The organism is Saliphagus infecundisoli (assembly GCF_020177375.1).
GTDB classification, from domain to species: domain Archaea; phylum Halobacteriota; class Halobacteria; order Halobacteriales; family Natrialbaceae; genus Saliphagus; species Saliphagus infecundisoli.
Genome location: NZ_JAIWHV010000012.1, coordinates 1 through 88,088, shown reverse-complemented (window position 1 = coordinate 88,088; position 88,088 = coordinate 1). Strand labels below are relative to the sequence as shown.

Genomic DNA, 88,088 nt, shown 5'->3' with positions numbered 1-88,088 from the left:
GCGAGCACGCTCGCGCAACTTATCGGAGGGAAACGCTCTTTGAATCCGGTCAACAACTACGGAATCCGGTGGGGTGTAAGTCATACTCTCCACCGGGTTCCTCAAACTGGTAGCACCAGCGATATGTAATCATCAGATGGCGGTGGTTCGGGTCGTTAAACTAGAAGGGATGCTGTTTCACCCAACTTCGCAACGCGATTCCTCTCCTCCCTACTCGCGGCTTCGCCGCTCGGTGAGGAAGGGGACTCCTCGCTACTGCCTGTTGAAGTCGATCGCCTTCGGAACCACGCCGACCTCGCCCTCGAGAACCCGGGCGTTCGACCGTCCGAGGTCGATCCCGGACTCCTCGAAGCGCTCGACGACCGCCTCGGCGTACTCGGAGCGGACGCGAGCGAACGTGAGCCGGTTGGGCTCGGCGATCCAGATCCGCGCCGAGAGCCGGACGGTCTCGCCGAGGTCGGTTATCAGGACGGTCGGCTTCGGATCGTCGAGGATCTCCGTGTGGGCATCGGCCTCCTCGCGCATGATCCCCACGGCCTCGCCGACGTCGTCGTAGCCGGTCTCGACTGCGACCTCGAGACGGAGCGTGTCGTTGAGCACGGGGTTGGTCACCGCCGAGTTCGTCAGCACGGAGTTGGGGACGGTGACGACCTCGTTGTCGAACGTCCGGACGCGGGTCGCCCGGAAGCTGATGTCCTCGATGACGCCCTCCTCGTCGTCCCAGCGGATCCAGTCGCCGATGTTGAACGTCGGGTCGGTGACGATGAACGCGCCGCTGACGAGGTTGCCGATGACGTCCTGGGCGGCAAAACCGAGCGCGACGGTGAGCGCGGCGACGAGGATCGCCGACCGCTGGAGGGCGTACTCGAAGCCGGCGGTCGAGAGCGCGAGCAGGACGGCGACGGCGACGACGGCCAGCGACAGGGCCTTCCCGGCGCCCCGCCTGAGGGTGGGGTCGGTCCGGCGGAACTCCATCCAGCGGTCGGCGAGGGCAACGAGCCCGCGGCCGAGTACGTAGAGAGCGAGGAAGGTGAGGGCGAAGACGGCCACGCTGTCGGCGAGGGCGACGTACTCGGCGAGCAGCCGTTCGACCCGGGTCGTTGCTGTCGCGTCCGTCACGTTCTTCCCAGGGCGCCCGACGGACTCAAATGTTCCCCCGGCATTAGGAGCGCCCGGGCCGATCGACGGGCCCGGATTCGACCTTCCACTCCCCGAGTTCCTTCGGATCGACGTGGACGAAGACGTCATCGACCTCCGGGATCGCACGGATCGCCTCGACGATCTCGCTTTCGATGTCGTGGGCCGCGAGCAGCGTGTGTTCGCCCTCGACTTCGACGTGGAGGCTGACGTCGATCTCGGGGCCGACGTAGTGGGCGATCACGTCGTGGACGCCGTAGACCTCGGGGTGGGCGGTCGCCCGGGCGACGATCTCCTCGCGGAGGTCCTCGGGCGGAGCGCCCCCGACGAGGTAGTCGAGGTTGTCCCGGACGACCTCGACCCCCGAGTAGAGGATCCCGACGGCGACGACCGAGGCGGCGATCGGGTCGAGCACCGGGAGGCCGGCCTGGGCGCCGGCGACGCCGACCAGCGCCGCGCCCGCGGTGAGGACGTCGTTTCGGTTGTCGGTCGCGGTCGCGACGATCGCGGGGGAGTCGTGGACCTCCCCGACCCGCAGGCAGTAGCGGTAGAGCAGGTATTTTCCGCCGGCGGAGACGGCGAGCACAAGAGCCGCCCAGGGGCCGGTCGCGACGCCGATCTCGCCGGACAGCAGCGACCCGACCGCCCGCCAGAGGATGAGTCCGCCGGCGGCGAAGATGGCGATGGCGACGAACAGCGAGACGAACGGCTCGATGCGTTCGTGGCCGTGGGGGTGGCGGTGGTCGGGGGGCTGGGTCGTCAGGTAGAGCCCCGCGAGGACGACGACGCTGTAGCCGACGTCGGTCGCGCTGTTGACGGCCTCGGAGCCGACCGCGAGGCTCCCCGACTGCCACCAGACGGCGGCCTTGATCGCGAGCAACAGCAGGTTGACCACGAGAACGACGAGGCCGACCCGCCGGACCGCCCGCATCCGGTTCATCACGACGGCCTACGGCAGGGTTCGGTAAGGACGTTCCGAACGGCCGCCGGTATCACTCGCCGTCGGTTCGGCTCGCTCCGTCGAAGACGACCGCGCCCGAGGTGGAGATCGACGCGCCCTCGAGCCCGGCGAAGGCCTCGTGGAGCCCGTCGTAGGTCTCCTCGATGGCCTCGACGATCACCTTCGTCTCGCCGGTCACGGGCATGAAGTTGGTGTCGCCCTCGAAGCGGGGGACGACGTGGGTGTGGAGGTGGTCGTCGATCGAGCCGCCGGCACCCTCGCCCAGGTTCAACCCGACGTTGAAGCCGTCGGGGTCGAAGGCCTCGGTCAGGGCGGTCAGGGTCCGTTGCTTGAGCCGGGCGTGGTCGAGCAACTGTTCGTCCCCGAGGTCGGCGTAGTCGCCGGTGTGGGCGCGCGGGATCACCATCGCGTGACCGGGGTTGTACGGCGCGTTGTTCAGCAGGACGAAGGCGTGGTCGCTTCGGGCGACGATCCGGTTCTCGCGGTCGTCGCTCCGTTCGGGAAGCTCACAGAAGACACACGACTCGACGTCGGGATTCTTCTCCTCGCGTCTCACCCACTCGATGCGCCAAGGGGCGAACAGCCGGTCCATACCCGGGAGCACTCGAGCCCGCCCTAAAGTCTTTCATACGATCCCCGTACGCCGGTTCCGCTGAGGACCGCCCCGTTGACGGCGTCGCCGGCATACGGATCCAGCGGGGTATCAGTCGGCGATACGCGCCGAAGGGATGGCAATACCGTTTCGTTCGCACCGTTTTCGCCGTTCAATCGCGAAACGAGATGGGGGTTTATGACCGATCCCGGGAACCTTCTCCTCGATGGCAACGACGGATGGGGCCGGTGGAGGGATGACGGAACCGTGCGAACGCTGCGGGCTCGAGACGCTCCACGACGTCTCCGTCCAGATCCGGACGGAGAGTCGCGACGGCGAAAACGCCCGGTTCTCCCGGGAACCCTACCGGGTCACCGAGTGCCAGCGGTGTGGGTTCGGTCGGAGCAAGCGAATGAACAACGCCTAGGGCCCGTAGTCCGGGCCGCTACCGGGAGGCGGTCGTCACCTCACAGCCGTCCTCGGTGACGATCACCGTGTGTTCTTTCTGGCTCACCAGCCGGCCCTCGTCCTCCTTGAGGACCGGGTAACCGTGAATTACTCCACGAGACTTCAGCCGCCGGAGGGCCATCTCCGGACGGGCGGTCTCGAGCCACCGGGTCGCGAAGGGAAGGGTTCGAAACTCCTCTTTGATCTGTTCCAACGCTTCGCGGGCGCCCCGGTCTCGGACCGACCGGTCGTCCTGGAGCGAGAAGATCTCCTCGCTGGAGCCCTCGTTGACCTTCCCGCCGCCGTCGGTCGCGAACGGTTCGAGGGCGACGACGTCGCCGACCTCGAGGGTCGTCCCCTGGTCGACGGCGCGGTTTGGAATGTTCGGGCTGGTGTGTTGTTCCCAGTGGCCGAGGCCGTGGCCGGTGAGGTTGACGACGGGGTTGTAGCCGTAGCCGTCGATCGCCTCCTCGATCGCCCGGCCGATCTCGCCGGTCTCGACACCGGGTTCGACGAGGTCAATCGCGGCCTCCAAGGCGGCTTCGGGGGCCTCCGCGAGGTCGTCGTGGCCCGAGAGGTCGACCGTGATCGCGGTGTCGGCGAGCCAGCCGTCGATGTGGACGCCGATGTCGAGGTTGATCATCTCCTCGCCGAAGGTCTCCTCGTCGTCGATGGCGGGCGTCGCGTGGGCGGCCTCCTCGTCGATCGAGATGTTGACCGGGAACGCGGGCGTCCCGCCGAGTTCGCGGATGCGGTCTTCGGCGTACTCGGCGATCTCTAAATGGGTCACGCCGACCTCGACGCGGTCGGCGGTCTCCTCGCGGACCTGGGCGAGGATCTCCCCTGCCTCCCGGTGTTTCTGGTACTGTTCGCCCTCGAGATCGACGGTGTCAGCCATACCCCCGTTTGGGCCGATCGGCAAAAAGAGGTTGCGTCTCGGTCAGCGTTCGGCGCGGGCGGTCTGCATCGCCGAACTGTTGAACGCGGATCCGAGCCCGCCGTCGCCGTCCGCGGCGATGACGCCCGCCGTCGAGCCCGTGAGCTCCTCGAACTCCTCGATCGCGGCCTCGCAGGCTTTGCGGGCGTTCCGGCCATCCCCGATGTGGTCCGCAGCTCGTCGGGAGAGGGTCGTCCGGGCGATGTCCTCGCCGGCACCCGTGGCCGAGACCGCCGCTTCAGGACAGCAGTAGTAGCCCGAGCCGACCTGGGGGACGTCCCCGACCCGGCCCGCGAGCGCGAGCCAGCGTCCGCCCGTCGAGGTCGCCGCCGCCAGCCGGTCGCCCGCCCGGGCGACCGCGCCGACGGTGTCGTGGTCCGTGCCGTCATCCGTGCTCTCGCCCTCCCGGTCGCGACCCCCGGGATCGCTCTCGCCGAAGCGTTCCTCGAGCCACGCGAGCTGTTCGCGGGGGCCGCCCTCGGGTGCCTCGAGGTCGTCCCACCGCTTTCGGGTTCGTTCGCTCCAGCAATCGACCCCGGTCTCGACGCCGTACGCGCCCGCGAGCTCCGCGGCCCGCTCGCCGCTGAGGAGCACGTGGGGCGTCTCCTCCATGACGACGCGGGCGGCGCTTACGGCGTGTGCGACCCCGGGAACCGAACAGACCGCGCCGACGTCTCGACGGTGGGTCATGATCCCGGCGTCGGTTCGGATCGCCCCGTCGCTCTGGACCGCGCTCCCGACGCCCGCGTTAAAGCGCGGGGAGTCCTCGAGGACACGAACTGCCCGCTCGACCGCGTCTACGACCGAGCGCTCGCGGGCGCCCGCCGCCGCGGCCTCGTCGAGGACTTCCCGTCTGGGTTCGGGCTCGTCGGGCTCCGTGCCCGCGCCGCCGTGGACAAGTAGCTGCATGCAGGGACGGGCCCCTCGGGAGGGAGGAAGCTTCCGGTCGGCGCCGGGGAACCCGACAGTATTAATTCCCCGTCGGCCGAAATGCCGACAATGAAACGGCTCATCGTCCACGGCGACCCGGGGATCCGCAAGGACGCCGTCATCGAGTACGACGGCGAGGAGCTGACCTGCTTCGGGATCAACCGCAACGGCGAGTGGCACGGCCCCGAGCAGGTCCAACTCTGGTGTACCGTCGGCGCCGCCGGCGAACGCGAGGACTTCGAGAAGCGAAACTTCGTCCCCCACTTCCTCGAGGTCGTCCGTGCGGACGCAAGCGAGATCGAGGTCGTCTCCGAGAAGAGCCCGCTCTCCGTTTAACTCCCCTCTACCTCGTAGATCCGTACCGCCCCGAACTCGGCCGCGACCGACAGGGAGTCGTCGTCCTCGACGGTGAGGTCGTACCACGCCCGCTCGTTCGGCCCGACGTAGACGTAGTCGATCCCGTAGTTCTCGAGAACGGTCGCCCGCTCGGCGTCGCTCCCCTCGAAAACGGTCTCGGCGTCGGCGACTCGTTCTCGATATGCGTCCTCGCCGTGGTAGTCGGCCGCGTGAGTCCAGCCCGCGAGCGTCGGGAGTCCCGAGAACGTCGAGGCGCCCGAGACCGCCCGCGAGGGCGGGGGTTCGCCGTCGCTGGCCGTCCCATAGGTGTATTCCGGGGGCGTGGGCGCCTCGACGATCCTGGCTCCCGGCTCTCGGTCGGCGAGCCAGCCGACGGCCGCGGCGACGTCGGGTTCGGTCTCCTGTAGCTCCGCCCTGGCGTCCAGCCCGAGCCCGTCGGCGTTCTCGGCGTGGGCCAAAAGCGCCAGCCCGCCGTAGATCGAGAGGCTACAGACGAGGAGGACGATTCCGATCGCGGCGAGCCCGTCGTAGGTCCGCCGGGCGTCCGCCCGCGGCTTCTCGTCGACCCCGCCGGTGCTCCCGGTCCGCTCGAGCAGCCAGGCAAGCGCGATCCCGGCCGCGAGCGCCCACAGGAGCCAGACGTGGACGTAGCTCTTGAACACCGTGTTGAGCCGGCCCGGGCCCGCGGGGTCGGCGAGGTAGACCAGTTCGACGGTCGCGACGATCCCGGCGCCGGCGACGAACAGGAGGCTCTCGAACCCGCCGCGTCGGGCCGCGAGCCAGCCCAGCACGAGGAGGGGGGCGACGACGAGGACCGGAAGGAGTCCGGCGGCCCAGGCGGCGGCGACGAGGACGGCGGCGAGGCCGGCCGTCCTCGCCCCCGCCGGAACGGGGACGCGGGCGGCGAGATACCGGTAGGCGACGGCGAGGAAGGCGCCGTGGACCAGCAGGAAGGCGGGGAGGGGGCTCCGGTCGGCGACGAGGGCGAGCGACCGCTCGGCCCCGCCCGAAAGCGTCGGGAGAAAGGGCGCGACGGCCACGAGGGCCCCGGCACCGACGACGGCGACGAGGACGGCGGCCAGCAGGGGCCGACCGAGTTCGGCCGCGCCGTCGGGTGCGTTCTCGAGGCGGTTTCTATACGGGCGAGCGAGCCGTTCGGGGAGCAGCGTCCGGGGAGGCGCCGGCGCGAGCGCGAGCGTCAGCCAGGCCAGTCCCAGGGCGGTCGGCAGGTCCCAGGCGTTGACGACCGCGAGCCAGCCCGCGACCGGCGGGAGCGCGAGGAAGGCCAGCAGCCGGCGGCGCCGTCGCTCGGCGGCGGGGGTCTCCCAGTAAGCCAGACAGATGCCGACGGCGAGGAGGAGAAACGGCGTCGCGAGCATGTGGGCGTGGAGGTCGCCGTTCAGGAAGGCAAAGAGCGGGAACTCGTTGATCGTGCCCGGGATCAGCCGGCTCGCGTCCCAGTAGCCGAAGGCGTCGGGGCCGGCGGCGACGGTCTCCCCGCCGGCGCGCTCCATGGGGACCCCGACCGCCTCGAGGACGGCCCGGCCGCCGGGAAGGAGCCAGGCGAGTGTGCGCACGGGAGTCGCGAGGTTGCTCGCGAACCCGACGAGGACGGCCCCGAGCAGGGCGGCGGGGAGCCGAGCGACCCCCCGGCTCGCCGCGATCGCGCCCGCGAGCCCGTAGGCCGCACTCACCAGCGTCGCGTAGATGCCCGCGAGCGCGAGGGTGTAGGCGTAGTGGGGCGGCGTCGCGGTCAGTCGTGCGAGGGAGGCCGCGAGGAGGTGGCCGCCGTAGTAGTACCGGACGGGTTCGCCGGCGAACCAGGGGTCTTCGGGGGGGAGCGTCCCGGCCTTCGAGAGGCGGGTTAGCAGGCCGTAATCGAGGTACTTCTCCCCGCCCCACGGAACGATGCCCGGATCGACGGCCCGGACGGCCAGAAGGAAGGCGAAGGCGGCGGCGAAGACGGCCGCGACCTCCGCGTACCGTCGCGAGTCGATCTCGACGCCACGACGGAGGGCGAGCGCCGAGCCACAGCACAGCGCGAGGAGGGCGACGGCGACCGAGAGCCGGCCGAAGGAGAGCCGGCCGACCCAGAATCCGCCGAGGCCGACGGCCGCGAGCGCGAGCGGGATCGCCAGTCCGGCGCCTCTCCCCTCCCCGTCCCGGAAGACGGCGGCCGCGAGCGGAAGCGCGAGCGCTCCCAGCCCGAGGACGGCGACGAGCCAGCGGACGGCGAGGGCGACCTCGGTTCCGACGACCATCACCCGAACGGACAGGGACGCCCCCGAAACCCCTTTTGGCTTCGTCCGCCGGGGACCGAACCCTTTTGTCCGAGCACCGGGGCGATAGGAACGAATGAACCCGACCGTCGGCGTCGTCATCCCCGCCTACCGGCCCGACGCCGACCGGCTCGCCGACTACGCCGAGCGCGTCGTCCGGCACGTAGAGCCCGAGGCGGTCCGGATCGAACTCGACGACCCTCTTCCGGGAACGGTCGCTACCCTGAAACGGGCTCCCGCGACGGTCAACGCCGTCTCCAGCCGACGGGGCAAGGGGAGGGCGATCACCGACGGGTTCGACGCCCTCGAGACGGACGTCTACGCCTTCGCCGATGCCGACGGCAGCACGCCCGCGGCGTCGCTTTCCGAGGTCGTCGCTCCCGTCCTCGAGGGATCACTCGCGCTCTCGGTCGGCTCGCGGCGCCACCCCGACGCGGTCGTGGAGTGCCACCAGACCCGCGTCCGGCGCCGGCTGGGCGATCTGTTCGCCTGGAGCGCCCGTCGGCTCCTCCCCGTGGCGCTGTCGGACTACCAGTGTGGCGCGAAGGCGATCACGGCCGAGGCCTGGGGCAACGTCCGGGGACGGCTCCGCGAGCCCGGCTTCGGCTGGGACGTCGACCTCGTCGCGGCCGCCGACGCCGCTGGCTACCGGGTCGGGGAGGTCCCGGTCCGCTGGCGGGACGACCCGCGCTCGACGGTCGCGCCCGTCGGGACGCCCCTGGAACTCGCCCGGACTCTCCTCCGGGTCGCCCTCCGGCGCCGGCGAGAGGGGATCGACGGAGTGGCCGATCCGCGAGGGGACGACGCCGGCGTGGACCGTCGACCGGCCGGCGATCGACGGCGATCCGATCATGAGTGATCCGGGCCCGCTCGAAGCTGTCCACGACGGGGTCGTCGCGCTCCGTTCGGGGACCCGCCTCGGCCAGTTCGTGTCGGCGGGGCTCGTCGGCATGGCCGTCGACAACGCCGTCTTAGTCTCCCTCGTCGAGTTCGCGGGGCTCTCGCCGGTGGTCGGGAAGGTGATCGCCTGGGAGGCCGCCATCGTGGTCATCTTCGCGATCAACGAGCGCTGGACGTTCTCGACGTTCGCCTCGGGGGATCGGGAGGCGCTCGCCCGGCGATTCCTCCGGTCGAATGCGGTTCGGTTGGCCGGCCTGCTCGTCACCCTCGGGGTCCTCGCGGGACTCGTCTACGGCGCGGGGGTCTGGTATCCCGCGGCCAACGTGGTCGGGATCGGCGTTGGCTTCGTCGTCAACTACGTCGCCGAGAGCCTCTACACCTGGCGGGTCCAGTACGGCGAGCGGTAGAAACCCGCATCCGGTAGTCGAATCACAATCCTTAACTAGCGGACCGAGCTACGAATCAGTAGCGGGATGGGATAGCCAGGAGATTCCGGCGGGCTCATAACCCGCAGACCGGTAGTTCAAATCTACCTCCCGCTATGTTTTGGGGCGAACGAACCTCTGAGCGCCATCCATAGCACGACGAGTCGATTTGAACGATACCGAGGGTCTGCGCTTCGCGCAGGTTCTCGGGAGTAGTTCAAATCTACCTCCCGCTATCGTTCGCCTCGAAAACGGTATAGTGGTCGTGTCAACTACCCCGCCCTGAACGCCTTCGGCGTTCTGAGGACGGGGCTTGCGTGGCTTCGGTCGGGAGTTGTGGTCCCGGACCGACTTTTGTGCCGGTGCGGTCGGTCGGCAGAGGCAATGTAATTGGACGTGACCTCGGCGACGTCGCGGCAAGTCGAGCGTGCTCGGAGCGGTCGCGTCGTCGGTCCGTCCTTCGGGGCCGGTTGACGGCGGCCCGTCCGGAGCGAGGAACCAAACCTTTCCCGCACCGAAGTGTTGGTTCGGCACCCATTGCTGGGCTGTCTGAAGCCCGCTTCGGACGACAGAGGACGACGAGCCGGACGATACTAACTGTTTCACCCAACTTCGCAACGCGATTCCTCTCCTCCCTACTCGCGGCTTCGCCGCTCGGTGAGGAAGGGGACTCCTCGCTACTGCCTGTTGAACGAGAGAACGAGGGAGCCCAGCGACCGAAGTCCGCGTGGTTCAAATCTCTCTCGAGACCATCGGCGTCGACCGGGGGGAGACGGCCACACGGATTTTAGTCGTCTCGGTCCAACCGACGGGTATGAGAGCTCGAGCGTCGGAGCTGATCGACGCCCTTCGCCGGCCGGAGTACGTCGGCGAGAACCGGTGTCTTCCCTGTACCGTCGTCAACGTCGCGGTCGCGCTCGCGGGGAGCGCCCTCGTCGCCCGCTCGAGGAACCGCCGGGGTCGGCTGTTCGCCACCGGAACCCTCGCCGGGTCGCTCGCGACGATCTACCTCCGGGGGTATCTCGTTCCTGGGACGCCCGAGCTAACGAAACGGTACCTGCCCGAGCGCGTGCTCGCGGCGTTCGGCAAGGAGCCGACCCGCGAGGGGACTCGCTACGGCGGCTGGGAGCCAATCGACGACGACACCGTGGACGTCGAGACCGGGGATGCCGAGCAGAGAGGTTCCGGGAGCGACGACGCTGCGACCGAGGACGACATGGGCGGCGATACCGACGCCGACGAAGGGAACCGGGAGCGAGAGACCATGGAACGGATCGAGTACCGCCGGGAGAACGAGGTCGATCCCGAGGCGTTCCTTGCGTCGATCGACGCCGTCGAGCCGACCGCGGACGGCACGGACCTCCGGCTGACCGACGAGTTCGCCGAGAGCGTCGAGGCCGGTCTCGAGCGCCACCGCGAGGAGCCACGGGACCTCGAGGCGCTCGCCGATCTCTTCGACGTCGATCGGGCGGCGGTGACGGTCAAGGACCGCGACTACCCCGCGATAGCGGTCGGCCAACGGATCCGGAAGTGGCCGAGCGACGGGGCGCTCGTGGCCGACCTCGCGACCGCCGAGGCCATCGAGGACCGGACCGACCGCTGGCGGGCGGTACCCCTGGAACAGCGCGTCGAGATCCTGGAGGCGCTGCGGGCGTTTCACGAGCGGTGTCCCTCCTGTGGCGGGCCGATCTCGATGAGTTCCGACACGGTCGAGTCCTGCTGTCGGTCCTACGAGGTCGCCACGCTCGGCTGCGAGGAGTGTGAGTCCCCGCTGCTGGAGTTCGACCCCGACGCCGTCGAACGGAGGGCCTCGGACGCGGGGGCTCGACTCTAGGACTCCCGTCGAATCCCCCCGGCGTGGTTCCTCGCCCGCTTCCAACCACCTTTAGACGCCGTCCTCGGTCCCGTCGACGATGACGACCTCGCCGTCGACCACGTCGACGTCGACGAGGGTCTTGACGTCGTGGTCGGTTCCCTCGAGGCGGTTCTCGCCGCCGACCTTCTTGATCACCGCGACGGTGTCGACGACCTCGGCGCCGATGTCCCCCAGGGCGTCCAAGACAGCCGCGAGGGTGCCCCCCGTCGAGAGCACGTCGTCTAAGACGAGCACGCGGTCGTCCTCGCGGACGTCGTTGATGTACATCTCGTTCTCGGAGTAGCCCGTTCGCTGGGCGATCGCGACCTCGCCGTCGAGGCCGTACTCGCGTTTCCGGATCACCGTCAGCGGGATGTCGGTCATCAGCGAGACGGCGGTCGAGATGTGAATTCCCATCGCCGCGGGGGTGACGATCTTGTCGACTTCCTCCAGGCGGGCCTTCCGGATGATCCGGATGACGATCTCCCGGAGCAAGCCCGGGTCGAGCTTCGGGACGCCGTCGCTGATCGGGTGGACGAAGTACTGGTAGCCTTCCTTCTCGATGATCGGCGCCTCGAGCAGCGACCGCTCCAGCTGATCCATGTCGTGGCTGGACCGGTAACGGAGTAAAAGCTGACGGTACGCCGCCTACTCGTCGGTTCCGTACCGCAGTTCGGGCGGTCGCTCGCCCTCGCCGATGCGCATCCGGCGCTCGTAGAAGACGTGGACCGCGGCCGTCGCCGTGAACGTGACGGCGATGACTGCTGTCCACGTCAGGGTCGGGAGGCGGGCGAACGGCGCGACCTCGCCCCAGAGGACGGCGACGAGCGCACAGCTGATCGCACCCAGCGAGAGATAGAGCTCTCGCCAGGGGATCTCGTCGCCGGGAACGATCTCGAGGTAGACGTTCATCTCGTCGGCCCGGTCGGTGGGCTCGACGACCCCCTCCTCGTCGTCGAACTCGAGGATGCCCGCCCGGTCCATCCGGGGGAGGTGGGTCTGCTGGAGGGTCGTATACACCCGCTTTCGCTGTGCGGGCGTGACCGCCTCGGGGGTCGTCTCGTACTCCCAGGCGGCGACCTGCTGGGCGAGATCGCCGAGCGACATCGTCCGCCCCTCCCGTTTGAGGGCGTGGAGGGCGTAGCGCCGCCGCTGGTTGCGCAGGACGTCGAACACCTCGCCTTTCGTCAGCGTCTCCCCGTAGTCACCCATGTCGTCGCCGGTCGGTTCCCTTCTCGTACCGATCCTCTATATAAGTTCCGATCAGTTAAGAAAGAAAGATGTTCGAGCTACCGGTTCTCAGTCGAGTTCGCCCGCGAGCGCGTCGGCGACTGCCGCGGCCAGCTCTCCTTTCGATCCCGTCACCGTCGTCGTCTCCTGGCCGTCTACGAGGATCGCCCGCGTCTCCGTCTCGCCCATCACGCCCGCGTCGTTGGCGACGACGAAGGCAAGCCCGACCCGCTCTCCCAGCTCCCGGGCGGCCGCGACCATCGCCTCGTCGCCGCCTTCCGTCTCGGCTTTGAAGCCCACGATCGGGAGCTCGGGATACTCCTCCCGAACGGTATCGACGAGCTTCGGGGTCGGCTCCAACTCGAGGACGAGTTCGCCGCCCGAGCGGATCTTCTCCGGCCGAGTGTCGACCGTGTAGTCGCCGATCGCCGCCGCCGAAACCAACGCCGTGGCTCCCTCGCAGGCATCGACCGTCGTCTCGGTCATCTCCTCGGCGCTCTCGACGCGGCGGACGTCGGCGTAGGGGGCCTCCCCGGAGCCGTCGTCGCGGCCGAACGGCCGGGGGCCGACGGGGCCGTGGACGAGGACGACCTCGGCTCCGTGGACGTGACACGCCCGCGCGACCTCCCGCCCGGTCCGTCCCGACGACCGGTTCGTGAGGACCCGGATCGGGTCGATCGCCTCCCCCGTCGCGCCCGCCGTGACGACGACGCGTGTCCCCCCGAGGGGTCGGTCGCCGGCCGCGCGGGCAACGGCCGTGCAGATTGCCTCCTCGCCCGCGATCTTGGCTTTCCCCTCCTCGATGCGGGGCGAGACGAAGGAGACGCCCCACTCCTCGACGCGTTCGATCGACGAAAGCACCCCGGGGTGGTCGTACATCGGCTCGTGCATCGCGGGGGCGACGACGACGGGCACCCCTGCCCCGATCGCGGTCGTCGCACACGTCGTCACAGGCGTGTCGTCGACGGCGGCGGCGACCTTTCCCACCGTGTTCGCGGTCGCGGGCGCGATCAGGAAGACGTCGGCCCACCCCTCCCGGCCACAGAGGGAGACATGTTCGACCTGCCCGGTGATCTCGGTGACCACGGGCTCGCCGGTCGCGAACCCGATCGCCCACGGGTGAACGATCCCGCGGGCGCTATCGGTCGTCACGGCCCGGACCGACGCTCCCTGGCGCCGGAGCTCGTGGACGAGTTCGACCGTCTTCACCGCGGCGATCGAGCCGGTGACGCCGACAGCGACATTGACTCCCTCGAGCATCGCCCTCCGGTTCGGCCCTCCCGACCTAAGCGTTGGCGGTCCTAGCGGTCGGCGGCGATCGCCCGCCCTGCCAGGGCGAGGACGACGATCGAGACGACGGCCATCACGGCCTGGCTGATCGCCGCGGCGGGCCGTTCGACGTCCTCGCCGGCCGCGAGCGCGACGGCGTCGCCGACGCCCATCGCGCTGCCGGCGAGTCCGACCAGCGCCGCGATCGCGAGCCCGTAGATCGCGACCTCGCGGCGGCCGGCGTCCCGGCCCAGCCGCGCGAGCACGACGAAGAGGAGTCCGAACAGCGACGGGATCAGCGCCGTGACGCTCGAGAAGTCCGTCAGGACGTAGGCGGCCACGCCGAGGACGACCAGCAGCGTTCCGGCCGCGATGCCCGCGAGGTAGGTCTGCTCGGTAGCGTTCGCCATACCCGATGTTTTCGAACGCGGGGAGTATAGCTTTCGCTTTTCCTACTCGATCTCGACGCTCGGATGCATCGTCGGCGCCTCCTCTCTCGGTTCGGCGAGCCACTCCCGGAGGCGTTCGCGGGCGGCCGCGTCCCGTCGCCGCCGTTCCTCGTCGTCGATCTCCTCGCAGGCCGGCGGAACCGCCCGGCCGCGACCCGTGAAGTAGCCTTCGGGAGCGACCCAGTCGTGGTAGAAGGGGACCTCGGAGTCCTGGATCGCGGCGAGTCCGACCTTCGCGCCGTGGCCCGCCGCGACGATCGCCTGGTGGGGTTCGTCCGCGATCTTTCCCGCGGCGTACACCCCGTTGACTGCGGTCCGGCCGTTTTCGTCGACGGCGACGACGTGTTTGCTCCCCCGCTCCCGGCGGCCGACGTCGAGGGGGACGAGGTAGTCGCTGTCGGGCCAGGAGGCCGCGATCACCCGCCGCGCCCGGAGGGGATCGCCGCCGTCGGTCTCGAGGCGAAAGCCCGGCTCGTCCTCCAGGCTCTCGACGCGGGTCACCCGTCCGAGTTCGAATGTCGCGCCCGCGGCCCGGGACTGCTCGCGGACCATCTCGAGGTACCGGCGCGCGTCCACCCCGTCGGGGAAGCCGGGATAGTTCTCAAGGCTGGCGTTGCGCGCGAGGATCGACTCGCCGCCGTCGACGACGAGGGTCCCCAGGCCCGCGCGTGCGGTGAAGATGGCCGCGGCGAGGCCGGCGACGCCGCCGCCGACGATACAGACCTCGGCCGGTTCTTCGGGGTCGGCGAAGGCGACGGCATCGGCCGTTTCGTGGGTTCCGGTCGCCCCCGTTTCACCGGCTCCGTCGGTCGCGTCGGTCGTCTCCATACGGGGGGTAGCCGGCGATCCGTCTTCAAAGGGCCGACGGGGGATAGCAACCCTTACCTTCGGCTCCCCGTATACGGCGGTCGTGGACAGAATCGTCCTCAGCACGGTCGTCTACCGGTCGCCCGAGGAGGTGTTTCCGTATCTGGAGTCGTTCTCGCGGTACCCCCGCTACTCCGAGCACCTGGAGTCAGTCGACCAGCGCGGCGACGGCGGCGCCGGCACCGAGTACGACCTCCGGCTTTCCTGGCGGAAGTTCGGCTACACCGCCCACTCGGAAGTGACCGAAATCGACGAACCCGAGACGCTCTCTTGGCGGCTCACGGAGGACGTCGACGCCCGCGGCGAGTGGCGCGTCGAGCCCGCGCCCGAGGCGGCCCCCGAGGGCGAGGAAACCGCCTCCCGGGTCTACTTCGAGGCGATCTACGACCCCCACTCCGCGGACGGCGACGCGATCTCGCTCCCCACCTTCATCTCGCTGGACTGGCTCGTCTCCAAGATCCAGCCCCGCCTGCTCGGCGAGGCAAAGGAGGTCGTCGCCCGACTGGTCGCCGACATCGAGGGCGAGCGCCGCGAGGTCGACCTCGCGGTCCACGAGTCGCCCCAATAGCAACCCACTTACCGCTCGCCGAAAAACGGCCGTCAATGCTGCCGAGATCGAGACGGGTGCTCGGGGTGAGCCGACCGTGCGCGTGATCGTCGTCGGGGCCGGCGAGGTCGGTTCGACCATCGCCGCGACGCTCGCCTCCGACCACGAGGTCGTCGTCGTCGACACCGACTCCGAGCGCGTCGAGACGATGACCTACTCCCACGACGTCCTCGCGATCGAGGGCGACGGCACCTCCCTCGAGACCCTAGAGGAGGCCGGCGTCGACCGGGCGGACATGGTGATCGCGAGTACCGACAGCGACGAGACGAACATCGTCGTCTGTGGCGCCGCAAAGACCGTCGACGACCCCTTTACCATCGCACGGGTCAAGAAGACCGACTACCTGCGGACCTGGGAGCACTCGGAGGGCGCCTTCGGCGTCGACTTCATGGTCTGTACGGACCTCCACACCGCCGAGACGATCGTCCAGATCGCGGGTCTGCCCGGCGCCCGCGACGTCGACACGTTCGCCGGCGGAGTCGTCTACATGGCCGAGTTCTCGGTCCCCGAGGGGAGCCCGATCGCCGGCCAGACCGTCTCGGAGGCCGACCGCTTCGAGTCGCTTACGTTCGCGGCGATCATCCGGGACGGCGACGTCGTCATCCCCCAGGGGGGGACGGCGATCGCGCCGGACGACGCCGTCGTCGTCATCGGGAGTTTCGAGAGCGTCCGGGGCTTCGCCGGCTCGCTCGCCCCCGCCCCGACCCTGGAGGAAGCCAACGAGGTCGTCATCGTCGGCGGCGGCGAGATCGGCTACCAGACCGCCCGGCTGTTCGAGGCCGAAGGGATCTCCCCCCGGCTGGTCGAACGCGATCACGACCGGGCCCGCGAGGTCGCCGAACGGCTCCCCGACACCCTCGTCTTGGAGAGCGACGCCACCGACATCGACTTCTTCATGCGCGAGCACGTCGACGAGAGCGACATCGTCGTCGCCGCCCTCGACAGCGACGAGAAGAACCTCCTGGCGTCGCTGCTCGCGAAACGGATCGGCGTCGACCGGACCCTCGCGGTCGTCGAGTTCGGCGACTACGTCGACCTCTTCGAGGCCGTCGGCGTCGACGTCGCCGTCAACCCTCGCGTGGTCACCGCAGAGGAGATCATCCGCTTTACCTACCGGGAACACACCGAAAACGTCGCGATCCTCGAGGCCGACTGCGCGGAGGTCTTAGAGATCGAGGTCGATCCCGACAGCGCCCTCGCGGGCAACCGGATCAGGGACGTCGTTCCCGACCTCCCCGACGGTGTCGTCATCGGTGCGATCACCCGCGACGGGGAGTTGATCACGCCCCGCGGGGACACCGTCGTCGAACGCGGCGACCACGTCGTCGTCTTCGCCGACATCGAAGTCATCGACGCGGTCGACGACGCGCTCTGAGTTACCGCTCCGAGGAGCCGCCAAACCGCATGAACGCGTAGACCAGCGACAGCGTCGAAACCATTCCCGCGACGGTCGCGATGACGAGCGTCCAGGCGGCGTCGGGGACGAGTTGGACCGGACCGCTTGCCTGCTGGCCCGCGTCGGTGCTGACGGTGAGGGTGCCGGTCATCCCCTGGGAGACGTGGGGTTCACAGATGTACTCGTAGGTGCCTTCGGTGTCGAACGTCGAGGTAAACGAGAAGTCGCCGCTCTCGAGGGAGGTGTGTCCCTCCCAGCCGGCGCCCTCGGGCTGGGAGTCGGGGACGACGTTGTGCTGGGCCTGGGTTCCCTGCCAGGCCCACTCGACCGTGGTTCCGGGCTCGACCGCGAGGTCGGCTGGCTCGAAGGCGTTGTCGACGACGTTGACCGTCTCCGTGGCGCCGCCCCCGCCGCCACCGCTCTCGTTGCCGCCGCTTTGGTTCCCGCCACCGCTTTCGTTGCCACCACCGCCACTTTCGTTTCCGCCACCTCCTGCGCCGCCGCTCTCGTTTCCGCCACCGCCGCTTTCGTTCCCGCCCTCTTCCTGGGCGGCTGCGGTTCCGGTCGCGCCCGCGGCGGCGACGGCGGCGGCCGTCGCGACCACGAACCGGCGCCGGGAGAGCGGATCGTCATCTGGGTTCATGGCCGGAGGTTGGGGAGGCCCGGTACTGAAATCTTCGATTCGCCCGTCGATCACAGCCGGTAGTCGTGATCGCCGTCCTCGGTCTCCAAGATCGCCGAGAGCAGGTCGATCGTCGCCGCGACGTCGTCCACGTGGGCAGTCTCGGTGACAGTGTGGAGATAGCGCGTCGGGATCGAGATGGCGCCGACGGGTTTCGCGCCGTTCGTGTGCTGGAACCCAGCCGTTTGACATCCTCCACACGACTGAAGTCGTGGGATTTCTCGCGCTCGGGGCCGGTCACGCTGACCACCCCGACGGAGGCAACGTCCCAACCCCAGTGGTTGGTTCCGGTTTGTAGGCAGTGCGTCGAGGCGATGAACGCATGGCAACGTCAGTCCGAACGCGTTCGGACTGCCTCGCTAACACCCTACGGGCGGTGCCATCAGCCACACTCAATCGGGCAGGGTTGCTTTTTGTTGATGGGGACCCCAGTCCAACCCCAGTTTTCCCAGTCGAGTTAGACTCATAAACGGCCCCAGAGTGGCTAAGTCTTGCGGTTTCGAGTCTCTGCCTACCGCTTAGACCCACGACTGAAGTCGTGGGCTTCCGCTTAATTCGTGTCAGTTCCGCCCGCCGGGAGGATCTCGAGTTGGCGGTCGATCCCTCGTTCCTCGGCGACGTCCCTGAGCCGGCGGGTCACCTTCGGGTTCGTGATGACGCTCGCGTCCTTCAGCTTGATCGCCGTCCCCTCGCCGAGGCGGGTGACCTGCTCGCCTTCCTTGAACTCAGGGACGTCGTTGGCGACGGTGACGTCGAGTGCGATCGCGAGATCCGGGTCGATGTCGACCCCGAGCGCGCGGGCGCCTCGAAGCCCGACCTCCTCCTGGACCGTCGCACAGAAGTGGATCGTCGCCTCGGGGTCGTCGATCCGCCGGGCGGCCTCGAGCATTGCGAACAGGCAGACCCGGTCGTCGAGCGCCTTTCCGGTAATCGTCTCGCCAACGCGCTCGGTTCGCTGATCCATCGTTACGAGGTCACCGGGCGACACCCGGTCGCGGGCCTCCTCGATCGGGAGGCCGACGTCGACGAAGGCGTCCTCGACCGTCGGGGACTCCTCGCGTTCCTCCTCGCTTTGGGTGTGAGGCGGCGGTGAGCCGATCACGCCGGGGAGGTCGCCGTCGTCCGTGTGGACCGTGACGCGCTGGGCCTTCAAGACGCGGGGGTCCCAGCCGCCCAGCGGATCGAGTTCGAGGAAGCCGTAGTCGGTCTTCTTCCCGCGGACGTGTCTGACCATGAAGCCGATCTCGTCCATGTGGGCGGCCACTGCGACCGAGTAGTCGCCCTCGCCCTCGACGGTGCCCACGACGTTCCCCATCGCGTCGGTCCGGACGCGATCGACGACGCCGTCGAGTTCCTCCTGGACCAAGTCGCGGATCCGGTCCTCATAGCCGGGAACGCCGCTCGTCTCGGTCAGTTCGGACAGGAGGTCGAAGTCGAAGGGAACGGGGTCCATACCCCCAGTTTGGGTCGGCAGAGTTAAACGAACGGGGAACGGGTCCGGGTTTCGGCCCGGGGATCGGTCGAATGTATCGGCGTTCGTGTTCGTTCGGATGACCGAGTCCCAGGTTTCCATCCGAACCACGGAGTATTAACCGACAGGCTCTCTATGGGAGGTATGAGCGAGGTACGCGTGGCCGGCGTCGGCCTCACTCCGTTCGGGAACAGCCCCGAGCGGACGGGCCGGGACCTGTTCGCCGAGGCGACGATCGCGGCCTTCGAGGACGCCTCCGTCCCCCGGGAAGACATCGAGGAAGTCCTCTACGGCAACTTCATGGGCGAGATCGCCGAACACCAGGGCCATCAGGGACCGCTGATGGCCGACGCCGCCGGCGTCGACGCGCCGGCGACCCGCTACGAGGCCGCCTGCGCCTCGAGCGCCACCGCGGTCAGAGACGCCGTGGCCCGCATCCGGTCGGGGCAAGCAGACGTCCTCCTGGTCGGGGGCGCAGAGCGGATGAGCAACCTCGGGACCGGCGGCGCGACCGAGGCGCTGGCCATCGCCGCCGACGACCTCTGGGAGGTCCGCGCGGGGATGACCTTTCCCGCGGCCTACGCCCTGATGGCCGAGGCCTACTTCGAGACCTACGGCGGCGATAGCGAGGATCTGGCCCACGTCGCGGTCAAGAACCACGCCAACGCCGTCGAAAACGACTACGCCCAGTACCAGCGCGAGATCACCGTCGAGGACGTTCTCGAGGCCCCGCGGGTCGCCACCCCCCTCGGGCTCTACGACTCGTGTCCGATCTCCGACGGCGCGAGCGCACTGGTGCTCGTCAGCGAGTCCTACGCCGACCGGAAGGGTCTCGACGCGTCGGTCGCGATCACGGGCTCGGGCCAGGGCGGCGACCGAATGGCCCTCCAAGACCGGGAGACGATGGCGCGGACCCCCGCGGCCAGCGAGGCGAGCGAGAAAGCCTACGACGACGCCGGGATCGGTCCGGAGGAGGTCGGCGTCGCGGAGGTCCACGACTGCTTTACGATCGCGGAGGTGCTCGCCATCGAGGCGATCGGACTCGCGAGCGAGGGCGAGGGGATCGCCGCCGCCCGCGAGGGCCGGACGACGGTCGAGGGCGAGGTCCCCGTAAACCTCTCGGGCGGGCTGAAGGCGAAAGGCCACCCCGTCGGCGCGACGGGGGTCTCACAGCTCGCCGAGTTGACGAAGCTCCTGCGGGGCGACCATCCCCACGGAGACAGGGTGGAAGACGCCGATGTCGGCGTCGCCCACAACGCGGGCGGTACCGTCGCGAGCGCGGTCGTCCACGTATTGGAGGTGGTCGCGTGAGTCCCGCGAACGCGGCGACGCCGGAACTCGTTCCGGAGGTAGTAGAATGAGCGACGACGAGCCGGTCCGGGACGCCGGCTTCGACGACTGGCTCGACGCTCTGGGCGACGGCGACCCGTACTTCCTCGAGTGCGAACACGGGCACGGCTCGCTCCCGCCCCGCCGGGTCTGCCCGGAACCGGGCTGTGACTCGACGGATCTCGAGAAGCGCTCGCTTCCCGAGACTGGACGGATCGAATCGGTCACGGTGGTCTCGGTGGCGACGCCCGCATTCGAGGCAGACGCACCGTTCGCCCTCGCGGTCGCCGACTTCGGCCCGGTCTCCCTGACGGGACAGGTCCGGGGGATCGAGTCCGAGGACGCGGAGATCGGAACGACGGTCTCCCTCGAACTCGCGACCCCGGGCTCCGAGACGGTCGATCGCGCGGTCGCCTTCCGACCCCGGTAGCGAGCGTAGGCTCTTTGTCGGCTCCGCCCGATCTCTCGGTATGACTCCGTCGCTCTCCCCGCCCACCAGACGGCGGCTGCTCGCCGTAGCGGGGGCCGGCGTCGGCGCCGGCCTGGCGGGCTGTCTCGCGCCGCGGGCTGGCTCCCACACCTACGAACCCCCCGAGGACGTCGGTACGTCACTGCCCTACGACGAGACCTACCCCGACGACGACGCGATCACGATGTTCCGGGGCGGGCTCCGTCGGCTCGGCTACTATCCCGACGAGACCGCTCCCGAGTCGCCATCGATCAACTGGCGGGCGCCGGTCAACTACGCGGGCCACAACGCGGCGAAGGCGAGCCCCCTCCTCTCGCCCGACGGCGAGACGGTCGTCGTCCCCGCCGACACGGGGCGGATCCACGCCTTCGGCCCGAAGGGGCGCCACCGGTGGGTCACCGAGACCCCCGCGACCCGCCAGGGCTTTCACGCGACGCCCGTGATCGCCGACGGCGTCGCCTACCTCGGGGGGTACGACGGCGCGAACCGGGGCCAGGAGGCCGCGATGTACGCGATCGACGTCGCCACCGGCGAGGTGCTCTGGCGAACCGAGGAGATGGACGGCTCGGTCGCGATCGGTTCCTCGGCGGGCTACTGGGACGGCTATCTCTACGTCATCGTCGAGTACCGAAACCCGATCCAGAAGGGCGCGCTGTGGGTGTTCGATGCCGAAACCGGCGCTCCCCTCTCGAGCGACGACCGGATCGAGGGGATGCCCCACCCGACGGTCGCGATCGATCCCGACGCCGGCCGGCTGCTCTCGGGGTCGAACGACGGTGTGGTCTACTGCTGGGAGTTTCCCTCGCTCGAGTTCGCCTGGGAGTTCGAGACCGGCGCCGAGGTCAAGGGACCGATCGCGACCTACGACGGGAGCGCCTTCGTCGGCTCCTGGGACGGCAACGTCTACCGGATCGGGCTCGCCGACGGGGAAGAGGAGTGGCGCTTCGAGACCGGGAGCGTCGTGATGTCGGCGCCCGGGATCGGTCCCGAGCGCGGGACGGTCTACGTCGGCAGCGACGATCACCACGTCTACGCCCTCGACGCGGCCACCGGCGACCAGCGGTGGGCGACGGACGTCCAGGGGCGGGTGATGGGCGCCGTGACGGTCACCGCCGACGCGGTGCTCGCGGGGACGACTGCGGGCGAACTCTGTGCGCTGGAAAAGGAGACAGGGGAGCTACGCTGGTGGGTCGAGGCTGCGGGACAGGTCACGAGCGAGCCCGTTCCCCGCGACGGGCGGATCTATTTCGCCGAGCGTGCGGACGTCTTGGGCTATTTCGAGGAGGGCGAGGAGACCAAAGTCGAGACGCCGGGCCACGTCTACTGTCTCATCGGCGACTGACCGGGGGCTACTCGACGAGCCCCGCGAGGTACTCCGCGACCTCCGCGGGTCGCTCGGCGTGGGGCAGCAGCGTCGCGTAGTCCACGACCGCGAGGTCGCATCCGGCGGCCTCCGCGAGCCGTCGGCCCTCCCGGAGGGGAACGATCTCGGCCTCCCGGCCCCACAGCAGGGTGACGGGGACCGGACAGGCCGAGAGTTCGGTCGCCAGGTCGAAATCCGGATCGAGCGAGCCCGAGACGAACGAGGCCGGAGCGAAGCGCGCGCCGGGCTGGTGGGTCGTCGCCCAGGCGTAGGCGACCTCCTCGGGCCGGATCGAGTCGGGGTCGTAGTAGCCCTCACGCCGGAGGAAGTATCGAAGCGAGGGACGACTCGCGAGCAGGTCGAACAGCGCCGTTCCCACGAGAGGCGAGCGAACCAGAGTTCGAAGCCAGGGCCGTTCGGGGCCTGTGTCGGCGGTCGGACAGACGAGGACGAGCCGCTCGAAGGCTCCCTCCTCGGCGGCCGACAGCGCGAACGAGCCCGTCAGCGAGGAGGCCAGCACGGTCGGCGTCTCGAGAACGTCGGCGGCGAACTCCCGGACGAACTCCGTGTAGAGGTCGGCGGAGTAGACCAGCGGCGGGCGGTCCGACCGGCCGAACCCGGGGAGATCGACCGCGACGACGTGGTAGTGTTCGGCCAGCGCCTCGAAGATCGGGGAAAACTCCTCGCTGCTCGCGGCGGCGTGGAGCCCGTGATAACAGACCAGATCGGGGTTTTCCGGATCGCCGGCGACGGTGTAGGCGACGTCCATCCCGCGCCAGCGGTAGGTTCGGGAAACCCCCGGAAGCGGGTTCTCCAACTCGCCTGCCCGCCGGCGCTGTAGACGGTGCCCGATCGCGGCGGCCCCGGCGGCGGCGACGGCCCCGCCGATCGCCCTGCGTAGGTTCATACCCGTCGTTGGGCGGGATCGCCATTAGTGGTGTGGGTTTCGGGAAGCGAGCCCGGAGGGGGCCTGGCTGGCGATCACCGCGGGGGCTCGGGCGAGCCGGCCTCTCGCTCGGCGAGGCGGCGCTCGAGGGGCTCGAGGAGCTCCTCGACGACCGCGTAGGGGTCGCGTTCGCCCCGCCGGACGGCCTCCGCGAGCTCCTCGACCCCGCCGCGGGCCGCGAGTTCCTCCTCGAGCAGGCCGTGGACGTCCTCGCGGAGCAGGGTCCGGATCTGTTCGGCGTGCCGGCGGCGGGCCTGGCGGGCGCCGTCGCCCGATTCGGCGAGATGTCGCTGGTGGTCGTCGAACGCCACCATGAGGTCGGCGACGCCCTCCCCCTCGGTGGCGACGGTCTCGACGATCGGCGGGCTCCAGCCCCCGCGTTCCTCTAGGTCGCCCGCGTCGGGCGAGGCGTCGGGGCCGTCCTCGCCGAGTTCGATCATCTCCCGGAGCTCCCGGACCGTCCGGTCGGAGCCCTCCCTGTCTGCCTTGTTGACGACGAAGACGTCCGCGATCTCGAGGATCCCCGCCTTCAGGGTCTGGACGGAGTCGCCCGACCCCGGCGGGACGAGGACGGCGACCGTATCGGCAGCCTTCACGACGTCGATCTCGTTCTGGCCCGCGCCGACGGTCTCGACGATGACGACGTCCTTCCCGAAGGCGTCCATCGCGGTGACGGCTTCCGTGGTGGCCGCAGAGAGCCCGCCGAGGGCGCCCCGGGCGCTCATCGACCGGACGAAGACGTCCATATCTCCGACCGTGGAGGCCATTCTGATCCGATCGCCCAGGACGGAGCCTCCGGTGAAGGGAGAGGCGGGGTCGATGGCGACGATCCCCACGGTTTTTCCCTGCTCGCGATACGTCTCGGCGAGTTTGTCCACCAGCGTCGATTTCCCGGCGCCGGGACTCCCCGTGATCCCGATGACGTCGGCGGTTCCCGCGTGGTCGTAGAGGCCGGCGACCAGTTCGCGGTAGCCCGGCGCGCGGTCCTCGATCCGCGAGATCGTCCGGGCGAGCGCGCGATGGTCGCCCGCGAGAACTCGTTCCAGCAGGTCGTCGTTTCCCGCGGTCCCGGAGGTCATCGCCGTTCGGGCGCGTTCTCGCGGACGAACTCGATCGTCTCCTCGATCGGCGTCCCAGGACCGAAGACGGCGGCGACGCCCTGCTCTCTGAGGTCGGGACGGTCTTCCTCGGGGATGACGCCGCCGACGAGGACCAGGGTGTCTTCTTTTGCGCCGTACTCCGCCAGGCCGTCCATGATCTTCGGGACGAGGGTGTTGTGGGCCCCCGAGAGAATGGAGATCCCCAGGACGTCGACGTCCTCCTGGACCGCCGCCTGAACGATCTCCTCGGGTGCCTTGTGGAGCCCCGAGTAGACGACTTCGAAGCCGGCGTCGCGAAACGCCCGCGCGATGACGTGTGCGCCCCGGTCGTGGCCGTCGAGGCCGACCTTGGCGACGAGACACCGGATCGACCGCTGGGCCTGTCCGCTCATACCCCCCTGTTCTCCCGCCGAACGTTTGACTCTAACGGAAGCTTTAAGAACGACGCTCGAGCACCCGCTCGACGATCAGCCGCGTCGAGAGCATCTCGTCGGGATGGCGCGGCTCGCGGCCGCTCGCCCGCCGGACCGCACAGTCGATCCCCCGCTCTCCCAGTTCGCGCTCGATCGCTTCGGGGTCGTGGTGTTGGTCGTGGCCGAGCGCGATGACGTCGGGCCGGAGCGCCTCGATCGGCGCGAAGATGTCCGCTTCGTCCCCGAGGCGGGCGTCGTCTACCATCTCGAGGGCCGCGACGACGTCCCGGCGCTGGGCGCCCGGACAGATCGGGGCCTCCTTGTGGTCGACGTTTTCGGCGCGGGCGACGATGACGTACAGCTCCTCGCCCATCGCGGCGGCTTCCCGGAGGTAGTGGACGTGGCCCGGGTGGAGGATGTCGAACGTTCCTTGGGCGACGACGCGGGTCATGGCCGATCGGCGGCCCCTGGTTTCCGTGGCTCTCTCATCGGTTCTCCGTTCGTGGCCGTCGGTTTCCGTCTGTGTCTACCATTCGCGTAGCTCCTCGTCGATGTCGGCCTGGTCGAAGTCGAAGAAGTCCTCCGGGTCGGGAAGGGAGACGTCGATCACCTCGAGGTCGCGGGGCTCGCCGGCGGAGTCGAACGCCTGCCAGTCGTGGTTCCGGTAGGGCGCCCCGAGGATGAGGTGGACCGAGCCCCGCCCGAAGGAAGCGAGGTCCTCGACGCTCGGCTCCAAGACGCCGTTGGGATGGGAGTGGACGCTGCCGACGGCGTTGACGTCGTTCGGTACCTGGCTCGTCCGGACCGTCGCGCTGACGCTGTTGGTCTCGGTCCCAGGGATGACGAGCACGTCGGTGACGACGAGCCCCTCGCGGTCGAGTCCGAGCCGGCTCGCCTCCGACGCGCGGAGCAGGCCCATGTACTCGTCGGGGTGGCTCTCCCCGGCGGACTCGAGGGCGAAGTCGAGGGTTTCCTCGGCGATGCCGAGGATCCCGCTCGATCGGAACAACGCGTCGAGCAGGCCCATGCCCTGGATGGGGGCGTGGTGTTGCTAAACGTTGCGGAAGGAGGGCGAACGAAGTTCGCCGAAACGGAGGCGGCGCTAGCCGCCGAAGAGGGTAGACGATGCGAGCGATAGCGAGCGGAATTCACGGAAAATGAGGCGGATGAAGTCCGCCGAGGGCGCGAACGAAGTTCGCCGAAGGAGTGGGCAGAGCGAGCGGTAGCGAACGGTGCCCACCTGAATCGAGACGGCGAGGCCGTCAAGAGGGCGACGACAGTCGCCGAAGGCGGGCGACCGAGGCCCACAACGTCGGGCCCGATTCCGCGTGGAGGGCGCCCGAACCGTCTTGATAAGGGTTATACCGGGCCGACACGAACCACGGATACCGATGACACGTGAGTCCGCCGGCGGAGCCGGCGAAGACGGGATTTCCGTCGTCTACGATCTCGATGCAGACTGTACCGCAGACGATATCGAGGAAGAGCGCTTCTATCTCGCCGAAATCAACGGCGTCGTCGACTACGGCGTCTTCGTCGATCTCTCCGACTCGATCTCAGGGCTCGTCCACGAGTCTGTCCTCGATGGCACCTACCGCGTCGGCGACGAACTCGTCGTGTCCCTCGAGGCCGTCCGCGACAACGGCGACCTCGCGTTCGTGCCCGCGGAGATCTCCGATGACTACGACCTCGAGCCGATCGGTCACGAGTATTCCCTGACCGGTACCGACCGCCTCGAGGCGTCGGTCGGCGAGCAGATCCACCTCGAGGGCGAGGTCGTCCAGATCAAACAGACCGGCGGGCCGACGATCTTCCACGTCACCGACGAGTACGGCGTCGTCCCCTGTGCGGCGTTCGAGGAGGCGGGGGTCCGGGCCTACCCCGCGACCGAGGTCGGCGACGTCGTCCGGATCACCGGCGTCCCCGAACGCCGGGAGGGCTCGATCCAGCTCGAGGTCGACGGGCTCTCCACCCTCGAGGGTGACGACGAGGCCGAGGCCTGCGAGCGCATCGAGCACTCCTTGGAGGAGCGTGCCGAGCCCCATACAGTCGAGCCCCTGATCGACTGGCCCGCCTTCGAGGCACTGCGGCCCGATCTGGAGGCCGTCGCGAAGAAGCTCCGCCGAACAGTGTTGGAGGGCCGGCCGATCCGGATCCGCCACCACGCCGACGGCGACGGGATGTGTGCCGCCGTCCCCGTCCAGATGGCCTTGGAGCGGTTCATCGAGGAGGTCCACGAGGCCGACGACGCCTCCCGGCACCTGATCAAGCGCCTGCCCGCGAAGGCGCCGTATTACGAGATGGAGGACGCCACCCGGGACCTGAACTACGCCCTCGAGGATCGGGAGCGCCACGGCCACCAGCTTCCGCTCCTCCTCATGCTCGACAACGGCTCGACGGCCGAGGACGTCCCCGCATACGAGACGCTGGCCCACTACGACATCCCGATCGTCGCCATCGACCACCACCATCCCGATCCCGACGCGGTGGAGGACTCCCTCGCGGCCCACGTCAACCCCTACCTCCACGGCGAGGACTACCGGATCACGACCGGGATGTGCTGTGTCGAACTCGCGCGGATGATCGACCCCGCCTTCGGCGAGCAGTTGCGCCACGTCCCCGCCGTCGCCGGCCTCGCCGACCGCTCGAAGGCCGACGCGATGGCCCGGTACGTCGAACTCGCGAGCGAGGCGGGCTACGACGAGGACCGCCTCGGGGACGTAAGCGAGGCCCTGGACTACGCGGCCCACTGGCTGCGATACAACTCCGGCGACCGGCTGATCCGGGACCTGCTCGGGCTCGGAAACGGGGAGGACCCCCACGACGAACTCGTCGACTTCTTTTCCGAGCGGGCCCGCGAGGACGTCGAAGAGCAACTCGAGGCCGCCGAACCCCACGTCGAACACGAAAGCCTCGCCAACGACGCCCACCTCTATCGCCTCGACGTCGAGAACCACGCCCACCGGTTTACCTACCCCGCACCGGGCAAGACCACCGGCGAACTCCACGACCGGAAGATCGAGGCGACCGGCGACCCCGTCATCACGGTCGGCTACGGTCCCGACTTCGCCGTCCTCCGGAGCGACGGCGTCCGGCTCGACATCCCGAACATGGTCTCGGAGCTCGCCGAGGAAGTCGAGGGCGCGGGCGTCTCCGGCGGCGGCCACCTCGTCGTCGGCTCGATCAAGTTCGTCAAGGGCAAACGCGAGGCCGTCATCGACGCGTTGGTCGAGAAGATGGCCGCCGCGGAGATCGACGACGAGCTCTCGGCGGCCGGCGCGATCGACGACTGAGCGGCTATCTCTTTCGGACCTCGGTTCTCTTCCCCTCGTCTCCGGACCGATCGCTCCCGGCCGACCGCTCGACGGGCGGTCCGACGCCCGGCCCCGAACCCTCCTCGCGGTCGCTCTCCGTCCGGGAATCGACCTCCCTGCGTTCGGGCGCTCCGAACGGAACGTACCGGCGGACGGCGCCGACGGCGACCACGAGCGCGAGCGCGATCGCGTCCAGCAGGCCGACGGGAAGGGGCCAGGTGTCGTCGCCGCCCCAGTCGTCCTCGAAGACCTCGGCGTAGTAGGAGCCGATCCCGTCGCCGTGGAGCGCGAGGGCGACCTCACGGTTCTCGCGCAGCGAGGCGTTGTTCCAGTTGGCGCTGCCGACGACGGCCGTCTCGCGGTCTATCACGACTCCCTTCGCGTGGATCTTCTCGAAGCCCTCGCTCTCGACGAGGCGAATCTCGAGGGGAAACTCCTCGCTTTCTGCCGCGAGCCGGTCGGCGAGCGCGCGGTTTTCCTCCTCGACGTACCAGGTCGAGTCGAGCAGGATCCGCACCTCGACGCCCCGCTCGGCGGCGTCGATCGCGGCCTCTAGGGGCGGGAACTCGCGGTCGCCGATGCTGACCTGTTTTATACGAATTAGGCGAGAAAACCCACGACTTCAGTCGTGGGAGGAATCGCCGCACACTGTCCAACTGCCGAAACCGGAAGGGTTGAGTGCCCCACGCCCGTATATTTGTCCGTCGATGCGACGGTCCCTCGTCGCGTCTCGACAGTCCACAAACTGGCAGTTGACTCGGGGTTTGCCTCATCAAACAAGTAAGCCCGTGGAACGCAGACCGACGCAAAACAACCACGTAACTCCGAGTCCCGTGCGCGATAGGAGTAACGGGGGCGTGGCACTCCCACCGGTTCGTCGGACCGGAAAGCCGAAGAGACCAACGAACCGCCCGTTGGCGGGCGTGGGAAGCCCACGATTTCAGTCGTGGGAGCATGTCACCAGCAGTTCCTCCTCGGCGGAGTCGATCAGTTTGACGAGTCGCCCCTCTGCGTTGTCGGGCGCCAGCAGGAGTTCGGTCTCCTCGACCGCGTGGGTTTCGGGCGCGCGATCGCCCCCGATGGGGTCGCTCGGCGGATCGCTCTCGACGAACGTGGCGTTCTCGCGGTAGTCCGCCCACGTGCTCGTGTCCCGGCCGGCGGCGTCGGCCCGGAAGACGGTCGCGAGATCGGCAGCGATCGCGGGATCCTCGGCGACGACGCCCCAGCCCCGGCTCCCGGCGCCGCCGATTCCTGCGGGCTTCCAGTTCTCGGTCGTGACGAGCGCACGATCGTCGACGACGGCGTACTTGGGATGGTGGCTCGCGTAGCGGTCGCCCTCGCCGCCGACGACCCGGACGGTCGCGCCCGCGTCCGCGAGGTCGGCGAGCAGGGGTTCGGCCGGTTCGGGCACCCCGTCGACGGGACCGCCCTCGATCAGGACGGAGACGGAGACGCCACGGTCCATGGCCGCGTGGAGTTCCTCGGCGACGTCCTCGTCGGTGAAGGTGTAGCCCGCGAGCAGGATCCGGTCGTCGGCGTCGGCGAGGACGTCCAGAAGGAGGTCGGAGGCGTCGGGGAGGACGAAGGTGGTTGCCTCCCCGTCCGCGGCGGTTTCGACGGGCCGGCAGGTCGCCCCGCGGGGCCACCACTCGCCGCCCTCGCCCTCCGCCCGGTACCAGAACTCGCCCTCGGTGGCATCCTCGTAGGCGACCCGATCGACGAGCTCGCCGTCGCGCTGGAGCGCGAGCTCGTCACCGTCGGCCGAAAGCTGGAGGTGACCCTCGAGTCCGGCGACGGGGCGATCGGTCATCGCTCCCGCGCGATCGGGGTCCATCGAGAGCGCGATCCGTCCGGCGTCGGTCTCGTTCGGGAGGGTGGCGGTCGTGTGGCCGTCGGTGATCGTCCACTCGTGGTCGGCCAGCACCGAGGGATCGGGCACCGAGAGGACGAGGAACTTGCCGACGTTGCCGTCGGTCGTCGGATCGGGATAGAGCCCCGCGATCCGGGGGCCGTCGCTCGCGTTCAACTCGTCGACTCGCTCCCTGGTCTCCTCGGTCGGGCCGGTCGGACAGCGGTCGGCGGGTTCGGCCGCCGGATCGACGGTCGCGGCTCCGGGGCCGATGGCGAACACCCCCGAGACGGCGACGACGCTGACGGCGAGCAATACGAAGACGGCGACCGCCGGCCCGGCGCGCATCGCCGGGTCTGGCGCGTTCCCCTATTTAAACCTGTGCCGCGCGCTCGGCCTCGGACTGGACGAGGTACGAGCGGTCGTCGTCGTACTCGCCGAGCGCGTCGAGAGCCTCCTCGGTGCCGATCCGGTTCAGGGCCCAGGCGGCGCTGGCCCGGACGGTGTCTTCCTCGTCGTCGGCGACGACGTCCGCGAGGGGATCGATCGTCCGGGTGTCGCCGATCAGTCCGAGCGCGCGGGCGGCCCGGCTCCGGGTGTCGGGATCGTCGGCCAGGAGCTTGTTCGCAAGCGGCTGGACGGCCGCCTCGCTGCCCATCTCTCCCAACGCGCGGAAGGTGACCTTCTGGAGGAGGGGGTCGGAGTCGGCGTCGATGTATTCGGTGAGGGTCTCGACGACGGCCTCGTCGGCGACGCCGATCTTCCCGAGGATCCGGATCGCGGGCCGATTTCGCTTCTCGGCGCGCCCGGCCATCGTCTCCAGGGCGGCCTCGTCGCCCATCCGTTCGAGGGCTTCGAGGGCGTGTTCCTCCATGAAGTCGGACTCGAAGGTCTCGAGGGCGAGCAGGACCATCTCGACGTTGCCCTGCTTCTCGTGGACCTTCAGCGCGCCCCACTCGGGGGGGTAGTCCTTGTTGTGTGAGAGGACGTCGTAGTAGCCCTGGGCGTCGAGCTGTTCGCGCACGGAGAGGTCGTCCCAGGTCTGGGCGTCCTCGATCGCCGCCCGAAGCTCCTCGGTCGCCTCGACCAGCCCGGCGAGCGTCTCGCCGTCCTCGTCGGGATCGAGGTCTGCGGCTTCGATCGCGCTCCCGACCGCCTCGAGCTGGGCGGTGAGCCGTTCGACGGTGTCTAAGGTTTCGGCGTCCTCGATCCCCTCGACGCTCTCCTCGCCCGCGAGCAACTCCTCGACCTCGGCGACGTAGGCCTCGACTGCCGCCTCGAGTTCGGCCTCGCCCTGGTCGGTCCAGCGGGTCTCGGCGACCTCCTCGGTGGCCTCGTCGAGTTCCCGGACGACGTCCTCGGCGTACGGTCCTCTGGACTCCTCGAGGTCGGTCCCGAGGGTCTCGAGGTCGCTCGAAAGCGTCGTTGCGGGGCCCTCTTCGTCCTCGTCGTCTCCCTCCTCGGCGTCCTCCGCTTCGGCCTCGACGAGCGGCTCTAAGTCGGCCTCGATCGCCTCGAGTTCGGTCTCGATCTCGTCGAGGTCGCTCTCGGTCTCGGCGCTCTCGAGGCGCTCGCGGAGCTCCTCGGTCCGTTCCTGGAGGGGTTCGACCCCTCCCTCGCTCGCGCCGTTCTCGCCGTTTTCCCCGGCGTCCGCGTCGGCTCCGTCGTCCCCGTCCGGTTCGTCGCTCATGGGTTCACCCGGCCGGACGCCGACGTGCTCGTAGCCGCGTTCATGGGAGGGGTTCGGACCAGGACGCTCCTAAGCGTTTCCATGTCCGGGAGGGTGTTCGACGCTCGCCGCGGGACCCCTTCGCCCTCGAGAACGGACCGTTCGACACCGTACGTGCCCGCCGGGCGGCACGGGTTTTATCTGGATTGACACGAACCTTCCGAAAGGATGAAAAACCGCCTGTTGCTCCTCGTCGGGGGACTGTTCGTCCTCGCGAGCCCGGCGCTCTTCTTCAGGTCGTGTTCGGACCACTGTGGGGGCGAGGGCGTTTCGCTGTTCGGCACCGAGATCACGGCCTTTACGGACGTGATGATCAGTTACGCGACCTCGTCTCCACTGCCCAGTTCTCGAGCGAGACCGGCGTCCGAACCACGGCCGTTATATCGCGCTCGTCCCAACCTCCGATATGGACCGGCGTGGCTACCTCGGGGCGCTCGCTGGCGCGTCCTCGATCGCCCTCGCGGGCTGTACGACCCTCGCCGACGTCGGCGAACGCCTCTCCGGCGGCGAGGAGTACGAGGTCGGAATGTCTCGCAACGCGTTCGATCCTGCCGAGTACGAGGCGAGCGTCGGCGACCGGGTCGTCTGGAAGAACACGAGCGGTGCCGATCACACCATCACCGCCCTCGAGGGTTCCCTCCCCGAGGGCGCTGACTACTTCGCGACCGGCGGCTTCGACGGCGAGGACGCTGCCCGCGAGGCCTGGCGCGACTCCCGCGGGGGTCGCCTCGAGCCCCGCGGGACCTACGGCCACACCTTCGAGGTTCCGGGGACGTACGACTACATCTGCATCCCTCACGTCGGCGCCGGGATGGTCGGGACGGTCGTCGTGGTCGAGTGACGCCGCTGGTACTCGTCCCGGAGATCGAAGAACTCGAAAAACCGCTTATTCGGAGTCGTCGACCTCGACTGCGGTCTCCTCTTCCTCGGCGACCTCCTCGGGGTGGGCCTCGAGGGTCGTCTTCTGGATCTCGACGCGGCGAAGCGGATAGATCGTCTTCGCCTCGCCGTAGATCCCCGAGGAGAGTCGCCCCTCGACGACGCTGTCGATCAGCGAATCGAAGGTCCGCTCGGCGGCGGCTTCCTCGACCATCTCGACCATCTTCTCGCGGATCGCCTTCTCCTGGCTCGCGTCGGCCTTCTTGGTCGTGAAGGCGACGGGCTGGATCTGGACCCGGTAGTCGTCCGTGGTGAGGACGGTGACGTAGGCCTCGACCTTCGAGGCGCCACGGCGGACCAGCGAGCGGAGGTAGTCCCTGGCGAGCGCGTGGCGCTCGAACTCGGTGTAGGCCGCGTCGCTGCCGACGTCCGTGATCCGGAACGTGAGCTTCGTGTTGTTCTCGCTCGCGTCGTTGGTCAGTTCGCCGAGCGTGGTCTCGATCGTCCGGTCGTAGACCTGCTCGGGCTCGTCAGCTGGCGTTTCGCCGAGCTCAGCCCGGTCGAACTGCTCGGGGGCGAGCACGGTGTACCATCGCTTCTCCTGTCTGGATCGTGAAACCGATCGTTCGCTCATGATTGTGTATCGTCTGCCGCGGTCGTTCCGTCGTTCGATTCTTCGCTCTCGTCGGTGCCGTCAGCGAGCGCGACCGTCTCGATGGCTACCGCGAGGTTGACGACGTAGTCGTCGGTCGTCGAGCGCAGGCCGGCCGTCGAGTCGCGGGCGATCCGCGTCTGGACCTCCCTTCCTTCGACTGTGGTCTCCATCTCCGCGGTGTTGTCGGGCGCGATCGCGGCGGCGATCGTCTCGCCGTCCTCGTGGGCCGTCCGGATCGTCGCGCGGGCGCGTTCGTGGCCGGTCATAGTGCCCCCCGCACGGCGGTTACGACCGCGTCCCGGTCGCCCTCGATCCGGAGGTAGCCCCGGCGGGGACCCACGTCGTAGGCGTTCCCCGCGCCGAGCTCTTTTGCTGCAGCCGCGAGTGGCTCTCCGAGCGGGCGCGCCTCCGTCGTCGCGAGTGCGGCTTCGCCGTTCTCCCCGTCGATCGCTAACACCGTGGGCTCGGGCGAACGGTAGTCGGCGGCAATCCCGGCGACTGCCTCGACTGCGTCGTCGGTCTCGACGACGACCAGCCCGTCGTACCGGCGCGTCGCCCCACGGTCGAGGGCCGCGTGGGCCCGCCGACCGTGCTCGCGCCAGGTTTCGAGGGCCGCCTCGCGGACGCGGCCGGGATTCCCGGCAGCGAGCGCGACGCCCAGACCCGGGGTCGTCCGTGCGAGCGCACGGAGGACGTCCGCGTAGCCCTCGACGGTCGCGAAGGGGTGGTCGCCGGCGATCCGGGCCGGTCGCAGGACCCGCTCGACCGCGTGGGCCGCCCGTCGAGAGGCCTCCCCTCCGACGGCGTCGATGGCCACCGCGGAGGCCGTCGCGGTCGGCTCCCCGCCGGCCGCTTCGACCAGCGACTCGGCGGCGTCGGAATCGCCCGACCACGGGCCCCGACACAGCGTCGTGTGGGCCAGAGCGTCGGTGGCGTCGGTCGGCGTCGCGATCCCCGGACGGGGCTCGATCAGCCCGTCGTCGACGGTAGACTCGCGAAGCCGGGCGAGTTCCCCGCTTTCGGGATCGATCCCGGCCGCCGCCGCTCCCGCGAGTGCGAGGATCGGCTCCGGCTCGCTTCCGAGATCGGCGACGAGTTCGCAGGCCCGCGGCGTCGCGGAGCCTTCGGGCGCCAGCCGGTGGCTGCTCTCGGGGCCGTCACCGACGACGACGGTCACGTCGTCTCCGTCGCTCTCGAGGCGGGCCGTCCGGTCGGCGACCGTCGGGGCGACCGAAACCTGGTAGGGAATCGCGCGGTCGGCCAGCGCCCGCGCGAGCAGACCGCTCGCGGCCACCGCGTCGCCGTCGGCCCGGGCGAGCACGCGGACGAAGCCGGCGCTCTCGATGGCGGCGGCGAGCCCGGTGTCGGCCTCGACGGCGGCGCGAGTCGCGGTCATTCGGTGGCTACTCCTCTAAGAGGTCCGCCGCGACCTCGTAGGTGTACGTGAACTCGGGGTCGATCTCATCGCCGCGGTAGTAGTCGACTAGACGACGCACCTTTGACTCGGTGTTCTGGAGCGCGCGCTTGTTCTGGTAGTCCTGGCCGTTCTCCCGAACGTGCTCGCGCAGGCGGACTGCCTGCTCCATCAGGTTCCGGAGATCCTCGGGGAGGGCGGGCGAGGCGTCGTTTTCCGCCAAGATCTCGCCGACCTTCTTTCCGGTCGCGAGTTTGACGTCCGGGATCGGGGTTCCGGTGACGCCCTCGTCGCGCAGTTTCATCCCGATCTGGCTCGGGTCATGGCCCTGCTCGGCGAGCTCGACGACCCGGTCTTCGATCGCGTCGCTGTCTACGTCGCTCCACTCCGGCGGTTCGTCTGCCGTGGGTCTGTCCGAACCGGACGAGCCCCGACGGCGGGTATGCATTCGTGCCATTAGTGAGGATAGGAACCGCACTGACCGCTGTCGTCGGTCCGGGTGGACCGGTGCACTTCCGCAATCCCAAGCTGCCAACGGCAGCGAGTCGGATTTGCGGCCGTGCGCTTCCCACCGTCCGTTCTGCCGTCGCGGACTAAAGGGTTTCTACACGGCGTCGGAGCTGTCGGTGCGGCCGGTTTTCGAGGGGTTTATCTGGACCCGAGGGGAACGAAGGGATGCGGGCTCGTAGATCAGTGGTAGATCACTCCCTTGGCATGGGAGAGGCCCCGGGTTCAAATCCCGGCGAGTCCACTTCTTCACTTCGTTTCACTCGCTCAGTCGTGAACTCGCCGTACCGAGCAAACGCTTCCCGTTGCTCAGTCCCGGCGAATCCGTGTTTTTGCGGCGCGAGCAAACCCGTGAGCGGCGAGTTCGCTACATGAGCCAGGATTCGAACAGGGTGTGAGTGAGGCGAAACGACCGAGTCAGAATCCCACGACCCTGCCTCTTCCCGCCGCTCTACCGGCAATCGGCGCTCTCCAGGGTTCATTTCTTCGTACGAACCCGAAGGTCGTCCGGTGGGGTCGTTTCGCTCTCGGACCGACTCGGCCCTCGGCGGGCCCTCGTCGAGTTCGATGCGAGTTCCGCCGTCCCAGAGGAGAGACGGCAGATCGCGAGAGAGTGGCTTGCCGACGGGCTCACGAGGATGGTCACCGTGCCGGCAGTTCTCGCTTTGGATGACAGGCGTAATATCCCCCGTGAGCGTTTTCCGAGCCTGAAAAACCACGCCCGAGTCGGTCAGTTCGCGATCTGCCGTCCGTGCGAGAGCGAAGATCGACTCGAGAGACCCGATGCGGCCAGGGTCTACACCGCGAGCAAAACGATCGGATACGTGCCGACGACGGCACCGCTGACGGCACCCATCAGCCGCGTCGCCCGGTCGCGTCCGGTTCCCATGCGGCCCGTGGTACAGGCGTAGGCCGCGTAGTAGCCGATCGGGGTCAGTGCGAGGAGGGCGATCCGGCTATAGGGTGGCACCAACTCCCCGGCGGCGGCCACGGCGTAGCCGGCGACTGCGAACGCGACACCGAACACAACGAAGAAGAGCCCGGCCTCGAACAGCGGGTTCGGCTCGCGGTCATCGATCGTCGGCGGTTCGTACCAGCGGACGGTGATCGCGGCCTGGGCGAGCGCGCCGAGGACGGCGACCGCGAGGACGACGGCGGTCCGTACGACGACCATTGGCGATCGGTACGTCGGATGCCGTGTTAATCGTTCGATTCCCGGCTCGAGCCGCGCGTCGGCGAGCCCGTACCCTCCTTCGGGCGGGTTCCGCCCGGGTTCTCGGTTCAGACAGCCGCGGACGTCGCCTCCCGCGCGAAACAGGGCGTCTCCATGGAGAGGAGAACCGGGCCCGGTCTCAGTCCGTCTGCTGGGGACTGGCTCGGTCCGCGTCGGCGCCGACGGCGGTGTTCGCACGGAGGTCGTCCTCGATCTCTTCCAACGAGCGGTTCATCGTCTCGGGAACTCGAGTGTAGATGAAGTAGAAGGCGAGCACGCAGAACGCTCCGAGGATCCAGAAGGAGTAGCCCTCGCCGATCAGATCGACCATCGGGAGGAAGGTGAGGCCGACGACGAAGTTCGCGCCCCAGTTGGTGACGCTCGCGACGCCCTCGGCGGTGCCCCGGATGTGCAGCGGGTAGATCTCGGAGATCATCAGCCAGAAGACGGGGCCGAGGCTGATCGCGAAGAAGCCGACGTAGAGGAACATGCTCCCGAGGGTCACGTAGCCGACGATTCCCGAGAGCCCGGGGAGAAAGAAGCCGAGGCCGAGCACGCCGAGCATGACGGCCATTCCGGCGGTTCCGACGAGCAAGAGCGGTCGCCGGCCGACGCGGTCGACCAGCAGGATCGCGACGGCGGTCAGGACGACGTTGACGACCCCGATCCCCAGGGTCCCGACGAGCGAGGCGACGTTCCCGAAGCCGATGTTGGTGAGGATCGTCGGTGCGTAGTAGAGGATCGTGTTGATGCCGGCGAACTGCTGGATGATCGCCAGGCCCACGCCGACGACGAGCGCCGGGCGGACCCACGGTTCGAGCAGGTCTGCGAGGCCGCCCTCGGCCTCGGTCTCGCTGACCTCGCGGATCCGGGCGATCTCCTCGTCGATCTCGTCGGTCGCCCGGAGCCGCGAGAGGACGTCCCGGGCCTCGTCGATCCGCCCTTTCTCGACGAGCCAGCGTGGCGTCTCGGGGAGGAAGTAGGTCCCGATCGCGAGCACCGCTGCGGGTGCGGCCCCGAACAGCAGCATCCAGCGCCAGCCGATGATCCCGAAGAGGTCGGGCGCGAAGAGGTAGTTCGTGGTGTAGGCCAGCAGGATGCCGATGGTAATCATCAGCTGCTGGAGGAAGCCAAGCGCCCCCCGGATGTCCGGCGGGGCCGTCTCGGCGATCAACAGCGGGCCGACGATCGAGGCGGCGCCGACGGCGACCCCCTCGACGACCCGCCAGAAGACGAGCCACGCGAGCGTCGGCGAGAGCGCCATCCCGAACGAGCCGACGAAGAAGACGACGGCGCCCGCGAACGTCACCCGCCGGCGACCGAACCGGTCGGAGAGGGTCCCGCCGATCGCCGCGCCGATCATCGCCCCGATGAGCATGCTGCTGGTGACGACGCCCTCGAGGAACGGGGTCAGCGCGAACGTCTCGTTGATGTACAACAGCGCCCCGGAGATGACGCCGATGTCGAACCCGAACAGCAACCCGTTGAGCGCCGCGATCGCCGCGATCGCGTAGACGTAGCTGCTGTGCTCGCGTTCGGCGTTGAGCAGCGTGCCGACGGTGTTCATCGTTCACCGGCGTCCACAGGAGTCGTTCGGTTGATCTCGAGCATCGGCGCGCGGTCCCGATCCGCGCGGTCCTCGCTACGATGGATGCGTCTCGGATCCCGTGTCATTTTCTACACGCCGACTCCGTACTACAGATATGTAAGTCGTTGCTTGCAAACTAAATATGAAAATCTACCATGATAAACTCGTCCGGAACGAAATGGGGGTGTCGGATCTCGTCCCCCGGTCGCGACCCGTCTGGTCGGCGTGTTTCCGGAGCCGATCCGTCCAGACGCTCGATCCGCCCATGTACACCGGGCTTGCGTCTGACGGCCGTCTGACCGGGTTTTTTATGGGGTGGATACGACGCGGAGGTATGGAGTCACCTGCCCGACGCCCGCGCCGTGACGGGTCGCCAGCAGGAGAACCAGTCCACGCCCTGAACGCCGGCCTCATCGGTCTGGGCTCACTGTTGTTCGTCAACGGCGCCGGGATCAGCCTCGTGTCGGTCTTCGTCCCGTTCGCGGTGAACACGGTGCTGGTAAGCGTGTTCGTGACGGCGCTGTTCGTCCTCTCGGTCGTCTGGTATCTCCGGTCGGATGGCATCGACCTCGCGTCCCGGGTTCGCCAGTCCCGAGGTAGCCACACCCCTCGTCGCGGGTTCTAGCTCCGAGGGCGTGAACCCCTCGAGTTCCGGTGGACGCCCTTTCGCCTCCTCTCGGTCGGCCCCGACTCGCTCTCCACCCGATCCACCCGTTCCAGTCGAAACGCGTTCTCCACCCGAACCACTCGAACCGCTCCGTCGGACGAGTGGCTGACGTGCGTCTGACGATGGGCTGACACGCGGCAGACGAGCGGCGGACGACGGCGGCCGGACCGTCACTCCTCGAACCGGTCGACCGAGAACGCCTCGAGCCCGCGGCTCTCCCCCCGAACGCGGTCGGCGACGAGCTTGCCGCTGTACGGGCCGAATGTGAGTCCCGTCGGACCGTGACCCGTCGCGAGGAACGCGCCCGGGACATCGGGCACCGCTCCGAGGACGGGCCGGCCGTCGGGCGAGGCCGGCCGCAGCCCGACCCGGACCTCCTCGAGGGCGGCGTCGGCGAGCCCGGGTGCGACCCGCAGGGCCTCCTCCAGCACCTCGCGGACGCCGGCGGCGGTCGTGCGGGGAGCGAAGCCGGACCCCGTCTCGCGGGTCGCACCCGCCGCGACGCGGCCGTCGGGCCAGGGAACCATGTAGTGGTCGCGAAAGGCCTTCACGATCGGCCACTCCTCCGGCTCCGACGATCCGGAGGGGAGTCCGAGGTGGACGATCTGGCCCCGCTGGGGGGAGATCGGAAGCGATATTTCGAGTTGGTCGGCGAACGCCGGCGACCAGGCGCCGCCGGCGACGACGACGGTTTCTGTGGGGATCGTCCGCCGGTCGGCGGTCCGGACGCCGGTCACCCGACCGTCGATCCGGATCTCCGTCACGTCGGCCTCGACGGTCTCCAGGCCGTGTGAGCGGCCGGCGTCCCTGAGGGCGGCGGCGAACCGCCGGCCCTCGACCCGGCCGGCGTCCGGATACCGGAACGCCCGTACGGCGTCCCCCAGCGGGGGGAACTCGCTTGCGGCGTTGTCGGGGCCGATCTCCTCGATCTCCGGCCCATCGTCGAGTCGGTCCCGGCGGCTCCGGATTGCCTCGAGGCTCCGCTCGTACTCCGGAACCTCCCCCTCGTCGACCGCGACCGCGAGCAGGCCGGGGCGGTCGAACCCCGTCGGCCCCGCTCCCTCGTCGTCGAGGCGGTCGGCTAGTTCGGGGTAGTAGTCGGCGGCTCCGGTCGCGAACTCGAGCCAGTCGGGATCCCGCGAGCGGCTACTGGTGAGCGGCGAGACGATGCCGGCGCCGGCGTCGGTCGCCCGCCCCTCGTCCTCGCGGTCGGCGAGGAGGGTCCTCGAGCCCCCACGCGCGAGATGGTAGGCAACCGAACTCCCGACGATGCCACCCCCGACGACGACCGCGTCGTAGGCGTCCATACCGGGGCCGCGAACGCGGGGCGAATAACGGTTTCGGGCGTGGACCGCGGCCGATCCCGCTTCGCTCGTCCGTCGCCGGGCGTGACCATCCAACCCCGACAGTCACCGAATTATTACTTTTTATAAACAAAACACTTTTGGAGGTAGTTGCTCACCGGAGCGGTATGGAACGAAGGGAGTTGTTGGCCGGCGGATCGAGCGTGGTCGCGGTGGCCCTCGCGGGTTGTGCCTTCGACGACGCGACCGAGGGATCGGGACCCGCCGACGATACGGACGGGACGGACGAGGAGAACGAGACGGACGAGGAGACGGACGTCACCGAGGAGGACGACGGATCCGACGAGGGGGACGTCGGGAGCAACGAGTCCGCCGACGCCGCCGACAACGAGTCCGATGAGGGGATGGCGGACAACGAGTCAGACGGTAATACTACCAACGAGTCGGAGGAGATGGCGGACAACGAGTCCGATGACGCCGCCGAGAACGAATCGGGCGACGCTGCCGACAACGAATCCGATGACGGGGTCGGCGACGATGCTGCCAACGAATCCGGGGACGCCGGCAACGGCTCCGACGAGGGGACGGGTAACGAATCGGCGGACCCCGATGGCGATGAATCGGATGGAGAGATGGCGGACAACGAATCCGACGACGTCGCCGCCAACGAGTCCGACGACGAGATGGCGGGGAACGAGAGCGACGAGGAGGGTTCGGGCAACGAATCCGACGGCGACGGGACGGACGACGGAGACGCCACCGGAGCGGACGACGACACGACGGCGGATTCCGACGGAACGGACGGCGAGGACTCGACGAACGAGACGGGCAACGGGACGGATACCGACGGGATCGACAGCGAGGACGAAACCGAAGGCGACGACACCGGCAGTAACGGGACCGACAGCGACGGGGACGGGACCGAGGAGGACGACGGCTCCGGGACCGACGACGCCGACGGTGGCGAGAACACGGGCGACGAGGACACGGGCGATGAGGGCACGAGCGACGAGAGTTCGGTCGAGGACGACGACGGTGACGACGGAACCGACGAGGAGGACGGGACGGACGCCTCCGAGCCCACATCCGGCGAGATCCCCGGCCTCAAGCCCGATGCTCTCGTCGCCGACGGCGAGATCCTGGCGGAGATCGGAGCCGAGCGCCGCGGGTCGGAGCTGATAATTACGGCGGTTCCGGCCGACGCCTCCAATGATTTCGTCCTGGAGGAGGTGGGTGCCGCCCTCGCGGCCACGGCCGACGCGGTCTCGGATCGGGAGGCGCTGCGCTCGGCGATCGACCGGGTCACGGTCGTCGTCCGATCTCCCGACGGCGAGGAGCTGTTCTCCGCCGGCGGTGGAACGCGGTGGCTGCTCGCGTTCGGCGACGGCGGCGGCACGGTCGAGGGTGTCGCGGGGCTCCTCGGGCGCTCCGGGTAGTCCGGATCCCGTCGCCGGTCGGCTCTTCCGGCCGACGCCTTTTATACGGAGCCGGCCCCAGACGGAGCCATGACCGATCCCGTCGGCCGCCTCACCTGCCCGATCGTGACTCCGTTCGACGGCGAGGGTGCCGTCGACGACGACGCGCTCCGGAACCTGATCGAGCACGTCGAGACGGGCGTCGACGGCGTCTTTCCCTGCGGGACGACCGGCGAGTTCGCGAGCCTTTCTCCGGGCGAGCGCCGGGACGTCATCGAGGTCACGGCCGACCACGCGTCGGTCCCCGTCGTCGCGGGCGCGGCGGCGACGAGCGTCGCCGGCACGGTCGAAGCCGTCGAGGTGGCGGCCGACGCGGGCGCCGATGCCGCGGTGGTCGTCCCGCCCTATTTCCACACCGCGAACGCGCCCGCGGGAAATCAGCGGTATTTCGAGCGGGTCGCCGACCGGTCGGCGCTCCCCCTCCTGCTCTACAACATCCCCCAGTGTACCGGCGCCCGGATCGAGCCCGAGACCGTCGCGGCGGTCGCCGACCACGAGCGGATCGTTGGCCTGAAGGACTCCAGTGGCGACCTCTCGTACCTGCTCTCCGTGCAGTCGCAGGTCCCTGCGGACTTCGCGCTCCTCCAGGGGTACGATGCGCTGCTCGTGCCCTCCCTCCGGATGGGGATCGACGGCGGCGTCAACGCCCTCTCGAATGCCCTCCCCGAGGTCTTCGCCGAGGCGGTCGAGCACGCCGGAGAGGAGCGCGGCGCGGTCCTCCAGCGGGAGGCGATCACGCCCGTCTTCGAGGCCTGTCTCGAGTACGGCTTCGCGCCGGCGGCGAAGGCCGCGCTCGTTTCCCGGGGCGTCATCGAGAGCGATGCCGTCCGGCCGCCGCTGGTCCCCATCGAGGATCCCGAGCCGATCGAGTCGGCGGTCGAGCGAGCCCTCGAGGTCGGCGCCGAAACGTAATACCGGAGGGACGCGAACGGGACCCATGAACGTCGTGATAACCGGCGGCGCGGGCACGGTCGGCACCGCGGTCACGGACCACCTCGCCGAGGAGCACACGATCACGAGCGTCGACGTCGAGGCGCATCCCGACCCGGACGTCGAGTCGGTCGTCGCGGACCTTCGGGAGACCGACCTCCGGCCCCACCTCGAGGACAAAGACGCGCTGATCCACCTGGCTCACGTCCCTCAAGAGCACGGGAATCCCGGCGACACCGAGATCACGCCGTTCGAAACCCACCGGGAGAACCTCGCGCTCCACGCCGACGCGATCGGCGCGGCCGCCGAGGCGGGGGTTGACTCGATCGTCTACGCGTCCTCGAACCACGCGGTCGGGCGCTACGAGGACGATCACGCACCCGAGATCTACTACCCCGAGTACGGACTGACCGTCGATCACACCGTCGCGCCCCGGCCGGACTCGATGTACGGCGTCGAGAAGGTGTACGGCGAGGGGTGCTGTCGGCTCGCGGCGGAGGCCCACGATGTCCGCGCCTACGCCCTCCGGATCTGTGCGGTTCGCGACCGCGAGTACGACCACCCCTACGGCGACGCCGAGCGCGGGGTCGATCGCGGCAAGTTCGACCGGGGAGGCGACGCCTACGACGAGCAGGTCGCCCGGCTGAAGGCGATGTGGCAGTCCCGCCGGGATCTCGCCAAGCAGGTCGAGTGCTGTCTCTCCGACGACACCGTCGAGTACGACGTTTTCTACGGCGTCAGCGACAACGACCGGCGGTGGTTCGACATCGACCACGCCCGCGAGGTCCTGGGATACGAGCCGGCGGACGACGGCGAGGAGTGGGATGCGCCGCCGGAGTGATCGGGATCGCTCGGGGCGGCGCTGCTCGCGTCGTAGGGTCGGCTGTCAGTCATTGCGCTATCAATCGCACGTCAATCGCACTACTCCAGTTCGATCGTCGGTAAATCGTCTATCCGACCCGCTCAGGACCTGACGTGGACGAGACGGCGAAGCCCGATCTCGGTATAGAGTCGAACGGAAAAGCAGTCGAAATCGATCGGATCCGGGCCGGCGTCGGCGCCGTCGATCGCCGTCTCGATTTCCGACTCGAACTCGCCATCGTACTCGAGTTCGAGGTCGTCGCCGATCCGGCCCGTTTCGTCGTCCTCGTCGATAAACCACAGCCGCAGCGAGGGGTCGTCCCGGTCCTCGCTGGGGAACTCGTCGGGCGGGGAGTCGATGTAGCTCGGGGGCAATCTGGGGCATGGGCCCCGGAAGACGCCACACATTGGGCGGGTGATCGCGGTCGAGGTCGACTCGATTTCGTCGTATGGCATGGGTGAAGAAACAGGGCTCCCGGCTCCTTGAATCGACTGCTTTCTTTCACCCTGCCGGCTCCGGTTCCACGAGCGTCCAGCCGTGGACGTTGCGCGTTCCTGTAGCGCTAAGTAGCCCCGTCCCCGAGGGGCGGACATGAACGGTAACCGCTTCGGACGGCTCTTTCAGGTGACCACCTTCGGCGAGAGCCACGGCGAGGCGATGGGCTGCACTATATCCGGATGTCCCGCCGGCCTCGAGCTCACCGAGGAAGACGTCCAGGCCGACCTCGATCGACGGAAGCCGGGCCAGTCGATGATCACCACGAGTCGAGGAGAGCCCGACGACGTCTCGATCAAGTCGGGCACCCAGGACGGCTACACGACGGGGACGCCGATCGGGATGGTGATCCAGAACAAGGACGCCCGCTCGGGGAAGTACGAACCCTTCATCACCGCGCCCCGGCCCTCCCACGGCGACTTCACGTATTCAGCCAAGTTCGGTACCCGAAACTGGGGCGGCGGCGGGCGGTCCTCGGCCCGGGAGACGGTCAACTGGGTTGCCGCGGGCGCCATCGCGAAGAAACTGCTCGCAAGTGAGGGGATCGAGCTGAAGGCCCACGTCAACCAGATCGGTGACGTCTCCGCCCCCGAGGTGAGCTTCGAGGAGATCAAAGCGCACAGCGAGGAAAACGACGTTCGGTGTGCCCATCCCGAGACCGCAGCGGAGATGCAGGAGCTGATCGAGGCCTACCAGGAGGAAGGCGACTCGATCGGCGGCTCGATCTACTTCGAGGCTCGAGGCGTGCCGGTCGGACTCGGCGCGCCCCGCTTCGACTCGCTGTCCGCGCGTCTGGGCCAGGCGATGATGGCCGTGCCCGCGACGACGGCCTTCGAGTTCGGGTTGGGGACGGAAGCTCGGGAGTGGACCGGCAAGGAACGAAACGACGACTGGGAGTTCAGCGAGGACGGCGATCCGGTTCCCGTTGAAAACGACCACGGGGGGATCCAGGGGGGGATAAGCTCGGGCGAACCGATCTACGGCGAGGTGACCCTCCACGCGCCGACGTCGATTCCCAAGAGCCAGCAGACGGCGGACTGGGAGACCGGCGAGCTGAAAGAAGAGAAGGTGATCGGCCGCCACGATCCGGTCCTCCCGCCCCGGGGGGTGCCCGTCGTCGAGGCGATGCTCGCGCTCACGCTCGTAGACTTCATGCTCCTGTCGGGTCGGCTGAACCCGGACCGGCTCGACAACGATCCCGGCGAGTACGATACCGACTACCACCCGAGCAACCCGCACAACGAGTAGCCGCCCGACAACCTTCCGGCAAGTCTTTCACGAAAGATCCTTGGTAATGTATAGCAAAGGCTTTAGGTTCGGTGGAGCCAACTCGTGACTACTGCTGGCCCAGGAGGGGCCGCATCCACCTATGAGCGACAACGAACTCATCTGGCGCGTCGCCGGCGGTTCCGGAGACGGGATCGACTCGACGAGCCAGAACTTCGCCAAAGCGCTGATGCGCTCGGGGCTCGACGTCTTTACCCATCGCCACTATCCCTCGCGGATCCGTGGCGGCCACACCTACGTCGAGATCCGGGCCGCAGCCGAGGAGGTACAGTCACGGGGGGACGGCTACAACTTCCTGCTGGCGCTGGGCGACTCCTTCGCCCGGAACCCACAGGAAGAGGCCTACTACGGCAACGAGGAGGTCAAACCCCTCTCTGAGAACTTAGAGGACCTGCGCGAGGGCGGGGTCATCATCTACGACGAGGGCCTGTTGAGCGAGGAGGACGTCGCTGAACTCGACCTGGAGGAGCGTGCCGAGGAGAACGGCTGGCACCTCTACCCGATGGACCTCCGGTCGCTGGCCCGCGAACACGGCCGCGAGGTCATGCGAAACACCGCCGGCGTCGGCGCGACGGCGGCGCTGCTCGACATGGACCTCGAACACATCGAAGACCTGATGGAGGACGCGATGCCCGAGAAGATCTTAGAGCCCAACATCGAGATCCTCCACGAGGCCCACGAGATCGTGAGCGAGGAGTACGAGTTCACCCACGATCTCCGGGTTCCCGAGGGCGACCACGACGACGAGCAGGCGCTGCTCTCGGGGTCGAACGCGATCACCTTCGGTGCGATCGACTCGGGCTGTCGGTTCATCGCGGGCTACCCGATGACGCCCTGGACCGACGTCTTCACGCTCATGTCCCAGCACCTCCCGGAGATGGGCGGGGTCTCCGAGCAGGTCGAAGACGAGATCGCCGCCGCCGCACTCGCCGTCGGGGCGAGCCACGCCGGCGTCAAGGCCATGTCCGGCTCTTCCGGTGGCGGCTTCGCGCTGATGAGCGAACCGCTCGGCCTCGCGGAGATGACCGAGACCCCGCTGGTCCTGCTCGAATCCATGCGTGCGGGTCCCTCGACGGGGATGCCCACCAAGCCCGAGCAGGCCGACCTCGAGTTCACCCTCTATACGAGCCAGGGCGACTCGAACCGCGTCGTCTTCGCGCCGGGCACCGTCGAGGAGGCATACGAGCAGACCCGCACCGCCTTCTACATCGCCTACGAGTACCAGATCCCGACGGTCATCATCTACGACCAGAAGCTCTCCGGCGAGAACACCAACGTCGACGTGAGCTTCTTCGACCGCGAGCCCGCACCCGACCTGGGCTCGACGATGACCGAGGAGGAACTCGAGGACGCCGTCCACGACGCCTCCGGGAAGTTCCACCGCTTCCAGCACGACCCCGAAAACGGCGTCAGTCCCCGCTCGCTGCCCGGCCAGCAGGACGGACGCTACCTCGCGACGGGCAACGAACACACGCCCGCGGGTCACATCAGCGAGGACCCCGACAACCGCGTCGCACAGGTCAACCGCCGCCTCCGCAAGCTGGAGGCGATCCGGGCTGACCTGGACGAGGGTGACACCCACCAGACGTACGTCGGCGACGACGACGCCGACTACGGGATCATCACCTGGGGCTCCTCGCAGGGCGTCGTCGAGGAGGCAGTCGCCAGACTCGAGGCCGACGGCCACAGCGTCAAGGCCGTCGGCGTCTCCGAGATGATGCCGTTCCCTGAAGCCGAACTGGCGGAGTTCATAGAGAGCGTCGAGGAGGCGATGGTCGTCGAGATGAACGCCTCCGCGCAGTTCCGGGGGCTGCTCCAGAAGGAACTCGGCCGCTACGGCGAGAAGCTGACCAGCCTGCTCAAGTACAACGGCAACCCCTTCGAACCCGCCGAGGTCGTCGAGGGGTACGAACTGAACGTCGAGGGCTCGGGGACCGACCCGTCCGCACAGGTCCGGCTCGAGCCCGCTGCAGGTGACTGACAATGAGTGCATTCAACGCCATCGGAGACGAACGAGAGATCGACCGCGACGAGTTCACGCCGGGTCTGGAACCCCAGCCGACGTGGTGTCCGGGCTGTGGCGACTTCGGCGTCCTGAAGGCGCTGAAACAGGCGCTCCCGGAGGTCGGCAAGACTCCCGAGGAGGTGCTGACGGTGACGGGGATCGGCTGTTCGGGCAAGCTGAACAGCTACCTTGACACCTACGGGTTCCACACGATCCACGGCCGGTCGCTGCCGGTCGCCCGCGCGGCGAAGTTGGCCAACGACGGGCTCGAAGTGATCGCCGCCGGCGGTGACGGCGACGGCTACGGGATCGGCGGGAACCACTTCATGCACACCGCCCGGGAGAACCACGACATGACCTACATCGTCTTCAACAACGAGGTCTTCGGGCTCACCAAGGGCCAGACCTCGCCGACCTCGCCGAAGGGTCACAAGTCGAAGACGACGCCCCACGGCAATGCGAAGTCGCCGATCCGGCCGCTGTCGCTCGCGCTGACCTCGGGGGCGACCTACATCGCCCGGACCGCCGCAGTCAACCCGAACCAGGCAAAGGAGATCATCAAGGAGGCAATCGACCACGACGGGTTCGCCCACATCGACTTCCTGACCCAGTGTCCGACCTGGAACAAGGACGCAAAGCAGTACGTCCCCTACGTGGACGTCCAGGAGTCCGAGGACTACGACTTCGACGTCAACAGCCGCGAGGAGGCCCAGGAGATGATGTTCGAGACCGAGAACGCCCTCCACGAGGGCACCGTCCTCACCGGACGCTACTTCGTCGACGAACGTCCCTCCTATCAGGACGAGAAGAAGGAACTCGGCGAGATGCCCGAGGAACCGCTCGCGGAGCGCTACTTCGAGGACGACTACGACTGGGAGCGCAGCTACGACCTCCTCGAGCGCCACAAGTAATCCGTTTCGCGATCTCTCGTTTTCGAGCGTTCGAACTCGACGGACCGAACTCCATACTCCCCCATAGCGCTCGGAGGGGGCCATAGCGGCCTATAGCGGGTCGAACGCCACATATACGGAGTTAAGAGGATCGTCCGGCCTGATCCGTTCGTGACCGACGACGACCCGCTGGCCGTCCTCTACGAGGCCGCCCGCGTGCTTCGCTCGGAGCGTCGGGAACTCGCCGACGAACGCGAGGCGTTCTCGCAGTTCCGGACGCGGGTCGGCGCGCTTGAGACGACCGCCTCGACGGCGCGCTTTCCGACGCTGCTCGCCGACCGGACCCGGACGGCGCCCGGGCGGACGACACCGGACCAGGTCCGCGAGGCGTACGTCCGGACGGTAATGTGCGTCCCCCACTACGAGGAGGCGTACGGCGAGTCCTACCGGGAGAACCTCGAACGGGAGCTCACCCCGGAGCTCGCGACCGCGATCACGAGGTCCGAGGGGCTCTCGCCAGGACTCAAGCGCTCGCTCGCCGACTGCGTCGATCGGGCCATCGACGCGCGGGAGTCGTTGCTCGAGTTCCTCGAGGCCGAGTCGGAGGCGATCACGGACGCCGAGGAGCGCCTCGCGGGGATCGTCGGGGACCTCGAGTCGGTCGTGGCCCAGCCCCTCGATCGGGCGGGCTTTCACGTCCTCATATCGAGTCGCGACCGCCTCGACTCGCTCGAGGATCGGTGTGGGGTCCTTCTTGAGGAGCGCCAGGCCCGGATCCGCCGGGAGCACTCCGTCTCGGTGGCCGGGATCGACGACACGGCTCGATACCTCTATGGCTCCTGTCGGACGACTCATCCCGTCCTCGCCGCCATCGCCGCCGTCTGTGCCGGCATCGAGGAGGGCCGCCGGACGATCGACCGGCGGCTGGCCGTCGTCGAGTAGCCGCCGCTAGGATGCATCGTCCTTGCCGGGTCTTTTCGACGGAATCAGGCCCTACAGCTCGTCGGCGACGAGCCGCGAGAGGGCGCTCTTCCGGTGGCTGGCCTGTAAGTGGTCGTAGATCCCGCCGTCGCCGTCGGCGGCGAACGCACAGAGCGGACAGGTACGGCGCTCTCCCGGCGTCGTCGTTCGAGCGTTCGTCTCCTCGGCCACCGTTCGGTCCGCGGCCTCGACAGTGCGCTGTGCCATCGAGAGATGGATCGACGCCCGGACGTAAGCGCGTTTCTAGGAGGGGAACGTGTCGGTCCGGGGTCGTATGGAGAGCTATGGAGGCGGAGGTCTCGAACCGGGCGCCCGCTACCGTGCCGTCACGATGGCCTCCTCGTAGCCGTAGACCGCATCCATCACCGCCTCGCGGTCGTCCTCCGAGACCTCAAACTCCGCGAGCGTCCGGTCGAGATGGGTCGCGATGGCCTCGAACTCCTCGGGTGCGATGTCGAGGTGGTCGTGAGCCGATGCCATCTCATCGCCGGTGTACTCGACGGGCCCGCCCGTGACGGCCGAGAGGAACTGCGTCTGGTGTATGCGCTGGCGTTCCATGTCGATCCCGTCGAAATAGCCCGCGACCCGCTCGTCGTCGAGCACCTTCTCGTAGAACGAGTCGACGACGGTAGCGATCGATTCCCGTCCGCCCAACCGCTCGTAGAGGGTTTCGTCGGTCATTGTCGGGTTCTACACGTGGACGTGATCGCTCGCCATGTACGATACCTGCGACGGTTCCCGGCTCCCGGGAATCGCTCGGGGAACGCGGTCTCCCGTCCGGTGGAGGCCGACCGGAGGGTCGCCCGAACCCGTTCCCGGATCGGCGGGCGACGGTCGGGTTTTCGGATACACAAGATATTTTCCCGTCGGCGCAAAACAGTTGGTCATGAGTAGCCGGTCTACGGGAGAGCGCGTCTTACAGGTCCTAGAGGAGGACGCCCAGGCCTCCTACGCCGATATCGCCGAGCGTGCGGAGGTCTCGAAGCCGACGGTCCGCAAGTACATCAACCAGCTCGAGGAGGAGGGGGTGATCGTCGGCTACTCGGCCGACGTCGACCCCAAGAAACTCTCGGGCCAGACGATCGCGATGGTCGGCCTCGAGGTCGCGAGCGAGCGCTACGTCGACGCGACCGCGGCGTTGCGGGACTTAGAGGAGGTCGAGGCGCTGTACAGCTCGAGTGGCGATCACACGCTGATGGCGGAAGTGCGTGCCGAAGACAGCGGCGCGGTCGGGCGGGTCATAAACGAGGAGATCCTCGCGGTCGAAGGCGTGACCGAGGCCCACCCCTCGTTTCTCCAGGAACGCCTGAAGTGACGTAGGCCGCGGAGTTTTGGGTCACGAGAGCGTCGTTCCGATATGGCGACGTACGAACGGGAGACGCGGATCCGGGCCCCTCTCGAGCGGGTCTGGGAGTTTCACTCGCGGGTATCGGGTCTGGAGACGCTGACGCCGGCGTGGATGGAGCTTCGCGTCGAGTCGGTGATCGGCCCCGATGGCGAGCGCGAGCCGGCGGTTCTGGATGTCGGCTCGGAGATCACGCTCTCGATCCGGCCGGGCGGTGTCGGCCCGCGCCAGCACTGGACATCGGTGATCACCGAGCGCGAGCGCGAGGACGGGGTCGCGTACTTCCGCGACGAGATGGTCGATGGCCCGTTCGACCGGTGGGTCCACACCCATTCTTTTTTCGCCGACGGCCGGGAGACGGTCTGTCGGGACCGGGTCGAGTACGAACTCCCGTCCCTGCTCGGCCCCCTTGGAGAACGGTGTCCGTCGGTGACGGGACTCGGGTTCGAGCCGATGTTCCGGGGGCGCCACGCGAAGGCGAAGGCCGTTCTGGAACGCGAGTAGGACGGGCACCCATCGTGGTTGCGCATAGCCTTTATCAGCCGTGGGGCCATCGTTCCGGATATGGCACACGTAGCCATCGTCGGCGGCGGCCCCGCGGGACTGAGCGCCGGGCTGTTCACGGCGAAAAACGGCCTCGAGACGACGGTCTTCGACACCGACGAGACCTGGATGCACAAGGCCCACCTGTTCAACTACCTCGGGATCGAGAGCCAGGACGGCTCCGCGTTCATGGAGGACGCACGCGAGCAGGTCGACTCCTTCGGCGTCGAACGCGTTCAGGGCGAGGAGGTCCTCAGTGTGGAGGAGGATGGCGACGGCTTTACCGTCGAGACCGAGGAGGGGAGCCACGACGCCGACTACGTCGTCTTCGCGACCGGCGCGAAACGTTCGCTGCCCGAAGAGTTGGGATGTGAGACGACCGACGACGGACCGGTCGACGTCGGGATCGACATGGAGACGAGCGTCTCCGGCGCCTACGCGACGGGTGCGACCGCCCGCGCCGAGGAGTGGCAGGCGATCATCTCGGCGGGCGACGGTGCTGCCGCCGCCCTCGATATCCTGAGCAAGGAGAAGGGTGAACACTTCCACGACTTCGACGTGCCCGACGACGCCGAGTGAGATGGTGACTCACAGCCGGCGGACGATAACACCCCTCGAACTCCCCGCCGGCGGTGACGTTTCGCTCTCGATCCACGAGTACGAGGGAAGCGAGGGGCCGACCGTCTACGTCCAGGCCGCCCAGCACGGCCGCGAGGTAAACGGCACCGAGGTCCTCCGGCGGCTTCACGACGAGCTGGTCGAGGCGGACATCGCCGGGCGGGTGATCGCGGTGCCGGTCGCCGACCCGCTCACGTTCGATCACGCGAGCTATACCGCCTCACGGGGAATCGACGAGACGAACCCGAACATGAACCGGGTCTGGCCCGGCGATAGCGAGGGGTCGGCCCACGGGCGGATCGCCGCCGCTCTCTGGGAACACGCCTCGGCGGCCGACGCCGTCGTCGACCTCCACACGATGAGTCCCGACGCACTCTCCCACGTCGTGGTCACCGAGGGCGACCGGGAGTCGATCGCGCTCGCGGAGGCGTTCGGTACCGACCTGACGCTGGTCGAGCCGTTGCCGGGGGACAGCGAGGGCGACGAGGATACGGACGAGGAGTGGCACCGTAGGAACTTCTCGGGGAAGCTCCGGGTGACCGCCGCTCGACGAGGGATCCCGTGTATCACGCCCGAACTCGGTTCCCACACCCGCGTCCAGGAGTCGGCCGTCGAGACCGGTCTCGTCGGGCTCCGGAACGCCCTCCGCCACTTGGGGGTTCTCCCCGGCGACCCCGTCGGGAACGGACGGACCGAGCGGGCGAGAAACCACCTCGGCCGGGTTCGGGCCGACGAGTCCGGACTGTTCGTCCCCGGCGAGGTCGCCGTCGGCGACCGCGTTACCGAAGGAGACCGGCTCGGCACGCTGTACGGCCCGACCGACTACGGCGTTCGCCAGGAGGTCCGTGCCGACCGCGAGGGCGTCCTCTACGCGCTGACCCGGGAGGCGACGGTCGTCGCCGGCGACACGCTCGCGAACGTCGCGCTTCCCCTGGAGTGAGGGCTCGAGGAGGGTGCGACTCGAGGCGATAGGCGCACGATGCTCGCAGCCTCCTGAAGAAAGAAAACGTAGTTCTCGATTCGGTTTACTCGTCGGAGTCGTTGTCCTCGCCGAGGCCGCCGCTCTCGTTGTCCTCGGTCTCGTTCATGCCGGTGTCGTTGTCGTCGCCGAGACCGTCGCTCTCGTTGTCCATCTCGGACTCGTTGTCCATCTCGGACTCGTTGTCCATCTCGGACCCGTTGTCTTCGCCCATACCGGACTCGTTGTCGTCGCCGAGACCGTCGCTCTCGTTGTCCATCTCGGACTCGTTGCCCATGCCGGACTCGTTGTCTTCGCCCATACCGGACTCGTTGTCCATGCCGGATTCGTTGTCTTCGCCCATACCGGACTCGTTGTCCATGCCGGATTCGTTGTCGTCGCCGAGACCGTCGCTCTCGTTGTCCATCTCGGACTCGGTTTCTTCCTCCTCGGTGTCCGTCTCGTTTTCCGTGTCGTTCTCCTCGGCATCGCCGTTCCCGTTGCCACCGTTCCCGCCGTTGTCGCTACAGCCGGCCAGCCCGACCGCAGCAGCGGTACTCGACAGCAGTACGAACCGTCGTCGCGAGAGATCCGAGTCGGTCATGTTGCACGTCTGTCGATCCGACACCGACTGTTAAGTCTGCTGTATTTATCTCCGTATGATAAGATACGTCACACCGAACGAGGGAGGCGAAGCCGGCAAGTGCCGGCCGCGTGGGGGCCGTTGGTTCGATCGCCCCCGAGTTCGTGCTCATCCCGAGCGTCGCACGCGCACCGAGCCGTCCTCGCCAACGCCGACGACGATCGGCGTCCGAACCTCGCGGTCGGCGACCGCCCCGCCCGCGGCGTCGTGGATCAGCTTCAGCAGCTCGGGGGCGGCGTGGGCGACCGTCAGGTCCGCCTCGTCGCAGGCGTCGTACACCCGGTCGGGAACGTCATAGAGGTCGGTTCCCGACGGGACCGTCACCCGGACCGGCGCGGCGAGCGTCTCGGCGAAGGTGACGGTCTCCCTCGCTTTCGCGACGTTATCGCGGGCGCTGCCCTCGATCGAGGCGACGTTCGCCCGCGAGGTCCCGATCCGATCCGCGACCTCGGCCTGCGAATAGCCCTCGGCCCGGAGCGCGAGCACCTGGGCCTGGCGGGCGGTGAGGACGTGCTCGGCCGGGTCGAAACCCGCGAGGAGGTCCCCGCCGTCCTGGGAGTCCATGACCGACCCTCGCCCGCCCCGAACCATATAGCCTCGGGCGCGGAGCCGAACCTATAACCACCTCGCCGCCGGATGCGGGGTATGGACGTCACCGACGCCGCCGCGACCTGCCGGGCGGTCCTCGCGGAGGCCGCGACGGCCGTCGTCGGCGAGGACGAGCGCCTCGAGACGATCCTCACCGCGATCGTCGGCCAGGGCCACGTACTCCTAGAGGACGTGCCGGGAACCGGAAAGACCCTCACTGCCCGAACGATCGCCGCCGCGCTCGACCTCGAGTTCACCCGGATCCAGTTCACCCCCGACCTGCTTCCCAACGACGTCACCGGGACCCATGTCTACGACGAGGGCCGGGGCACCTTCGAGTTCAACGAGGGGCCGGTCTTCGCGAACGTGGTGCTCGCCGACGAGATCAACCGGGCGCCTCCCAAGACCCAGGCCGCCCTGCTCGAGGCGATGGGCGAGAAGCAGGTGTCGGTCGCCGGCGAGACCCGCCAGCTTCCCGAGCCGTTCTTCGTGATCGCGACCCAGAACCCGATCGAACAGGAGGGCACGTTCCCGCTGCCGGAGGCCCAGATCGACCGGTTCATGGTCAAGACGAGCCTGGGCTACCCCGATCGGGCGGGCGAACTCGAGTTGCTCGACCGGCGCGCCGAGCGCCGGAGCCGCGTCCCCGAAGTGGAGGCGGTCGCCGACCGGGAGACCGTCCTCGCGCTCCAGGAGGTCCCCGAGACGGTTCGAGTGGACGAGGCGATCCGGGAGTACGTCGTCGACGTCTGCAGAGAGACCCGCGAGGACGGCCGCGTCGAGGTCGGCGTCTCCCCGCGGGGGATCCAGCGGCTGTTCGAGGCGTCCCGTGCGCGGGCGGCCCTCGCCGGCCGGGAGTACGTCGCCCCCGAGGACGTCCGGCGGGTGGTCCATCCCGTCCTCGATCACCGGATCGTGCTGACGACGGAGGCCGACGTCCGCGGCGTCGAGAAGCGGGCGGTCGTCGAGAGCGCGGTCACGAGCGTTCCGGTGCCGGCGATGGACTCGAGTTCGGAGTAATCGTTTGGAGTCTGTGGCTTGGTATACGCGCCGTACTTTTCGGAATGTTTTGACTCTATGTGCACACCTACCGTACTCACCTCCATCGACTAATAGCGATGTCGAGAGAATCCTGCTGAAGAGAAGGGGGTACGTGGAAGATCGACGCTATTCTCAGTGTTGTTACCCGCCGTCAGCGTTCGAGTCCCTGGACCGGTCGGAGACCGTGACCCAACCGTCCGCCTCGACGCTGACTTTGTAGCCGTTATACCGAAACTCGACTGTCGAACCCATACCGGACTGGTGGGCCTCGGGACGTCCGAACAAGGCGTCGTCGATGCCCGCTATGTCGACGACCTCGTAGAGCGGCGGATTCTTGATCTCGGTGGGTGGGACGTCCTCGGCTTCGGCGACGGCACGAACGATCACTGTGGTCAGATCGCGGGAGTCGTCGGGGTCGTAGTGAGCTTGCGTGATGAATCCCCAGCCTTCATTTGGCACGTTTTTTCGCCCCGCTGTATCGGCCTTGTCACTGGAAGACGCTCTCTCCGTGCGGTTCTCGTCGGTTTCGGTTGAGGGATTTGAATTCGCTCGGTTCTCATCCATCAATGATCACTCTCCGTCGTACTCGCTTCGCGCGTGTGTTTCCTGGGCTGCGTCGAGGCTCGCCCCGGCGCCTTCCAGGGCCGCGAGCACCTGCGGGGCGTTCGTGTCCGCGACGATGATCTCCTCCTCGCCAGCATCGAACGTAATGATATCTAATTCGGCCATCCGTTCTAGTTTAGTGACTGACTGAGACGGGAATTCCGCCGAAATTGCGACGAGTCTGACCGCAATCACACCGAGGGAACTGCTGTTCCCGCAGACCAGCTGATGTTCGACCATTTCTCCCGTCAAAGGCGGCGCACTCACGACTGCGAGTGCGCCGCCGTTCCAGAGCCATCGCTGATCAGGCCGGGCGATCCAGCCCGTCTCGTCAGGCGAGTTCCTTACCAGAACTCGCCTGACTCCACCTGTTCACGTAACCTTGGACGGTGTGGATTTGGATCCCGTGACGACCACAGCAATAACGCATCAAGATCCGGCAGCTCATAGCCCAGATCAAGCATCACGTACAACTGGATCAAGTGCGCGTGGCGTTCGACGGCGTGTGAACAGCGTCGTCGTGAGAGGCGCGGCGACGACGCTGCGGCGTCGTCGGCGCGTTCTCGCTCTTTTGCGTCCAGTTTCTGGAGTTCGTCGACGATAACACGGCTCATCAACAGCGAGAGTGCTGCCATGATGATCAGCGACTCAATGATGTAGGCGTCGGTCGTGTTGATCTCGTCCAAACCGAACCGTGATTTGAGTTCTTTGAACAGCAGTTCGATCTCCCAGCGTGCCCGATAGAGCTGTGCGATATCGGGCACGCTGTAGCCGTCTCTGTCGAGATTCGTCAGGTACAGATGGTACTCGTCGCTGTCATCGTTGCGAACGCCGACCAATCGGAAGGTTCGGGTCGTGCTGACGCCCGACCCTCGTTTGCGATTGAACGAGAGGGTGATCCGTACGTCGATTTCCTGTCGCTGCAGGTCGTCGAGGACGTCCTGCAGCGACCGCCCCTCCAGCGGGATACTGTTTCCTCGCCATGTGCGCAGTTCCTCGACGATCTCAAAGTTCGCGTTTTCTTTGACGCGAGAGACGAACCAGCCGTCATTGGCGTCAATGCGGTCGAACAGCCAGAAATCGTAGTAGCCAAGATCGAACAGGATGAGAGCGCCAGCTACCCACTTGCCGGTGGGTAGCTGGCTCCGTTCATGGGTGCTCGCGTCGGTTGTCTGGAATCGCGTCGGAAGCCCAGTCGAGAGCGATTCGGTGATATGGAGTTTCGCACCGGCTCGGTCGTCATCGAGTGCGTAGACGTCTCTGGCGTCTTGATAGAGCGAGATGATCGTGGCGTCGACGATCAGGACGTCTCGAAATCGTTCGAGACGTCCAGTAAGCTCGGTTTGGCCCGTGTCGAGATTCTCGATAGCGTCATCGAGAATCTCTCGAAGGAGTGCAACGAACCCTGGTTCGAACCAGCCGTGGAAGGTCGCATAGGCGAGTTTGTCACAGTCAGACATCTCGACGTAGCGTTCGAGAAACGCCTGAATGGATCGATCAGAACCGGCAGCAAAGCCGAGAGAAAGCGTGTAAAACAACGCGACGACGTCAAGTTTCCGCTCTCGCTGGATGAGATTCGTTGCGCGAGCCCGCTCGCGCAACTCATCAGATGGAAACGCTCTTTGAATACGGTTCACAACTACTGAATCCGGTAGGGTGTACACACTCTCTACCGGATTCTCACTTTCCTAGTTACTGACGATTCTAGTTCGGCGTCTCTGGGTGCCTCAATGCGCTAAACTAGAACGGATGCTAATTCGGCCAACTTCGGGATGTGAGCATGGTACAGCGAGAGGTACATGTCGTCGCGGCTGGACTCGGTGACGTCTCCCTCGGGGATATCCCGTTCCCACGCGACGAGCTTCGTCGCCAGTTCGGTGAGCGTCCACCGAGAACTGGAGAGAAGCGAGTAGCAGACGTACCGTCGTCTCGGATGCGCGAGCGCCTCGTAGACGAACTCCATCTCTAAGACGTCCGCCGGCGGTGGACTCGCAGTCCGGAGATACGTGTTGACCCCTCGTTGGACGTCATCTCCTCGTTGGACGTCATCTCCAGTGGTCGACTACCTCGATTCGTCGTCCATACTGGGAGTTACTCACACACCCTCATAATCTCTTCTTCACCCTCTACTGACCTAATTGGTCGTGGATCACTGGCGAAGGGGCTTGGCAGTAATTCATGTAAAACTACTGTCTAGAAAAAGCCGGGAGCGGGACTAACCATGGCCAGTCTCCGGATAGCCCCAGGGTGTCGAAATCGATACGGAGTGTTTGCCGGCGATATCACGCCTCGTTCGCGGCCTCGACGGTCTCGCGGACGGCCTCGACCCCGCGGTCGTGGGCCAGGTTGCCGACGACGATCACGTCGGCGTGAGCGGCCATCCGGTGGGCCGAGTCGTAGTCGTGGATGCCGCCGCCGTAGAAGAGGGCGGAGTCGGAGACGGCGTCGCCGGCGGCCGCGACGACCTCCTCGTCGCCGTAGGTGCCCGAATACTCGAGGTAGACGATCTCCTGGCCGAACATCCGCTCAGCGACGGTCGCGTAGGCGGCGACGTCGTCGGCCGAGAGGTCACAGTCGGCCTCGGTGAGTTCTGCGACGTCGGCCGCGGGGTTCATCACGATGTAGGCCTCCGTCCAGGTCCGGTCCCACTCGAGGTCGCCCTCGAGACGGATCCACTCCTTGTGGGCGCCGGTGATCCAAAAGGGCGAGCCGGCGTTGAACACCGTCGGGACGAGGTAGCCGTCTAGGGCCTCCTCCTCGACGACGACGCTCGGGTTCGAAGGCTCCTGGTAGAGGGGAACGTCGTGTTCCGCACACGCCCGGATCACGGCGGACATGTTCTCCTCGGTCATCCCCGTCGTGCCGCCGATCTCGATCGCGTCGGTCCCCGTCGCACAGAGGTCGCCATAGGTGACCCCGTCCGGAAGCTCCTTGTCGGGGTCTAGCTTCAGGACGTGGTTCCAGTCGTCCCAGGGTGCAGTCATACCGCCCCGTTTCTCGGTACCGAGCAAAAGCCCTACGAAAGCCCGGGTCGCCCGCAGCCGGCGGCTCCGGAACGTTCTAATTTCCCGGAACGGGACACCGGTAACCGTACATAGCAAGCACCTGAGGGGGAACCTTCTTGCCGGTCGCGTCTGAGTGTGGGCCATGAGCGTTCGAGCCGTCCCGCTCGCCGTCGGTAGGGACGCGCTCGCGGCCGGCGACGACGCGGCCGAGGGGGCGGTCGGACCGGTCGACCCGCTCTCGCTCGTCCTCGTCGTCGGGCTGGCCGCCACGGTCGTCGGGCTCTGGTGGCTCCTCCGGTGGGTACGACGTCCTCCTGCCGTCCGGCTCCGGGAGGTCTTAGAGGAGTACGAGGAGGTGACGGTGTTGCTCCATCCGAACCCGGACCCGGACGCGATGGGCGCGGCGATGGGGGTCGGGGCGATCGCCGAGTCGGTCGGCGCCGAGGCGACCCTCCAGTACCCCGGCGAGATCCGCCACCAGGAGAACCGCGCGTTCCGGACGGTGCTCGGCCTCGAGCTCGGCCAGCTCGAGGCCGCAACCGAGCTCGCGAGCGACGCGATCGTGCTCGTCGATCACAACACGCCCCGCGGCTTTACCGGCTCGGAGCTGGTCGAGCCCGTCGCGGTCGTCGACCACCACCCCGGAAACGGGACGGGGACCCGCTTTACGGACGTCCGGACGGGCTACGGCGCGACGTCGACGATCGTCGCCGAGTACTTGGAGGACCTGGGGGCGACGGTCGGCGCCGGGAGCGACGAGGAGGGGATCGTCGTCTCCCCCGAGATCGCGACCGGGCTCGTCTACGGCATCCAGTCGGACACGAACCACCTCACGACGGGTTGTTCGGAGGCCGAGTTCGCCGCCAGCGCCTACCTCTTTCCGGGGATCGACGAGGACCTCCTCGATCGGGTCGCGAACCCTCAGGTCAGCGACGACGTCCTGCAGACCAAAGCCGAGGCGATCACCGGGAAACGCGTCGAGGGCTCGTTTGCGGTCTGTGACGTCGGCCGGATCGACAACGTCGACGCGATCCCACAGGCCGCAGACGAGTTGATGCACCTGGAGGGAGTGACGGCGGTCGTCGTCTTCGGGGAGACCGACGGCACGCTCCACCTCTCGGGGCGCTCCCGGGACGACCGGGTCCACATGGGCGAGAGCCTTCGACACGCCGTCGGCGACGTCCCGATGGCCAACGCCGGGGGCCACGCCCGGATGGGCGGCGGTCAGCTCCCGGTCGAACACATGCGGGGCGCGGGCGGCGATGGGATGAGCAAGGCGGACCTCGAGGAAGAACTGTTCTCGGTGCTCTCGGGCGAGCGGTGACTCATAGCGGCGGAGACGAGTCGTTCCACCGTCGGTCGGAGTCCGTTGTCGCGACCGAACGGTACATCGTCGTCTCCGCCCCTATCAGTCGCTGGTCAAGTGCGGGCGATACCCCTTGGGCTCGAACCCGCGCCGGCAGACCACCCGGCGGCCGCCGACGTCGATCGCGCTCACCTGACCCTCCCGTTCCATCCGGTCGAGACAGGCCTCGAGTCGTTCCTCGGACCAGCCGGTCTCGCCGACGATCGTCGAGCGCTCGACGCGACCGCCGCGTTCGACCAGCAGGCGGAGGACGCGGTCGTCCTCGGGGAGGTCGCGGTCGTTGACGCCGTACTCGACCCGGTCGGCGTAGTAGGATTCGTGGCCCGCTTCCGTGGTGTTCTCGGACGATACGTCGGCCGGCTCTCGTTCCCGGAGATCGGCGAGCAGGGATCTGAGTGTGTCCAGTACCATGTTGTTGTGTCACCGCTGGTGGAATACGTCACCGCGTCCACGCACTTCTCCCTTGGTGTTACGCCCGACCGGGTATATGGGCCTACCGCCGTCGTTCACGAACTGAGTGAGGTTCCCGGGTAGCGCTCGGCGAGGTCGTCGAGGGCCTCGTGGTGGCGCGTCGAGTGGGGTGCCGTAAGCGGCGAGACGCTGACCCGGCCCTCGACGACCGCCCGCCGGTCGGTGCCGGCCGGGTCGGGGATCGACTCGGCTTCCATCTCCTCCCAGACCCTGTCGTGGAGGACGACCCGCTCGCCCTCGCGGACGGCGTCCATCTCGTAGCGCCTCGAGGGCCGGGTGATCTCCATCGGGGCGGGGTCGCCCGCCGCTTCTTCGGGAACCGGCGCATTGACGTTGAGGTAGGCGGCCTCCTCGAAGACGCCAGCCTCGAGGGCGTGCTCGACGAGGTAGGTCGTCGCGCGGGCGGCCTCCCGGTAGTCGCTCCGGCCGGTCTCGACGTCCTCGAAGGCGAGGTCGCCGACGGGGACGTACATCGACGTCGCGATCGCCGGGACGTCGAAGAAGGCGGCCTCGACGGCCGCGCTGATCGTCCCCGAGCGCCCGAGGACGTACTCTCCCAGGTTCGCCCCCTTGTTGCAGCCCGCAACGACCAGGTCGGGGAACGGACCCAGCTCGGCGAGACCGGCGACGACGCAGTCGGCGGGCGTTCCCGCGACGGCGTAACCCAGGTCGTGGTCGGTGACGCCGACCTCGCCCGACAGCGATCGCCCGACGGCGCTCTGGTCGTCGGCGGGTGCGACGACGGTGACGTTCCCGACGTCCGAGAGGGCGTCGTAGAGGACGCGGATCCCCGGCGTCTCGATCCCGTCGTCGTTCGTGAGCAGGATCTCCGGCTCGGTCGGCTGGCTCATTCTCTGTCGGGGCCTCGGAGCGGGGCGCGAAAAGCCCTCCGCCTTACAGCCGGTCTACGACCGTTTCCTCGTCGACGACGACGTTGTACCCCTCCTCATCGTCGTTCCAGAGCACGAGCGCGCCTTCGAAGACACAGACGTCGCCGTAGCCCGCCTCGAGCAACGGGCGGTTCAGGGCCGTCACCGAGGGACAGACGGCGTAGTGATCGACCGACTCGCTGCCGTCGCTGATCTTGAAGATCGGATTGGAGTCCTCTGGACCGGGATCCGTGACGAACGGGTTGCCTGACAGCGACCGGCTCAGCTTCGCGGCGACGAGGTCGACCCGGTTGGTGACGTGGCGCTCGCTGTCGGCCATCCTCGCCCACCGGCCCGAGTCGAGCGAGAGCTCGATCCGCCGTTTCCCGTCCCGCCGGAGGATCGAGTAGGTGTACTGGACGTCGACGTTTTCGAACTCGCCGTCGCCGGCGTTCTCGCGGTCGGCCCCATCGAGCCGGCGCTGGAACCCCGGGACCGCGAGGTCGGGGCGGACGTCGAACGACCATCCCCGGTCCGTGGGACGGTGGTCGGGCCAGAGCCGGACGGTCGGTCCGTAGACGGTCGCTCCCTCCCTTTCGAGGGCCCGCTCTCTCTCGCGAAGCTGGATGCTCGTCTCCCTGTCGGCGGGCGCGAGCGCGAGCAGCGAGCCGTCGTCGGCGACGCGGTCGAACAGCTCCCTCAGGACGGCTTCGGGGTCGTCGAGTTCGCTCAACACGTTCGCGACGAGCACGAGGTCGTACTCCTCGTCCGGGTCGGCGTCCTCGATCCGCTCGCGCCGGATCGTCGGATGGACGTTCCGGCCGGCCTCCTCGAGCAGCGTCTCCAAAATATCGGCGGCGGGGCTCGGCTCGACGGCGTGGTATTCGAGGAGGGCGTCGTCGGGCAGGAAGTCCGCAAGCCCCAGCGCGGGACCACCGACGCCTGCGCCGACGTCAAGCACCCGCAGGTGCCGGCCGAGCAGGCCCCGGTCGGCGAGATCCGAGAGGGCGTACTGGACGGCGGCGTAGTACGCCGGCAGGTGGTAGATCGCGTAGCCGGCGGCGACGTCCGCATCGTACTCGACCGACCGCCCCTGGCTCTCGAGATACTCGGCTTTGACCTGCCGGATCACGCTCCGGAGGAGGTCGCCGCTGGCGCCCGTCTGCCAGTCCGGGCCGTAGCGATCGACGAGGACGTCCTCGAGGGCGCGGGCGTACCGCTCGGGAAACGCCTCGATCGGTCCCGAAAGCGGGGCGACGGGGTCGTCGGGGACGGGGACGAACCGGCCGTCCTCGCGCTCGACCAGCCCGAGGTCGGTCGCCTCCTCACGGAGGATCCTGCGGACGACGGCGGGGTGGGCTCCGCCCTCGACGTAGTCGCTGATCTCCTCGGAGTCGATCGGGCGCACGTTCCGAAGGTACTTCGCGTTCGACCGGACGGCCTCGCGGTCGGTCATCGCTTCCCCTCCCAGCGGGCCGTTGCCTCGCCGTAGAGGGTCTCGAACTCCCCGCGGTCGGCGGCGGCGAGTTCGGCAGCGGCCTCGGCGACTCGATCACTTCCCGGAAAGCTCTCCTGGATGTCGGCGTACACCCGCGGGGTGCCCCCCGTCACGATTCCCGCGAGCTCGGCCATGCGGTCGTAGACGGGCGTCGAGAACGCCGGGGCGGGGTCGGCCGCGAGCGCGAACGCGAGGACGGCGGCGTGGGTCGCGGCCTGTACCGTCTCCATCGCCTCGTCGTGCTCCCGGGGCGTGGTCTCGACGAGTTCGTTGCCCGCTCGCTCGACGTCCCCGAGGATCACCTCGGTCGTCGGGCCGGGCGCGTCGCGGACGACCGCGACGGTCCCCGGCGCGCGCTCGGGGGCGAAAAGCGGGTGGAGGCTGACCCGCTCGCGGCCGGGTGCGGCCGCCGCCATCGCCTCGACGGCTTGCCCCATCACGCCCGAGACGTCGAGGACGGCGTCGTCTGCGTACGCGGAATACTGCTCAACGGCGTCGGCGAGTTCGGGGATCGGGACGGCGAGACAGACGGCGTCGAACCCGCCCTCGAGTTCCCCGGTCGAGCACGCACGGCCGCCACACGCGTCGGCAGCCCTGCGGGCGGCGGCGCCGTCGACGTCCGTGAACGTTGTCGTGGCATCGACGGCGCCGGCGAACCACCGACCCATCGCGCCCGCACCGACGATCAGTACCTCCATTCGCTCCCGACAACTAGCCGGCGGCCGTCCAAAAGGCGTTCGATCCCGGTGACGGGATCCAGTCGAACCGGTATCGTTTTCCCCCATGGGGGTCCTTGGGTGTGACATATGAGCGACTCTGCCGGGGTCGACACCCTTCTCATCGGGATCGATTCGGGGTGTCTACCGGTGTTCGAGCGGCTGTTTGCGGACGGCGACCTTCCCAACCTCGAGGCGCTTTGCTCGGAGGGACTCTCGATCCCCCTCGAGTCCCAGATCCCGCCCTGGACGCCCAGCGCCTGGCCCTCGATGTACACGGGCGTCAACCCCGGCAAACACGGCGTCTACACCTTTACCGGTTTCGACGGCTACGACTTCCACGTCGTCTCTGCACGCGACGTCCGCGAACACCGCCTCTGGACCCTGCTCGACGACCACGACCGCTCGAGCGTCGTCGTCAACGTCCCGGTTACCCACCCGCCCGACGAGTTCGACGGCGCGATCGTCCCCGGCTTCATCGGCCCCGAAAACCCCGATTGCCATCCCGAGGGGCTGCTTTCGGACGTCCGCGAAGCGATCGGCGAGTACTACGTCTACCCCAACTACACCCGCGGCGACGACACGATCTCCGACGAGGAGAAACTCGAAGAGTACAGACATCTGGTCGGGATGCGCGCCGACGCCTTTCGCTACCTCGCCGACCGGTTCGACCCGGATTTCGGCTTCCTCCAGTTTCAAAAGCCTGACACCGTCTTCCACGAGTTCGAGGGCGACTGGGACGCCGTCCGGGAGGTCTACCGGGCGACCGACGAACGGATCGGCGAAGTGCTGGAGGACTGCGATCCCGACCGGGTGTTCGTCGCCAGCGACCACGGGATGGGCCCGATGGAGAGCGGCGAGTTCCGGGTCAACACCTACCTCCAGCGGAAGGGCTACATCGAGACCAAGAAAGGCGGCAAGGGGATGCCGACCTGGAACGTCCTGAGAGACGACCTCCGGGAGGGCGAGGACAAGACCGAGTGGGAGCCCGGAACGGTCGAACGTCTCGCGAGCATCGCCGCGAAGGCGGGGGTCACGACCAACAAGGTCGGCAACCTCCTCGAGGCCGTCGGTCTCGCCGACGTCGCGGCCAGACACGTCCCGAGCGGGGTCGTCCGGACCGGAAACGAGCAGGTCGACTTCGCGGCCTCGACGGCGTACATGCGTTCGCGGACCGAACTCGGCGTCCGGATCAACTTACAAGGTCGGGATCCCGAGGGCGTCGTCCCCCCCGAGAAGTACGACGCCGTTCGCGAGAAACTCATCTCGGACCTCTCGGGGGTCACCGGCCCCAACGGCGAACCGGTCTTCGGCGAGGTCGTCCCCCGCGAGGAGTATTACGACGGCCCCTTCACCGAGGACGCGGTCGATATTCTCACGGTGCCGAACGACTTCCAGTACTTCCTCTCGGCGGAGCTGCGCGAGGACCTCTTTAGCTCGGCGACCGAGCCCTGGAACCACAAGTTGGACGGCGTCTTCGTCGCGACCGGCGAGGGGATCGATACCGACGCCGACGTCGACCGGGCCCACCTCTACGACGTCGCGCCGACGATCATGGCCGCGCTGGGGGTTCCCTACAGCGACCGGATGGACGGGGAGGTCATCCCCTGCGTGGACGACGCGGGAAGCCAGTCCTACCCCTCCTATTCGGGCGCCGACGGGGAGGGTAGCTCCGAGGCCGACGTCGAGGACCGGCTGAGCGATCTGGGCTACCTCGAGTAGGAGTTTCCGGGATCCGTTCTCCGCAGGCGACGCCGGCGACGAAATGGGAGGCCTTTTAGGCGAGTCTGCGAGAACTGTATACCAAGATGAGCCACGAGTACGAGAAGGTCGACGTTCCGGAGAACGGGGAACCGATTACGCTCGCCGAGGGTAGCGACGACGAGATCGACGTCCCCGAGAACCCGATCGTCCCGATCATCCACGGCGACGGGATCGGGCAAGACGTCGCGCCCGCGGCCCAGCGGGTTCTGGAGGCCGCCGCCGACGCGACCGGCCGGTCGATCGCCTGGATGCGACTCTACGCCGGCGAGAGCGCCCGCGAACGCTACGACGAGAACCTTCCCGAGGACACCGTCCGCGCCATCGACGAACACCGCGTCGCGATCAAGGGCCCGCTGACGACGCCCGTCGGCTCGGGCTTTCGCTCGCTGAACGTCGCGCTCCGCCAGACGCTCGACTTCTACGCGAACGTCCGCCCGACGTTCTACCTCCAGGGCGTCCCCTCGCCGATGAAGGCCCCCGAGGAGATGGACATGGTCACCTTCCGGGAGAACACCGAGGACGTCTACGCCGGCATCGAGTGGGAGCAGGGAACGGAGGAAGTCGAGCAGGTCCGGGAGTTCGTCGAGGAGGAGATGGGCTTCGACGAGACGATGCACGACGGCCCCATCGGGATCGGCCTCAAGCCCATCTCCGAGACGGGCTCGAAACGGCTCGTTCGGAAGGCCATCGACTACGCCTTGGAGCACGACCGCGAGAAGGTCACGCTCGTCCACAAGGGCAACATCATGAAGTTCACCGAAGGCCAGTTCGGCACCTGGGGCATGGAAGTCGCCGAGGAGGAGTACCCCGACGAGGAGGTCTTCGCGGCGCCGGACTCGCTGTGGGAGACCGAGGACGAAGTCGACATCCCCGAGGACGCCGTCATGGTCGAGGAACGCCTCGCCGACGCAATGTTGCAGTGGATCCAGCTTCGCACCGACGAGTTCGACGTCCTCGCGATGCCGAACCTGAACGGCGACTACATCTCCGACGCCGCGGGCGCACAGATCGGCGGCTTAGGCATCGCGCCCGGCGCGAACTTCGGCGACGGCCGCCTGCTGGCCGAACCCGTCCACGGCTCGGCGCCCAAGCGCGCGGGCCAGGACATGGCCAACCCGACCGCGATGATCCTCTCGGGCCGGATGATGCTCGAGTACCTCGGCTGGACCGACGCCGCCGACCTCGTCCGTGACGCCGTCGAGGAGACCATCTCCGGCGGAAAGGTCACCTACGACCTCGAACGACAGCTCGAGGGCGTCGAGAAGGTCTCGACCAGCGAGTTCGCCGACGAGATCGTCGACACCGTCGAACGGCTCTCGTAGCCCCTTCCGGAGACCCGTTCTCGAGCCGTCAGGAGTTCGCATCCGCCGTTGGCTGCCGGAGTCGTCGCCCGACGGATCCGACGAGATACCCCGCCCCGCCGAGGACGATCGTGCCGGCTAGCGCATAGATCGGGCCGTGCGTCAGTCCTTGTATGAGCTCGCCGCGGGGAGTGAGCTTGTACGCCAGCAGTCGGGGCGGCGTGTATCGGGTATCCATCGACCACCGCCAGTAGCCGACGAGCGGCGGGACGACGAACCGCCACAGGATCACGAGAAAGACGGCCCCCGCCCCCGTGAGGGCTCCGGCACGGATCCACCCCGTGTAGAGGGCGACCCCGACGGCGGGATAGAGAAGGGAAACCCCGAGGACGGCATCGTACTCGAGCAGGAACGCGGCAGAGGCGACGACGGGGAGCGCGATTGCGAGGACAGTGGCCCGAACGCGGGGCCGGTGGTCGCCGAGGAGGGTCCCCCGGAGGTCCATGGCTCGGATTCCGACGCGGGCGACTTAAGAGTTGGCGACGGTCACGCTCGTGACCGACTCCCGTTGAGGGTCGGTTCGGACGGTCGAACGTCGCGTGGGCCGGTCAGGAGAGATCGACGGGACAGGCGTCGCCGTACTGGATCCCCTGGACGAGCCAGAACGTCGAGAGCGGGACGAAAACGATCGCCGCGAGCAGGAACTCGAGGCCGCCGAAAGGGAGCACCGTCATGAGCCCGGCGGCGCCGAACAGTCCGAGGACGGCGCTCGCGATCGCCGCGCCACAGGCCGCACAGCCCGCGCCCATCGTCCCCAGGATGATGCCGGCGATGCTGCCGCTCCCGTGGACGACCGAGAGTCCCTGGGTACTCAGGTGGTAGGCCAGCATGGCGACGTTGACCCCGACGAGGAGGCTCGTCACGACCATCCCGGTGCCGGTGACGGGATCGGTTCCGCCGCTGACGAACGGGAGCATGTAGTAGAGGATCTCGAGGCGGGCCTCGATCGGGAGCGGTCCGAAGACGACCACGTCGGTGAAAAGCGACATGTTCTGTGCGACGACGATTCCCAAAAGCGAGACGACAGCGGCGACGAGCGCGAGGGCGGCGTAGGCGGGTCCCGAGAGGACCGCGCCGACGGTCCGCCCGACGAGTCGGACGTCCTCGCGGCCCCGCGGAAGCAGGCGGTTACCGAACATCGCGTCTCACGTCCATACTGGGTGATCGGTCTCGGGTCCCATCAATCTTGTCGGTCCCGTTCGGCTGACTTCCAGTCGTGGTTACAGCTCGAGGGTGTTCGCGAAGACCTGGTACTCCTGGTAGCCCCGGATCTCGGTGCGGTGTTCGCCTCCCCGGAAGAGATGGAAGTAAGGGGTGGCATCGACGTTCGAGCGCCCGGCCGCGTCCTCGTCGTAGGCCATGCGCTGCTCGTAGGCGCCGGACTCGGCGTCCTCCCGGATCGCGTCGGTATCGAGGTCGGTGTTCTCCTCGAGAAAGGCCACGGATTCCTCGATGGCACCCTCGTCGCTGTCGATCGACTCTCGGTTCTCGAAGACGTGCTCCCGGAGGTCCCAGAAGGCGTCGGGATCGCGGTCGTAGGTCGCCCACTGGATCGCCAGAGCCGCCTCCGACCACTCCGAGATGACGCCCAATCCGCGCCAGACGATCGAGAGCTCGCCGGCATCGGTATGCTCGCGCAGGTCGGGCATGACCTCCGCCTCGAAGTCGGCACACGCCGGACAGCCCGGATCGTCGAACATCACGATCGCCGCGTCGGTCTCGGTCGGGTACGGGCCGATCACCGGCGAGTGATCGGAGTTGCGCGTCGAGGGGTGGTCGATGACCTCGCTCAGCGGCGGGTTCCCCGACTGCTCCTCGGTTTCGGTCTCCTCTTCGGTTTCGGTTTCCTCGTCCGTCTCCGTTCCCTCTTCGGTCTCCTCAGTGGTTTCGGTCTCTTCTTCGGTCTCGGTTCCCTCGTCCGTCTCCGTCTCTTCGTCCGTCTCCGTTCCCTCTTCGGTCTCCTCAGTGGTCTCGGTCGCGTCGGTCTCGGTCCCGTTGTCGGTTTCCGTCTCTTCCTCGGTCTCGGTTTCGTTTTCGGTCTCCGTGCCCGTCTCGTTATCCGTTTCCTCCACGGTTTCGTTGTCGGTCCCCTCCGTGGTTTCGGGTGGTTCGGTTTCGTTGTTGGTTCTCGCCTCGGTTTCGGTTTCCGTTTCGTCGGTCTCGTTGTCGGTCTCCGTCGACTCGCCGGTGGCCTCGTCGCTCGAGTTGTCCTCGAGCGTCTCCGGGTCGGCGACGTTCGCGCCCTCGTCGTCGTCCGATATCGCGTCGGTACAGCCGGCAAGAACTGCCGTTGCCCCCGCCGTCGCGAGGAGCCGTCGTCTGGTCGGTCCCGGTCGGGACTCCGAGGCCCCGTCCTGTGGACCGACACGTCGCTCATCGACCATTGGAGGCTGAAATCGGAGCCACAGTGATAAGTGACCTGATTCTCCCCTCTCTCCGATATACCCGCTCGTTGATCGCTCTCCCGGGGTAATTCCCTTCTGGGGCCGACGGTGATATCGTTCCGTCGACTCCGCCGACAATCGGTCCGACCGACGAACAACGTGTACGGCGACGGCGTGGTAGGGTACCGGGCAATGTCACCGATGCTTACGGACGACGCGGCGGTCGTCACGGGCGGATCGGGTCAACGGCCGAGAGAGCGCCCGCCGGTTCGCCGCGGAGGGTAGTCACCGCCGAGGCGTAGGTCGTAGACTGCGGGATAACCAACAGTGAGTCAGCGGACGACGATCACCGTGACGGGGGCCCGACGAACGACCCCCTCGGCGACGCTGCCGAGCAGAACCCGGGAGACGCCCTCCCGGCCGTGGCTCCCGACGACGATCCGATCGACGTCGTGGTCCTCGGCGTAGGCGACGATCTCGCGGGCCGGCTCGCCGCTGACGACGTCGATCTCGTACTCCGCGTCGGCGTCGATCCGGTCCGTGACCTCCTCGCGGAGCTCCTCGGAGGCGTCCGCGCGCCGCCGGCCGAGCACCTCCTGGACGGCCTGGAGGCTCATGCTCGTGAAACTGTCGGCGACCTCCACGACGCGCAACAGGACGATGTCGTCGTCGTACTCGTCGAACGCGTACTCCACGGCCTTCCGTGCGGGTGCCGAGCCGTCGTACGCGACCAGGACGGTCATACCTGCCGTACGAACTCGACCGTCTAAGCTCCGCCGATCGCTTCGACAACCGGCAGTGGACGCCGCCGCAGCGCCGGAATCGATCGCTCAGTCCTCGAAGACGAAGGTGCCGTCCTCCTGGACGACCTACGCCCACCTTTTGTCTCGCTCGCGCCCGCAGCACTCGCTCGCAAAAGCTGGAGCAAAAGGGGCTCGCTCAGTTCTCGAAGACGAAGGTGCCGTCCTCCTGGACGACCTCGCCGTCGACCTCGATCCGCGAGTCCTCACTCATGTCGACGATCATGTCGACGTGGACCGCCGAGTCGTTTCGCTCGTTACCCTCGCCGACGGTGTCCTCGTACGCCCGGCCGACCGCCATATGGACGGTGTCGCCCATCTTCTCGTCGAACAGCATATTGTAGGTAAAGCGGTCGATGTCGCGGTTCATCCCGATCCCGAGTTCGCCCAGCCGCCGGGCGCCGTCGTCGGTATTCAGGACTTCGGTCAGCAGCTCCTCGTTTTTCGCCGCCGAGTGGGCGACGACCTCGCCCGCTTCGAATTCGAGGGAGACGTCCGTGATCTCTCGGCCCTGGTGGTACAGCGGCATGTCGAACAGGACCTCGCCCTCGACGCTGTCGGGGACCGGCGCGGTGAAGACCTCGCCGCCGGGCAGGTTGTGCTCGCCGTGGTCGTTGATCGTGGGGTTGTCCGCGAGGCTCATCGTGACGTCCGTGTGTTCGCCGCTCACGATCCGGATCTCGTCGGCGGGGTCGAGGATTTCGACCATGTTCGCCTGGAACTCCCGCTGGTCGTCCCATTCCTTGTTAACCGCGTCCCAGACGAAGTTCTCGTAGCCCTCGGTGCTCATCTCGGCGAGCTGGGCGTTGGCGGGCGCGGGAAACTGGGTGAGACACCACCGCGTCGAGAGCCGTTCGTCGAGGATCGGGCCGTGGGCCTGGCGGTGGGCCGAACTCGTCTCAGGGGAGACGTCGCTGGTCTGGGTGACGTTGTCGGTCGCCCGGATGGCGATGTAGACGTCCGTCTCCTCGATGAGCGCGAGTTCGTGGTCGGGGGTCTCGAACTCCCCGTCGGACGCACGGAGGAACGCCCGGTGGGCGCGCTTGCCCGTGCGCTGGCTCGTCCTGATCGGGTTCGCGCCGACCTCGCCGATCTCCTCGTGGAGGGCGACGACGAGGTCCTCGGCGACGGGATGGGCGTCGACGACCACGTCGTCGCCCTCCTGGAGGGAAACGGAGTGGTTCGCGATGATCCGGGCGTGCTCGCGGATGCGCGGGTCCATGGTCGTCCATCGCCCGAGGCCGTCATACTCCTTTTGGAACCGGTTCGGACTCCGGCGTCCCCGTTCTCGCCCCATCCGGGTGCCGTGACCGCCGACTATTTGCGCCTCCCCGCGCTACCGCGTCCATGATCGACCTGCGGTCGGACACCGTCACGAAACCGGACGACGAGATGCGCGAGGCGGCCGCCGGCGCCGCGGTCGGCGACGACGTCTACGGCGAGGACCCGACGGTCAACGAACTCGAGGATCGTGCCGCCGAGGCGGTCGGCAAGGAGGCGGCCCTCTTCGTTCCGACGGGGACGATGGGCAACCAGGTCGCCGCCCGGGTCCACACCGACCGCGGCCAGGAGGCCGTCGTCGAACGCGAGAGCCACGTCTACAAGTGGGAACTCGGCGGGTTCGCCCAGCACTCCGGCCTCCAGTTGCGCCCCGTAGACGGGGGCTCCCGCGGCGTGCCGACCGGAGAGCAGGTCCGCGAGGCGTACGTCGCGGAGGACGTCCACCGGCCCGGGACCGGCCTCCTGAGCCTCGAGAACACCCACAACAGCAAGGGCGGGGTCGCGATCGACCCCGAGAGGATCGGGGCGGCCGCCGCGGCCGCCCGCGACCTGGGGGTGCCGGTCCACCTCGACGGCGCGCGGGTGTTCAACGCCGCGACGGCGCTCGACGTGTCCGTCACGGAGATCACCGACCACGTCGACTCGGTGATGTTCTGTCTCTCGAAGGGGCTGGGTGCGCCGATCGGGTCGATGCTCGCCGGAAGCGAGGCGTTCGTCGAGGAGGCCCGCCGGACCCGGAAGCTGTTCGGCGGCGGGATGCGCCAGGTCGGCGTCGTCGCCGGTCCGGGGCTCCGTGCCCTGGAGAACGTCTCCGACCTCGCGACCGACCACGAGAACGCCCGCGCGCTCGCGGAGGGGATCGCGGACGTCGAGGGGCTGTCGGTTCAGGAGCCCGAGACCAACATCGTGCTCGCCGACGTCTCGGGGACCGGCCTCGAGCCCGACGACGTTCTGGACCGGCTCGAGGACCGCGGGGTCCGTGCGACCCCCTTCGGCCCGGGGACCGTCCGGTTCTGTACCCATCGCGACGTCGACCGCGAAGACGTCGAGCGGGCGGTCGAGGGTGTGTCGGGCGCGCTCGCCTGATTACTTCCCGCGCATTCCGTCGCGGAACTCGAGGACGGTCCGGCGAAGCAGCAAGTAGAGGAAGAACACGAGCGCGAGCAAGACGAGGACGACGACGAGGATCACCGGGTCGTCCGGGAGGAGGCCAGTCGGCATACCCGCAGGTATACGGGGCGAGCGCAAAGACGTTTCGCCCGAGCGGTGGGGTCGGCCGCCGGAAGCGGCCAACGCAACCCCGCCTTTCAGGATCCTTCGTCGCCTCTGCTCGCCCATGAACGACGACATCGACCGCGAGCTCCCGATGGCGGTCGCCGACGCGCTCCGCGACCGAGAGGAGACGGTCGCGGTCGCCGAATCGTGTACGGGCGGGCTGATCGGCGCGGCCCTGACGGCGATCCCGGGCGCGACCGACTACTTCGATACGGGGCTTACGACCTACGCCTACGATTCCAAGCGCCGCCACCTCGGGGTGAGCCGCGAGCACCTGGACGAACACGGCGCGGTCTCCGAACCCGTCGCCCGCGAGATGGCCCGCGGGGTCCGGGACACGACCGACGTCACCTGGGGGGTCGCGACGACGGGGGTCGCGGGCCCGACCGGCGGCAGTGAGGAGACCCCCGTCGGCACCGTCTTCGTCGCGGTCGCCTACGCGGGCCCGTGGGGCAGCGAGAGTTCCTACGCGACAGTCGAGCGCATCGAGTTCGACGGCGACCGGGCGGAGGTGCGCGCGAAGACCGTCGACCGGGCGCTCGAACTCCTCCTGGCGGAGGTCGACGCGCGGTAACGACGGAGGACTTTTGGGGGTCGCCTGCCGCCTCCCCGCATGAACAGCGAGGGCGGGGGGCGGATCCGGGCCGCCACACCGGGGGACGCGGCGGCGATCGCGGCGATCTACGCACCGTTCGTCGAGGAGACGCCGATCTCCTTCGAGGAGCGTGCGCCGGGCGAGGAGGAGATCGTCGACCGGATCAAATCCACCCTCGTTGCCTACCCGTGGCTGGTCTGTGAACGCGGCGGCGAGGTCGTCGGCTACGCGAAGGCGGGACCGCTGCGGTCGATGGACGCCTACCGCTGGACCGTCGAACTCACGGTGTACGTCGCGGGCGAGGCACGCCGGTCGGGGGTCGCGACCGGGCTCTACACCGCCCTCCTGGAGCTACTCGACCGGCAGGGGTATCGGAGCGCCTACGCCGCGCTCGTGGTTCCAAACCCCGAGAGCGTCGCCTTTCACGAGCGGATGGGGTTCGAGCCCGTCGGGACGTTCCCGCGGGTGGGCTACACGCAGGGCGCCTGGCGGGACGTCCGGTGGCTCTATCGCCCGATCGGGGAGCCGGAGGGCGACTCGAAACCCGACGAACCGCTCCCCTTCCCCGACGTCCGGCGGGGGCCGGGCTGGGGAGAGGCGTTGGCCACGGGCGAGGCGGCACTCGAGCCATGAACAAGCGCGGCCACGTCCTGAACGCGGCCCTGCTCTCGGTCGGCCTCGGATTCCTCGTCGAGCCCGCCGGCTCGGTCGAGACCTACGTGACGGTCCTCGAGGTCGGGGTCCCGGTCGTCCTCGGCGCGCTCTTTCCCGACGTCGACACCGCCTTCGGCCGTCATCGCAAGACCCTCCACAACCTGCCGGTGCTCGTCGGCTTTCTCGCCTTTCCCGTCGTCTTCGGCAACCTCGAGTTCGTCTGGATCGGGATCTTCACCCACTACGTGCTCGATGCCGCGGGAAGCAAACGCGGTATCGCCCTCTTCTACCCGCTCTGGGACCGGGAGTTCGGCCTTCCGATAGGTGTCTCGGTCGGAACCAGGGGAGCGGGAGTCGTGACCGTTGTCGTGACGGCCCTCGAGCTCGCCGTCGCCGCCGTCGTCCTCCACTGGCCACCCGAGCGGGCGATCGAACTGGGCGAGGCGGCGATCCGAGCCGCGGTGGGGGCTGCCGCCGGGTAGGGAAACGAAAGGTTGAATCGACGGCCCGGCCAACGCCCGGCCATGAGCGACGAGGAAGACGAGGAGACCGAGCCGACCGTCGAACTCGGCGAGGGGCCGGCCGTCGAGGGCGCCCCGCTTGCCCGAGTGACCTCCCGGCTGACCTGGCCCAAGGAGGCGAGCGAGGTCGACCGGCTCGAGGGCGAAAGCGTCATCCGAACCCCCGACGGTCCCCGCGAGCTCTCGACGGTGATTCGCGAGATCGACGAGACCTACTTCGAGCGCAGCCAGGAGTTCGAGGGCTACGTCCGGGAGGTCGTCGGGACCGGCCCCGTCGAGACCACAGAGGAGTAGCGACGCCGTGGCGACCGACGAGACCGCCGCCGGATCGGGTCTCCGGGACCGCCTCGCCGGACTGACGTGGGTCCAGCGGTCGCTGCTCGTCGGCGCGGCCTGTACCGTCGTCTGGATGAACGTCGTCGAATCGGGGCTGACCAACCGCCTGCTCTACGACGGCCTCCTCCTGTTCGGCGGGCCGCTGGCGCTCGCGCTCACCCACGGAAAGCGGATCGGCTGGCGGATCGACCGCCTGGCGGTCCGGAACGCCCTCTTGCTCTCGCTTTTCGTCCTCCCCTTTTACCTCGTGGGCTCGACGCTGCCGACCATCCGGACCTACTACCCGATCTGGGAGACCTCGACGGCTCCCGTCGAGTTCGTCCCCCACGCGCTCGGCCTGTTCTTTCTCGCGCTGGCCTCGGAAACGTACTATCGAGGGTTGCTCTGTGTCGGAATCAGGGAGATCGGGTTCGTCGCGGTGTTCATCAGCCCCGTCCTCTACATGTTCCACCACTGGGAGAAGCCGCTGCTCGAGTTCTTGCTTTCGGGGCCGACGGACGTCCTCTTCGGCGCCGTCGACTACCGCTCGAACTCGATTCTCCCCTCCGTGATCGCCCACGGGGCCGGCCTCGTCCTGCTCGACTGGCTCGTCCTCCACGACCCGCTGTTCGATCCCGCTCCGATCCTCCGACACCTCGACTGGCTCCCGGTTCCGTTGTGATGGGGTCCGCGGTATCGATGCCGGAACCCCCGCCGGGTCGTGGTCCCGTCGGACGGCCCGTTCGGGGGAGGACGAGCGCGAGGGTCGAGGGGACGTTCGCCGCGCCGTACAGCGTTCGGGAATTACCGACCACAATCAATATGTAGCCCCGTGATGTACCCGGGTAGGCACATGTCTGACGATGGTTACAGCGGCCGACTGGAGAAACGAACGGTCGGCCAGCGGTCGCGCCACGATCGCCTCTTCGAACTCCTCTCGGAGCACCGCCGACGCGTCCTCCTCCGATACGTAGAGGACCGACCGGTCGTCACCGTCGGGGAACTGGCCGCCATCGTCAGCGAGGAGACGGGCACGGCCACGTCGGAGGCCGCGATCTCGATTCGCCACGCCGACCTCCCGGCGCTTGCCGACGCCGGGCTCATCGAGTACGACTCCCGGTCGTCGACCGTCCGCTACGACGGCGACGACCTCGTCTCGGACCTCCTCGAGGTGGCGACTCGAGCGTAGACGGGTTCGAGAGCAGGACGTGCCACAACACCCTTACGGGCGGGACTGTCACCTTTCGAGAGATGTCCGAGTCGGAACTCGACGAGACCGACAGGGCGATCCTCCGCCTGCTGGCCGAGGACGCCAGACACACCACGCCGGTCGATATCGCGCGCCGGCTCCCGGTCTCCGACGGCACCGTCCGCAACCGGATCGAGCGCATGGAGGAGGCGGGCGTCATCCGGGAGTATCTGCCGGTGATCGACCACGAGTCGGCCGGCTACCCCCTGACCGTCGTCTTCACCTGTGACGCGCCGATCGCCGACCGCGGGTCGCTCGCCGGCGACGCCCTCGAGGCGGACGGCGTCGTCTCCGTCCGGGAGTTCGCGACCGGCGGCGGCGACGTCGAGGTGACCGCGGTCGCCGAGGGCGTCGCCGACATCACGGAGACGGCTCGCCGTCTCCACGAGGTGGGCCTCGAGGTCCGGAACGAGCGGCTCCTCCGGCAGGAACGCCGAAGGCCCCGTGGCACCCTCGAGGGAGACCGGGCCGATCCGGACGAGGAGCGGCCGTAGCTTGATTCTCCCTCCACGGTGAGAAAATTACAACGACTGCGCCGTCGAACCGGATTCGTTTGTCCCGACCGGAGCGTTTTTACAGAATAACGAAATACACCGCAGCCATGGAGATCGGAGACGCCGTCAGCCGGACGGTCGCCGACGACGAGACGCCGACCGGGGTCGTCGTCACCGCGGTTGCATGTGTCACTGGCTCCACCGTCGGGGAGGTCTCGCCGCTCCACCACAGCGTCGATCCCGATTCCCTCGACGAACTGTTCGACCCGACCCGCCGGGGTCGGCGCCGCGGGCGTGTCGAGTTCGAACACGACGGCTGTGAGGTCTCCGTGCGCTACGACGGCGATGTGACGGTCGCCGTCGCCCCCTGCGAGTAGGGCGAGCGGGCGCCGCCACGTCATCCGCCACCGACAACGAGTTTCCCGCCCTTCAGGACCCGATCGACGGCGTTGCCGTCGTAGTCGTAGGCGAGGTGGCGGTAGGAAGGCGCCCCGAGGACCACCAGGTCGGCGGGCGCGCCCGGCTCGATGATTCCCCGCTCCGGACGGTCGATCGCTCCTGCAGCCCGCGACGTGATCCCGACCACCGCCTCCGCGGGCGTCATCCCCATCCCAACACAGGCGAGGGTGGCCGAAAAGCCCATGCTCCGGGCGTAACAGTTCGGGTTGAAGTCCGTCCCGACGGCGGGGACCGTCCCCCGGCGGCGGTAGGGTTCGAGGTCGGGATATTCGCCCCCGAGTCCGAAGGCGGTCCCCGGAAGGACGACCGGGGTCACGCCCGCCGAGAGCAACCGCTCGACGTCGCTGCTCTCGGACTGGAGCAGGTGATCGGCGCTCGCGGCCCCGAGATCCGCAGCGAGGTCCGTCCCGCCGATGGTCGCGAACTCGTCGGCGTGGATCTTCGGCGTCAGCCCGTGATCGATCCCGGCCTCGAGGACGCGTCGGGACTGTTCGACCGAGAAGGCGCCCTCCTCGCAGAAGACGTCACAGAACTCGGCGATCCCCTGCTTCTCGACGGCGGGAAGCTGGTCCTCGACGACCCGCTCGACGTAGGCGTCTGCCTCGCTTCCCTCGGGAACCGCGTGGGCGCCCATGAACGTCGGGACGACGTCCACGGGGTGGCCGGCGCCCGCCCGCTCGATCGCCGACAAGAGCTCGAGTTCGGTCTCGCTTTCGAGCCCGTACCCCGATTTGACCTCCACCGTGGTCGTCCCGTGGGCGAGCATGACGTCCAGGTGCTCCCGGAGGGAGGCGACGAGGTCGTCCTCCTCGGCCTCCCGAACCGCCCGGACGGTCCGGAGGATGCCGCCGCCCTCCGCGAGGATCTCCTGATAGCTCTTCCCGCGGAGTTTGGCCTCGAACTCGTCGGAGCGGTCGCCGGCGAAGACCGCGTGGGTGTGGGGATCGACGAATCCCGGCAGGACGGGGTTCCCCTCGGCGTAGATCGCCGTCGCCGCGTTCTCCGGGGGGTACTCCCGGACGAGTTCGTCGGACGGACCCGTCGCGACCACCTTGCCGCCGCTGGCGACGACCGCCGCGCCCTCCTCGCGGACGAGGACGGGCTCGTCGGGCGGCTCCGGACCTCTTTCTCCCCCGCGGTCGGCCGGTCCGGTCACCAGTTCGCCGATCCCGTGGACGATCGTATAGTTCGCGTTCGTGCTCATCGTTCGACCTCCAGGTAGCCCGCCAGTCCGTGGGCGACGGCCCGTGCGGCAGCGTCTACGGTCCGACCGCCCCGGTCGAGCGGCGGCGCACACTCGACGATCTCGAACCCCGCGAGCCGGTCGTCGCTTGCCATCAGCCGCACCGCCCGATATAGTTCTCGGGTCGAAAGCCCCCCAGGGGTCGGGGCACTCACGCCCGGCGCGGCCGACTCGTCGAGCACGTCGAGATCCACGCTGACGTACAGGGCGTCGAGATCGCCCATCGCGTCCATCGCGAGTTCGGCCGCGACAACTGGATCCTCGCCGACCTCCTCGGCGGTCACCACCTCGCCGCCCCGCTCGTCCACGTAGTCGGCGTACGCGCTCGACGTCTCGAAGTGTCTGGCGCCGATGCAGGCGTAGGCGTCGAGTCCGGCCTCGAACAGTTGTCGATACGGGGTCCCGCTTGTCGGGCCGTCCCGGACCTCCCTGACGTCGAGGTGGGCGTCGAAGTTCACGACGCCGAGGCTGCCTCGATCCAGTAACGGAGCGGCGTTCGGATACGTCAGAGAGTTGTCTCCTCCCAGGAACACGGGGAGCGCGTCGGAGGCGTGGATCTCCCGTGTGGCGAACCGCTGGAGGTGGTCTTGCTTCTCGGCGACGGTCTCCGGGAGGGGGTCGCCGGCGTCACCCGCGAAGCCGAGATCTCCGAGGTCGCCGATCGACCCGACGGGGTCGGCGTCGAAGTGATGGGTCTTCGTCGCCGCCAGCCGTTCGCGGATCGCCGTCGGTCCCTCCGCGGCTCCCGTCCGGCCGATGACGGCGTCGTCGAACGGTTCGCCGACGATGACGGCGTCGTAGTCGTCGGCGTCGGCGAATTCAATGGATTCGACGACGTCCCCGAACTGACGGTCGTTCGGATCCGACGAGGGAGCCGTCCATTCGAAGGCGGGTTCCCGGTAGCTCATCTCGATCCCCGTTCTTCCATCGGGATCGCAACGTCCGATTCCGCCGCCTCCTCGATGGCTTCCTCGTAGCCGGCGTCGGCATGACGAATCACGCCCATGCCGGGGTCGGTCGTGAACACTCGTCTGGCTTTCTCGGCGGCGAGGTCGGTACCGTCGAGGACGACGTGGTTGTTCGCGTGGATCGCGTTCCCGATGCCGACGCCGCCGCCGTCGTGGACGCTCACGATGTCGGCGCCCGCCGCACAGTTCAGCAGGGCGTTCAGGATCGGCCAGTCGGCGACCGCGTCCGTCCCGTCCCGCATCGCCTCGGTCTCGCGGTTCGGACTCGCGACCGACCCCGCGTCGAGGTGGTCTCTCGTGACGACGATCGGCGCCGAAATCTCGCCGTCGGCGACGAGGTCGTTGATCCGCAGCGCGAAGCGGGCGCGCTCGGTCAGACTCTCCTCATTATCTCCCGCCTGATATCCGAGCCAGCAGACCCGCGAGGGCAGCCCCTGGAACCGGACCCGCTCGCGGGCGAGTTCGATCCAGCGCCGGAGGTGGTCCTTCCCGGGGAACAGTTCGAGGACCGCCTCGTCGGTCCGGTGGATGTCCGCGGGGTCGCCCGACAGCGCGAGCCAGCGGAAGGGGCCCTTGCCCCGGCAGAACTGCGGGCGGATGTAAGCGGGGACGAATCCCGGGAAATCGAACGCGCGGTCCATCCCGCGTTCGTCTCTGACCTGTCCCCGGATGTTGTTGCCGTACTCGAAGGCGATCGCGCCCCGTTCCTGTAGGTCGAGGATCGCCTCGACGTGGCGCTCCATCGTATCGAGGCTTTCCACGCGGTACGTCTCGGGATCGCGCTCGCGCAGTGCGTCTGCCTCCCCGACCGTGTAGCCGACCGGATAGTACCCCTCCAGAGCATCGTGGGCGCTGGTCTGGTCGGTGACGACGTCCGGAACGGCGTCCCGTTCGAGCAGCCCCTCCAGAAGATCGACGGCGTTACAGTGGACGCCGACGCTGTAGGGCTCGCCTGCTTCGGCCGCCGCCTCGGCGCGGTCGATCGCCTCCGCGACGTTACCGACCTTCTCCTCGCAGTAGCCCGTCTCGATCCGGCGATCGATCCGTGCTTCGTCCACCTCGGCGGCGATACAGACCCCCCGGTTCATCGTCACCGCGAGGGGTTGGGCGCCGCCCATCCCGCCGAGGCCGCCGGTCGCGACGATCTTTCCCTCGAGATCCGCCTCGCCGTCCTCATCCCCGTACTCCCGGCGGGCGAGTTCCGCGAGCGTCTCGTACGTTCCCTGGATGATCCCCTGGGTGCCGATGTAGGCCCACGAGCCCGCCGTCATCTGGCCGTACATGATCTTTCCCTCCGCCTCGAGCTCGTGGAAGTGCTCCCAATTGTCCCACTTTCCGACGAGATTGGAATTCGCGATCAGCACCCGCGGCGCCCGCTCGTGGGTCTCGAACCGGCCGACGGGTTTACCCGACTGCACAAGCAGGGTCTCCCGATCGCCGAGTTCGCGCAGTTCGGCGAGGATCGCGTCGTAGGCGTCCCACGACCGGGCTGCTCGGCCCGTGCCGCCGTAGACGACTAGGTCCTCCGGGCGCTCGGCGACCTCCGGATCGAGGTTGTTGTTCAGCAGGCGGAGGGCCGCCTCCTGGCGCCACCCCTCACATTCGAGGTCGGTCCCGGTGGGCGCACCCCGGTACTCCTTCCACTGCTCGCTTGGCTCTCCGCTCCCGAGGAATGTCTCCGGATCGTTCTCGGCGTCCATGCCATTGCAAACCACGCGCGGATCCAAGGCCAGTGGGGTTCCGTTCGGAGGGTTATTTATACGACGAGCGCGCCTACCGCCCCGCGTGTACGAGGCCACCTTCTCGATTCCGGACTCGAGCCCCTACACCGAGCCGACCGACGGCACGGACTGCCGTATCGACCTCTGGTGTAACGACCACGCCGACCTGCTCTCGGTCCGCGGCGAGGTCGGGGCCGTCGTCGAGCGGGTCCGGACCGACGTCGGGATCGACGGCGAGATCCGTACGGGAACCGAAGCCGTCGTCGTCACGAGCGCCTGCCTCCGCGAGCAAGAACCCACGATCGAGAGATATCTCCAGCCCCACGGCTGCCTGTTGCTTCCGCCGCTCCGGTACGCCGACGGCGCGAAACACTGCCGGGTGCTGGCGCTCGACTCCGCGAGCCTCGCCGACCTCTACGCCGCCCTCGTCGATGACGGCCTCTCGATCGACGTCCGGTCGAAACGCGAGGTCCACGCCCCCACTCCCTCCTCGCCGCTGGTATCCGTAGAGGGCGTGCTCCCCGAACTGACCGCCCGCCAGCGGGAGGTCCTCGCCCTCGCCGTCTCCCGGGGCTACTACGAACTCCCCCGGGAGACGACGACCGCCGAGCTGGCGGCGGAGCTGGGGGTCGGTCGCCGGACCGCCGAAGACCACCTCCGGCGGGCCGAGGGAAAGCTGCTTCCCGCGCTTGTCTCGTATCTGTACTGAAACGGGTCGCGTTTGGCGAGCCGTTCCGAACGATTCCCTACAGCAGGCCGGCGGCGGCCACGACGTGGGTCATGAGGGCGATGACGGGTACGAGGATGATCGTCCGCAGGACGAAGAGGACGACCAGATCCCGAAAGCGGATCGGGATATCACTGAACATGTCCATCATCATCGGGCCGACCGCCGAGAAGAAGATCAGCTGAGAGATTGAGAGCACGGCGATGAAAAAGCGGGCCATCGGCGCGGCCTCGGCGACCAGCAGCGCGGGGATGAACATCTCGGTGATCCCGATGATCGTCGCCGGCGCGACGACGTCGGCGTCGGGGATGCCCAGCAGTTCGATCACCGGCACGAGCGGCTGGGCGATGATCTCGAACATCGGCGTGAACTCGGCGATGACGACCGCGGCGAGCCCGATCGAGAGGATCGTTCCGAGGATGAGCACGGCGAGTTTGAGCCCGTCGATGAACCCCCGGACGGAGGCGCCGACGATCGTCCCGCCCTCCTCGGCCTTCGCGACCGCCTCCGAGAGCCCGAAGCGGAGGTAGTCGGCGGGCGCCCCTTCGAAGGGAGTTTCGGGGTTAGGTTCGGCGACGTACTCCTCGGGCACCCGGCTCAACGGAGGAACCCGGACGAGGACGAACCCCGTGATCGCGATACAGATCAGGTAACAGACGAAGATGATCGGAAAGAGTTCGAGCAGATCGACCGTCGCAGCGACGACGCCGACGAACCCGATCGAAACCGTCGCGAAGCAGGTGCTGATGACGTAGACGTCTCGTTTCGAGTACTCGCCGCGATCGAAGACGTTTCGGGTGACGTAGAGCCCGACGCTGTAGGAGCCGACCCAGGAGGCAACGCTGTCCAAGGCCGCCCGGCCAGGGACGTGAAACAGCGGGCGCATGATCGGCCGGGCCATCGTCCCGACGAACTCGAGGCCACCCAACTCCACGAAGAGGTTGATGAAGATCGCGCCGATGGGGATGATGACCGCGACGCTCAGGATGAGCGTCCCCCAGACGAGCACGCCGGTCTCGGGGGCGACCATCCACGCCGGCCCGACCTCGAAGAAGAGAAACGGTGCGAGGACCGCGCCGGCGACCCGGAAGAACCAGAACGCCGCCGAGGTCTCCCAATAGGGAAGCGTCAGCGTCTCCGCGAGGCCGTCGTCGATCCCGACGACCCCCCGCTTGCGGAGTTCGGCAACGGTCGTCAGGATCCCGCCCGCGACGATGAGCGCGAGCGCGTAGACCCCCGCGACCGTCGGGAACGAGTCAGTGACCCAGCTGACGACGATGTCGAACGGGACCGTGACCTGCCCCTCCCACGGGACGGGCACCAGAAAGAAGACGAAGCCGACGAGGAAGGCGGCGACGAACTTCGCGACCGGACGTCCCCGGATCTCGGTCAGCTTGATCTCCTCTATCGTCCTTGGTTCCGGCTCCTTGCCCACCCGTTCGGTCTCCTGGTCCCCCCGTTTCCAGTTCGAGGCATCGAACATACGCTGGGACGTGTGATAGCAACCACCAAGTCAGCGGTAGTGCCATACGGAGGTCGATATAAGTCGATCGACGGACCGACGCCCGGTCTTACAATTATGGCAGGGAGAAAGCCCACGGCCTTTAGCCGTGGGATGAATCCCGTACGCGAGTTCATACACCTCGACAAATGCCGGGTCGGATATTCCACTATCACTTTCACCCAGCTTAGACCACCTATAAGTGTAATCCGTAACATAGGTCACGTATGGCGAACGGGGTCGTCACTCGCACCTATCGCGCCTGCATTCGCAACCAGCAGCAGGTGTCTGATGACCTCGATTCGCTCGGGTTTGCCGCCAGCAAGCTCTGGAACGTTGGGCGGTGGACTGCTCACCGTGTCTGGGATGCTTGCGGCCAGATCCCCGGCGCTAACGCGCTTCTGTCGTACCTCAAGGGACACGAACGCTACGCGGACCTTCATTCACAGTCCAGTCAGCGAGTTCTCCAAGAACTCGCTGAAGCGTTCACCGGCTGGTTCGGCAAGCGCGAAAACGGGGACACGAAAGCAAACCCGCCCGGCTACCGCAAACGCAACGGCGAGCACCCACGCTCGACTGTCACGTTCAAGACCGCGGGGTTCAAGCACGACGCCGAGAACGGTCGCCTTCGCCTTTCGAAAGGAAAGAACCTCAAAGACGGATGGTCCGACTTCGTGCTCTGCGAGTACGACCCCATTGCCCCACCTGGAACGACCATCGAGAACGTCCAACAGGTTCGAGCCGTGTACGAACACGGCGAATGGCGATTGCATATCGTTTGCCGCGTCGAGAGTGACGTTCCTGAATCGCCCGGCGACAGAGTTGCTGGGATTGACCTCGGGATATGCAATTTTGCCGCCGTGTCGTTCGGCGATGAATCCCTGCTGTACCCTGGCGGGGCGCTCAAAGAGGACGAATACTACTTCGCCAAGAAGCGCGCAGAAACGGACGATCCTGGCTCAAGGAAAGCTCGTCGCCTCGATCGGAAGCGGACCGCCCGCCGGACGCATTTCTTGCACACACTCTCGAAACACATCATTGGAGAGTGTGTCGAGCGAGGCGTCGGAACGGTCGTCATCGGCGACCTTGGAGGTATCCGCGACGACGAGAACGGCGAGTCGCGCAACTGGGGCAAGCATGGCAACCTCGATCTTCACGGATGGGCGTTCGACCGTTTCGGGACGTTGCTCGAGTATAAGGGCAGAGATCGTGGTATTGACGTCGTCCGCAAAGACGAGCGGAGGACGTCGAAAACCTGCTCGTGTTGCGGAACGGAAGACGGCAGCCAACGCGTCGAGCGGGGGCTGTATGCCTGCGACGACTGTGGGGTGGTTGCGAACGCTGATTCGAACGGTGCAGAAAACATCCGTCAGAAAGTACTCCCGAGTCCGTCACCGGATAGGGATAACGGCTGGTTGGCACAGCCAGCGGTCCGCCTGTTCGACCGTGGCGAGGGCGTTTTTGCCCCGCGAGAACAGGTCACGGAGCGCGAACCCTAATATCCCAACGCGGTGGGAATCCCACGACGTTAATCGTGTGGAGGATGTCAATCCCGCCCGAACGCCGCGAGGTTCGACTGGACTCCCGCGGCGAGCTCGGACTTCCGACGGAGGCGGTCGGCCGACACGGGGAGGTGCTCTGCGATCGCGGAGACGGCGCCGTGGAACGTCTCGCTTTCCCCGTGTTCGCCCTCGAAGGCGTTCCGGACGCTCTCTCTGACCTGCCAGACGCCGACGGGCGCCCAGTAGTCGTCGCTGACCTCGCGGAGGACGAGACACTTCGCCTGCCGGCCGATCGACTCCAGGTGCTCGAGCACACCGAGGCGCGCCGCGTAGTACGCGCCTGCGGTCTCCTCGACGTAGCCCGTCCGGCCCTCGTAGCCCTCCGAGGCACTGGCCATCCAGACGCCCCCGGCGGGATCGGGGTTCCAGATGCTGCCCGGGGCTTTCATCTCGACGAGTTCGAACTCCCAGCTCCCCGGGGAGAGCACGACCCAGTAGCGGTTGCCCATGTACTCGTTCTCCCAGACCTGGACCGTGTCGATGCTCTGCTCGGTGCGAATCGACCCCCGGAGAAACTTCCCGACGGTGTCGTCTACGGCGGTGATCGACCACCGCGTGGGGACCAGCCGTCGCTGGGCGGCCTCGCCCAGGGCACCGGCCGAGAGGATCGAGTTGATCTCGTAGACGTCGAACCCGCGCCGATAGAGGTAGGTCATCGCGCCCTCGGCCTGCCAGTCGTCGTCCTCTAGGGTCTTCTTGACCGGCCGGGGAACGTGGGGGTTTTCGGTCAGGTCCGCCGACTCGGCGGACGCACGCGGCCCTCGCGGCGTGGCGACGTCGGTCCCCGCGTCGAGTCCGAGGTCGGGTTTGCCGTCGAGACCGATCTCGACGTCCACAGGCCGGTCGGCGATGGCGACCTCGCGCTGGACGCCGACGAACCCCTCCCACTCGTCGTGGACCGAGGGGGCGAGTCGGCTCGCGATCCCCGGCGAGTCGACGTTCGCGCGCTTGTTCGAGTTCAGCAGGCCGGTCCGGCGGCCGAGCACGTCGTCGATGCCGTATCCATCCTGGTACCAGCCGCTGTCGGTGACGTACTCCTCGGCGCGTGCTTCCTCGCCGACCGGCGAGAGCAGGCCGACCGGGATGTCGGGGTAGTTCGAACGCCCGACGAAGATCGAAGGCGAGGTCGAGCCGACGAGGGTGTCTCCCGATAGCGCCCGCTCGAACTCGCGTTCGAACCGCTCTAAGTGGTCGGTGATCTCGTAGGACTTCTCCCGGGCGAGCCGGCGGCGTTCTGCCTCCTCGTCGGGCTCTAAGTCCTCGAAATAGTCGTCGAGGCGCATTCGTCTCCGGTAGGCGATCCCGGAGTATGAATGTTGAGTTCGGGGAGCCAAACCGGATCACTTTTGCTCGTGTCGACGAGACGAAAATACATCCGTGAGTGAGGATCCGTCGGAGCTGTTCGCCCTCCTCGACGACGAGTACGCGAGAGCGATCCTCACCGAGACCAGCGACCGAGCCATGTCCGCACGCACACTGAGCGAGCGCTGTGACGCCTCCCTCCCGACGATCTACCGCCGGCTCGACCGGCTCGAGGAGTGTGGGCTGATCGGCGACCGAACCGAGATCGCACCGGACGGCAACCACTACAGCGTCTACGAGGCCCGCCTCGAGCGCCTGGAGGTCACCTTGGAGGAGGGCGCCCTCGCAGTCGAGGTCACCCGCGAGGAGGACGTCGCCGACAGGTTCACCCGGCTCTGGGAGGGGTTGCGGTGACCGACGTCGTCCGGCTCGATCAGGCGCCGCTCGTTGAACTTCTCTCGGTGGCAAGCCTCCTTCTCGTCGCGCTTCTGGGGACCGTGATCGCCGTCCAGGCCTACCGGGGCTACCGGCGCAACGACAGCCGACCGATGCTGTATCTGGCCGTCGGTCTCTGGCTGCTGACGCTCGTGCCCTTCCTCCTGAACGTCTCCCTCGCGACCACGGGCGTAGACAGGGTCGAAATCGCCCTCGCGGAGAACGTCGCCCGGCTCCTGGGGCTTCTCGCCATCACGTACTCGCTGTACGGGATCGACTGACGGGCCCGGTTCGAAGCAGTCAGGAGGGTGAACTTTTTTGTCGCCAGCTACGTTACGACGGCTATGAGCGCGATCGAGTCCGTGGCCGCCCGGGTCGCTACCCGGCGGCCGACGCGGGCCGAAGCCCTCCTGGGATGGCTTCTGCTGGTCGCGGTCCCGTACTGGATCGTTACCCTGGAGCCGATACGGCCGTGGCTGATCGCGTTCGCCGCCGCCGGAGCGTTGATCACCGTGGGAGCGGCGGCCGAACTCCGCGTCCCTGCCGGCGACCGGACCGACGGAACCATCTCCCGATGGCTCGTTGCCGTGGTCGTCCTCGCGTCGCTCGTCCTCGCCCGCCACCGTCTCCCCGCGGCTCTCACCGCGAACGTCGGGCTGGGGATCCAGCTCGCGGCCGCCGTCGGCGTCTGGTCCCGCCTCCTGCTTGCGCGGTGGCTCCCCGATGCCCGATGAGCCGGGAGCGTCGGGAAGTTGCGACCGGTTCCGGCGGCCGAACTGATAAAAGCGGCGTGGCGTTTTCTGTCCCTGAACACGCCCTCGACGATTGATACTCACCCGGAGGAAAGACCCGACTGCGGCCCGTCGGTGGACATCCCCGGACGCCCTCTCCCCCCGAACGTGCCTCTGACATCACGGTCGCCGGGAGGGGCCGCCCCGCTTCCCCGACCCACGGCCGCGTACCTGCCCGCGTGTCGATAGTAATCACTTTATCCCCGTCTGATAACACGACGACAATGGCCTCCACGCGGCTCGCTCTCGCGGCCGTCATCGTCCTCGCCGTCGTTGCCCTCGCCGGCTGTACCACGACCCTCTCGAACGATTCGAGTCCCGACGCGGACGCGTTGGTCGCGGACGCGATGGAGGGTGACGACGCCGAAGCCGTCGTCGGCGAACGGACGGTCGAGTACGCCGACGGAAACGGGAACGAAACGACCACCGAGCGGGTCTGGGAGACGGGCGACCGCTACCGTCTCGAAACCGTCAGCTCCCCCGAGGGCGAGTACGACGGGGACGTGGTCGTCGACAACGGGACGTCGATCCTCTCTTACGACGCCGATACGGACGAGGCGATCGTCCGGGATCCCTCGACGACCGCGAACGTGACCGAGGGCCTCGAGTCCACCTACGTCGGGACCGACACCGTCGCCGGCCGGGACGTCCACGTCGTCGACGTCGACGTCCGCAACGAGTCCGTCAAGCGGGGGATCGACGTCGTCGTTGGCGACACCCGCTTCGTCTATCCCGTAGCGATCGAGGAGCGCGACATCGCCTTACAGCACCAGCGCCTCTGGATCGACGAGGAGTACGGCTACGTCCTCAAACAGCGCGAGATCTACGAGGACCCCGACGGGACCGAACTCGAGGTCACGTCCACGTTCGAGGAGGTCTCCTTCGGAGAGCAGATCGACGACGACCGGTTCGAACTGCCCGACGACGCGGACGTCGTCGATCCCGACCCCCAGCAGTGGGAGTTCGCCGACCGCGCGGAGGCCGACGATCACGTCGCCTTCGACCTTCCCGACGCCGAGTTCCCCGACGACTACGAACTGCGCGCGGTGAGAGCCGACGAGTACGAGGGACGGATCACGGTCCACGAGGAGTACGCGGTCGGCTCCGACCTCCTCTGGTACAGCGTCGCCGAGGAGGGGCTGATGCCCGCCGAACCCGACCGCGAGAACGTCGGCACGGTGAACGCGACGGTCCTCGAACTCGACGGGCCGACGCTTCTCACCTGGGAGTGTGGCGGGTTGCAGGTCCAACTCAGCGGACCGTTCGACGTCGAGGGGCTGCTCGAGCTCGCGGAGGGAGTTCCCTGCGAGTGAGCCTTAATCGAGCGGAACCCCGCCCGTTCACAGTAGTTGCTGAAGTGACCAAGTGACGATTGTCGTTGTCCCCGTTGTCTCGATATGGTCGAGACAACTGAGGCAACGCAGGTGACTCGCGCAGTGTCGTCACTGCTGTTTCCTGAACTTGAGTTTGGAATCGCTGCTAACGCCACATATTTGAGCGAGGACTCCCATAATGAGTACGAAAACTTTTGTGAGTTAATGCCGTCTGTCGTTCATGGAACGCTCACGTCGAAAGGAGATCAAGCATCACCTGTCTGAAGAGGAGATCGACGAATTGCTGCGTGAGGCTGAAGACGATCACCGACTTCGGCGTCTCGGGTTCCTGAAAAACCTCTATCAGGGAGATTCGATTCCGGAGGCCGCCGACCGGGAAGGCAGGTCGGCGGCCACCGGTGATCGCTGGGCAGAAGCCTGGAATGAAGGTGGGCTCGAAGAACTGATGCCGAGTTTCGGGGGCGGCCGGCCCCCGAAACTCGACGAGGACGAACAAGAAGACCTGGTGCCTTGTTGAATCGCAAGACTGCGTCGAGGTAAGGACGCTCGTTCAGACGTTCACGGCGTTAGAGACGGGATTTCGGGATCAGAAGATGCAGTAGCGGTCGCTACTGATGCGTGTTGAAGGGTCAG

The 88,088-nt window shown here is 67.9% G+C and carries 96 protein-coding genes, 2 tRNA genes and 2 pseudogenes; 46 read left to right on the top strand and 54 right to left on the bottom strand.

Annotated elements, in window-relative coordinates:
- Positions 1–252 precede the first annotated feature (252 nt).
- Genes LCF40_RS14355 through LCF40_RS14345 form a run of 3 tightly spaced genes read right to left on the bottom strand, consistent with a single transcriptional unit; the run spans position 253 to position 2,690 of the window.
- Positions 253–1,119, bottom strand: coding sequence for a mechanosensitive ion channel family protein (locus LCF40_RS14355; RefSeq protein WP_114577866.1), 867 nt, complete (start codon positions 1,117–1,119; stop codon positions 253–255).
- A gap of 43 nt (positions 1,120–1,162) precedes the next feature.
- Entirely contained in the window at positions 1,163–2,077 is a 915-nt protein-coding gene (locus LCF40_RS14350) for a cation diffusion facilitator family transporter (protein WP_224828934.1), read from the bottom strand.
- Positions 2,078–2,129: 52 nt separating this feature from the next.
- A complete protein-coding gene (locus tag LCF40_RS14345) occupies positions 2,130–2,690 on the bottom strand; it encodes an HIT family protein (RefSeq protein WP_114577864.1) in 561 nt (186 codons plus the stop codon).
- Positions 2,691–2,916: 226 nt separating this feature from the next.
- Between LCF40_RS14345 and LCF40_RS14340 the strand changes: the two genes are divergently transcribed.
- The gene (locus LCF40_RS14340; protein ID WP_224828933.1) at positions 2,917–3,117 is read left to right on the top strand and encodes a DUF7835 family putative zinc beta-ribbon protein; all 201 of its coding nucleotides are present in this window, start codon (positions 2,917–2,919) and stop codon (positions 3,115–3,117) included.
- 18 nt (positions 3,118–3,135) lie between these two features.
- Here the strand turns inward: LCF40_RS14340 and map are convergent, their stop codons facing one another.
- Together map and LCF40_RS14330 are read right to left on the bottom strand one after the other, a co-directional pair.
- Positions 3,136–4,035, bottom strand: a complete 900-nt coding sequence (map, locus tag LCF40_RS14335; protein WP_114577862.1) for a type II methionyl aminopeptidase — start codon at positions 4,033–4,035, stop codon at positions 3,136–3,138.
- Between the two features lie 42 nt (positions 4,036–4,077).
- On the bottom strand, positions 4,078–4,983 hold the full coding sequence (locus LCF40_RS14330; RefSeq protein ID WP_224828932.1) for an isoaspartyl peptidase/L-asparaginase: 906 nt from the start codon (positions 4,981–4,983) through the stop codon (positions 4,078–4,080).
- A 90-nt stretch (positions 4,984–5,073) separates the two neighbouring features.
- Between LCF40_RS14330 and LCF40_RS14325 the strand changes: the two genes are divergently transcribed.
- The gene (locus LCF40_RS14325; RefSeq protein ID WP_114577860.1) at positions 5,074–5,340 is read left to right on the top strand and encodes an HAH_0734 family protein; all 267 of its coding nucleotides are present in this window, start codon (positions 5,074–5,076) and stop codon (positions 5,338–5,340) included.
- Here LCF40_RS14325 and LCF40_RS14320 read toward each other — a convergent pair.
- Complete coding sequence (locus tag LCF40_RS14320; RefSeq protein ID WP_114577859.1) at positions 5,337–7,622, bottom strand: DUF2298 domain-containing protein; 2,286 nt, start codon at positions 7,620–7,622, stop codon at positions 5,337–5,339. The genes LCF40_RS14325 and LCF40_RS14320 overlap by 4 nt on opposite strands.
- Positions 7,623–7,716: 94 nt before the next feature.
- On the opposite strand from LCF40_RS14320, the gene LCF40_RS14315 reads away from it, so the two are divergent.
- From LCF40_RS14315 to LCF40_RS14300, 4 genes are all read left to right on the top strand, one after another.
- Complete coding sequence (locus LCF40_RS14315) at positions 7,717–8,499, top strand: glycosyltransferase (protein WP_224828931.1); 783 nt, start codon at positions 7,717–7,719, stop codon at positions 8,497–8,499.
- Positions 8,492–8,947 (top strand): GtrA family protein, encoded by a 456-nt coding sequence (locus LCF40_RS14310; protein WP_114577857.1) that lies wholly within the window; start codon positions 8,492–8,494, stop codon positions 8,945–8,947. Before LCF40_RS14315 ends, LCF40_RS14310 begins: the two co-directional genes overlap by 8 nt.
- A gap of 60 nt (positions 8,948–9,007) precedes the next feature.
- A tRNA-Met gene (locus LCF40_RS14305) sits at positions 9,008–9,082 on the top strand.
- Between the two features lie 697 nt (positions 9,083–9,779).
- Positions 9,780–10,799: a DUF8054 domain-containing protein gene (locus LCF40_RS14300; RefSeq protein WP_114577885.1), complete on the top strand. Its 1,020-nt coding sequence runs from the start codon at positions 9,780–9,782 to the stop codon at positions 10,797–10,799.
- A gap of 51 nt (positions 10,800–10,850) precedes the next feature.
- Here the strand turns inward: LCF40_RS14300 and hpt are convergent, their stop codons facing one another.
- The 5 genes from hpt to LCF40_RS14275 all read right to left on the bottom strand — a co-directional run bounded on the left by hpt (position 10,851) and on the right by LCF40_RS14275 (position 14,596).
- Positions 10,851–11,423: a hypoxanthine/guanine phosphoribosyltransferase gene (gene hpt, locus LCF40_RS14295; RefSeq protein ID WP_114577856.1), complete on the bottom strand. Its 573-nt coding sequence runs from the start codon at positions 11,421–11,423 to the stop codon at positions 10,851–10,853.
- 45 nt (positions 11,424–11,468) lie between these two features.
- Complete coding sequence (locus LCF40_RS14290; RefSeq protein ID WP_114577855.1) at positions 11,469–12,032, bottom strand: DUF7344 domain-containing protein; 564 nt, start codon at positions 12,030–12,032, stop codon at positions 11,469–11,471.
- An 87-nt stretch (positions 12,033–12,119) separates the two neighbouring features.
- Positions 12,120–13,310, bottom strand: coding sequence for a bifunctional phosphopantothenoylcysteine decarboxylase/phosphopantothenate--cysteine ligase CoaBC (gene coaBC, locus LCF40_RS14285; RefSeq protein WP_224828930.1), 1,191 nt, complete (start codon positions 13,308–13,310; stop codon positions 12,120–12,122).
- Between the two features lie 41 nt (positions 13,311–13,351).
- Positions 13,352–13,729, bottom strand: a complete 378-nt coding sequence (locus LCF40_RS14280; protein ID WP_114577853.1) for a hypothetical protein — start codon at positions 13,727–13,729, stop codon at positions 13,352–13,354.
- Between the two features lie 42 nt (positions 13,730–13,771).
- Positions 13,772–14,596 (bottom strand): FAD-dependent oxidoreductase, encoded by an 825-nt coding sequence (locus tag LCF40_RS14275; RefSeq protein WP_224828929.1) that lies wholly within the window; start codon positions 14,594–14,596, stop codon positions 13,772–13,774.
- An 82-nt stretch (positions 14,597–14,678) separates the two neighbouring features.
- Between LCF40_RS14275 and LCF40_RS14270 the strand changes: the two genes are divergently transcribed.
- Both LCF40_RS14270 and trkA read left to right on the top strand, forming a co-directional pair.
- Positions 14,679–15,203, top strand: a complete 525-nt coding sequence (locus tag LCF40_RS14270; RefSeq protein WP_224828928.1) for an SRPBCC family protein — start codon at positions 14,679–14,681, stop codon at positions 15,201–15,203.
- 76 nt (positions 15,204–15,279) lie between these two features.
- Entirely contained in the window at positions 15,280–16,617 is a 1,338-nt protein-coding gene (trkA, locus tag LCF40_RS14265; protein ID WP_114577850.1) for a Trk system potassium transporter TrkA, read from the top strand.
- 1 nt (position 16,618) lies between these two features.
- Here the strand turns inward: trkA and LCF40_RS14260 are convergent, their stop codons facing one another.
- The 3 genes and pseudogenes from LCF40_RS14260 to LCF40_RS14250 all read right to left on the bottom strand — a co-directional run.
- Positions 16,619–17,281 carry a plastocyanin/azurin family copper-binding protein gene (locus tag LCF40_RS14260; RefSeq protein ID WP_224828927.1) on the bottom strand — a complete coding sequence of 221 codons (663 nt, stop codon included), beginning with the start codon at positions 17,279–17,281 and terminating at the stop codon, positions 16,619–16,621.
- A 50-nt stretch (positions 17,282–17,331) separates the two neighbouring features.
- Complete coding sequence (locus LCF40_RS14255) at positions 17,332–17,592, bottom strand: hypothetical protein (protein ID WP_263623706.1); 261 nt, start codon at positions 17,590–17,592, stop codon at positions 17,332–17,334.
- 284 nt (positions 17,593–17,876) lie between these two features.
- Positions 17,877–18,773, bottom strand: a pseudogene (locus LCF40_RS14250) (M42 family metallopeptidase); the annotation flags it as partial.
- A gap of 162 nt (positions 18,774–18,935) precedes the next feature.
- Between LCF40_RS14250 and LCF40_RS14245 the strand changes: the two are divergent.
- Genes LCF40_RS14245 through LCF40_RS14235 form a run of 3 tightly spaced genes read left to right on the top strand, consistent with a single transcriptional unit; the run spans position 18,936 to position 21,931 of the window.
- Positions 18,936–20,102 (top strand): thiolase domain-containing protein, encoded by a 1,167-nt coding sequence (locus LCF40_RS14245; RefSeq protein WP_224828926.1) that lies wholly within the window; start codon positions 18,936–18,938, stop codon positions 20,100–20,102.
- Positions 20,103–20,148: 46 nt separating this feature from the next.
- Entirely contained in the window at positions 20,149–20,550 is a 402-nt protein-coding gene (locus tag LCF40_RS14240) for a Zn-ribbon domain-containing OB-fold protein (protein ID WP_224828925.1), read from the top strand.
- A 40-nt stretch (positions 20,551–20,590) separates the two neighbouring features.
- Positions 20,591–21,931: an outer membrane protein assembly factor BamB gene (locus LCF40_RS14235; protein ID WP_224828924.1), complete on the top strand. Its 1,341-nt coding sequence runs from the start codon at positions 20,591–20,593 to the stop codon at positions 21,929–21,931.
- 7 nt (positions 21,932–21,938) lie between these two features.
- Here LCF40_RS14235 and LCF40_RS14230 read toward each other — a convergent pair whose 3' ends face one another.
- From LCF40_RS14230 to LCF40_RS14210, 5 genes are all read right to left on the bottom strand, one after another.
- Positions 21,939–22,859, bottom strand: coding sequence for an alpha/beta fold hydrolase (locus LCF40_RS14230; RefSeq protein WP_224828923.1), 921 nt, complete (start codon positions 22,857–22,859; stop codon positions 21,939–21,941).
- Positions 22,860–22,933: 74 nt separating this feature from the next.
- The gene (gene meaB, locus LCF40_RS14225) at positions 22,934–23,977 is read right to left on the bottom strand and encodes a methylmalonyl Co-A mutase-associated GTPase MeaB (RefSeq protein ID WP_224828922.1); all 1,044 of its coding nucleotides are present in this window, start codon (positions 23,975–23,977) and stop codon (positions 22,934–22,936) included.
- A complete protein-coding gene (locus LCF40_RS14220; RefSeq protein ID WP_114577842.1) occupies positions 23,974–24,390 on the bottom strand; it encodes a cobalamin B12-binding domain-containing protein in 417 nt (138 codons plus the stop codon). Before LCF40_RS14220 ends, meaB begins: the two co-directional genes overlap by 4 nt.
- Positions 24,391–24,433: 43 nt before the next feature.
- Positions 24,434–24,862, bottom strand: a complete 429-nt coding sequence (locus tag LCF40_RS14215; RefSeq protein ID WP_114577841.1) for an FAD synthase family protein — start codon at positions 24,860–24,862, stop codon at positions 24,434–24,436.
- 75 nt (positions 24,863–24,937) lie between these two features.
- Entirely contained in the window at positions 24,938–25,438 is a 501-nt protein-coding gene (locus LCF40_RS14210; protein ID WP_114577840.1) for a Mov34/MPN/PAD-1 family protein, read from the bottom strand.
- 364 nt (positions 25,439–25,802) lie between these two features.
- Between LCF40_RS14210 and han the strand changes: the two genes are divergently transcribed.
- On the top strand, positions 25,803–27,704 hold the full coding sequence (gene han / locus LCF40_RS14205) for a Hef-associated nuclease (protein WP_224828921.1): 1,902 nt from the start codon (positions 25,803–25,805) through the stop codon (positions 27,702–27,704).
- Positions 27,705–27,708: 4 nt separating this feature from the next.
- Here the strand turns inward: han and LCF40_RS14200 are convergent, their stop codons facing one another.
- From LCF40_RS14200 to LCF40_RS14190, 3 genes are all read right to left on the bottom strand, one after another.
- The gene (locus LCF40_RS14200; protein ID WP_318247900.1) at positions 27,709–28,320 is read right to left on the bottom strand and encodes a phospholipase D-like domain-containing protein; all 612 of its coding nucleotides are present in this window, start codon (positions 28,318–28,320) and stop codon (positions 27,709–27,711) included.
- A gap of 345 nt (positions 28,321–28,665) precedes the next feature.
- Positions 28,666–29,922, bottom strand: coding sequence for a phospholipase D-like domain-containing protein (locus tag LCF40_RS14195; RefSeq protein WP_224828920.1), 1,257 nt, complete (start codon positions 29,920–29,922; stop codon positions 28,666–28,668).
- A gap of 25 nt (positions 29,923–29,947) precedes the next feature.
- Positions 29,948–31,264 (bottom strand): HEAT repeat domain-containing protein, encoded by a 1,317-nt coding sequence (locus LCF40_RS14190; protein ID WP_114577837.1) that lies wholly within the window; start codon positions 31,262–31,264, stop codon positions 29,948–29,950.
- Between the two features lie 445 nt (positions 31,265–31,709).
- Between LCF40_RS14190 and LCF40_RS14185 the strand changes: the two genes are divergently transcribed.
- Positions 31,710–32,144 (top strand): cupredoxin domain-containing protein, encoded by a 435-nt coding sequence (locus tag LCF40_RS14185; RefSeq protein ID WP_224828919.1) that lies wholly within the window; start codon positions 31,710–31,712, stop codon positions 32,142–32,144.
- A 45-nt stretch (positions 32,145–32,189) separates the two neighbouring features.
- Here the strand turns inward: LCF40_RS14185 and LCF40_RS14180 are convergent, their stop codons facing one another.
- The 4 genes from LCF40_RS14180 to LCF40_RS14165 are packed head-to-tail and all read right to left on the bottom strand — an operon-like array spanning position 32,190 to position 34,708.
- Positions 32,190–32,816: a 30S ribosomal protein S3ae gene (locus LCF40_RS14180; RefSeq protein ID WP_114577834.1), complete on the bottom strand. Its 627-nt coding sequence runs from the start codon at positions 32,814–32,816 to the stop codon at positions 32,190–32,192.
- Positions 32,813–33,103 carry a KEOPS complex subunit Pcc1 gene (locus tag LCF40_RS14175; RefSeq protein ID WP_224828918.1) on the bottom strand — a complete coding sequence of 97 codons (291 nt, stop codon included), beginning with the start codon at positions 33,101–33,103 and terminating at the stop codon, positions 32,813–32,815. The genes LCF40_RS14180 and LCF40_RS14175 overlap by 4 nt, the downstream gene beginning before the upstream one ends.
- Positions 33,100–34,233: an exonuclease gene (locus LCF40_RS14170; protein ID WP_224828917.1), complete on the bottom strand. Its 1,134-nt coding sequence runs from the start codon at positions 34,231–34,233 to the stop codon at positions 33,100–33,102. Before LCF40_RS14170 ends, LCF40_RS14175 begins: the two co-directional genes overlap by 4 nt.
- Positions 34,234–34,240: 7 nt before the next feature.
- On the bottom strand, positions 34,241–34,708 hold the full coding sequence (locus tag LCF40_RS14165) for a 30S ribosomal protein S15 (protein ID WP_114577831.1): 468 nt from the start codon (positions 34,706–34,708) through the stop codon (positions 34,241–34,243).
- A 222-nt stretch (positions 34,709–34,930) separates the two neighbouring features.
- Here LCF40_RS14165 and LCF40_RS14160 point away from each other — a divergent pair.
- A tRNA-Ala gene (locus tag LCF40_RS14160) sits at positions 34,931–35,002 on the top strand.
- A 552-nt stretch (positions 35,003–35,554) separates the two neighbouring features.
- Here LCF40_RS14160 and LCF40_RS14155 read toward each other — a convergent pair.
- Both LCF40_RS14155 and LCF40_RS14150 read right to left on the bottom strand, forming a co-directional pair.
- Positions 35,555–35,932: a hypothetical protein gene (locus LCF40_RS14155; protein ID WP_114577830.1), complete on the bottom strand. Its 378-nt coding sequence runs from the start codon at positions 35,930–35,932 to the stop codon at positions 35,555–35,557.
- Between the two features lie 178 nt (positions 35,933–36,110).
- Positions 36,111–37,538, bottom strand: a complete 1,428-nt coding sequence (locus tag LCF40_RS14150) for a sugar porter family MFS transporter (protein ID WP_114577829.1) — start codon at positions 37,536–37,538, stop codon at positions 36,111–36,113.
- A gap of 355 nt (positions 37,539–37,893) precedes the next feature.
- On the opposite strand from LCF40_RS14150, the gene LCF40_RS14145 reads away from it, so the two are divergent.
- Positions 37,894–38,184, top strand: a complete 291-nt coding sequence (locus LCF40_RS14145) for a hypothetical protein (RefSeq protein WP_114577828.1) — start codon at positions 37,894–37,896, stop codon at positions 38,182–38,184.
- Between the two features lie 212 nt (positions 38,185–38,396).
- Here LCF40_RS14145 and LCF40_RS14140 read toward each other — a convergent pair whose 3' ends face one another.
- On the bottom strand, positions 38,397–39,533 hold the full coding sequence (locus LCF40_RS14140) for an NAD(P)/FAD-dependent oxidoreductase (protein ID WP_224828916.1): 1,137 nt from the start codon (positions 39,531–39,533) through the stop codon (positions 38,397–38,399).
- Positions 39,534–39,697: 164 nt separating this feature from the next.
- On the opposite strand from LCF40_RS14140, the gene LCF40_RS14135 reads away from it, so the two are divergent.
- The 3 genes from LCF40_RS14135 to LCF40_RS14125 all read left to right on the top strand — a co-directional run bounded on the left by LCF40_RS14135 (position 39,698) and on the right by LCF40_RS14125 (position 42,776).
- Entirely contained in the window at positions 39,698–40,966 is a 1,269-nt protein-coding gene (locus tag LCF40_RS14135) for a putative sodium/potassium/calcium exchanger (protein WP_224828915.1), read from the top strand.
- A gap of 69 nt (positions 40,967–41,035) precedes the next feature.
- Positions 41,036–41,917, top strand: coding sequence for a dihydrodipicolinate synthase family protein (locus LCF40_RS14130; protein ID WP_114577825.1), 882 nt, complete (start codon positions 41,036–41,038; stop codon positions 41,915–41,917).
- Between the two features lie 25 nt (positions 41,918–41,942).
- Positions 41,943–42,776 (top strand): NAD-dependent epimerase/dehydratase family protein, encoded by an 834-nt coding sequence (locus LCF40_RS14125; RefSeq protein WP_224828914.1) that lies wholly within the window; start codon positions 41,943–41,945, stop codon positions 42,774–42,776.
- 122 nt (positions 42,777–42,898) lie between these two features.
- Here LCF40_RS14125 and LCF40_RS14120 read toward each other — a convergent pair whose 3' ends face one another.
- Positions 42,899–43,252, bottom strand: coding sequence for a hypothetical protein (locus tag LCF40_RS14120; protein WP_114577823.1), 354 nt, complete (start codon positions 43,250–43,252; stop codon positions 42,899–42,901).
- A gap of 136 nt (positions 43,253–43,388) precedes the next feature.
- On the opposite strand from LCF40_RS14120, the gene aroC reads away from it, so the two are divergent.
- From aroC to LCF40_RS14100, 4 genes are all read left to right on the top strand, one after another.
- Entirely contained in the window at positions 43,389–44,540 is a 1,152-nt protein-coding gene (aroC, locus tag LCF40_RS14115) for a chorismate synthase (RefSeq protein WP_224828913.1), read from the top strand.
- 121 nt (positions 44,541–44,661) lie between these two features.
- Positions 44,662–46,560 carry a 2-oxoacid:acceptor oxidoreductase subunit alpha gene (locus LCF40_RS14110; protein WP_114577821.1) on the top strand — a complete coding sequence of 633 codons (1,899 nt, stop codon included), beginning with the start codon at positions 44,662–44,664 and terminating at the stop codon, positions 46,558–46,560.
- A gap of 2 nt (positions 46,561–46,562) precedes the next feature.
- The gene (locus LCF40_RS14105; protein ID WP_114577820.1) at positions 46,563–47,495 is read left to right on the top strand and encodes a thiamine pyrophosphate-dependent enzyme; all 933 of its coding nucleotides are present in this window, start codon (positions 46,563–46,565) and stop codon (positions 47,493–47,495) included.
- Positions 47,496–47,645: 150 nt separating this feature from the next.
- Positions 47,646–48,416 carry a DUF7260 family protein gene (locus tag LCF40_RS14100; protein ID WP_224828912.1) on the top strand — a complete coding sequence of 257 codons (771 nt, stop codon included), beginning with the start codon at positions 47,646–47,648 and terminating at the stop codon, positions 48,414–48,416.
- Positions 48,417–48,467: 51 nt separating this feature from the next.
- On the opposite strand, the gene LCF40_RS14095 is transcribed toward LCF40_RS14100, so the two are convergent.
- Both LCF40_RS14095 and LCF40_RS14090 read right to left on the bottom strand, forming a co-directional pair.
- Positions 48,468–48,662 (bottom strand): hypothetical protein, encoded by a 195-nt coding sequence (locus LCF40_RS14095; protein WP_114577818.1) that lies wholly within the window; start codon positions 48,660–48,662, stop codon positions 48,468–48,470.
- A gap of 108 nt (positions 48,663–48,770) precedes the next feature.
- A complete protein-coding gene (locus tag LCF40_RS14090; protein WP_114577817.1) occupies positions 48,771–49,136 on the bottom strand; it encodes a group I truncated hemoglobin in 366 nt (121 codons plus the stop codon).
- 205 nt (positions 49,137–49,341) lie between these two features.
- On the opposite strand from LCF40_RS14090, the gene lrpA1 reads away from it, so the two are divergent.
- The 4 genes from lrpA1 to LCF40_RS14070 are packed head-to-tail and all read left to right on the top strand — an operon-like array spanning position 49,342 to position 51,901.
- Positions 49,342–49,770: an HTH-type transcriptional regulator LrpA1 gene (lrpA1, locus tag LCF40_RS14085; protein ID WP_114577816.1), complete on the top strand. Its 429-nt coding sequence runs from the start codon at positions 49,342–49,344 to the stop codon at positions 49,768–49,770.
- Positions 49,771–49,812: 42 nt separating this feature from the next.
- Positions 49,813–50,304: an SRPBCC family protein gene (locus tag LCF40_RS14080; protein WP_114577815.1), complete on the top strand. Its 492-nt coding sequence runs from the start codon at positions 49,813–49,815 to the stop codon at positions 50,302–50,304.
- 60 nt (positions 50,305–50,364) lie between these two features.
- The gene (locus tag LCF40_RS14075) at positions 50,365–50,922 is read left to right on the top strand and encodes an NAD(P)/FAD-dependent oxidoreductase (protein ID WP_224828911.1); all 558 of its coding nucleotides are present in this window, start codon (positions 50,365–50,367) and stop codon (positions 50,920–50,922) included.
- A gap of 1 nt (position 50,923) precedes the next feature.
- Positions 50,924–51,901 (top strand): succinylglutamate desuccinylase/aspartoacylase family protein, encoded by a 978-nt coding sequence (locus tag LCF40_RS14070; RefSeq protein WP_114577813.1) that lies wholly within the window; start codon positions 50,924–50,926, stop codon positions 51,899–51,901.
- 85 nt (positions 51,902–51,986) lie between these two features.
- Here the strand turns inward: LCF40_RS14070 and LCF40_RS14065 are convergent, their stop codons facing one another.
- Together LCF40_RS14065 and LCF40_RS14060 are read right to left on the bottom strand one after the other, a co-directional pair.
- Positions 51,987–52,523 carry a hypothetical protein gene (locus LCF40_RS14065; protein WP_224828910.1) on the bottom strand — a complete coding sequence of 179 codons (537 nt, stop codon included), beginning with the start codon at positions 52,521–52,523 and terminating at the stop codon, positions 51,987–51,989.
- A 147-nt stretch (positions 52,524–52,670) separates the two neighbouring features.
- On the bottom strand, positions 52,671–53,126 hold the full coding sequence (locus LCF40_RS14060; protein WP_224828909.1) for a Tfx family DNA-binding protein: 456 nt from the start codon (positions 53,124–53,126) through the stop codon (positions 52,671–52,673).
- A gap of 81 nt (positions 53,127–53,207) precedes the next feature.
- Here LCF40_RS14060 and LCF40_RS14055 point away from each other — a divergent pair, with 81 nt between their 5' ends.
- Positions 53,208–54,170: an AAA family ATPase gene (locus LCF40_RS14055; RefSeq protein ID WP_224828908.1), complete on the top strand. Its 963-nt coding sequence runs from the start codon at positions 53,208–53,210 to the stop codon at positions 54,168–54,170.
- Between the two features lie 162 nt (positions 54,171–54,332).
- Here LCF40_RS14055 and LCF40_RS14050 read toward each other — a convergent pair whose 3' ends face one another.
- From LCF40_RS14050 to LCF40_RS14030, 5 genes are all read right to left on the bottom strand, one after another.
- A complete protein-coding gene (locus tag LCF40_RS14050; RefSeq protein WP_224828907.1) occupies positions 54,333–54,650 on the bottom strand; it encodes a HalOD1 output domain-containing protein in 318 nt (105 codons plus the stop codon).
- A 111-nt stretch (positions 54,651–54,761) separates the two neighbouring features.
- Positions 54,762–54,920 (bottom strand): hypothetical protein, encoded by a 159-nt coding sequence (locus tag LCF40_RS14045; protein ID WP_224828906.1) that lies wholly within the window; start codon positions 54,918–54,920, stop codon positions 54,762–54,764.
- Positions 54,921–55,138: 218 nt separating this feature from the next.
- Positions 55,139–56,458, bottom strand: coding sequence for an IS4 family transposase (locus LCF40_RS14040; protein WP_224828905.1), 1,320 nt, complete (start codon positions 56,456–56,458; stop codon positions 55,139–55,141).
- A 71-nt stretch (positions 56,459–56,529) separates the two neighbouring features.
- Entirely contained in the window at positions 56,530–56,757 is a 228-nt protein-coding gene (locus LCF40_RS14035) for a DUF7344 domain-containing protein (protein ID WP_224828904.1), read from the bottom strand.
- Positions 56,758–57,076: 319 nt separating this feature from the next.
- On the bottom strand, positions 57,077–57,778 hold the full coding sequence (locus LCF40_RS14030; RefSeq protein ID WP_224828903.1) for a phosphoglycerol geranylgeranyltransferase: 702 nt from the start codon (positions 57,776–57,778) through the stop codon (positions 57,077–57,079).
- A 163-nt stretch (positions 57,779–57,941) separates the two neighbouring features.
- Here LCF40_RS14030 and LCF40_RS14025 point away from each other — a divergent pair, with 163 nt between their 5' ends.
- Positions 57,942–59,123, top strand: coding sequence for a DHH family phosphoesterase (locus LCF40_RS14025; protein ID WP_114577808.1), 1,182 nt, complete (start codon positions 57,942–57,944; stop codon positions 59,121–59,123).
- 84 nt (positions 59,124–59,207) lie between these two features.
- Here LCF40_RS14025 and LCF40_RS14020 read toward each other — a convergent pair whose 3' ends face one another.
- The 4 genes from LCF40_RS14020 to LCF40_RS14005 form a co-directional block, all read right to left on the bottom strand.
- Entirely contained in the window at positions 59,208–59,576 is a 369-nt protein-coding gene (locus LCF40_RS14020) for a helix-turn-helix transcriptional regulator (RefSeq protein ID WP_114577807.1), read from the bottom strand.
- 95 nt (positions 59,577–59,671) lie between these two features.
- Positions 59,672–60,487, bottom strand: a complete 816-nt coding sequence (gene surE, locus LCF40_RS14015) for a 5'/3'-nucleotidase SurE (RefSeq protein WP_224828902.1) — start codon at positions 60,485–60,487, stop codon at positions 59,672–59,674.
- Positions 60,488–60,530: 43 nt separating this feature from the next.
- Positions 60,531–61,961: a small ribosomal subunit Rsm22 family protein gene (locus LCF40_RS14010; protein ID WP_224828901.1), complete on the bottom strand. Its 1,431-nt coding sequence runs from the start codon at positions 61,959–61,961 to the stop codon at positions 60,531–60,533.
- Positions 61,958–62,701, bottom strand: a complete 744-nt coding sequence (locus LCF40_RS14005; RefSeq protein WP_114577804.1) for a prephenate dehydrogenase/arogenate dehydrogenase family protein — start codon at positions 62,699–62,701, stop codon at positions 61,958–61,960. Before LCF40_RS14005 ends, LCF40_RS14010 begins: the two co-directional genes overlap by 4 nt.
- Before the next feature lie 108 nt (positions 62,702–62,809).
- On the opposite strand from LCF40_RS14005, the gene LCF40_RS14000 reads away from it, so the two are divergent.
- Together LCF40_RS14000 and icd are read left to right on the top strand one after the other, a co-directional pair.
- On the top strand, positions 62,810–64,441 hold the full coding sequence (locus tag LCF40_RS14000) for an alkaline phosphatase family protein (protein WP_224828900.1): 1,632 nt from the start codon (positions 62,810–62,812) through the stop codon (positions 64,439–64,441).
- Between the two features lie 86 nt (positions 64,442–64,527).
- Complete coding sequence (icd, locus tag LCF40_RS13995) at positions 64,528–65,805, top strand: isocitrate dehydrogenase (NADP(+)) (RefSeq protein ID WP_224828899.1); 1,278 nt, start codon at positions 64,528–64,530, stop codon at positions 65,803–65,805.
- A 28-nt stretch (positions 65,806–65,833) separates the two neighbouring features.
- Here icd and LCF40_RS13990 read toward each other — a convergent pair whose 3' ends face one another.
- The 5 genes from LCF40_RS13990 to LCF40_RS13970 form a co-directional block, all read right to left on the bottom strand.
- The gene (locus LCF40_RS13990; RefSeq protein WP_224828898.1) at positions 65,834–66,289 is read right to left on the bottom strand and encodes a hypothetical protein; all 456 of its coding nucleotides are present in this window, start codon (positions 66,287–66,289) and stop codon (positions 65,834–65,836) included.
- Positions 66,290–66,392: 103 nt separating this feature from the next.
- Entirely contained in the window at positions 66,393–66,983 is a 591-nt protein-coding gene (locus tag LCF40_RS13985) for a hypothetical protein (RefSeq protein ID WP_114577801.1), read from the bottom strand.
- Between the two features lie 81 nt (positions 66,984–67,064).
- Positions 67,065–68,228, bottom strand: a complete 1,164-nt coding sequence (locus LCF40_RS13980) for a DsbA family protein (protein ID WP_224828897.1) — start codon at positions 68,226–68,228, stop codon at positions 67,065–67,067.
- Positions 68,229–68,560: 332 nt separating this feature from the next.
- A complete protein-coding gene (locus LCF40_RS13975) occupies positions 68,561–68,971 on the bottom strand; it encodes a universal stress protein (protein ID WP_224828896.1) in 411 nt (136 codons plus the stop codon).
- A gap of 196 nt (positions 68,972–69,167) precedes the next feature.
- Positions 69,168–70,250, bottom strand: a complete 1,083-nt coding sequence (locus LCF40_RS13970) for an aminopeptidase (RefSeq protein WP_114577798.1) — start codon at positions 70,248–70,250, stop codon at positions 69,168–69,170.
- Positions 70,251–70,375: 125 nt separating this feature from the next.
- Between LCF40_RS13970 and LCF40_RS13965 the strand changes: the two genes are divergently transcribed.
- Positions 70,376–71,395, top strand: a complete 1,020-nt coding sequence (locus LCF40_RS13965) for a threonine aldolase family protein (protein ID WP_224828895.1) — start codon at positions 70,376–70,378, stop codon at positions 71,393–71,395.
- Here the strand turns inward: LCF40_RS13965 and LCF40_RS23250 are convergent, their stop codons facing one another.
- Positions 71,396–71,530, bottom strand: coding sequence for a DUF7859 family protein (locus tag LCF40_RS23250; protein WP_255565247.1), 135 nt, complete (start codon positions 71,528–71,530; stop codon positions 71,396–71,398).
- Positions 71,531–71,645: 115 nt separating this feature from the next.
- Here LCF40_RS23250 and LCF40_RS13960 point away from each other — a divergent pair, with 115 nt between their 5' ends.
- From LCF40_RS13960 to LCF40_RS13925, 8 genes are all read left to right on the top strand, one after another.
- Positions 71,646–72,158 carry a CinA family protein gene (locus LCF40_RS13960; protein WP_114577796.1) on the top strand — a complete coding sequence of 171 codons (513 nt, stop codon included), beginning with the start codon at positions 71,646–71,648 and terminating at the stop codon, positions 72,156–72,158.
- A 39-nt stretch (positions 72,159–72,197) separates the two neighbouring features.
- Complete coding sequence (locus LCF40_RS13955) at positions 72,198–72,812, top strand: GNAT family N-acetyltransferase (RefSeq protein ID WP_114577795.1); 615 nt, start codon at positions 72,198–72,200, stop codon at positions 72,810–72,812.
- A complete protein-coding gene (locus LCF40_RS13950; RefSeq protein ID WP_224828894.1) occupies positions 72,809–73,315 on the top strand; it encodes a metal-dependent hydrolase in 507 nt (168 codons plus the stop codon). Before LCF40_RS13955 ends, LCF40_RS13950 begins: the two co-directional genes overlap by 4 nt.
- A 42-nt stretch (positions 73,316–73,357) precedes the next feature.
- The gene (locus LCF40_RS13945; protein ID WP_114577793.1) at positions 73,358–73,648 is read left to right on the top strand and encodes a DUF5789 family protein; all 291 of its coding nucleotides are present in this window, start codon (positions 73,358–73,360) and stop codon (positions 73,646–73,648) included.
- A gap of 7 nt (positions 73,649–73,655) precedes the next feature.
- The gene (locus LCF40_RS13940; protein WP_224828893.1) at positions 73,656–74,351 is read left to right on the top strand and encodes a CPBP family glutamic-type intramembrane protease; all 696 of its coding nucleotides are present in this window, start codon (positions 73,656–73,658) and stop codon (positions 74,349–74,351) included.
- Between the two features lie 171 nt (positions 74,352–74,522).
- Positions 74,523–74,858, top strand: coding sequence for a DUF7344 domain-containing protein (locus LCF40_RS13935; RefSeq protein ID WP_224828892.1), 336 nt, complete (start codon positions 74,523–74,525; stop codon positions 74,856–74,858).
- A 62-nt stretch (positions 74,859–74,920) separates the two neighbouring features.
- The gene (locus LCF40_RS13930) at positions 74,921–75,412 is read left to right on the top strand and encodes an Lrp/AsnC family transcriptional regulator (RefSeq protein WP_114577791.1); all 492 of its coding nucleotides are present in this window, start codon (positions 74,921–74,923) and stop codon (positions 75,410–75,412) included.
- A gap of 107 nt (positions 75,413–75,519) precedes the next feature.
- Positions 75,520–75,789, top strand: a complete 270-nt coding sequence (locus tag LCF40_RS13925) for a HalOD1 output domain-containing protein (RefSeq protein WP_224828891.1) — start codon at positions 75,520–75,522, stop codon at positions 75,787–75,789.
- Positions 75,790–75,809: 20 nt separating this feature from the next.
- Here the strand turns inward: LCF40_RS13925 and hutI are convergent, their stop codons facing one another.
- From hutI to hutU, 3 genes are read right to left on the bottom strand one after another with little or no spacing between them, the layout of a single operon-like run.
- On the bottom strand, positions 75,810–77,075 hold the full coding sequence (gene hutI / locus LCF40_RS13920) for an imidazolonepropionase (RefSeq protein ID WP_224828890.1): 1,266 nt from the start codon (positions 77,073–77,075) through the stop codon (positions 75,810–75,812).
- Positions 77,072–78,022 carry a formimidoylglutamase gene (gene hutG, locus LCF40_RS13915; protein ID WP_224828889.1) on the bottom strand — a complete coding sequence of 317 codons (951 nt, stop codon included), beginning with the start codon at positions 78,020–78,022 and terminating at the stop codon, positions 77,072–77,074. Before hutG ends, hutI begins: the two co-directional genes overlap by 4 nt.
- Positions 78,019–79,782 (bottom strand): urocanate hydratase, encoded by a 1,764-nt coding sequence (gene hutU, locus LCF40_RS13910; RefSeq protein ID WP_224828888.1) that lies wholly within the window; start codon positions 79,780–79,782, stop codon positions 78,019–78,021. The genes hutG and hutU overlap by 4 nt, the downstream gene beginning before the upstream one ends.
- 85 nt (positions 79,783–79,867) lie before the next feature.
- On the opposite strand from hutU, the gene LCF40_RS13905 reads away from it, so the two are divergent.
- Positions 79,868–80,512, top strand: a complete 645-nt coding sequence (locus LCF40_RS13905; protein ID WP_114577786.1) for a helix-turn-helix domain-containing protein — start codon at positions 79,868–79,870, stop codon at positions 80,510–80,512.
- Positions 80,513–80,549: 37 nt separating this feature from the next.
- Here the strand turns inward: LCF40_RS13905 and LCF40_RS13900 are convergent, their stop codons facing one another.
- The gene (locus tag LCF40_RS13900; protein WP_224828887.1) at positions 80,550–82,013 is read right to left on the bottom strand and encodes a YjiH family protein; all 1,464 of its coding nucleotides are present in this window, start codon (positions 82,011–82,013) and stop codon (positions 80,550–80,552) included.
- A 245-nt stretch (positions 82,014–82,258) separates the two neighbouring features.
- On the opposite strand from LCF40_RS13900, the gene LCF40_RS13895 reads away from it, so the two are divergent.
- The gene (locus tag LCF40_RS13895; RefSeq protein ID WP_224828886.1) at positions 82,259–83,530 is read left to right on the top strand and encodes an RNA-guided endonuclease InsQ/TnpB family protein; all 1,272 of its coding nucleotides are present in this window, start codon (positions 82,259–82,261) and stop codon (positions 83,528–83,530) included.
- Between the two features lie 47 nt (positions 83,531–83,577).
- Here the strand turns inward: LCF40_RS13895 and nreA are convergent, their stop codons facing one another.
- Positions 83,578–84,876 (bottom strand): DNA repair protein NreA, encoded by a 1,299-nt coding sequence (nreA, locus tag LCF40_RS13890; protein ID WP_224828885.1) that lies wholly within the window; start codon positions 84,874–84,876, stop codon positions 83,578–83,580.
- A gap of 94 nt (positions 84,877–84,970) precedes the next feature.
- Here nreA and LCF40_RS13885 point away from each other — a divergent pair, with 94 nt between their 5' ends.
- From LCF40_RS13885 to LCF40_RS13865, 5 genes and pseudogenes are all read left to right on the top strand, one after another.
- Positions 84,971–85,309, top strand: coding sequence for an ArsR/SmtB family transcription factor (locus LCF40_RS13885; protein WP_224828884.1), 339 nt, complete (start codon positions 84,971–84,973; stop codon positions 85,307–85,309).
- Positions 85,306–85,611 carry a DUF7521 family protein gene (locus tag LCF40_RS13880; RefSeq protein ID WP_114577784.1) on the top strand — a complete coding sequence of 102 codons (306 nt, stop codon included), beginning with the start codon at positions 85,306–85,308 and terminating at the stop codon, positions 85,609–85,611. Before LCF40_RS13885 ends, LCF40_RS13880 begins: the two co-directional genes overlap by 4 nt.
- 63 nt (positions 85,612–85,674) lie before the next feature.
- Positions 85,675–86,064 carry a hypothetical protein gene (locus tag LCF40_RS13875; protein WP_224828883.1) on the top strand — a complete coding sequence of 130 codons (390 nt, stop codon included), beginning with the start codon at positions 85,675–85,677 and terminating at the stop codon, positions 86,062–86,064.
- Between the two features lie 281 nt (positions 86,065–86,345).
- Complete coding sequence (locus LCF40_RS13870; RefSeq protein WP_224828882.1) at positions 86,346–87,434, top strand: LolA family protein; 1,089 nt, start codon at positions 86,346–86,348, stop codon at positions 87,432–87,434.
- A gap of 241 nt (positions 87,435–87,675) precedes the next feature.
- Positions 87,676–87,963 (top strand): annotated as a pseudogene (locus LCF40_RS13865) (helix-turn-helix domain-containing protein); the annotation flags it as partial.
- Between the last annotated feature and the right edge of the window lie 125 nt (positions 87,964–88,088).

Coding starts and splice junctions, on each gene's coding strand:
- LCF40_RS14345 (WP_114577864.1), bottom strand. CDS start 2,690: ATGGACCGGCTGTTCGCCCCTTGGCGCATCGAGTGGGTGAGACGCGAG.
- LCF40_RS13900 (WP_224828887.1), bottom strand. CDS start 82,013: ATGTTCGATGCCTCGAACTGGAAACGGGGGGACCAGGAGACCGAACGG.
- LCF40_RS13925 (WP_224828891.1), top strand. CDS start 75,520: ATGGAGATCGGAGACGCCGTCAGCCGGACGGTCGCCGACGACGAGACG.
- LCF40_RS13930 (WP_114577791.1), top strand. CDS start 74,921: ATGTCCGAGTCGGAACTCGACGAGACCGACAGGGCGATCCTCCGCCTG.
- LCF40_RS14130 (WP_114577825.1), top strand. CDS start 41,036: ATGACCGATCCCGTCGGCCGCCTCACCTGCCCGATCGTGACTCCGTTC.
- LCF40_RS14030 (WP_224828903.1), bottom strand. CDS start 57,778: ATGACTGCACCCTGGGACGACTGGAACCACGTCCTGAAGCTAGACCCC.
- LCF40_RS13895 (WP_224828886.1), top strand. CDS start 82,259: ATGGCGAACGGGGTCGTCACTCGCACCTATCGCGCCTGCATTCGCAAC.
- LCF40_RS14000 (WP_224828900.1), top strand. CDS start 62,810: ATGAGCGACTCTGCCGGGGTCGACACCCTTCTCATCGGGATCGATTCG.
- hutG (WP_224828889.1), bottom strand. CDS start 78,022: ATGAGCTACCGGGAACCCGCCTTCGAATGGACGGCTCCCTCGTCGGAT.
- icd (WP_224828899.1), top strand. CDS start 64,528: ATGAGCCACGAGTACGAGAAGGTCGACGTTCCGGAGAACGGGGAACCG.
- LCF40_RS14135 (WP_224828915.1), top strand. CDS start 39,698: ATGGAACGAAGGGAGTTGTTGGCCGGCGGATCGAGCGTGGTCGCGGTG.
- LCF40_RS14120 (WP_114577823.1), bottom strand. CDS start 43,252: ATGCCATACGACGAAATCGAGTCGACCTCGACCGCGATCACCCGCCCA.
- LCF40_RS14340 (WP_224828933.1), top strand. CDS start 2,917: ATGGCAACGACGGATGGGGCCGGTGGAGGGATGACGGAACCGTGCGAA.
- LCF40_RS14080 (WP_114577815.1), top strand. CDS start 49,813: ATGGCGACGTACGAACGGGAGACGCGGATCCGGGCCCCTCTCGAGCGG.
- LCF40_RS14310 (WP_114577857.1), top strand. CDS start 8,492: ATGAGTGATCCGGGCCCGCTCGAAGCTGTCCACGACGGGGTCGTCGCG.
- LCF40_RS14210 (WP_114577840.1), bottom strand. CDS start 25,438: ATGGGCCTGCTCGACGCGTTGTTCCGATCGAGCGGGATCCTCGGCATC.
- aroC (WP_224828913.1), top strand. CDS start 43,389: ATGAACGGTAACCGCTTCGGACGGCTCTTTCAGGTGACCACCTTCGGC.
- LCF40_RS13875 (WP_224828883.1), top strand. CDS start 85,675: ATGAGCGCGATCGAGTCCGTGGCCGCCCGGGTCGCTACCCGGCGGCCG.
- LCF40_RS14055 (WP_224828908.1), top strand. CDS start 53,208: ATGGACGTCACCGACGCCGCCGCGACCTGCCGGGCGGTCCTCGCGGAG.
- LCF40_RS13965 (WP_224828895.1), top strand. CDS start 70,376: ATGATCGACCTGCGGTCGGACACCGTCACGAAACCGGACGACGAGATG.
- LCF40_RS14170 (WP_224828917.1), bottom strand. CDS start 34,233: ATGACCGCGACTCGCGCCGCCGTCGAGGCCGACACCGGGCTCGCCGCC.
- nreA (WP_224828885.1), bottom strand. CDS start 84,876: ATGCGCCTCGACGACTATTTCGAGGACTTAGAGCCCGACGAGGAGGCA.
- LCF40_RS14245 (WP_224828926.1), top strand. CDS start 18,936: ATGAGCGAGGTACGCGTGGCCGGCGTCGGCCTCACTCCGTTCGGGAAC.
- map (WP_114577862.1), bottom strand. CDS start 4,035: ATGGCTGACACCGTCGATCTCGAGGGCGAACAGTACCAGAAACACCGG.
- LCF40_RS14020 (WP_114577807.1), bottom strand. CDS start 59,576: ATGGTACTGGACACACTCAGATCCCTGCTCGCCGATCTCCGGGAACGA.
- LCF40_RS14035 (WP_224828904.1), bottom strand. CDS start 56,757: ATGGAGTTCGTCTACGAGGCGCTCGCGCATCCGAGACGACGGTACGTC.
- LCF40_RS14005 (WP_114577804.1), bottom strand. CDS start 62,701: ATGGAGGTACTGATCGTCGGTGCGGGCGCGATGGGTCGGTGGTTCGCC.
- LCF40_RS14320 (WP_114577859.1), bottom strand. CDS start 7,622: ATGGTCGTCGGAACCGAGGTCGCCCTCGCCGTCCGCTGGCTCGTCGCC.
- LCF40_RS14235 (WP_224828924.1), top strand. CDS start 20,591: ATGACTCCGTCGCTCTCCCCGCCCACCAGACGGCGGCTGCTCGCCGTA.
- LCF40_RS14110 (WP_114577821.1), top strand. CDS start 44,662: ATGAGCGACAACGAACTCATCTGGCGCGTCGCCGGCGGTTCCGGAGAC.
- LCF40_RS13990 (WP_224828898.1), bottom strand. CDS start 66,289: ATGGACCTCCGGGGGACCCTCCTCGGCGACCACCGGCCCCGCGTTCGG.
- LCF40_RS13980 (WP_224828897.1), bottom strand. CDS start 68,228: ATGGTCGATGAGCGACGTGTCGGTCCACAGGACGGGGCCTCGGAGTCC.
- meaB (WP_224828922.1), bottom strand. CDS start 23,977: ATGACCTCCGGGACCGCGGGAAACGACGACCTGCTGGAACGAGTTCTC.
- LCF40_RS14175 (WP_224828918.1), bottom strand. CDS start 33,103: ATGACCGGCCACGAACGCGCCCGCGCGACGATCCGGACGGCCCACGAG.
- LCF40_RS14165 (WP_114577831.1), bottom strand. CDS start 34,708: ATGGCACGAATGCATACCCGCCGTCGGGGCTCGTCCGGTTCGGACAGA.
- LCF40_RS14350 (WP_224828934.1), bottom strand. CDS start 2,077: ATGAACCGGATGCGGGCGGTCCGGCGGGTCGGCCTCGTCGTTCTCGTG.
- lrpA1 (WP_114577816.1), top strand. CDS start 49,342: ATGAGTAGCCGGTCTACGGGAGAGCGCGTCTTACAGGTCCTAGAGGAG.
- surE (WP_224828902.1), bottom strand. CDS start 60,487: ATGAGCCAGCCGACCGAGCCGGAGATCCTGCTCACGAACGACGACGGG.
- han (WP_224828921.1), top strand. CDS start 25,803: ATGACACGTGAGTCCGCCGGCGGAGCCGGCGAAGACGGGATTTCCGTC.
- LCF40_RS13955 (WP_114577795.1), top strand. CDS start 72,198: ATGAACAGCGAGGGCGGGGGGCGGATCCGGGCCGCCACACCGGGGGAC.
- coaBC (WP_224828930.1), bottom strand. CDS start 13,310: ATGCTCGAGGGAGTCAATGTCGCTGTCGGCGTCACCGGCTCGATCGCC.
- LCF40_RS14065 (WP_224828910.1), bottom strand. CDS start 52,523: ATGACCGACTCGGATCTCTCGCGACGACGGTTCGTACTGCTGTCGAGT.
- LCF40_RS14190 (WP_114577837.1), bottom strand. CDS start 31,264: ATGAGCGACGAACCGGACGGGGACGACGGAGCCGACGCGGACGCCGGG.
- LCF40_RS13975 (WP_224828896.1), bottom strand. CDS start 68,971: ATGACCGTCCTGGTCGCGTACGACGGCTCGGCACCCGCACGGAAGGCC.
- LCF40_RS14095 (WP_114577818.1), bottom strand. CDS start 48,662: ATGGCACAGCGCACTGTCGAGGCCGCGGACCGAACGGTGGCCGAGGAG.
- LCF40_RS14275 (WP_224828929.1), bottom strand. CDS start 14,596: ATGGAGACGACCGACGCGACCGACGGAGCCGGTGAAACGGGGGCGACC.
- LCF40_RS14060 (WP_224828909.1), bottom strand. CDS start 53,126: ATGGACTCCCAGGACGGCGGGGACCTCCTCGCGGGTTTCGACCCGGCC.
- LCF40_RS14010 (WP_224828901.1), bottom strand. CDS start 61,961: ATGACCGACCGCGAGGCCGTCCGGTCGAACGCGAAGTACCTTCGGAAC.
- LCF40_RS14070 (WP_114577813.1), top strand. CDS start 50,924: ATGGTGACTCACAGCCGGCGGACGATAACACCCCTCGAACTCCCCGCC.
- LCF40_RS14045 (WP_224828906.1), bottom strand. CDS start 54,920: ATGGCCGAATTAGATATCATTACGTTCGATGCTGGCGAGGAGGAGATC.
- LCF40_RS13945 (WP_114577793.1), top strand. CDS start 73,358: ATGAGCGACGAGGAAGACGAGGAGACCGAGCCGACCGTCGAACTCGGC.
- LCF40_RS14240 (WP_224828925.1), top strand. CDS start 20,149: ATGAGCGACGACGAGCCGGTCCGGGACGCCGGCTTCGACGACTGGCTC.
- LCF40_RS14075 (WP_224828911.1), top strand. CDS start 50,365: ATGGCACACGTAGCCATCGTCGGCGGCGGCCCCGCGGGACTGAGCGCC.
- LCF40_RS14315 (WP_224828931.1), top strand. CDS start 7,717: ATGAACCCGACCGTCGGCGTCGTCATCCCCGCCTACCGGCCCGACGCC.
- LCF40_RS14155 (WP_114577830.1), bottom strand. CDS start 35,932: ATGGTCGTCGTACGGACCGCCGTCGTCCTCGCGGTCGCCGTCCTCGGC.
- LCF40_RS13950 (WP_224828894.1), top strand. CDS start 72,809: ATGAACAAGCGCGGCCACGTCCTGAACGCGGCCCTGCTCTCGGTCGGC.
- LCF40_RS14140 (WP_224828916.1), bottom strand. CDS start 39,533: ATGGACGCCTACGACGCGGTCGTCGTCGGGGGTGGCATCGTCGGGAGT.
- LCF40_RS14215 (WP_114577841.1), bottom strand. CDS start 24,862: ATGACCCGCGTCGTCGCCCAAGGAACGTTCGACATCCTCCACCCGGGC.
- LCF40_RS14325 (WP_114577860.1), top strand. CDS start 5,074: ATGAAACGGCTCATCGTCCACGGCGACCCGGGGATCCGCAAGGACGCC.
- LCF40_RS23250 (WP_255565247.1), bottom strand. CDS start 71,530: ATGCCGACTGGCCTCCTCCCGGACGACCCGGTGATCCTCGTCGTCGTC.
- LCF40_RS14280 (WP_114577853.1), bottom strand. CDS start 13,729: ATGGCGAACGCTACCGAGCAGACCTACCTCGCGGGCATCGCGGCCGGA.
- hpt (WP_114577856.1), bottom strand. CDS start 11,423: ATGGATCAGCTGGAGCGGTCGCTGCTCGAGGCGCCGATCATCGAGAAG.
- LCF40_RS13970 (WP_114577798.1), bottom strand. CDS start 70,250: ATGGACCCGCGCATCCGCGAGCACGCCCGGATCATCGCGAACCACTCC.
- LCF40_RS13985 (WP_114577801.1), bottom strand. CDS start 66,983: ATGTTCGGTAACCGCCTGCTTCCGCGGGGCCGCGAGGACGTCCGACTC.
- LCF40_RS14150 (WP_114577829.1), bottom strand. CDS start 37,538: ATGAACACCGTCGGCACGCTGCTCAACGCCGAACGCGAGCACAGCAGC.
- LCF40_RS14260 (WP_224828927.1), bottom strand. CDS start 17,281: ATGAACCCAGATGACGATCCGCTCTCCCGGCGCCGGTTCGTGGTCGCG.
- LCF40_RS14330 (WP_224828932.1), bottom strand. CDS start 4,983: ATGCAGCTACTTGTCCACGGCGGCGCGGGCACGGAGCCCGACGAGCCC.
- LCF40_RS14145 (WP_114577828.1), top strand. CDS start 37,894: ATGGAGTCACCTGCCCGACGCCCGCGCCGTGACGGGTCGCCAGCAGGA.
- LCF40_RS14185 (WP_224828919.1), top strand. CDS start 31,710: ATGGACCGGCGTGGCTACCTCGGGGCGCTCGCTGGCGCGTCCTCGATC.
- hutU (WP_224828888.1), bottom strand. CDS start 79,782: ATGGACGCCGAGAACGATCCGGAGACATTCCTCGGGAGCGGAGAGCCA.
- LCF40_RS14125 (WP_224828914.1), top strand. CDS start 41,943: ATGAACGTCGTGATAACCGGCGGCGCGGGCACGGTCGGCACCGCGGTC.
- LCF40_RS14180 (WP_114577834.1), bottom strand. CDS start 32,816: ATGAGCGAACGATCGGTTTCACGATCCAGACAGGAGAAGCGATGGTAC.
- LCF40_RS14105 (WP_114577820.1), top strand. CDS start 46,563: ATGAGTGCATTCAACGCCATCGGAGACGAACGAGAGATCGACCGCGAC.
- LCF40_RS13935 (WP_224828892.1), top strand. CDS start 74,523: ATGTCTGACGATGGTTACAGCGGCCGACTGGAGAAACGAACGGTCGGC.
- LCF40_RS14300 (WP_114577885.1), top strand. CDS start 9,780: ATGAGAGCTCGAGCGTCGGAGCTGATCGACGCCCTTCGCCGGCCGGAG.
- LCF40_RS14230 (WP_224828923.1), bottom strand. CDS start 22,859: ATGAACCTACGCAGGGCGATCGGCGGGGCCGTCGCCGCCGCCGGGGCC.
- LCF40_RS13870 (WP_224828882.1), top strand. CDS start 86,346: ATGGCCTCCACGCGGCTCGCTCTCGCGGCCGTCATCGTCCTCGCCGTC.
- hutI (WP_224828890.1), bottom strand. CDS start 77,075: ATGAGCACGAACGCGAACTATACGATCGTCCACGGGATCGGCGAACTG.
- LCF40_RS13960 (WP_114577796.1), top strand. CDS start 71,646: ATGAACGACGACATCGACCGCGAGCTCCCGATGGCGGTCGCCGACGCG.
- LCF40_RS14090 (WP_114577817.1), bottom strand. CDS start 49,136: ATGACCGACGAAACCCTCTACGAGCGGTTGGGCGGACGGGAATCGATC.
- LCF40_RS14025 (WP_114577808.1), top strand. CDS start 57,942: ATGAGCGTTCGAGCCGTCCCGCTCGCCGTCGGTAGGGACGCGCTCGCG.
- LCF40_RS14220 (WP_114577842.1), bottom strand. CDS start 24,390: ATGAGCGGACAGGCCCAGCGGTCGATCCGGTGTCTCGTCGCCAAGGTC.
- LCF40_RS14290 (WP_114577855.1), bottom strand. CDS start 12,032: ATGGGTGACTACGGGGAGACGCTGACGAAAGGCGAGGTGTTCGACGTC.
- LCF40_RS14195 (WP_224828920.1), bottom strand. CDS start 29,922: ATGCGCGCCGGGCCGGCGGTCGCCGTCTTCGTATTGCTCGCCGTCAGC.